Origin of the sequence: Streptomyces sp. 35G-GA-8, assembly GCF_023534745.1 — a bacterium.
GTDB lineage: Bacteria > Actinomycetota > Actinomycetes > Streptomycetales > Streptomycetaceae > Streptomyces.
Genome location: NZ_JAMHJQ010000012.1, coordinates 1 through 112,006 on the forward strand (window position 1 = coordinate 1; position 112,006 = coordinate 112,006).

The 112,006-nt window shown below is 68.3% G+C and carries 106 protein-coding genes and 13 pseudogenes (1 of these 119 cut by a window edge); 54 read left to right on the top strand and 65 right to left on the bottom strand.

Features of this window, described 5'->3' with window-relative positions:
- Positions 1-612: 612 nt before the first annotated feature.
- Positions 613-1,113 carry a hypothetical protein gene (locus M1203_RS26210; protein WP_249952277.1) on the bottom strand — a complete coding sequence of 167 codons (501 nt, stop codon included), beginning with the start codon at positions 1,111-1,113 and terminating at the stop codon, positions 613-615.
- A gap of 187 nt (positions 1,114-1,300) precedes the next feature.
- Here M1203_RS26210 and M1203_RS26215 point away from each other — a divergent pair.
- Positions 1,301-1,726: pseudogene (locus M1203_RS26215) on the top strand (endonuclease/exonuclease/phosphatase family protein); the annotation flags it as partial.
- A 278-nt stretch (positions 1,727-2,004) separates the two neighbouring features.
- Here M1203_RS26215 and M1203_RS26220 read toward each other — a convergent pair.
- From M1203_RS26220 to M1203_RS26230, 3 genes are all read right to left on the bottom strand, one after another.
- Positions 2,005-3,258 carry a HAMP domain-containing sensor histidine kinase gene (locus M1203_RS26220; protein ID WP_249952278.1) on the bottom strand — a complete coding sequence of 418 codons (1,254 nt, stop codon included), beginning with the start codon at positions 3,256-3,258 and terminating at the stop codon, positions 2,005-2,007.
- A 1-nt stretch (position 3,259) separates the two neighbouring features.
- Complete coding sequence (gene cseB, locus M1203_RS26225) at positions 3,260-4,039, bottom strand: two-component system response regulator CseB (RefSeq protein ID WP_249952279.1); 780 nt, start codon at positions 4,037-4,039, stop codon at positions 3,260-3,262.
- 116 nt (positions 4,040-4,155) lie between these two features.
- Positions 4,156-5,778, bottom strand: a complete 1,623-nt coding sequence (locus tag M1203_RS26230; protein ID WP_249952280.1) for a serine protease — start codon at positions 5,776-5,778, stop codon at positions 4,156-4,158.
- A 1,087-nt stretch (positions 5,779-6,865) separates the two neighbouring features.
- Here M1203_RS26230 and M1203_RS26235 point away from each other — a divergent pair.
- Together M1203_RS26235 and M1203_RS26240 are read left to right on the top strand one after the other, a co-directional pair.
- Entirely contained in the window at positions 6,866-7,885 is a 1,020-nt protein-coding gene (locus tag M1203_RS26235) for a helix-turn-helix domain-containing protein (RefSeq protein ID WP_249952281.1), read from the top strand.
- Between the two features lie 116 nt (positions 7,886-8,001).
- The gene (locus tag M1203_RS26240) at positions 8,002-8,268 is read left to right on the top strand and encodes a hypothetical protein (protein ID WP_249952282.1); all 267 of its coding nucleotides are present in this window, start codon (positions 8,002-8,004) and stop codon (positions 8,266-8,268) included.
- A 596-nt stretch (positions 8,269-8,864) separates the two neighbouring features.
- Here M1203_RS26240 and M1203_RS39260 read toward each other — a convergent pair.
- A pseudogene (locus M1203_RS39260) lies at positions 8,865-9,107 on the bottom strand (hypothetical protein); the annotation flags it as partial.
- A 102-nt stretch (positions 9,108-9,209) separates the two neighbouring features.
- Between M1203_RS39260 and M1203_RS26245 the strand changes: the two are divergent.
- Both M1203_RS26245 and M1203_RS26250 read left to right on the top strand, forming a co-directional pair.
- Complete coding sequence (locus M1203_RS26245; protein ID WP_249952283.1) at positions 9,210-10,502, top strand: hypothetical protein; 1,293 nt, start codon at positions 9,210-9,212, stop codon at positions 10,500-10,502.
- 641 nt (positions 10,503-11,143) lie between these two features.
- A pseudogene (locus M1203_RS26250) lies at positions 11,144-11,815 on the top strand (transposase); the annotation flags it as partial.
- Positions 11,816-11,900: 85 nt separating this feature from the next.
- Here M1203_RS26250 and M1203_RS26255 read toward each other — a convergent pair.
- Positions 11,901-12,136: pseudogene (locus M1203_RS26255) on the bottom strand (hypothetical protein); the annotation flags it as partial.
- Positions 12,137-12,414: 278 nt separating this feature from the next.
- Here M1203_RS26255 and M1203_RS26260 point away from each other — a divergent pair.
- Positions 12,415-13,311, top strand: coding sequence for a haloalkane dehalogenase (locus M1203_RS26260; RefSeq protein WP_249952285.1), 897 nt, complete (start codon positions 12,415-12,417; stop codon positions 13,309-13,311).
- Between the two features lie 198 nt (positions 13,312-13,509).
- On the opposite strand, the gene M1203_RS26265 is transcribed toward M1203_RS26260, so the two are convergent.
- Together M1203_RS26265 and M1203_RS26270 are read right to left on the bottom strand one after the other, a co-directional pair.
- Positions 13,510-13,968, bottom strand: a complete 459-nt coding sequence (locus tag M1203_RS26265; protein WP_249952286.1) for a co-chaperone YbbN — start codon at positions 13,966-13,968, stop codon at positions 13,510-13,512.
- A gap of 205 nt (positions 13,969-14,173) precedes the next feature.
- Positions 14,174-14,356: pseudogene (locus M1203_RS26270) on the bottom strand (toxin Doc); the annotation flags it as partial.
- A 134-nt stretch (positions 14,357-14,490) separates the two neighbouring features.
- Between M1203_RS26270 and M1203_RS26275 the strand changes: the two are divergent.
- From M1203_RS26275 to M1203_RS26285, 3 genes are all read left to right on the top strand, one after another.
- Positions 14,491-14,892 carry a transposase gene (locus M1203_RS26275; protein ID WP_249952287.1) on the top strand — a complete coding sequence of 134 codons (402 nt, stop codon included), beginning with the start codon at positions 14,491-14,493 and terminating at the stop codon, positions 14,890-14,892.
- A gap of 68 nt (positions 14,893-14,960) precedes the next feature.
- On the top strand, positions 14,961-15,464 hold the full coding sequence (locus M1203_RS26280; RefSeq protein ID WP_249952288.1) for a hypothetical protein: 504 nt from the start codon (positions 14,961-14,963) through the stop codon (positions 15,462-15,464).
- 448 nt (positions 15,465-15,912) lie between these two features.
- On the top strand, positions 15,913-16,905 hold the full coding sequence (locus M1203_RS26285; RefSeq protein WP_283959056.1) for an aldo/keto reductase: 993 nt from the start codon (positions 15,913-15,915) through the stop codon (positions 16,903-16,905).
- Between the two features lie 51 nt (positions 16,906-16,956).
- Here the strand turns inward: M1203_RS26285 and M1203_RS38810 are convergent, their stop codons facing one another.
- The 4 genes from M1203_RS38810 to M1203_RS26300 form a co-directional block, all read right to left on the bottom strand.
- The gene (locus tag M1203_RS38810) at positions 16,957-17,082 is read right to left on the bottom strand and encodes a hypothetical protein (RefSeq protein ID WP_283959057.1); all 126 of its coding nucleotides are present in this window, start codon (positions 17,080-17,082) and stop codon (positions 16,957-16,959) included.
- 532 nt (positions 17,083-17,614) lie between these two features.
- The gene (locus M1203_RS26290; protein ID WP_249952290.1) at positions 17,615-18,802 is read right to left on the bottom strand and encodes an IS701 family transposase; all 1,188 of its coding nucleotides are present in this window, start codon (positions 18,800-18,802) and stop codon (positions 17,615-17,617) included.
- 81 nt (positions 18,803-18,883) lie between these two features.
- Positions 18,884-20,122 (bottom strand): IS701 family transposase, encoded by a 1,239-nt coding sequence (locus M1203_RS26295; protein ID WP_249952511.1) that lies wholly within the window; start codon positions 20,120-20,122, stop codon positions 18,884-18,886.
- A gap of 144 nt (positions 20,123-20,266) precedes the next feature.
- Complete coding sequence (locus M1203_RS26300) at positions 20,267-21,199, bottom strand: aminoglycoside phosphotransferase family protein (protein WP_249952291.1); 933 nt, start codon at positions 21,197-21,199, stop codon at positions 20,267-20,269.
- Between the two features lie 180 nt (positions 21,200-21,379).
- On the opposite strand from M1203_RS26300, the gene M1203_RS26305 reads away from it, so the two are divergent.
- Positions 21,380-21,784, top strand: a complete 405-nt coding sequence (locus tag M1203_RS26305) for a hypothetical protein (protein WP_249952292.1) — start codon at positions 21,380-21,382, stop codon at positions 21,782-21,784.
- Here the strand turns inward: M1203_RS26305 and M1203_RS26310 are convergent.
- The 7 genes and pseudogenes from M1203_RS26310 to M1203_RS26340 form a co-directional block, all read right to left on the bottom strand.
- Positions 21,749-22,584: pseudogene (locus tag M1203_RS26310) on the bottom strand (IS5 family transposase). The gene M1203_RS26305 and the pseudogene M1203_RS26310 overlap by 36 nt on opposite strands.
- A gap of 1,019 nt (positions 22,585-23,603) precedes the next feature.
- A complete protein-coding gene (locus tag M1203_RS26315) occupies positions 23,604-24,485 on the bottom strand; it encodes an alpha/beta fold hydrolase (protein WP_249952293.1) in 882 nt (293 codons plus the stop codon).
- 137 nt (positions 24,486-24,622) lie between these two features.
- Positions 24,623-25,201, bottom strand: a complete 579-nt coding sequence (locus M1203_RS26320) for a TetR/AcrR family transcriptional regulator (RefSeq protein WP_249952294.1) — start codon at positions 25,199-25,201, stop codon at positions 24,623-24,625.
- Between the two features lie 467 nt (positions 25,202-25,668).
- Positions 25,669-26,565 (bottom strand): IS21-like element helper ATPase IstB, encoded by an 897-nt coding sequence (gene istB / locus M1203_RS39265; protein ID WP_374404120.1) that lies wholly within the window; start codon positions 26,563-26,565, stop codon positions 25,669-25,671.
- Positions 26,566-26,580: 15 nt separating this feature from the next.
- Positions 26,581-28,221 (bottom strand): annotated as a pseudogene (istA, locus tag M1203_RS39270) (IS21 family transposase); the annotation flags it as partial.
- 137 nt (positions 28,222-28,358) lie between these two features.
- On the bottom strand, positions 28,359-28,952 hold the full coding sequence (locus M1203_RS26330; protein WP_374404122.1) for an IS30 family transposase: 594 nt from the start codon (positions 28,950-28,952) through the stop codon (positions 28,359-28,361).
- A gap of 265 nt (positions 28,953-29,217) precedes the next feature.
- On the bottom strand, positions 29,218-29,871 hold the full coding sequence (locus M1203_RS26340) for a TetR/AcrR family transcriptional regulator (protein ID WP_249952296.1): 654 nt from the start codon (positions 29,869-29,871) through the stop codon (positions 29,218-29,220).
- 149 nt (positions 29,872-30,020) lie between these two features.
- Between M1203_RS26340 and M1203_RS26345 the strand changes: the two genes are divergently transcribed.
- Positions 30,021-30,779, top strand: coding sequence for an SDR family NAD(P)-dependent oxidoreductase (locus M1203_RS26345; protein WP_249952297.1), 759 nt, complete (start codon positions 30,021-30,023; stop codon positions 30,777-30,779).
- Positions 30,780-30,826: 47 nt separating this feature from the next.
- Here the strand turns inward: M1203_RS26345 and M1203_RS39275 are convergent.
- Positions 30,827-31,301: pseudogene (locus tag M1203_RS39275) on the bottom strand (Tn3 family transposase); the annotation flags it as partial.
- A gap of 31 nt (positions 31,302-31,332) precedes the next feature.
- Positions 31,333-32,232: an aminoglycoside phosphotransferase family protein gene (locus M1203_RS26355; protein ID WP_249952299.1), complete on the bottom strand. Its 900-nt coding sequence runs from the start codon at positions 32,230-32,232 to the stop codon at positions 31,333-31,335.
- A gap of 339 nt (positions 32,233-32,571) precedes the next feature.
- Here M1203_RS26355 and M1203_RS26360 point away from each other — a divergent pair, with 339 nt between their 5' ends.
- Entirely contained in the window at positions 32,572-33,168 is a 597-nt protein-coding gene (locus M1203_RS26360; protein WP_249952300.1) for a dihydrofolate reductase family protein, read from the top strand.
- A gap of 291 nt (positions 33,169-33,459) precedes the next feature.
- Here M1203_RS26360 and M1203_RS26365 read toward each other — a convergent pair whose 3' ends face one another.
- Complete coding sequence (locus tag M1203_RS26365; RefSeq protein ID WP_249952301.1) at positions 33,460-33,891, bottom strand: hypothetical protein; 432 nt, start codon at positions 33,889-33,891, stop codon at positions 33,460-33,462.
- A gap of 62 nt (positions 33,892-33,953) precedes the next feature.
- On the bottom strand, positions 33,954-35,093 hold the full coding sequence (locus M1203_RS26370) for a hypothetical protein (protein ID WP_249952302.1): 1,140 nt from the start codon (positions 35,091-35,093) through the stop codon (positions 33,954-33,956).
- A gap of 275 nt (positions 35,094-35,368) precedes the next feature.
- On the opposite strand from M1203_RS26370, the pseudogene M1203_RS26375 reads away from it, so the two are divergent.
- The 3 genes and pseudogenes from M1203_RS26375 to M1203_RS26385 form a co-directional block, all read left to right on the top strand.
- Positions 35,369-35,565: pseudogene (locus tag M1203_RS26375) on the top strand (transposase family protein); the annotation flags it as partial.
- Between the two features lie 128 nt (positions 35,566-35,693).
- Positions 35,694-36,422 (top strand): hypothetical protein, encoded by a 729-nt coding sequence (locus M1203_RS26380; RefSeq protein WP_249952303.1) that lies wholly within the window; start codon positions 35,694-35,696, stop codon positions 36,420-36,422.
- On the top strand, positions 36,419-36,853 hold the full coding sequence (locus M1203_RS26385) for a J domain-containing protein (protein ID WP_249952304.1): 435 nt from the start codon (positions 36,419-36,421) through the stop codon (positions 36,851-36,853). Before M1203_RS26380 ends, M1203_RS26385 begins: the two co-directional genes overlap by 4 nt.
- A 13-nt stretch (positions 36,854-36,866) precedes the next feature.
- Here the strand turns inward: M1203_RS26385 and M1203_RS26390 are convergent, their stop codons facing one another.
- From M1203_RS26390 to M1203_RS26410, 5 genes are all read right to left on the bottom strand, one after another.
- Positions 36,867-37,019 (bottom strand): LysM domain-containing protein, encoded by a 153-nt coding sequence (locus tag M1203_RS26390; RefSeq protein WP_249952305.1) that lies wholly within the window; start codon positions 37,017-37,019, stop codon positions 36,867-36,869.
- Positions 37,006-38,883, bottom strand: a complete 1,878-nt coding sequence (locus M1203_RS26395) for a M48 family metallopeptidase (protein ID WP_249952306.1) — start codon at positions 38,881-38,883, stop codon at positions 37,006-37,008. The genes M1203_RS26390 and M1203_RS26395 overlap by 14 nt, the downstream gene beginning before the upstream one ends.
- The gene (locus tag M1203_RS26400; RefSeq protein ID WP_249952307.1) at positions 38,880-39,590 is read right to left on the bottom strand and encodes a sigma-70 family RNA polymerase sigma factor; all 711 of its coding nucleotides are present in this window, start codon (positions 39,588-39,590) and stop codon (positions 38,880-38,882) included. Before M1203_RS26400 ends, M1203_RS26395 begins: the two co-directional genes overlap by 4 nt.
- Positions 39,587-39,814: a hypothetical protein gene (locus M1203_RS26405; protein ID WP_249952308.1), complete on the bottom strand. Its 228-nt coding sequence runs from the start codon at positions 39,812-39,814 to the stop codon at positions 39,587-39,589. Before M1203_RS26405 ends, M1203_RS26400 begins: the two co-directional genes overlap by 4 nt.
- Before the next feature lie 702 nt (positions 39,815-40,516).
- Complete coding sequence (locus M1203_RS26410; protein ID WP_249952309.1) at positions 40,517-40,699, bottom strand: hypothetical protein; 183 nt, start codon at positions 40,697-40,699, stop codon at positions 40,517-40,519.
- On the opposite strand from M1203_RS26410, the gene M1203_RS26415 reads away from it, so the two are divergent.
- The 3 genes from M1203_RS26415 to M1203_RS26425 are packed head-to-tail and all read left to right on the top strand — an operon-like array spanning position 40,698 to position 43,764.
- The gene (locus M1203_RS26415; protein WP_249952310.1) at positions 40,698-41,576 is read left to right on the top strand and encodes an alpha/beta fold hydrolase; all 879 of its coding nucleotides are present in this window, start codon (positions 40,698-40,700) and stop codon (positions 41,574-41,576) included. The two genes, M1203_RS26410 and M1203_RS26415, sit on opposite strands and share 2 nt — an antisense overlap.
- Entirely contained in the window at positions 41,573-42,190 is a 618-nt protein-coding gene (locus tag M1203_RS26420) for a hypothetical protein (protein ID WP_249952311.1), read from the top strand. Before M1203_RS26415 ends, M1203_RS26420 begins: the two co-directional genes overlap by 4 nt.
- Entirely contained in the window at positions 42,190-43,764 is a 1,575-nt protein-coding gene (locus tag M1203_RS26425) for a hypothetical protein (protein WP_249952312.1), read from the top strand. The genes M1203_RS26420 and M1203_RS26425 overlap by 1 nt, the downstream gene beginning before the upstream one ends.
- A gap of 12 nt (positions 43,765-43,776) precedes the next feature.
- Here the strand turns inward: M1203_RS26425 and M1203_RS39080 are convergent, their stop codons facing one another.
- The 4 genes from M1203_RS39080 to M1203_RS26445 form a co-directional block, all read right to left on the bottom strand.
- Complete coding sequence (locus M1203_RS39080; protein ID WP_308404907.1) at positions 43,777-44,067, bottom strand: hypothetical protein; 291 nt, start codon at positions 44,065-44,067, stop codon at positions 43,777-43,779.
- A gap of 652 nt (positions 44,068-44,719) precedes the next feature.
- On the bottom strand, positions 44,720-45,811 hold the full coding sequence (locus M1203_RS26435; RefSeq protein WP_249952313.1) for a hypothetical protein: 1,092 nt from the start codon (positions 45,809-45,811) through the stop codon (positions 44,720-44,722).
- Positions 45,812-46,090: 279 nt separating this feature from the next.
- Positions 46,091-46,273, bottom strand: coding sequence for a hypothetical protein (locus M1203_RS26440; RefSeq protein WP_249952314.1), 183 nt, complete (start codon positions 46,271-46,273; stop codon positions 46,091-46,093).
- Positions 46,274-46,431: 158 nt separating this feature from the next.
- Positions 46,432-47,364, bottom strand: a complete 933-nt coding sequence (locus M1203_RS26445) for a helix-turn-helix domain-containing protein (RefSeq protein ID WP_249952315.1) — start codon at positions 47,362-47,364, stop codon at positions 46,432-46,434.
- A 279-nt stretch (positions 47,365-47,643) separates the two neighbouring features.
- On the opposite strand from M1203_RS26445, the pseudogene M1203_RS39280 reads away from it, so the two are divergent.
- Positions 47,644-47,853, top strand: a pseudogene (locus M1203_RS39280) (transposase); the annotation flags it as partial.
- Positions 47,854-48,238: 385 nt separating this feature from the next.
- Here M1203_RS39280 and M1203_RS26455 read toward each other — a convergent pair.
- Positions 48,239-48,970 (bottom strand): SDR family oxidoreductase, encoded by a 732-nt coding sequence (locus M1203_RS26455; RefSeq protein WP_249952316.1) that lies wholly within the window; start codon positions 48,968-48,970, stop codon positions 48,239-48,241.
- Between the two features lie 134 nt (positions 48,971-49,104).
- On the opposite strand from M1203_RS26455, the gene M1203_RS26460 reads away from it, so the two are divergent.
- Positions 49,105-49,695, top strand: coding sequence for a TetR/AcrR family transcriptional regulator (locus M1203_RS26460; RefSeq protein ID WP_249952317.1), 591 nt, complete (start codon positions 49,105-49,107; stop codon positions 49,693-49,695).
- 696 nt (positions 49,696-50,391) lie between these two features.
- Here M1203_RS26460 and M1203_RS26465 read toward each other — a convergent pair.
- The 3 genes from M1203_RS26465 to M1203_RS26475 all read right to left on the bottom strand — a co-directional run bounded on the left by M1203_RS26465 (position 50,392) and on the right by M1203_RS26475 (position 52,376).
- On the bottom strand, positions 50,392-50,709 hold the full coding sequence (locus M1203_RS26465; protein WP_249952318.1) for a DUF6221 family protein: 318 nt from the start codon (positions 50,707-50,709) through the stop codon (positions 50,392-50,394).
- Positions 50,710-51,177: 468 nt separating this feature from the next.
- Positions 51,178-51,570 (bottom strand): ester cyclase, encoded by a 393-nt coding sequence (locus M1203_RS26470; protein WP_249952319.1) that lies wholly within the window; start codon positions 51,568-51,570, stop codon positions 51,178-51,180.
- Between the two features lie 59 nt (positions 51,571-51,629).
- A complete protein-coding gene (locus M1203_RS26475) occupies positions 51,630-52,376 on the bottom strand; it encodes an SDR family NAD(P)-dependent oxidoreductase (protein ID WP_249952320.1) in 747 nt (248 codons plus the stop codon).
- Positions 52,377-52,470: 94 nt separating this feature from the next.
- Between M1203_RS26475 and M1203_RS26480 the strand changes: the two genes are divergently transcribed.
- Positions 52,471-53,103, top strand: coding sequence for a TetR/AcrR family transcriptional regulator (locus M1203_RS26480; RefSeq protein ID WP_249952321.1), 633 nt, complete (start codon positions 52,471-52,473; stop codon positions 53,101-53,103).
- 670 nt (positions 53,104-53,773) lie between these two features.
- Positions 53,774-53,947, top strand: a pseudogene (locus tag M1203_RS26485) (IS5/IS1182 family transposase); the annotation flags it as partial.
- A gap of 26 nt (positions 53,948-53,973) precedes the next feature.
- Here M1203_RS26485 and M1203_RS26490 read toward each other — a convergent pair.
- Positions 53,974-54,963, bottom strand: a complete 990-nt coding sequence (locus M1203_RS26490; protein WP_283959058.1) for a CehA/McbA family metallohydrolase — start codon at positions 54,961-54,963, stop codon at positions 53,974-53,976.
- A gap of 599 nt (positions 54,964-55,562) precedes the next feature.
- On the opposite strand from M1203_RS26490, the gene M1203_RS26495 reads away from it, so the two are divergent.
- Positions 55,563-56,525: a cytochrome P450 gene (locus M1203_RS26495; protein WP_249952323.1), complete on the top strand. Its 963-nt coding sequence runs from the start codon at positions 55,563-55,565 to the stop codon at positions 56,523-56,525.
- 452 nt (positions 56,526-56,977) lie between these two features.
- Here the strand turns inward: M1203_RS26495 and M1203_RS26500 are convergent, their stop codons facing one another.
- The 8 genes from M1203_RS26500 to def form a co-directional block, all read right to left on the bottom strand.
- Positions 56,978-57,160, bottom strand: coding sequence for a hypothetical protein (locus tag M1203_RS26500; RefSeq protein ID WP_249952324.1), 183 nt, complete (start codon positions 57,158-57,160; stop codon positions 56,978-56,980).
- 1,954 nt (positions 57,161-59,114) lie between these two features.
- Positions 59,115-59,393, bottom strand: a complete 279-nt coding sequence (locus tag M1203_RS26505; RefSeq protein WP_249952325.1) for a hypothetical protein — start codon at positions 59,391-59,393, stop codon at positions 59,115-59,117.
- A gap of 856 nt (positions 59,394-60,249) precedes the next feature.
- The gene (locus M1203_RS26510) at positions 60,250-60,390 is read right to left on the bottom strand and encodes a hypothetical protein (protein WP_249952326.1); all 141 of its coding nucleotides are present in this window, start codon (positions 60,388-60,390) and stop codon (positions 60,250-60,252) included.
- Positions 60,391-60,573: 183 nt separating this feature from the next.
- On the bottom strand, positions 60,574-60,723 hold the full coding sequence (locus M1203_RS26515; protein ID WP_249952327.1) for a hypothetical protein: 150 nt from the start codon (positions 60,721-60,723) through the stop codon (positions 60,574-60,576).
- 680 nt (positions 60,724-61,403) lie between these two features.
- Positions 61,404-61,766, bottom strand: a complete 363-nt coding sequence (locus M1203_RS26520) for a hypothetical protein (protein WP_249952328.1) — start codon at positions 61,764-61,766, stop codon at positions 61,404-61,406.
- A gap of 258 nt (positions 61,767-62,024) precedes the next feature.
- Positions 62,025-62,630: a hypothetical protein gene (locus M1203_RS26525; RefSeq protein ID WP_249952329.1), complete on the bottom strand. Its 606-nt coding sequence runs from the start codon at positions 62,628-62,630 to the stop codon at positions 62,025-62,027.
- A gap of 481 nt (positions 62,631-63,111) precedes the next feature.
- On the bottom strand, positions 63,112-63,975 hold the full coding sequence (locus M1203_RS26530) for an aminoglycoside phosphotransferase family protein (protein WP_249952330.1): 864 nt from the start codon (positions 63,973-63,975) through the stop codon (positions 63,112-63,114).
- 616 nt (positions 63,976-64,591) lie between these two features.
- Positions 64,592-65,251: a peptide deformylase gene (gene def / locus M1203_RS26535; protein WP_249952331.1), complete on the bottom strand. Its 660-nt coding sequence runs from the start codon at positions 65,249-65,251 to the stop codon at positions 64,592-64,594.
- A gap of 108 nt (positions 65,252-65,359) precedes the next feature.
- Here def and M1203_RS26540 point away from each other — a divergent pair, with 108 nt between their 5' ends.
- Positions 65,360-65,926, top strand: a complete 567-nt coding sequence (locus tag M1203_RS26540; protein ID WP_249952332.1) for a helix-turn-helix domain-containing protein — start codon at positions 65,360-65,362, stop codon at positions 65,924-65,926.
- A 636-nt stretch (positions 65,927-66,562) separates the two neighbouring features.
- Here the strand turns inward: M1203_RS26540 and M1203_RS26545 are convergent.
- Positions 66,563-67,096, bottom strand: a complete 534-nt coding sequence (locus M1203_RS26545) for a VOC family protein (RefSeq protein ID WP_249952333.1) — start codon at positions 67,094-67,096, stop codon at positions 66,563-66,565.
- Between the two features lie 417 nt (positions 67,097-67,513).
- Positions 67,514-67,903, bottom strand: coding sequence for a DUF4406 domain-containing protein (locus M1203_RS26550; RefSeq protein ID WP_249952334.1), 390 nt, complete (start codon positions 67,901-67,903; stop codon positions 67,514-67,516).
- 383 nt (positions 67,904-68,286) lie between these two features.
- Here M1203_RS26550 and M1203_RS26555 point away from each other — a divergent pair, with 383 nt between their 5' ends.
- Together M1203_RS26555 and M1203_RS26560 are read left to right on the top strand one after the other, a co-directional pair.
- Positions 68,287-68,610, top strand: coding sequence for a hypothetical protein (locus M1203_RS26555; RefSeq protein ID WP_249952335.1), 324 nt, complete (start codon positions 68,287-68,289; stop codon positions 68,608-68,610).
- A gap of 79 nt (positions 68,611-68,689) precedes the next feature.
- The gene (locus M1203_RS26560; RefSeq protein ID WP_249952336.1) at positions 68,690-68,962 is read left to right on the top strand and encodes a hypothetical protein; all 273 of its coding nucleotides are present in this window, start codon (positions 68,690-68,692) and stop codon (positions 68,960-68,962) included.
- A gap of 162 nt (positions 68,963-69,124) precedes the next feature.
- Here M1203_RS26560 and M1203_RS26565 read toward each other — a convergent pair whose 3' ends face one another.
- On the bottom strand, positions 69,125-70,054 hold the full coding sequence (locus tag M1203_RS26565) for a LysR family transcriptional regulator (protein WP_249952337.1): 930 nt from the start codon (positions 70,052-70,054) through the stop codon (positions 69,125-69,127).
- 114 nt (positions 70,055-70,168) lie between these two features.
- Between M1203_RS26565 and M1203_RS26570 the strand changes: the two genes are divergently transcribed.
- A complete protein-coding gene (locus M1203_RS26570) occupies positions 70,169-70,696 on the top strand; it encodes a DapH/DapD/GlmU-related protein (RefSeq protein ID WP_249952338.1) in 528 nt (175 codons plus the stop codon).
- 18 nt (positions 70,697-70,714) lie between these two features.
- A pseudogene (locus M1203_RS26575) lies at positions 70,715-70,819 on the top strand (IS5/IS1182 family transposase); the annotation flags it as partial.
- Between the two features lie 250 nt (positions 70,820-71,069).
- Here M1203_RS26575 and M1203_RS26580 read toward each other — a convergent pair.
- Positions 71,070-72,893, bottom strand: a complete 1,824-nt coding sequence (locus tag M1203_RS26580) for a glycoside hydrolase family 15 protein (RefSeq protein WP_249952339.1) — start codon at positions 72,891-72,893, stop codon at positions 71,070-71,072.
- A gap of 465 nt (positions 72,894-73,358) precedes the next feature.
- Between M1203_RS26580 and M1203_RS26585 the strand changes: the two genes are divergently transcribed.
- The 5 genes from M1203_RS26585 to M1203_RS26605 all read left to right on the top strand — a co-directional run bounded on the left by M1203_RS26585 (position 73,359) and on the right by M1203_RS26605 (position 78,585).
- Entirely contained in the window at positions 73,359-74,420 is a 1,062-nt protein-coding gene (locus tag M1203_RS26585) for a nitronate monooxygenase (RefSeq protein WP_249952340.1), read from the top strand.
- A 584-nt stretch (positions 74,421-75,004) separates the two neighbouring features.
- Positions 75,005-75,979, top strand: coding sequence for a serine hydrolase (locus tag M1203_RS26590; protein ID WP_249952341.1), 975 nt, complete (start codon positions 75,005-75,007; stop codon positions 75,977-75,979).
- A gap of 199 nt (positions 75,980-76,178) precedes the next feature.
- Positions 76,179-76,715 (top strand): VOC family protein, encoded by a 537-nt coding sequence (locus M1203_RS26595; RefSeq protein ID WP_249952342.1) that lies wholly within the window; start codon positions 76,179-76,181, stop codon positions 76,713-76,715.
- Positions 76,708-77,616, top strand: a complete 909-nt coding sequence (locus tag M1203_RS26600) for a MerR family transcriptional regulator (RefSeq protein WP_249952343.1) — start codon at positions 76,708-76,710, stop codon at positions 77,614-77,616. Before M1203_RS26595 ends, M1203_RS26600 begins: the two co-directional genes overlap by 8 nt.
- 222 nt (positions 77,617-77,838) lie before the next feature.
- Positions 77,839-78,585: a phosphotransferase family protein gene (locus M1203_RS26605; protein ID WP_249952344.1), complete on the top strand. Its 747-nt coding sequence runs from the start codon at positions 77,839-77,841 to the stop codon at positions 78,583-78,585.
- An 88-nt stretch (positions 78,586-78,673) separates the two neighbouring features.
- On the opposite strand, the gene M1203_RS26610 is transcribed toward M1203_RS26605, so the two are convergent.
- A complete protein-coding gene (locus M1203_RS26610; RefSeq protein WP_374404053.1) occupies positions 78,674-79,246 on the bottom strand; it encodes a TetR/AcrR family transcriptional regulator in 573 nt (190 codons plus the stop codon).
- Between the two features lie 64 nt (positions 79,247-79,310).
- On the opposite strand from M1203_RS26610, the gene M1203_RS26615 reads away from it, so the two are divergent.
- Complete coding sequence (locus M1203_RS26615; RefSeq protein WP_249952345.1) at positions 79,311-80,339, top strand: SDR family NAD(P)-dependent oxidoreductase; 1,029 nt, start codon at positions 79,311-79,313, stop codon at positions 80,337-80,339.
- Between the two features lie 469 nt (positions 80,340-80,808).
- On the opposite strand, the pseudogene M1203_RS39285 reads toward M1203_RS26615, so the two are convergent.
- The 3 genes and pseudogenes from M1203_RS39285 to M1203_RS26625 form a co-directional block, all read right to left on the bottom strand.
- Positions 80,809-80,868 (bottom strand): annotated as a pseudogene (locus tag M1203_RS39285) (hypothetical protein); the annotation flags it as partial.
- Between the two features lie 82 nt (positions 80,869-80,950).
- Positions 80,951-82,015, bottom strand: coding sequence for an ADP-ribosylglycohydrolase family protein (locus M1203_RS26620; protein ID WP_249952346.1), 1,065 nt, complete (start codon positions 82,013-82,015; stop codon positions 80,951-80,953).
- Positions 82,012-83,004, bottom strand: coding sequence for an ADP-ribosylglycohydrolase family protein (locus tag M1203_RS26625; RefSeq protein ID WP_249952347.1), 993 nt, complete (start codon positions 83,002-83,004; stop codon positions 82,012-82,014). Before M1203_RS26625 ends, M1203_RS26620 begins: the two co-directional genes overlap by 4 nt.
- A gap of 231 nt (positions 83,005-83,235) precedes the next feature.
- On the opposite strand from M1203_RS26625, the gene M1203_RS26630 reads away from it, so the two are divergent.
- The 6 genes from M1203_RS26630 to M1203_RS26655 all read left to right on the top strand — a co-directional run bounded on the left by M1203_RS26630 (position 83,236) and on the right by M1203_RS26655 (position 90,589).
- The gene (locus M1203_RS26630; protein WP_249952348.1) at positions 83,236-84,219 is read left to right on the top strand and encodes a LacI family DNA-binding transcriptional regulator; all 984 of its coding nucleotides are present in this window, start codon (positions 83,236-83,238) and stop codon (positions 84,217-84,219) included.
- Positions 84,220-84,268: 49 nt separating this feature from the next.
- Positions 84,269-85,582, top strand: a complete 1,314-nt coding sequence (locus M1203_RS26635; RefSeq protein ID WP_308404908.1) for an ADP-ribosylglycohydrolase family protein — start codon at positions 84,269-84,271, stop codon at positions 85,580-85,582.
- Positions 85,583-85,640: 58 nt separating this feature from the next.
- Positions 85,641-87,011: an ABC transporter substrate-binding protein gene (locus M1203_RS26640; protein ID WP_249952349.1), complete on the top strand. Its 1,371-nt coding sequence runs from the start codon at positions 85,641-85,643 to the stop codon at positions 87,009-87,011.
- Between the two features lie 14 nt (positions 87,012-87,025).
- Positions 87,026-87,955 carry a carbohydrate ABC transporter permease gene (locus M1203_RS26645; RefSeq protein WP_249952514.1) on the top strand — a complete coding sequence of 310 codons (930 nt, stop codon included), beginning with the start codon at positions 87,026-87,028 and terminating at the stop codon, positions 87,953-87,955.
- The gene (locus tag M1203_RS26650; RefSeq protein WP_249952350.1) at positions 87,952-88,809 is read left to right on the top strand and encodes a carbohydrate ABC transporter permease; all 858 of its coding nucleotides are present in this window, start codon (positions 87,952-87,954) and stop codon (positions 88,807-88,809) included. The genes M1203_RS26645 and M1203_RS26650 overlap by 4 nt, the downstream gene beginning before the upstream one ends.
- A gap of 286 nt (positions 88,810-89,095) precedes the next feature.
- Positions 89,096-90,589 (top strand): alpha-amylase family glycosyl hydrolase, encoded by a 1,494-nt coding sequence (locus M1203_RS26655; protein WP_249952351.1) that lies wholly within the window; start codon positions 89,096-89,098, stop codon positions 90,587-90,589.
- A gap of 132 nt (positions 90,590-90,721) precedes the next feature.
- Here M1203_RS26655 and M1203_RS26660 read toward each other — a convergent pair whose 3' ends face one another.
- The 3 genes from M1203_RS26660 to M1203_RS26670 form a co-directional block, all read right to left on the bottom strand.
- On the bottom strand, positions 90,722-91,660 hold the full coding sequence (locus M1203_RS26660; protein WP_249952352.1) for a zinc-binding dehydrogenase: 939 nt from the start codon (positions 91,658-91,660) through the stop codon (positions 90,722-90,724).
- A gap of 380 nt (positions 91,661-92,040) precedes the next feature.
- Positions 92,041-92,595, bottom strand: coding sequence for a TetR family transcriptional regulator (locus M1203_RS26665; protein ID WP_249952353.1), 555 nt, complete (start codon positions 92,593-92,595; stop codon positions 92,041-92,043).
- Positions 92,596-92,809: 214 nt separating this feature from the next.
- Positions 92,810-93,220, bottom strand: coding sequence for a helix-turn-helix domain-containing protein (locus tag M1203_RS26670; protein WP_249952354.1), 411 nt, complete (start codon positions 93,218-93,220; stop codon positions 92,810-92,812).
- A gap of 100 nt (positions 93,221-93,320) precedes the next feature.
- Between M1203_RS26670 and M1203_RS26675 the strand changes: the two genes are divergently transcribed.
- Positions 93,321-94,178: an alpha/beta hydrolase gene (locus tag M1203_RS26675; RefSeq protein WP_249952355.1), complete on the top strand. Its 858-nt coding sequence runs from the start codon at positions 93,321-93,323 to the stop codon at positions 94,176-94,178.
- A 229-nt stretch (positions 94,179-94,407) separates the two neighbouring features.
- On the opposite strand, the gene M1203_RS26680 is transcribed toward M1203_RS26675, so the two are convergent.
- The 3 genes from M1203_RS26680 to M1203_RS26690 all read right to left on the bottom strand — a co-directional run bounded on the left by M1203_RS26680 (position 94,408) and on the right by M1203_RS26690 (position 97,974).
- Positions 94,408-95,178, bottom strand: coding sequence for an IclR family transcriptional regulator (locus M1203_RS26680; RefSeq protein WP_249952356.1), 771 nt, complete (start codon positions 95,176-95,178; stop codon positions 94,408-94,410).
- 126 nt (positions 95,179-95,304) lie between these two features.
- Entirely contained in the window at positions 95,305-96,438 is a 1,134-nt protein-coding gene (locus M1203_RS26685; protein WP_249952515.1) for a mandelate racemase/muconate lactonizing enzyme family protein, read from the bottom strand.
- Positions 96,439-96,564: 126 nt separating this feature from the next.
- Entirely contained in the window at positions 96,565-97,974 is a 1,410-nt protein-coding gene (locus M1203_RS26690) for an MFS transporter (RefSeq protein WP_249952357.1), read from the bottom strand.
- A 228-nt stretch (positions 97,975-98,202) separates the two neighbouring features.
- Here M1203_RS26690 and M1203_RS26695 point away from each other — a divergent pair, with 228 nt between their 5' ends.
- The 6 genes from M1203_RS26695 to M1203_RS26720 all read left to right on the top strand — a co-directional run bounded on the left by M1203_RS26695 (position 98,203) and on the right by M1203_RS26720 (position 103,673).
- Entirely contained in the window at positions 98,203-99,000 is a 798-nt protein-coding gene (locus tag M1203_RS26695) for a ribonuclease activity regulator RraA (protein WP_249952358.1), read from the top strand.
- On the top strand, positions 98,997-99,494 hold the full coding sequence (locus M1203_RS26700) for a nuclear transport factor 2 family protein (protein WP_249952359.1): 498 nt from the start codon (positions 98,997-98,999) through the stop codon (positions 99,492-99,494). The genes M1203_RS26695 and M1203_RS26700 overlap by 4 nt, the downstream gene beginning before the upstream one ends.
- Positions 99,495-99,526: 32 nt before the next feature.
- Positions 99,527-101,062, top strand: coding sequence for an aldehyde dehydrogenase (NADP(+)) (locus tag M1203_RS26705; RefSeq protein WP_249952360.1), 1,536 nt, complete (start codon positions 99,527-99,529; stop codon positions 101,060-101,062).
- Positions 101,059-101,895 carry a fumarylacetoacetate hydrolase family protein gene (locus tag M1203_RS26710; RefSeq protein WP_249952361.1) on the top strand — a complete coding sequence of 279 codons (837 nt, stop codon included), beginning with the start codon at positions 101,059-101,061 and terminating at the stop codon, positions 101,893-101,895. The genes M1203_RS26705 and M1203_RS26710 overlap by 4 nt, the downstream gene beginning before the upstream one ends.
- Before the next feature lie 426 nt (positions 101,896-102,321).
- Complete coding sequence (locus M1203_RS26715; protein ID WP_249952362.1) at positions 102,322-102,792, top strand: MarR family winged helix-turn-helix transcriptional regulator; 471 nt, start codon at positions 102,322-102,324, stop codon at positions 102,790-102,792.
- Positions 102,792-103,673, top strand: a complete 882-nt coding sequence (locus tag M1203_RS26720) for an SDR family NAD(P)-dependent oxidoreductase (RefSeq protein ID WP_249952363.1) — start codon at positions 102,792-102,794, stop codon at positions 103,671-103,673. The genes M1203_RS26715 and M1203_RS26720 overlap by 1 nt, the downstream gene beginning before the upstream one ends.
- Positions 103,674-103,823: 150 nt before the next feature.
- Here the strand turns inward: M1203_RS26720 and M1203_RS26725 are convergent, their stop codons facing one another.
- From M1203_RS26725 to M1203_RS26735, 3 genes are all read right to left on the bottom strand, one after another.
- Positions 103,824-104,093, bottom strand: coding sequence for a transposase (locus tag M1203_RS26725; protein WP_249952364.1), 270 nt, complete (start codon positions 104,091-104,093; stop codon positions 103,824-103,826).
- 234 nt (positions 104,094-104,327) lie between these two features.
- The gene (locus M1203_RS39290) at positions 104,328-104,801 is read right to left on the bottom strand and encodes an ankyrin repeat domain-containing protein (protein WP_374404126.1); all 474 of its coding nucleotides are present in this window, start codon (positions 104,799-104,801) and stop codon (positions 104,328-104,330) included.
- An 18-nt stretch (positions 104,802-104,819) separates the two neighbouring features.
- A complete protein-coding gene (locus M1203_RS26735; protein WP_249952366.1) occupies positions 104,820-105,119 on the bottom strand; it encodes a hypothetical protein in 300 nt (99 codons plus the stop codon).
- Between the two features lie 406 nt (positions 105,120-105,525).
- On the opposite strand from M1203_RS26735, the gene M1203_RS26740 reads away from it, so the two are divergent.
- Complete coding sequence (locus M1203_RS26740; protein WP_249952367.1) at positions 105,526-106,314, top strand: alpha/beta fold hydrolase; 789 nt, start codon at positions 105,526-105,528, stop codon at positions 106,312-106,314.
- A gap of 221 nt (positions 106,315-106,535) precedes the next feature.
- On the top strand, positions 106,536-106,919 hold the full coding sequence (locus tag M1203_RS26745; RefSeq protein WP_249952368.1) for a hypothetical protein: 384 nt from the start codon (positions 106,536-106,538) through the stop codon (positions 106,917-106,919).
- 131 nt (positions 106,920-107,050) lie between these two features.
- Here the strand turns inward: M1203_RS26745 and M1203_RS26750 are convergent, their stop codons facing one another.
- Positions 107,051-107,263, bottom strand: a complete 213-nt coding sequence (locus M1203_RS26750; RefSeq protein ID WP_249952369.1) for a DUF4287 domain-containing protein — start codon at positions 107,261-107,263, stop codon at positions 107,051-107,053.
- A gap of 73 nt (positions 107,264-107,336) precedes the next feature.
- A complete protein-coding gene (locus M1203_RS26755; protein WP_283959084.1) occupies positions 107,337-108,011 on the bottom strand; it encodes a DUF998 domain-containing protein in 675 nt (224 codons plus the stop codon).
- A 102-nt stretch (positions 108,012-108,113) separates the two neighbouring features.
- On the opposite strand from M1203_RS26755, the gene M1203_RS26760 reads away from it, so the two are divergent.
- The 4 genes from M1203_RS26760 (at position 108,114) to M1203_RS26775 (ending at position 110,676) form a co-directional block, all read left to right on the top strand.
- A complete protein-coding gene (locus M1203_RS26760; protein WP_249952371.1) occupies positions 108,114-108,734 on the top strand; it encodes a TetR/AcrR family transcriptional regulator in 621 nt (206 codons plus the stop codon).
- A gap of 103 nt (positions 108,735-108,837) precedes the next feature.
- Positions 108,838-109,575 carry a dienelactone hydrolase family protein gene (locus M1203_RS26765; RefSeq protein ID WP_249952372.1) on the top strand — a complete coding sequence of 246 codons (738 nt, stop codon included), beginning with the start codon at positions 108,838-108,840 and terminating at the stop codon, positions 109,573-109,575.
- 345 nt (positions 109,576-109,920) lie between these two features.
- Complete coding sequence (locus tag M1203_RS26770; RefSeq protein ID WP_249952373.1) at positions 109,921-110,307, top strand: hypothetical protein; 387 nt, start codon at positions 109,921-109,923, stop codon at positions 110,305-110,307.
- Positions 110,308-110,466: 159 nt separating this feature from the next.
- On the top strand, positions 110,467-110,676 hold the full coding sequence (locus tag M1203_RS26775) for a hypothetical protein (protein ID WP_249952374.1): 210 nt from the start codon (positions 110,467-110,469) through the stop codon (positions 110,674-110,676).
- Positions 110,677-110,707: 31 nt separating this feature from the next.
- Here M1203_RS26775 and M1203_RS26780 read toward each other — a convergent pair whose 3' ends face one another.
- Positions 110,708-111,337: a TetR/AcrR family transcriptional regulator gene (locus M1203_RS26780; RefSeq protein WP_249952375.1), complete on the bottom strand. Its 630-nt coding sequence runs from the start codon at positions 111,335-111,337 to the stop codon at positions 110,708-110,710.
- 104 nt (positions 111,338-111,441) lie between these two features.
- Here M1203_RS26780 and M1203_RS26785 point away from each other — a divergent pair, with 104 nt between their 5' ends.
- On the top strand, positions 111,442-112,006 hold the 5' portion of the coding sequence (locus M1203_RS26785) for an aldo/keto reductase (RefSeq protein WP_249952376.1). Its footprint extends 488 nt past the window's final position; only the first 565 of its 1,053 coding nucleotides appear in the window; the start codon lies at positions 111,442-111,444; its stop codon lies beyond the right edge, outside the window.

Here is a 112,006-nt window from a genome sequence, read left to right on the forward strand (position 1 = left end):
CCGGTCGCCCGCCGATGGCCGAGGCGAAGGCCGATATCCAGGTGCGGTAGGCCGCCGGAGAACCCGCCCCGCCGCCGGAGTGGCCGCCACACGCGTCGCAGCGGACGAAAAACGTGAAGCTCAGGGGCGGCCCGGTCCGTCGACAATGGCTACTCCTACGCCGCCTCCGGTCGGCAGGAATGGCCGCGCGAGTCCTGCTTCTCCTCGGCCAGGCCGACGGCAGGGTGGCCCCGAAGGCCGGCCCTGCTGCCAACGAGGTGGCGCCTGACACAGTTTCGCAGGCGGCGCCGGCGACAGCCCGAGGCTTCCATAGGTCCCTGGCCTCCCGCCCCTCGACGAGGAGTCCTGATGCCTGACACCTCGTCCTCCGCCGCTACGACCGTCCGGCCGGCGAAGAGTCTGGGCCCACAGAAGGACCTGCCGCGTAGAGGGAAACGCTGGCAGGCCACCCATCCTCCCCAGCTTTCTCCACGGATGCCGGCGCAGCAGCCCACGGGGACCCACGGGTCCCAATGATTGGTCACGTCCGTTTCTTTCACGATTCCTACCGTCAACGGGCATGACAGAGGTGGGGAGCCCCGCAGGGCTCAGGCCACCTCGACAAGCTCCGGTTCAGACGCTCGGGGAAATGCCGAGTGATACACCGTTGATCTCGCCTGCCGAGTCCACCGGGGCAGCATGGTTGATGGTCCGTCCGAAGCACACCGACCAGGACTTCGCCCCCACCCCCGATGACGAGCATGTCCACTTGTTCAGGTAACCGCTGGAGTTCGCCAGGTCCATGGCCGCTGTCGCACGGTAGGAACCAGATCGTTCGTTACGCACGATCACCGCCCCTTGTACGCCGTTCCCGTTCCCGTTCGACGCCCTGACCGCGCAGACCTGAGCGAGCACGTCGGTCTCGATGTGGATCGTTCTGGCGCAACGCCAGAGACTGGAGCTGGAGGTGATCGGATTCGTGTTCCCGTAAGGTCGCCAGCTGCCGCTCTCCGCAGCTGTGGCGGGGCCGGCGGTCGCCAGACTCAAACCGACGACAGCGGTGAGTGCGGCTGTCGCCCCTGCGACCGTCCGGGTAACTCGCGTGTTGATCCGTCGTGCTCGTTTCACGTTCATGTTTTCCCTCCGTTGGGCCTCGGGCGCTTTCCTGAGGCTGGTGGTGTTGATGGGGCCGATACTGCCGTGGTGCCGGCGGGACGTCGTTGGCCGCGAGTCCAGACGTCTTGACGATGCGTCTTCAAGCAGCCCCCAGTGGCGGCACTGGCTTTGGCGCATCACCTTTTGCCTGGTTGAAAACTTGTTGAGCCGCTGGCCCGCTTGTGATGAGAGTGGTGGAGCGGTGACAAGCCGGTGCCTCGGGCGCCGACCTGCTCGCCCTGCCCACCTTGCATCGGTACGAGTGCACCTGACCACGGGCCTCGGCACGGACCGGCGCAACGAAGCGGCCAGGAAGCTCGCCGACGCCGTACGGGCCGAGTCGCTGCCCCGGGTCGTGGTGGTGGGCGACTTCAACGGCACGAGCGACGACACGGCACTGCGCCCGCTGACCGCACAGCTGCGATCGGCTCAGGAAGCGGCGGGCGACGGTGTCGGGTTCAGCCGGCCCGCTGCGTTCCCGGTGGCGCGGATCGACCGGATCCTCGTCAAGGGCGTCACCCCGGTCTCGGCCCGAACGCTGCCGCGCACCGGAAGCGACCACCTGCCCGTAGCAGCCGCCTTGCGCCTGTGACGGCGGTGTGATTTTCATCGATCACCGGCGTGGCTACTCTGTGGCATCTGGCGAACGGCGGGGCCAGTGGCCGATGCGGCGTGCGAGCCGGCCGACACGGTGACGCCGGGGACCTGGAGCACGGGCGCGGTCGAGGACGCCGCCTACGCCATCGACACACTCGCCGAGGCCCTCGCCGCGAACCTGACGACAGTGCTAGACCGCCCCCCTCTCGCCAGGGCGGATGAGGTTTCGGCAGTCGCGGTGCCAGTGACGTCTTTCCAATGCCGTCGGACGTGTCAGTCGGCAGGCGGGAGGCGGAGCGTGGCGACGGCCCCGCCGTCGGGCGCCTTGGCGAAGGACAGCGACGCCCCGATGACCCGGGCCTGGCCGAGCGCGATGGTCAGTCCGAGGCCGTGGCCCCGGCCGCGTTCGGACGCGCCGGTGCGGAACCGTTGGGGTCCGTCGGTGAGCAGCTGACGGGGGAAGCCCGGGCCGTGGTCCCGTACGGTAACGCAGGTCCCCGCCACCTCGACCTCGACGGGTGCGCGACCGTGCCGGTGGGCGTTGACGACCAGGTTGGTGACGATCCTGTCGAGCCGACGCGGGTCGGTCTGGGCGGTCAGGGCGCCGGACGTGGTGAGCCGTGTCCGCAGCCCGGTGCGCCGTACGGATTCCGTCACCAGCTCACCGAGCGGTACCGGCTGGGTGTCGGCCTGTTCGGCGCCCGCGTCGAGCCGGGAGATCTCCAGCAGGTTCTCCACCAGGGTCCGCAGCACCCCTACCCGGTCTCTGACCAGATCCGTGGCCTCCCCCTCGGGGAGCAGCCCGCTCGCGGTGACCAGACCCATCAGCGGGGTACGCAGTTCGTGGGCCACGTCGGCGGTGAAGTGCTGCTCGGCCAGGAGCCGCCCGAGCAGGCTGTCGGCCATCGAATCGACGGTGGCGGAGATCTCGGCGATCTCGTCGCTGCCGCGGCCGGCCCCGGTCCTGGCGGCCAGGTCACCGGCCGTGATCCGCCGTGCGGTCCGTGCCGCCCGCCGAAGCCTGCGGTTGGGCAGTTCCGCGGCGAGCGCCGACAGCGGTACGACGACGGCCAGCGCGAGCAGGGAGTACTTCCACATGTGCCGGTCCAGGGCGCGCCGGGCGAGCAGGTCGGGTGTCATGTCGACCTCCACCGCCACGGGGCTGCCCCGGTACGTTTGTGCCGCCCACATCGAGGGGTGGTCCCCGGGGCCGTCACTGTCGTACCAGGTGGCATACCCGTCCCTCAGCCCCTGCGGGCCGCGGAGTCGGCGCACCAGTTCGACGGGCATGGACCCGGGCGACATCCGAAGCGAGTCGGGCGTGGTGGCGTCCCGTTCGTGGTCCTGCAGGTCTCGGGACAGCTGCGTCACGGCCTTGGCCCTGCCGTCGTTCAGGGACCGGGCCAGGGTGCTGCGGTGGACCAGCACCCCGACGGTCAGCGCGATGGCGCAGCAGGCCACGGCGACAAGCACAGCGATCTTCCAGCGCAGTGAACGCCAGTTCAGCAGGTCGCGCGGGATGCCCACGTCAGCGCCGCAACTTGTAGCCGAAGCCGCGGACGGTCTGGATCCGCTCGGCTCCGATCTTCCTCCGCAGCCGCTGGACGCACAGGTCGACCACGCGGCTGTCGCCGTCCCAGCCGTAGTCCCACACGTTGCGCAGCAGCATGTGCCGGTCCAGAACGACGCCGGGGTTCGCGGCGAACTCCAGCAGGAGCCGCAGCTCGGTGGGGGCCAGCGCAACCGGTTCGCCCGCCCGGAACACCTCAAGGCCGGCGGTGTCGATGGTCAGGTCGCCGAAGACCAGCGGAGCGTGCTCGCCCGGGCGACCGGAATCCTCCGGCGGTGCCGCACCGCCCACCGGCTCGGTCGGGGGGTGGTGCGGTACGGCCGGGGCGGTGGCGGGGTTGAAGGTCGCCCGCCGCAGCAGCGAGCGGATCCGGGCCACCAGCACCGCGGTGTCGACGGGTTTGACCACGTAGTCGTCGGCGCCCGCCTCCAGGCCGGAGACCACGTCCAGGGCGTCGCCGCGCGCGGACATCATCAGGATCGGGTCCATGCTGGTCTCCCTGACCCGGCGGCACAGCCCGATGCCGTCGAGGGCGGGCAGCATCATGTCCAGCAGTAGCAGATCGTGGCGGCCCTCCCGGAACAGTTCGAGTCCGGTCAGGCCGTCACCGGCGGAGGTGACGCGGTAGCCGTAGCGCTCCAGTGCCAAGGTGACCGATCTGCGGATCACTTCGTCGTCCTCCACGAGCAGGATCGCCACGGGCACCAGGGCGGTTCCCCCGGCCACTGGATCCGACATCTCTCCCCATCGGACGTAGTTGCTGGAGGTCCATCATGCGACAGGGCATCCCGCCCTGCCGAATTCCGCCTCCACCACGCATACGCCGGCGCCGGGTTCGCCGGTGATGCTGCCGGTCAGGGTTCGCGGGTCCGGGGGCTGTGGTTCGGGTCCTGGTCACCGAGATGACTGTCGCGGTCGTCGGGACGGGGCGGGGCACCGGTGAGGGTGCAGCCCTGGCGGGACAGGTCCAGTTTCGATCCCTTGGCCAGACAGTCAGCGATCATGTAAAGCTGCTGGCCATAGCTGCGACCCTTCGTGGAGGTCACTTCCCCGTTCGGGCCTACTTCGCAGGGGTTGTTGTCGGTGCATTGCTCGCCGTCGTCGTTGTGGGTGTTGTGGATTCCCACGACAGTGGTGCCGTCGGGGGCCAGCAGAGCCGAACCGGAGTCGCCGTGCCAGGGGGCGCAGTCGTCGCTTGTGGTGTAGCGGATTGAGTTGTCCAGCTGGTAGCCGCCTTCCCGCAGGTGCGGGACTACGGCCTCGGCGGTGCAGTGGTAGCGGGCGCCGACGGAAGCCACGGTCAGTGGGTCGCCTGTGCGCACGGGGACGGACGCGAGCTGGAAGACTTTCGCGCCTTCGGCAGTCAACTGCGCGTAGGTCTTGTCCAGGCGGTAGAGCGCGATGTCGGTGCCGGTCATCGTCGCGTACACCAGCCGTTTCGCACGGGCCGTGGTCTGCGGATAGCCCTGAGGGTCGGCGATGGGCACCTCGCGGTCGGCAGGCTGGTCCACCAGCGCGGCTCCGGGCGCGGGCCACTGTCCTTGCACACAGTGACCGTTGGTCAGCAACAGCGCCGGGTCCTGCGGACGGGAGGCGGGGGTACGGACCACCGAGCCCGCACAGCCGCTCAGGTCCGCCGACCCTTCCATGTCCGGGATCGGATCATCGGGGGGCACGTCGGTGCCCGTAATGATGCCGTTGATCCAGTCGGCGTGCCTGGTGACATCGGAGTACAGCGTCTTGCCGCTCTCGTCGGGGCCGCTGACCACACCGGCCACGGCCCACTGACCGCCCTCGCGGACCAGCGCGGGACCGCCGGAGTCCATATTCGTGGCGGCGACGCTGCCGTCGGCGCTACCGACGCACAACTCTCCGCCGGCCGCGTGTGACGGACACGCCGAGATCGGTTGCACCACGGTGTCGGCCTCCCGCAGCCGCGTGGGGAAACACGCCGGATTGGTGCTGTCGTCGCAGGTCATGCCCCAGCCCATGATACGGACGGGTGTGTTGTCCGGCGGCGTGGTCGAGGCGATCCGCACCGGCTTGGCCCGAACCGGGGTCCGCAGGTGCATCAACGCGAGGTCGCGGCCCCAGAACCCTCCTTCATCGCGACTGGTCGCCAGCCGGTAGTAGTGGTCGACCTCGGCGACCTCGCCGCCGGAGGTGGTGTCCAGTGACCCGACCCGGACCTTCCAGCCACGTGGGACCCCCGCCTTCGCATTGGTCGGGTTGCGGCCGGCACAGTGGCTGGCGGTCAGGACCCATTGCGGCGCGAGGACCTCGACCCCGCAGCCGTGCTTGTCCGGGCGCGGCGGGGCGGGGTAGGACAGTTGGAACGAGCCCATGAACGAGTAGGCCTGCGTGGACTCGGTGCCACCCACGACGGCCTGTGCCGGAAAGGGTGTTACAAGGGCCGCGGTCAGCGCGATCCCCGCCGTCAGGGCGGCGGCCGCCCTTCGGCCTGTCGACGTGTGCATGCGTGGCTCCCCTTGCGTCTGCCGTCGCCATCGCTCCGGCGGGCTGGTGCTGAGGACAGCAGTGGGCTGTCCCGTCCGGCATCGAGCCTGGACCCAGTGGCCCTCCGGAGGGTCTCGCCCGCGTATCAGGCTCGGCGCGGCAGCCGCTCAGTTGTGTATCAGCGAGTCCGGGGCCAGGCAGACGATGCCGTGGACACGCAGGCGAAGCGGCCCGCTGCCGTTGTCCGTCGCAGTGTGACGGTGGATGCGGAGGCCCGTGGACGGCATCTGCGTCAAGGCGGCCGGCCCCTGCCCTTGCCGGAAATCCCGTCCCGGTGAGCAGGTGGCGGCGGGGCCCTGATCGGCACCATGAGCGGTCGGGTCCTTGCCGTCGAGGACCTGCCGACGCCCCGACCGGACCGCCGTCGAACCGCTGCTCCTGCCCACCCGCGACCCGGCGGGCGACTTCACCGTCGCCTGGACAACACCGCCGGCCACGCGGGCCGGTGACCGGCGTCAGCCGTGCGCCGACCCGGGTTCCAGCTCTGCCGATCATGTGACTCAAGGAGAGCGTCGTCACAGCGAGCAGCGATGGGGAGGGGCGGAGTCCGGTGGCGTTCCTGACCGACGAGCAACGCCTTATCTGGACTCTTTGATCTCAACCACGAGTTGAGCAGGGTGTTTGCGTCCTCCGCAACGAGCTCGCGGTCACACTCGGGCAACTCCGCGACCTCCGCCGAGTACCCCGGCTCGGGAGGCGACCCCGGCGACGGTGACCGGGGCCGTCGCGCTCCAGGCTGTTCAATACTGCTGTGACGCGTTCGATGCGGTCCAGGCGGCGTTGTTGAGGCTCGGGGCGACGTCACGGCAGCGGACCTGAGCGTCGGCGTGGATGCTCCCTGCCGCGGGGCGGGAGGGGAGACGCAGATCACCTTCGTTCGTGTCACAACGTGCGGGGGCTGTCCCGTCCCAGAGGCACAACCACCAGCAACGACGGGGTAAAGGAGTGCACTATGGAAGCCCGGTTCCATGGAGTCTGCGGCTACTGGGGTCCATGGGCCCCGCCGTACGAACCAGCGCCGCGCCCCTCTCGCGAGAGGAGAAGGCGATGATCGAGACGGTGTTCCGGACTGAGGGAGTGCCCGCGGCGGAGCGATTCGGATACTGGCGTGAGTGCATGACCCGGCTGCTATGTCCCATGGACATGAACAGTGACTACGACTCCACATTCCGCGCGGAGACGAGACTCCTCCAACTCGGTTCCCTCTCGATCTGGCCGGGAGATATGCAGCGGCCGATGCGCTGTCGGCGGACTCCCAAACTGATCCGGCAGTCCGATCCGGAGAACTACCACCTCTCCTTGCCGATGAATGGTTCGATGGCCATCTCACAGGCCGGGCGCGAAGCCGTGCACGGCGCCAACGAGATGTACGTCGTTGACACCTCACAACCCTATGAATGCCGTGTATCCGGCGGGCCCCTTCGCGGCGTGGGGCTCGAAGTGCCCAAGACACTCGTGCCCTTGCCCCCGCACGCCGTCGGCCGACTGCTGACCCGCCGGATGTCGGCACAGGAAGGGATGGGCGCACAGCTCGCCGGCTTCCTGGCCCGCCTCGCCGACGACAGCGGCTCTTACAAGCCCTCCGACGAACAGCGGCTGGAGACGATCCTGATCGATCTGTTCACCGCCACGCTGGCCCATTACCTCGATGCCGACGACGACCTACCGCCCGAGACTCACCGCCGGACCCTGCCCCTGCGCATCCGGACATTCATCCAGCACCAGCTGCACGACCCGGCTCTCACACCCGGCGCGATCGCTGCCGCGCACAACATCTCAACCAGCTACCTGCACAGCCTCTTCCGGAACCAGGACCTCACCGTCTCGGCCTGGATACGTCACCAGCGCCTGGAACACGCCCGCCGCGACCTTGCCGACCGGACCCAGTACACGGTCCCTGTCCACCGCATCGCCGCCCGCTGGGGCTTCACCCACCACGCAGCCTTCACCCGCGCCTTCACTACCGCATACGGCCTCGCGCCCCGCGACTACCGGCACCAGGTCCACGCCGATTCGCCCACGGATACGAGGCCAACAACGATGCCCGCAACCGGCATTGCGATGTAGACGCATCGTCAAGAAGTCCGGCCTCCACGCCAACGACGCTCTGGCGACACCACGGCAACATTGATCCCGTCACCACCAGTCCCCGGGAAGCGCCCGGGGCTCAGCGGGGAGAACACATGAAGATGAAACGAGCCCTGATCGCCATGGCGATGACCCTGGGAGCAGTGGGAGTACCACTGGCGACCGCCACCTCGGCACAGGCCACGCAGAGCCAGTGCACGAACTACCTGGCCGGCAAGGGCTACATCGTCGGGGGCGGCGTTCGGTCGGCATGCAGCCACGGCACGTTCCTCGGCGGCGCCCATCCCTTATGTACCGCGAAACTGCTGGAGCTCGGGATAACCAACGGCACCCACATCAACGAGGCCTGCAAGCGCGCCTAGCTAGATCTTGTCCGGCCGATCATGTGGCTACTTCGTCCTCGGGTCGCTGATGCGGATATAGGGCGGGGTGATCTCACGGACGCCGAGTGGGAACGGCTGCGGCCGTTCCTGCCGGTCAGCAACAGGCGTTGTGGCAGGTGGCGGGATCACCGGCAGGTGGCGGGATCACCGGCAGGTGGCGGGATCACCGGCAGGTGATCGACGGGATTCTGTTCTTGATCACGCCCGGTGAACGAGTCCGGGTCCGCCCGGACACGCCGGCCGTCACAGGCCCCCAGAGGCCGTTCCCTGAGCACTCCCGTCGTCGTTCTCGTCCAGTTCCGGCGTCTCCGGATCACGCAACGGGCGCAGTACTCCGGCGGCCGGGGGTGAGGCCGTGAAGCTGTAGCAGGGCAGCGCCGGCTCCTCGGCGAGCGTCCCGTACGCCCCGGGCCGGCCGGGTCGGTGTCGAGCATTGCCTCGCAGCACCAGCGGCGCAGCACAGCCTCCGCCTGCTCCGGTGCCGCGGCCAGAAGCTCGTCTGCGAGCCGCCATAAGCGAAGCCTCTCCCTTCTCGTCCAGACCGAGCCGCCCAGGGGGTCCTCGCTCGTGAAGTAGTGAAAGATGAGCGCCTTGCCGCAGCATGCACCGGCGGCGATGCGGTCCGTCCGCGCGCCTACGATCCCTCGCTCGGCGAACTCCGCCGTGGCCGCCTCAAGGAGGCGTCGTCGCGTTTCAGCTGCATTGCCTGCCTGGAGGCCCGGCGGCGGTCGGCGCGCGCGTCCGGGATCGGTGTCGGGGCGACGTCGGGCGGCAGGATCCGCAGGGCACGCACGACGGTGCGGCCGGCGCAGGGGCATGCGCCGGGGCAGAGGTACGCGCCCCGAACACTGTTCTGAGCAGCGGCGACCGCCGTTGCAGGCGTTCTAGCGCCGGGAGGCCAGGGTTCGTAGTCTCGATGAATGGCCAACGGCGTCTGGCACACGGGCTACGAGATCGTCGTCCATCTCACCCACGCAGATCTCGGTCATGAGGACCGGCCCGGCCTGCTGGAGGAAATCACCCGGCCGGTCGGAGAACGGGACCGGCAGTTGCTGGAGTGCCTGGAGCACCACGAGGACGGGGTGTGCCAGGCCGAAGGGGAGGGCCGCACGCCGTGGATGTCGATCCGTCAGCGAACGGTCGACGGCATCACAACGCTGGTCGCGGCGCACCTGCCGCTGCGTACGTCAGCGACCTCAGAGGAGTCGGACAAGCACAAGGCGATGAAAGAACGCATCGCCCGCACCGCCCAGGAACATGGCTTGGAAGCCGAGGTGGAGGTCCGGGCGGGCGACGGGCGGATACGCACCGACGTCCTGGTCGCCGGGCCGGCGGGGATGGTGGGGTGGGAAGCGCAGTACTCCCCCATCACCGCGGCAACGGTCCGGAACCGGTCCCGCAGGGCCGTCGAGCATGGCATCACGCCTCTGTGGGTGACCAGCGACGGGTCCTCAGCGCTGATCGACCGGACGCCGTGGGTGCTGGTGGATGACCAGCCCTGGCAAGTGATCGCCGGCCGGAAGTCGATCCTGGTCAGCGCCGGGGCCAGGCACTTGCAGGAATGGCGGTGCGACGAGCACCGGCAGCGCCCCTGCCCCGGAACCGGCGGCATGCGGGCATGCGGCGGGTTCCATGTCCACTGGGACCTGCCTGCCCTGTGCCTTCCGCCGAAGCCGACGCCGAAGCTGGACGAACTCGTTCTCACCAGCGCGACGGGAAGCTGGGTACCGATGCGTATCCCCGACCCCGGCGACACGCGGTTGACGGCCCGGATGTGGGTCCCCGAACAGGACCGTGCCCGCTGGCGTGAGATCGTCGGGGCGCCCGAACCGGAGTTGGACGAGGAAGACCGGGCGGTCGACGGCCGGCTGACGTTCACTCGCGACGAGTTGGATACACGCTGCCGGTACGGGGAGAGGACCCACGTCTTCGACGACGCCAGGAGATACCGAGCGACCCCCGCAGCCGCCGCACTGCACACCTGGGACGAAGTTCCCCAACGCCTTTACCGCATTCCCCACAAAGAACAGCGCATCATCCTCGATGACGCGGGACGTCAGCACGCAGCCCGGCATCTGCGATGCATGCCCTGGCATATCGGCCCGTGTGCCGGATGTGGCACGCCCATCGACCGCTACGGCCCCTACCCCTCTCATGCCTGCTCGACATGCCGCGGCAAAGTCCGTGTCGCCGCTGGATCCCGAAGCACGTGACGGAACGCTACGCCCGATGACAGTGGGGCTCCTGGCTGATGGCTGCCGGAGATCAGCTGAACAGGCCCGCGGTCATCTCGAACGCGGGTCGAACGGCTCGGTAACCGCGACCTGGTCGGCCGTCAACGAGCTCGAAGAGCGCATCCTGGCGAGAGTAGAGGAATCGTAGAACTCGGCCCAAAAGCTGGACACACGTACAACGCCTCGCCTGCGGGCGCGTCGCTCGGGAGACTCGCAAGTAGCGGCCGTTCTCCTGGGCTTCGTGACTCGACATCTCGAAGCATCGAGAACGGCCGCCTCCATTGTCCCCCAAAGAACCGCAGATCAGCAGGTCGGGTGACCTGTGAGGTTAATCGTCAAGCCGATACCAGAGGCGCACCGAAGGGCAGGAAATCAGGCGCTTGCTCAGCATGGATGTCGATGAACTCTCTCTAGTTCCAAACGCCCCTGGAGCCCCGTTACTGCAGATCAGGCGGTGCCGTTCAGGTAGGCAGACTGGCCATGGATTTGGCCGTCCCCGACCTTGTGGACCCAGATGGTAATCGGGGTCCCTTCGGCAATATTGCCCGACTTCCATACGGAGCAATACGGCGCATTATGCCCCTCCGTCGTGGCGAGTCGATCTATATCCCCATCCCGACCCCGCGCTGGAGCGGGCCTTCGACTACAGCGGTCACAAGGGGCGCTGGTGCTGCTGACGGGCTACCAGACGCCGGCCGCGATCTGCCGCCGCGGCCGGGCGAGGCCGACGGCCTGGCTCGCCAGCTGCGGCGCCCGGGGCGCCGGCACAGTTGCAGCGGCCGCGCTGGAAGCGGCTCAGGCCCAGCAGGCCGCGCTGCCCGGCGAGGATGTCGCCGGGCAGATCGTCGCCGATCCGGCCACGCGGATCCTGGCTCCGGACGACCGGCTGAAGCGCATCCACCAGCAGGTCTGTGAGACGTTCCGTAGCCACGCGCAGGCGGAAATCATCGAGTCCCTGCCCGGCATGGGACCGATATTCGCAGCCGAGTTCGCTGTCGCCGCCGGCGACCTGGCCGCCTACGCCGACGCGGGCCACCCGGCCTCCGCGGCCGGAGTGGTGCCGGTTCCGCGTGACTCCGGACGACGCACGGGCAACTACCACCGGCCCAAGCGCTACAGCCGCCGTATGCGACAGGTGTTCTACATCCGCGCAGACCAGCATGATGCGTGAGGGGCCGAACCGGGGCCTCTACCTCAAGAAGCTGGGCGAAGGCTACAGACATGTTCAGGCCGTCATCGCGCTGGCCCGCCGACGCGCGCGCGTGCTGTGGGCGCTGTTGCGTGACGGACGTTGCGTGACGGACGGGTTTTCACCTCCTCCCCAACGATCACCCAGGCGGCTCGACTTCGTCATTGAGGCTCCCCCTGTTCCTCATCGGTGGCCAGCAGCGTCGCCGGACGGCGCGCATCACCGTGTCGCCGCCGCAGCGTCGCCTACCGTCCACCCCGTACCGCGACAGCTCCGCCAGCCGCCGCGGCGGTATACCCGCGACGTCCAGCACTCCCATCCCCAGACCGGCGATCTCCGCCGCCCGCTCCAGCGACCACTTCATCTGCGGACCGGACACCCGCACCAGCCCTCGGCGCAACCGGTCCAGCTCGGAGACCCGAGCGCGGGCCAGCGGCGGGGGCACGTCCGCAGGTCCGGCCCCACGACGATTCAGCGGTGCCACGCGCACTCGACGTCGACAGCGCCTCTCAGCTGCCGGAAACCCCACCCGTCACGCACTAGTGTGCAACACACTGCACGATCATGGCCCCGTCTTCCCGAGGCACCGCTCAGTGCCGCGCCGGCTCGGGGCCGACGAGCCCCCGCCGGCCCCGAGCCGGCCATCACCACCGACTTCAATCACCTCGCGGTCAAGCTCCGCGACCCGCCCTGGAGGCAGCCATGCCGAATGACCGTCCCTATGCGGAGAAGAAGTTCGCCGAGATCAACGGGGTCCGGATGGCCTACATCGACGAGGGAGAGGGGGCTCCGATCATCTTCCAGCACGGCAACCCGACCTCGTCCTATCTGTGGCGCAACGTGATGCCGTACCTGGAGGGTCTGGGTCGGCTGATCGCCTGCGACCTCGTCGGGATGGGCGACTCCGCCCCGCTGCCGTCGTCGGGCCCCGACAGCTACTCCTACCAGGAGCAGCGGGAATACCTGTTCGCGCTCTGGGATCATCTCGACCTCGGCGACGACGCCGTGTTCGTCGTGCACGACTGGGGTTCCGCGCTCGGGTTCGACTGGGCCTATCAGCATCAGGACCGAGTCGCCGGAATCGCCTACATGGAGGCGATCGTGGCTCCGAGGGAGTGGGAGGACTTTCGCGTGGGCCGGGAAATCTTCCAGGCACTGCGTTCTCCGGCCGGCGAGTCGATGGTGATCTCCGACAACGTCTTCGTCGAAAAGGTCCTTCCGGACGGAGTCCTGCGGGACATGACCGAGGAGGAGATGGCCGTCTACCGCGCGCCCTACCTCACTCCCGGTGAGAGCCGGCGACCCACGCTGAGCTGGCCTCGCCAGCTGCCGATCGCGGGTGAACCCGCCGACGTGGCGCGGATCGTCGAGACCTACGGCCAGTGGCTGGCCACCTCGCCGGTGCCGAAGCTGTACTTCGAGGTTGACCCCGGCGTGATCCTGCTCGGGAGACAGCGCGAGTTCTGCCGGGCCTGGCCGAACCAGACCCAGGTGAACGTGCCGGGTAACCACTTCGTCCAGGAGGACAGTGCCGATCTGATCGGCCCCGCGGTGGCGGACTTCGTGCGGAAGATCCGCGGCACCGAACCGAGTCGGTAACCGAGGCAGGTGCCGATCCGCGATCCCCGGCACCCCGCCCGGCCGCCGACGCGGCCGGGCGGGGTGCCGCATGCATCGCGAGCGCGATCCTGAACCCCAGGTCGTCGATACGCAGGGTCGGGTGGCTCTTACGGCGGCAGGACGCCCGGTACACCCCGGGGCGGACGGGGCGGCCGAGCCAGCTGGAGGAGAGGACGGTCAGACGCCGTTGCGGCTGAGGAAGTCCGCGATGTCGGACTTCGACGCCGGGCCGATACGGGTGGCGGTTACCCGGCCGCCCTTGAACAGATGCAGGGTGGGGATCGCGGTGACGTTGTACCTCGGGTGGGTGTCGGGGTACCGGTCGATGTCGTGCCAGGCCACGGTGGCACGGCCGGAGTAATCCCGGGCGGTCTCCGCCGCCGGCGTCTTCAGCATCCTGCACGGCCCCGACCACTCGGCGCAGAAGACGACCAGGACCGGCACGCCGGACCTGAGCACGTCGTTCCCGAACGAGGCGTCCGTGGTCGTGATGACAGTGCCCGCCGCAGCGGCACGCACACCCGCCGGCGCCACCGTGCCCCCGGCAGCCTGCGAGGCCTGCACCGCCGTCCCGGACACCGCCAGCGCCAGCGTCCCCGCCACCACCGCCGCGACACGACCCCCACGACGGCTCATCCTGCTCACAGCACGCACAACGACCTCCTGCGGTTCCCCTCCGTCCCCGCACGGGGCCGAAGGCAGCGAATACATGACCGGCACGCGGCGCCCTTGCCTCCAGAAGGCTCGGCCGAACGGTGCAAATCATTCCGGCATCACCCCTCATTCACCCCTTCGCATGAACCGGCCGTCGCGACCGGTGCGGGTCCTGCTCGTCAGTGGGTCAGATCCGCCAGATGCGGATGCGGTCGGCGGCGTCGTACGCGTCGGTGCGCCCTTTGTCGATGTCGCGCGCGAGGTCGATCAGCGCGCCGTACGCGGCGTCGCTGCCTTCGCCTGTGGCGTCCATGTACGCGACGGCGACGGCGATGCCGGTGGCGAACAGTGCATTGCGTGCGGGGAGGGGCGCAGCCGGTGCTGGCTGTTACGGCAGGCTGCCGCAACAGCCAGCGGTTTTGGTGTTGTTACCGGTTTTCTTCGTGTCGACGAAGGCTGTGTCCACGACGATGCGCGGGGGGCTCATCCGGGGCGGGACGTTTCGTGGTCTTGTCGAATATGGAGTCCTCCAACGGCGCGAACTCCGTGATCGCCTACGGCAAGGGCGGAGAAATCGCCTCCAACCGGCACGACGCACAAGAGATGTTCGTCCTATGCCTGCGCATCCTCCAGTCCGCCTTGGTGTACGTGAACACCCTGATGCTCCAGGACATCCTCGGAGAACCGGAGTGGGCGGACCTTCTCACGCCCACCGACCGCCGCGGCCTGACGCCGCCCTCCTGGTCGCATGTCCGGCCCTACGGCGAGGTGAACGTCGACATGGGCGCCCGCCTCGACCTCGCCGCTGCCTCTGTGCCGGGCCCCGTACCCCAGCCGGCCAGGCGGCGCGATCCACCGGCCGGCACCGACTCCTACCGCCTCGCCAGCACCCGAGCCCGAACCTAACAGCCCGCAGCGGGCTGACCCCGGAAAACACCGAACCGCTGGTCAGGGCACCTGCCAGGCTCCGCCTCGTGGAGATACTCGATGTCCTGACCAGCATGGCGAAGACAGGCCGACTGGGCCCGGTGTTCAGCGGAGCCGACTGGAACGAAGTGACCGCCGCGCTCGGTGAGCCATGGGACTTCGGCGCGATGAGCCGGAACAGGAAGTGGCCGAGGCTCTTCGCCTACGGGGACCTTGAGTTGAGTGTCTGCCGCTGCCGCAAGATCTCCCTCATCTGCGTCCAGACCTGGCGTGACGTCGTCGAACTCCCTCCGTCGGTTCTCGCAGGGACGGGCACCTTCCCAGCAAGGCTGCGACACACGGACGTCGTTTCCGCCTTGGACAAGGCCGGCTGTTCCTGGGCGCCGTATGCTCCGCTGACCTTCGGCGACCAGTTCTCACTTGTGGTGATTCCGTCTGGAGCGAACTTCACCTTCGAAATCCCTGAGGACGAGGAACCCGTGCTGAACGTCATGGGACTGCCCTGCGACGGACACGACTGCTCCGCACGGACTGCAAGCCAAGATCACTGACGCGAAGCGCCGTCAAAACTCGGGTTCTGGCACACATTCCGTGAACGATCTTGAAGTCTCGCTACGGTGGCAGGGGCATCTGTCGACTGGCCGGCACCAACGCCGCGCAGCCAGAGCTGGTTGAGTCCGTCGCCGAGTCCGTTCACGGAATGTGTGCCTGAACCAAATCTCGATCAACGCGATGCCCTGCAAGGACATGTCGACGAGCCTAAGCAACCCGCGGCCCGGCAGCACCCAGGGGTGCGGCCACCGCCCCGCGGAAGCACCCTGCCGATTTCTTACCTGTTCCGCTTGCTTGGAGTGCACTCCAAGGCCATAGCGTTGAGGGCATGCCTTTATCACCGGGGTCTCGCTGACGTCCCGGAAGGCTGTCCAACCTCTATACCGGCTCCCGGCTGAATACGAAATAAGCGGGAGCCAGACAATCGATTCCCCAGGAGCATCTCTAATGCGACGGCGCAAACTAGGACAACACCTCGAAGTCTCGGCTCTCGGGCTCGGCTGCATGGGCATGAGTTTCTTCTACGGTCAGCCACAAGACACAGCCGAGATGACGAAGCTGCTGCGGGCGGCCGTTGACCACGGCGTGACTTTCTTCGACACTGCCGAAGTCTACGGTCCGTTTACCAATGAGGAGCTGGTCGGTCAGGCACTGGCACCGGTCCGCGACCAGGTGGTGATCGCCACCAAGTTTGGAATCAAGCACGGGGAGCACGGGCCGACCCCGATGTCCGGGGTCGACAGCAGGCCCGAGCAGATCCGCCAAGTGACCGAGGCCTCGCTCAAGCGTCTTCGAACCGAAAGCATCGACCTGCTCTACCAACACCGCGTCGACCCCAACGTGCCCATTGAAGAGGTGGCCGGCACGGTCAAGGAGCTGATCGCCGAAGGCAAGGTGAAGCACTTCGGCTTGTCGGAGGCCGGTGCCGCGACGATTCGTCGCGCCCACGCCGTGCAGCCAGTAACGGCACTGCAGAGCGAGTACTCGCTCTGGATGCGCGAGCACGAAACCGAGATCATTCCGACCTTGGAGGAACTGGGCATCGGTCTGGTGCCCTACAGCCCGCTCGGCAAAGGATTTTTGACCGGAAAGATCGATTCCAGCACATCGCTGGCCGACAACGACCTCCGCCGCCTGCTTCCGCGCTTCAGTCCTGAAGCACGGCAAGCCAACCAGGTGCTGGTCGACCTGCTGCGGCAGATTGCCGACGACAAAGGAGCCACGCCGGCCCAGATCGCTCTCGCCTGGGTACTGGCGCAGAAGCCGTGGTTCGTGCCGATCCCCGGCACCACCAAGCTGCACCGCCTGGAAGAGAACCTGGGCGCACTCGACGTCGAGCTGACAACCGGCGACCTACATCGGATCGAAGAGGCCGCGGCCAACATCCGGATCCAGGGCGAACGTGTCCCTGAGCAGTTGCAGTCACGGTTCGGCCGCTGAACCCGACCGACTTTCTGGGCGTCCAGTCCAGGGTCCCGGCAAAATCGCATTTCAGCAGGTCAGCAGCAGTTGGACGGGGCGGTGCGGGTCCCGGGCGTGATGTCGCAGGGCTTGGGCGATGTTGGTCGCGCCGTGCAGGCGCAGCATGCTGATGGCGGGGTTGCATAGTGAAGCCATGATGCGCGGACCGTTGGATGGGCGGATCCGGGATCGGTCCTACAGAACCGTGGACAATCCATAGGGACCAGCATCGAAACCCGCAGATCGCTGCCCAGTCAGTGGCCAGCGGCGAAAGGAACCTACAACGCGGACACGCGCACACGCTCAGCAGGTCACGCAAGCGCCCTCGCCGCAAACCACACACGGACGACTGCAAGCCAATGCAGTAGAGGGACCTGAGCCGGCCGCGCGCGGCTTCGACCGCTTCGACCATCGACATCTGAGGGACGACCAGCCTCTCTCACCGAGAACACCTGTGTTGTTGTCCTGGCAAGCACCCCGCTGCTGCCACAACTCGGGTTCTGGCTCACATTCCGTGTAGCTGTTACGGACAACTAGTACTGCAGCGGTTCTTTTGTGTGACGGTGGGTCGGTTTCTGGTGGTGTGTGGCCTCGTCGTTTGTAGTGGCTGGTGCGGGCTTGGTGTTGTCTGCGGCGGCGCCAGTTGGACCAGTGCAGGACATGCTCGGGCTGGGCCGGGTGAGCCGGCTCATGAGGTGTCGGAGTTCGGGGAGGGTGAGGGGTATGAGCTGGGAGGATCCGTTTCTGCTTTCCCGGTGTCGAGTTCGCGGGCCCGCAGGACGGTGAGGCAGGCGTGGGCTGCCATGGCCAGGGTGATGTGGCGGTGCCAGCCGTCGTAGCGGCGGACCTGGTAGTCGTCCAGGCCGCATTCCTGCTTCGCTGTCTGGAAGCATTCCTCCACTGCCCACCGGCTGCCGGCCACATGGATGAGTTCGTCGAGTGTGGTACCGGCCGGGCAGTAGGCGATGTAGTAGGAGATCTGTCCGGGTCGGCGGACGCTGCGGCGGGCGATGACCCAGTGCCGGCGGTCGGGCCGGTGCCAGGGGCGGACTTCGACACGGGCCCAGTCGTAGACCCGGGGGCCGTGGGCGCCGTTGCCGCAGGAACGGCGCTTCCACTTCTGTCTCGGGAGACCGGGAAACAGGTCGTGGACGGGGTGGTCGATGGCCCAGCGTGTGACGACGGTGTCGTGCCGGGTGGTGGCCATGACGTGGAAGACATCGGCTCGCTCGAGTTCGGTCCGCCAGCCTTTGGAGAAGCCGTAGGCGGCGTCCGCGGTCACCCACCTGAACGGGATCTTCTCCGTGACGGCCCGGCGGACCATGGCCCTGGCCATGACGACCTTCGTCTCGAAGGCGACCGTGTCCCCGATGCCGGCGGCCCGGCACCGTTCCCGGTCATCCGTCCATGACGTGGGCAGATACAGGCGGCGGTCGATCAGTGTGCGTCCACGGCGGCCGGCATAGGCGAGGAACACTCCGATCTGGGAGTTCTCCGTACGTCCCGCCGTGCCGGAGTACTGCCGCTGGACACCCGCCGAGCGGACACCCTTCTTCAGGAAACCCGTGTCGTCCACGATCAGCACCGCTTCCGGGTCGCCCAGGTGCTCGACCACATAGTCCCGCGTGTCGTCGAGGACCTCATCGGCGTCCCAGTCGATCCGGTTCAGCAGCCGTTGGATCCGGTCCGGGCCCGCATGGCCTGCCTCCTCGGCCAGCGTCCATCCGTTCTTCCGCTCCAGCGGAGCGATCAGTCCCCGCATATACGCAAGCGCCGACTCACGCGGCTCAGACCTGGAAAACCGGTGCACGAAACGCTTATGCAGAGTCTTCAACTCACCAGCCCACGAACGGACATCAATCAGTTCCCCACCCATGAACAGACCAACGACCCACCTGCCCAACCGTCACCACAAGGACCGTTGCAGTACTAGTACTCCAGCTGTAGATCGCGATCTTCATGTCTGCGATGCGGCTTGTCGCCGGTAATGGCTGGTGAGGGATCGCTGCTGATGGAGCCGCCGCCAGTGCGACCAGCCGAGCCGGTAGGCCAGGTCGTGGCGAGGCTGAACGATGACCATGATGAAGAGGCGCTGGATCTCGTTGCAGGACAGAGGGACCAAGCCACCCGGAGCGGGGCTGCGGGCGTGTTCGTCGGCACGGACTACCGCGAGGAAGGCGTGGGCGAGCATCGCGAGGGTGACCCAGCGGGTCCAAGAGCGGTAGCGGCGGACCTGGTGCTCGTCGAGTCCCGCCAGACCTTTCTCGGCCTGGAAGGTCTCTTCCACACGCCACCTCGAACCAGCGGTCTTGACCAGCACAGCCAGCGGGACCGGCTCGGTGGAGTGGCAGCGATAGTAGGCGAGTTCGCCGGTGGTGCGGCTGCGGCGGATCAGAAGCTGGTGGCTGCCCGGCGTCGGGGCGACAAGGTCGACGACGGCCCAGTCGTAGAACCGTTGTCCCTTCGCACCGCGTCCGGCCGAGAACTTCTGCCAGGCCCGCTTCGGCACCTTCTTCGCCAGGATATCGGCGCGGAACCTCCCTGCGCCTGTGGCCATTTCGGCCGAGCAGGCCACGGCAAGGACATAGCCGATGCCGCGCTCCTCCAGCGCCGCGCGCAGTCTCGGGTTGCCGCCATAGACCTCGTCACCCGTGACCCAGCCGACGCGGTGTCCGGCATCCCAGAACCGTTCGATCATCCTGAGGGCCAGGTCCGGCTTGGTCGCGAAGACGGTGTCCTCGCCGAGCCCCGCCGCCCGGCAGCGATCGGGATCGCCCGTCCAGGAACGCGGAATGTACAACTCCCGGTCCACCGCCGCGTGCCCCCGGGCGCCGGCATAGACGAGGTAGACCGCGACCTGGGAGTTCTCGATCCGTCCGGCTGTGCCGGAGTACTGGCGCTGGACCCCGACGGTGTTGATGCCCTTCTTCACGTCGCCGGTCTCGTCGACGACGAGCACCGCGGCTTCGTCGTGGAGGTGCTCGACGACGTATTCGCGCACGTCGTCGCGGACGGCATCGGCATCCCAGACGGCCCGGCACAACAGATGCTGCATACCGTGCGGGCTGGCCTCCCCGACCCACTCCGCGATCGTCCAGCAGTTCTTGCGAGGCAGGTCCGACAGCAGTCCCAGCACCAGCCGCCCGGCTCGCAGGCGGGGTTCGTACCGGGCGAACCGGCCCGCGATGCGGCCCATGGCCACCTCGAACGCCTCCCGCCACCGGACGGGATCTATGCTGTGACCTGCGGCCACCGTCTCGTCGTCAGTCCACACAACTCACGATGATCAATGGTGGCCGCACTCGTCCACCCACCGGACCCGGCCAGCACCCATCACGCTCTACGAGCGTTCGGTGAGCAACTCCGCCAGTCGGTCGGCGAATTCAGTGAGCCAGTCCAGCCGTGGTCCGCTGCGGGCGATACGAAAACCGTGGCGGCGGCCCCAGAACGCAGCCTGGACGGCATGGAACTGGGCCCACCGCTGGACGCGTCCGCGGTCGAGTTCCGCAGCCTCGGCGAAGACGTCCACGACGCGGTGGACAGCCTTGCGCAGGTCATCCGCTTCGAGGAGCGTCAGCGCGCGGGACTTCAGCAGTGTGCCGCCGTCGTAGGCGGGATCTCCTACGTACCCCTTGGGGTCGACAGCCAGCCACGGCTCTCGGCCGGCACGCAGGATGTTCCGGGCATGCAGGTCGCCATGGATGAGGGTGTCCGGCTGGGCCCGACCCAGCTCCCGAACGGTCGCCACGGCGGCGTCCAGCACCTGACGCGGCAGTGCATGCGTCAGCTCCTCGGCGTCCTTACACAGCTGCTCCTCCCAGGCATCGGCCTGCTCACGCAGCCGGGGCAGGCCGGACGGCGCGGGGATGGCCAGGCGGCGATTGAGCCGCCCGGCGACCGTCACCACCTCGTCGCCGTCCTCGACCTCCGCCAGGGTCGACGGCTGAACCCGCTCCAGCAGCATCGCGAACCGCTCGTCGTCGCGCTCATGCAGCAGGACGGCGCCGCACCCGCCCCACGCAACGAACGCATCCGGCTCATGGACATTACCGGGATGCGGAAACGACACCTTCAGCACGGCCCTCTCCTCAGCCCCCCGCCGTACTGGAACGATGACGCCGACGCCCCCGTGCATGACCTCGCCATCTGGGATGCACGCCCAGCGCCCCAGCAACTCCTCCACGATCCCGGGCAGCTCGGCGAGCCATGCCGCTCCGGCCTCTCCCTCGCGGTTGACGGTGCTCTGTGCGAACTCCTCTGGCATCGCGATCATCCCGGCATCCTACGCGCCAGCCCGCCACAGCCACCAAGCCCAAGCCGACTACTGCCGCCGCCGGGCACACCGCGCACTATGAAGATCGCGATCTACAGCTGGAGTACTAACAACTCCTAACGGAATGACTCTTTGGGGTCGGTTGCCCGGCGTGAGGTGCTTGTCGGGCAGCATGGGGCGATGGACGTTGAGCAACCGCTGCCGCGCGAGGTGAAGGTCATCGATTCGGCCTCGTTGTTCCGGCTGGAGGAGCGGGCGGGTGACCTCGGCCTGAGCCAGCGGTTGGATCCGGCGTGGGTGCGGGCGAATGCGGCGCCCGGCGGCACCCACTATCTGTGGCCGGCCTTGTGGCACACCCTGTCCCACCGCCCGGACGTTCCCGATCACGTGCGGTGGGAACTGCTGATCACCCTGCGTACGGGAGACCAGGTGGTGAGCTGGCTGGACGTGATCCCCGACGACTTCACCCCGCTGCCTAAGGTGACCTCGCGCGAAGAGGGAATGCAGGTCAGGCGGCTCCTTGACCAAGCTGCTTCGGTCCGGGAATGGCTACTGCGAGAGGGCGAGGGACCGGGTCAGCTCTGACAGGCGTCGCCAGCAGATGAGCGCGCATCCCATGGTGAGGAAGGCTTCGTGGATGTCGTCGCGGATCTCCCAGCGGATACGCAGACGGCGGAACCAGTACAGATGGGCGAAAGCACGCTCGACAACCCAGCGCTGAGTGCCCAGTCCGGATCCGTGTTCGCTTCCGCGTCACGCGACCAGCGGTTTCACTCCCAGCCCTCAGACCAGGCGGCGATACTTGTCGTGGTCGTACCCGCGGTCAGCGAGAACGACATCGGGGCGCCGCCGGGGACGGCCGCGTTTGCCCCGCACGGGCGGCACCGCTTCCAGGAGCGGGATGAGCTGGGTAACGTCGTTGCGGTTCCCACCGGTCAGCGTGACGGCGAGTGGGATGCCGGTGGCGTCGGTGATCAGGTGATGTTTGCTGCCCGTCCTGCCCCGGTCAACGGGGCTTCGTCCCGTCTTGGAGCCCCCTTTAACGCCCGGATGTGGGAGCCGTCGACCGCAGCCCGGGAGAAGTCCAGCAGGTTCGCCCTGCGGAGTTCGGCCAGAAGGACCTCGTGGAGCCGCGGCCAGACGCCGGCCTCAGTCCACTCGGCCAGGCGGCGCCAGCACGTCATGCCCGAGCCGAAACCGAGCTCCTGCGGCAGGTGTTCCCAGGCAATCCCGGTGTGCAGCACGAACAGAATGCCCTGGAACACCAGCTGGTCCGGATGCCGCTTGCGCCCGGGATAGCGAGTGCGGCGCTCAGCCTTCGGCAACAGCGGTTCGATCACCGCCCACAGCCCGTCCTCAACATGCCACGGCTTCGGCCGAGCCACCCCACACTCCCGGATCGTCACTCCCGAAGCGATCCAACCACCTCGAAGATCATTCCGTTAGGAGTTCTAAGCCCTCGCGGCCTCAATTAGCGCTTTGACCTGGGCTGATCGTACGGCGCAGCCTTCGCGGGTCGATGTTGTCGATCTTCGGAGGACCTGGTGGCGGTCGAGTTCCTGTCGGATCAACAGGCAGCCCAATACGCGGCGTTCAACGGAGCGCCGTCTCGTGCGGAGCTGGAGCGGTACTTCTTCCTGGATGTGTTTTCGCCGGGCAGTTTTGGCCCCACTCCGCCGAGTTGTGTTGGCCCCACTTTTGAGCCGTGTGGGGGAACGGTGCAGGAGGGCTGCGGGAAGAACGGATTGTTCTGGCCCCACCCTCGACGGGTGACGTTTCGCGGGTGTCCTGGGGCGGAGTGGTGCAGGTGCGGACCGTGGTCCGCGGCGGCCGGTAGCGTGTGGCCCACGGAGCCCGCCCGGCTGCTTCCCCTGACAGGAATGCGGTCGGGCCGGGCGCCTTGTTGCCCCCGTCCGACGATGGTCGAGTTAGGTTCTGCTCTGACGGAACCCGGGGGGGATCATGGAACAGTGGCCTGAGGGACCTGTCGCTGACCCGGAGGCGGCCCGGGAGCGCTATGTCTCTGACATGCGGGCGTCACGCAAGGCTCTGCGAGAAGTGATCAGGGCCGACCTGCCTGCCGCGCACTTCGGCCTTGGAATCGTCGTCGTGGCAAGTGTGGTCGTGGGCCTGTTCGCAGGGGCCATTGCTGGAGCCCTCGTGGCTGGATTCTTCGCCGCTCTGTTTCTTGTCGCGCTGGCGGTCATGCTCCTTCGGGGGATCAGGGGGATGGACGCAGGTAGCCGGGCCTATCTCTTGTTGTGGGTCTCCGAAAATCCCCGGGGCTGCTCTCGGGCCCCACTCCGTTCGGCGCTAAACCAAGGTGCCGCAGCCGCCGACCTTCCGAGGACCGGGCCGACTCGGCCCGTCCGCGTCGGACGGCCGACATCGCGGCCTGGCCCGGCTACGAGTTCCCGGCCAGGAACGGCAGGACCACGTCGGCCATCTCGTCGGGTACTTCCTCGGCGAGGTCGTGTCCGGCGTCGAAGACGTGCCCGATGACGTCGTGGGCCATGAGCCGCATCTGGGATTCGTTGCGGTCGCCGATGAAGGCCGAACCGCCGAGCGCCAGCACCGGGATGTCCAGCTTCTTCTGTGCGGCCTGCCGGTTCTGTTCGGCGTCGACGAGCATCGCCCGGTATATCGAGAGCATCGCGCGGATGCCGCCGGGCATGGAGTAGCAGCGCACGTATTCGTCGACCGCGTCGGGGGTGGCGGTGTCGGGGTGGCTGCGCTCGAACTTGATCATGTAGGTGATCAGCTCGCGCTCGTGTCCGGCGATCAGCATCTCGGGTACGTCCGGCTGGAAGTAGAAGCCCAGATGCCACAGGTGCAGGCCGCTGGCGACGTTCTCGGGGGTGAGGGCGGTGTGGTCCTCGAAGCCGAAGCCGGGGAACAGGGCCTCGGCGAACACGAGAGCGTTGACGTGGTCGCGGTGGCGGGCGGCGAGCTGGTAACCGATCACCGCTCCCCAGTCCTCGCCGATCACGGCGTACGTCTCGTGTCCGAGGTGGGTCATCAGCTCGGCGATGTCGTCGCTCATCGTCGCGGAGTCGTAGCCGTCCGCGGGGCGGGCGGAGTCGCCGAGGCCGCGGAGGTCGGGGACGACGACGGTGTAATGGGGCGTCAGCTTCGGGACAAGGTGGCGCCAGTGGTAGCTGGTCTTGGGCACGCCGTGCAGCAGCACTACGGCGGGGCCGGACCCGGCCGTCCGGTAGTGAAGACTCGTTCCGTTGACGGCACCACGACCGGTGCGCAGGGGCGTTGTGGTGTGGTCGTACATCATGACGTGGGTGCTTCCTGTCCTGGGTGGGTCGGTGCTGGGGGGACGCTGTCGTCGTGGCGGGGGCGGGCGCCCCATTTTCTTGATCGATCGTTACGGATTCGGGGTAAGGGAAACGCCTGGCCGAGGCCGCGGACCCCTCAGTCGAGAGCGGTCAGCGCGACGTCCACGAGGGGTTCGAGTGCGGAGGCGTCTGGCGTGATCTTCGAGGAGACCAGCAGCCCGTTGAGGAAGGTGACCAGGAACGCGGCGACCGTGTGTGGGGCGCGCCGCGCCGCGATCTCGCCCCGCTCCATGGCGGCCCGCAGTACCTCGGTCAACGCCTCCCGGCTCGCGTCCTGCATGTCGCGCACGGTGCGGCGGGTCGCCGCGTCCTGGGGCAGCCGCTCGCAGACGGCATTGACGGCCAGGCAGCCTTGGCCGCCGTGCTCGATGGCGATGCGGATCCGCTCCGTCAGCAGCGTACGGATCGCCGCGCGGGCGTCCGCCCCGTCCTCCAGACTGCGCAGGGCGGCCGCAGCGAGGGTGGTGCGGTAGTGCTCCAACGCGGCCCTGTACAGGCCGTCCTTGTCGCCGAACGCCGCATACAAGGACCCCTGTCCGATCCCCAGGTGCTGGGTCAGATCGCGCACCGAGGTCGCCTCATAGCCGCGTGTCCAGAACAGCTCCATCGCGCGGCTCACCGCCGCCTCGGTGTCGAACTCCCGGGTCCTTGCCATGCCTCCACCGTAACTTATCTGGATCGTACGATCAAGAAAGCGTGAACGGTGGACTGGCGGTGCGCTGAGCCGCTGGTCGGCCTCGTCCAAAGCAGCGGCAGCCAGGTCACGCGATTGGTGCAGGCGCCCGCGAGCCGGGACGGTGACGCGGACGCTGTAGCGGCCCAGGCGGTTGAGGTTCACTTGCCTGCACGGGGGAACGCCGGGCCACGTCCTCTGTTCAGCGCCCCGCAGGTGGGGAGCACGGTGAGCAGGTCTGGGGATCCCCTGAGCAGGGGTGGGGATTCTCAAAGAGCCTCAACATCTCTTCACCTTTGGCTGGGCGAACTGGGTCTAGGCTGCCCAGGGCCTTCGGTATCGGCCTGGACGGCCCGCAGGATCGTCTCCCACGTGCCGTCCGTTGATGACCAGGCGTCTGGCACTGTCGATGTCCACTTCTGCAGTGAGGTTCGTGCCGAGCTCGCCTCCTATGCCGCGACCGCCTTGCGCTTGGCGGTGGTGCTGGCGAGGCGGAAGGACTGGGTGCCGGTTTCAATGATGTGGGCCTCGAAGGTGAGCCGGTCGACGAAGGCCTGGCAGAGCCGCTTGTCCGTGAAGGTCTGGTCCCACTCGGTGAACGGCCTGTTCGAGGCGATCGCGATCGCGTGCCGTTCCTCGCGCTCAGTGAAGATCTGGAACAGCAGCTCGGCGCCGTGCCGGTCGAGCTTGACGTAGCCAAGCTCGTCCATGCAGAGCGGGTCGACCCGGCCGTATTTCTTGATCGTGCGGCCCAGCTGCTTGTCGCTCGCGGCTTCGGCAAGCTCGTTCACCAGGTTCGCCGCGGTGGTGTAGCGGACGCGTCCGCCGGCCTCGGCGATCGCGGTGCCCAACCCGATCAGTAGGTGCGACTTGCCGGTGCCGGAGTCACCGATCAGGCAGAGCGGGTTGCCCGCCTGGACCCAGGCGGGCTGGGTGAGGGTGTTGATCACCTCTTGCGGGACGTTGGGGTTCTTCGAGAAGTCGAAGTCCTCGATCCGCTTCGGCCGCGGGAGATTGGCCTCCTTGACCCGGCGGACCTTGCGGCGGGCGTCACGGTCCTCGCACTCGCTCTCCAGCAGATCGGCCAGGAAGTCCGCGTAGGACGCGTGCTCGCGCAGGGCCTGGGTGACGAACTCTTCCCAGCGCGTACGGACCCCAGACAGGCCCAGGCTCCGGCAGGCCGCGTCGATCGTCTCTGACGGGTTGGGCCCGCGCTGGCCGGGCAGGCCGGGCAGGCCGGGCAGGCCGGGCAGGCCGGGCAGGCCGGGCAGGCCGGGCAGGCCGGGCAGGCCGAAGGAACCCCACCGCCCCGTGGTCGCAGGGGCGGGGGTGGTGCTCTGCGTCATGCTGAGCCTTTGGATAGAGAGCAACTGGCCGTAGGCGGCCAGCGATGGTTCAGGCCGGGAGTCCGGCGGCACGACGGGACGCCGTCGTGGCAACGAGATGACCTGGGCCGGATCGGCTTCCGGCTCCGCCGGCTCCGATGTGTCGGGCTCGGCCGTGGCCGTGGCCGTGGTGGTGGGTGGGGCGATGACGGCCGGTGGCGGACCACCGGCAGCGGCGACAGCCTTGCGGGCCTCGATGGCCACCAGGTCCGGCGAGACCGACCCCGCCTCAAGGACCGCGGCCATGCCCGCGACGACGGCTGCGCCGGGCAGCCGACGGTGCAGCAGCAGGACCTCGATCAGGGCCCGGGTGCCCTCGGAGCGTCCGTGGGCCTCGCGGGCCGCGGCCCAGAACGCGTCGTGGGTCGCGGTGAACTGCCCACTCTCGCGGGCCGCGGCGAGGCCGGTGGAGTGCTTCAGGGCGCCGGGCTTGTGCCGCAGGATCTCCAGGTAGTGGTCCAGCAGGTCCCTGAAGCCGTAACGGCCCGCCAGACGCGGGTGGCGGACCACGATCTCGTTGCGGTCGAAGACCCAGACCTCGTCCGCTCGCAGCGAGACACGGACGTTGGTCCCGATGAAGCGGGCCGGGACCGAGTACTTGTTCTGTCGGACCGTGATCCGGGACGTCTTGTCGACCTTCGGCGTCAGCGTCAGGCCGATGTCGAAGTCCTCGAACGGCAACGGGGCCAGCAGCGGCGCCTCGTAGTCGAAGTCGAAGCCCACCGAGGTGGGCCGGTTGTCGACGTGCCGGGCATCCTCGGCGATCTCGATCTGCTCGATCTTCTCGTTCAGTTCGGCGAGCGTGTCGACCTCGGGAACCGGGACCAGGTGCGAGCGGCGGAAACGCCCGCCCTCGTGCTCGACCCCGCCCTTCTCATGGGCGCCCTCGACCCCGGGACGGCAGTAGAACGCGTCGAATCCGTAGTGCGAGCGGAAAGCTACCCACCTCTGCGACTCCACCCGGGAGCGGCCGAAGCAGACCTGCGAGACCGCCGGCTTCAGGTTGTCGTAACGGATGTGCCTGGTCGGGACGTCGCCCAGGATCCGGAAGGCGTCCACGTGCCCCTGCATGAAGGCTTCCTGCCCGGCCGTGGAGAACACCCGGTGGACCGCTTTGCCCGAATACGACAGCCGCAGTGTGAACAGTTGGCAGGCCATCGGCTTGCCGTCGACCCGCACCCAGACCTCGGCGAAGTCGACCTCGGCCTCCTCGCCGGGCCGGTGGAGCTGCGGAACCATGCCCTCGGTCAGCATCCGGGCCCGCTCGGCCTCTTCCCGGATCTGCGGTCGGCGCACCCGCAAGTAGTCGTTGAGGATGCTGTAGGCGACGGTGAACCCGTACTCGTCCCGCAGCCGGTCCATGATCCGCTTGTTGGTATGGCGCTGCTTCGGCGGCGCGGTCAGATCCGCCCGCAGCATCTCGTCGATCCAGCCCTTGCTCTGGTCAAGGACCGAACGGCGCGTCTCGATCGGCTTCCGTGCAGGTGGCAGTGCACTGTCCAACGCCTGGCGCACCACCCGGCGGTGCACTCCGTAACGCCGAGCCAGACTCCGGACCGAAGCGTTCTCCAGCCTCCGGTCACGACGAATCCGCTCGAACAACTCAACACGCCGCAAAACCCGGCCTCCTGACACGGCCAGCTGACAACCCGCACAGCGTGATCCCGGCCACGAACCCGGGTCAATCCGGCATTACCCCAAACGAGTGCATCCCACCCGATCAACTGCCGGGTGGGGCCAAAACAATCCGTTCCTCACCCGGGGCCAGAACAACCCGGTACCCCGGGGCCCAAAGAGGCCGCCCTAAACAGGCTGGTGCGCTCGACGAGCGTGGCGACCGCCGAGGGCCGGGTACCCATCACAAGGTCGCCCTCCCAATGACCGGGGACCTCGCGGTCCTTGACCTCAGCGGGGCGCGCCGTGATGGACACCATGCCGCGGATGACGCCCCGCCCGGCAGGCCGGCGGGCGATCTTCGGACGGCGCATGGGCCTGGCTGACCGCAGGCGCTGAGTGAGGCTGCGGTCGATCGCCTGGCGTCGGCGCGGGTCGTGGAGCGAGAGGTAGATCGCTTCGTGCGAGATCCGCGTGGCGCTCTCACCGGGGAACTGGCGTCGCAGCCACCCTGCGATCTGCTCGGGAGACCAGCCCAGAGCCGGCTTGGCCTCCACCAGTGCGCGCAGAGCCGGTCGTTGGGCGAGCTTGGCCTGCTTGGGCCGGCGCCCGCGCGCGTAGGCGGCCGCATCGGCGAATGGGGCACGGTAACGGTCCCGGCCGCCGTTGCGGCGATCTCGCGGGAGACGCTCGACGGCGATCTGCCCAGTCGCCTGGCCACCTGCCGGGCGGATTCCCCGGCGGCGATGCCGCGGGATATCTCTTCGCGCTCGCTGCCGCGGGGTGAGGCGGATGCCGCCGCTTCGGTGCAGGAACCGACAGGCGTGCCGCATCAGTGCCCCGAGCGCCCGCCCGATCGAGCTGAACGACTGCCCCTCGCGCCGGCCTCTCCAGATCTCACCCCGCTGAGCCGGCGAAACCCGTAGTCACGCACCTGTTCCTCCACGACATGTGCCGCTGAGTGGAGGTGTCGCGGATGTTGAGCATCGCGCGCCAGTGTCAACGTTCCCGCTTCGGGTCAGGCTGGCGGGTCGGAGTGTATCTGGCGAGCATGGTCTGGACCGCCTGTTCGACGGCGTCGTGGATGTCGGAGGCTGTGGGGTTCCAGTCGGTCAGCAGCATGCGGGGCCACAGGACGTAGTTGGCGATCATGCCGAGGAACTGGTTCGCGGCGCTCACCGCGTCCGGGACATCAGCGTTGCCCGCCTCGTGCTCGGATTCCAAGTAGTGCTGAACGGAGGTGAAGTAGGGCAGTTTGCCGAGCTGGAACTGCATCCGTCCCAGTTCGGGGAAGCGAGGCAGTTCGGCGATGACGATCCGGAACAGGGCTGTCATGCCGGGCCGGCCGACCAGGTCGGCATAGCGGTGGCCGACGATTGTCAGTCCGGAGCGCAGATCTCCGGGCTGTGGCCGCGCGGCAGCGTCCTCGGCGTCACGCTGCCAGGATTCGGTGACGATGGCCTCGAAGAGGGCCGCCTTGGTGGGGAACCGCTTGAACAGGGTGGACTTCGAGACCCCGGCCGCTTCGGCGATCCGGGCCAGTGAGGTGCCGTCGTAGCCGCGATCCAGGAACAGTTCTGTGGCTGCTGTGGTGATCGCCTCGCGTTTCTGCTGAGCGAGTCTGCGGTGGTGTGCGGAGAGTTCTGCTGCCATGCGGACAGTATGCCGCAGACCCGAGGCGAGTCACTTGACTCGCATCTTTAGTCCTGCTTACGGTTACGCAAGCAAGGCGAGTCGAGTGACTCGCCTCCTATCTGTGGCCCCGGCTGAGTTCCGGTAGCCGCGCGGAGGAGGAACAGTTCATGACAATCAATAAGATCGCTTTGGTGACCGGCGCGAATCGCGGCCTCGGACGTGGCGCGGCCATCGCTCTGGCCAGACGCGGGGTGCGGGTCCTGGTCACCCACCGCGGTGACGCGGCCGGGGCTGAGAAGACGGTGGAACAGGTGCAGGCGGTGGGTGGGACTGCCGCTGCTCTCCGGCTCGACATCAGCGACGTCGCCTCTTTCGCGTCCTTCACCACCGAACTGAGCGAGCAGCTGGGACGCTGGGGTACTTCGCGGCTCGACATCTTGGTCAACAACGCGGGAGTGGGGATATTCGGACCGCTGGAGGACGTCACGATCGACGACTTCGACACGGTGATGGGTACCAACGTCCGGGGCACGTTCTTCCTCATTCAGTCACTTGTGCCGCTGCTGACCCGAGGCGGCCGCGTCATCAACGTCTCGACGTCACTGACCCGCCACACCAGCCCCGCCACCTCGGTCTACTCCGCCTCGAAGGCCGCCGTCGAAGCCTTGAGCCGTACCCTCGCCGCCGAACTCGGCCCGCGCGGAATCCGGGTCAACTCCATCGCCCCGGGACCGACCGCCACCGATTTCAACGGTGGAGCGATGCGGGACGACGCCGGGATGCGCCAGGTTCTGGCCGGACAGACCGCGCTCGGCCGCGTCGGCGAACCTGAGGAGATCGGCGACGCCATCGCCACGCTGGCCTCCGAGGGCCTGCGCTGGGTCACCGCCCAGCGCCTTGAGGTCTCCGGCGGCGCCCTCCTCTGAGCGACCGGGCGACGGCCTATAGAGACGCAGGCAGCGACGGCCCCGACTCACTCCCAGCCGGTCTCGTCCTCGTCCAGCTCCGGCGCATCAGGGGCCCGAAGCGGGCGCAGGACGCCGGCGGCGGGGGGCGAGGCGGTGAAGCTGTGGCGGCCGAGCAGGTTCAGGTACCGCGCTCGCCGTGGCACACATCCCGGGCGAGCTTGTGGCGGGACTCCTGCACGGTGAGCTGCCGGTTCATGAGCTGCCGGTTCATCTGACGGCGGTGGGTGTCGTCGACCGGGTCGACCGCGCGGAGCAGGTGTTCGGTCTTGGCGATGCGCCCGTACTCGGCGAACGCCTGCCCCAGCGGAGTCGGGCTCCCCTCGCGGCCGAACATCCGCAGCAGGTCGTAGGCGCGCACCTGGTGGTGACCAGGGAGCCGGCGACCTTCAGCATGTCCGGCCAGTGCGTGATCACCTTGTTCAGGTCGGCCGGTTGCAGGCCAGGTCCTTCAGCGGATCCGAACAGGCCAACAGCGCCCGGGGCATTGCGCGTTGGTCGATCGACGCCGACGTCAAAGACCCTTCAGGACACGCTCAAGCGCCGACCGGCCTGTGGGCCCCCAGTTCGGCTTGCCGCCCGGCAGGCCGCGGTCCCCGTTCTGGCCCATCAGCATCAGGAACAGGCTCTTCATTGCGGCCAGCCCACGCGCCCGTCGGACCGCCGCCTCGTCCGCCTGCGCATAGCTGTCGAAGAACCGCGAGGCGCCGCCCGTGGGGAGCAGTACCCAGGCGGTCGCAAGGTCCCAGGCCGGGTCGCCGGCGAAGACATCGCCGAAGTCGATGACGCCCGCCAGTGTCCCCTCCGCGACGACGACGTTCGCGGGATGCAGGTCGCCGTGAACCCACACTCGCGGGCCCTCCCACCCGGGAGCCGCGGCCGCGTCGTCCCACACGGCCCGGATGTCGTCCTCGGCGAAGTGGCCGAGGTCCACGGCCCGCAGGAAGTGCTCGAAGTCCTCCGTGCATTCCTTGGGATGGCCGCCGCGGTCCGAGGGGTCCGGTGCTTCGGCGGGCGCCTCCACATGCAGTGCCTTGAGGAAGGCCGCCAGGATGTCGGCCGCATGGTCGCTGCGGGTGATCGAGCCGTGGTCCAGCGGCGTGCCCTCAACCCATGTCATGACGGTCCAGATCTTGGGGAAGCGCTCGGACGGCGCACCGTCCCGCACGGGGACCGGGATCGGCAGCGGCAGGCGCGAGGCAAGGGCCGGCAGCCACCGGCGCTCCTTGAGCTGCGGATCCGGGTTGGTGTCCATCCGCTGCATCCGGACCGCCAACTCGTCCCCGAGGCGCCACATCTGGTTGCCCCAGCCGCCCGCCACCTCGCGGATGGGCAGCGCGGCCAAGTCCGGATGCTGGTCCCGCAGCAGGTCGCGGACCAGATCCTCGCTGATCTCAATCTCGGATTCGATCATGCGGAGTCACATTACTTGGCGCACACGGAGGCGACCACGTTCCCTGGGGGATCCAGCTCACTCGGTGGGGGCGGTGTCGGCGGTCACCGGCGCGTGGGAATCGGACTACCGGACCCGCCTCCGGAAGATGGCCACAACGGCCACAACAGCGGTGGACGACCTGCACGACGAAATACGCGAGGCAACAGCAACTCGCGTGCCAATGTCTACGAGATCGGACGGCACGATGCTCGCGCAGTAGCGCCGGGTGGCATGATCATTCAGCGGCCTCGTACCCCGGCACGCCAACCGGCGGCCCCGGGTCGCACCGCGACAGCGGACCGAAGGAAAGGAACTGGCGTGCGCAGACTCGTCCACTACATCGCCACCACTCTCGATGGCTTCATCGCGGGCCCGGACGGCGCGGATCCCAGCGGTGCGGACGGCTTCTGGCCCATACCTGAGGACTACATCCAGCACCTCGTGGCCGAGTACCCGGAGACGCTGCCCGTCCAGGCCCGGCAGGCACTGTCCGTCACCGCGGAGGGCACGCACTTCGACACGGTGCTTGAGGGGCGGCGCAGCTACGAGATCGGTCTTGCGGCCGGAATCACCGACGCCTACCCCCACCTCCGTCACCTGGTATTCACCCGGACCCTGACCGAGAGCCCGGACCCGGCCGTCGAACTGGTCTCCGACGACCCGGTGGCAACCGTACGGGAACTCAAGGAGCAGGACGGCAAAGACATCTGGCTGCTCGGCGGCGCCGAACTGGCAGGCTCCCTCTACACCGAGATCGACACGCTGATCCTCAAACTCGGCCCGCTGACCATCGGCGACGGGATACCGCTGTTCTCCCGCAAGGCCGCTTTCGATCCGCGCACCTGGACGCTCACCGACCACACCGTCCTCAAGAGCGGCGCGGTGTTCCTCACCTACACACGCGTCAACGGCTGAACACTCCAGACAGGCGGCGCTTGTCCCGGACCGGACACGCGGATACGCCGTACGCGGACACGCTCAATGGGTCACACAAGCGCCGCCCTCGCCGCAAACCACACACGGACGACTGCAAGCCAATGCAGTGGAGGGAGTCGCGCAACTCGGGCCTCTCGCTGGTCTTGTGACGCGAATCCCGAATGCGGCCGGCATCAGATCGAAGTCCATGTGCGCATGATGCCGAACGTGCCCGCCAGCACGCGATCACCCTGCTTGCCCACGGCTGCCTAACCCCCGTGACGACCGACCTCAGACGGACCACGCGGGCGGTGGGATTTTGCCGGGGACAGCACCATCGGCGAACCGGCGTATCCGCTCCTCTTCCGCGCTCTCATCGGTGGCATCGTAGTGCCGCACTTGGTTCCACCAGCGGTCGTGATCGAAGCCGTCGCGGTGGTTGAAGGAACGTGCGGTGCTGCGCAACCGCTGCCACTCACGCACGATCGCGGCCCGTTGCCACGGCTCGGGCTGCTCCAGCCGGAGGAGAGTGTGCAGGAACGCCGCCGAGTCACTGACCAGGATAAGCAGGGACTGCATCGCGAAGGACGTCTCGCCGGTTGCACCTACTTCCTTGTATACCCGCCCCAACTGTACGTTGAGGAACGTCGTCAAGGCGATGACGTCTTCGTGCGTGAGGTCGGCGGCGTAGGCAAGGGTGGGCTCGGACTGTGGGCTTGTCATGCGAACGGGGCCTCCCGTTTGGTCGCGCGTTCTGGGACCTGCCCGTCCGTGACGGGCCACGTTTACCGCAGGGCCGGATGTGACGTCTTGCGTACGGTCCATGGTTCCTGGTCCACACCCACTCCGTCCATCGTCATTCCCGCGAAGAGTCCCACGGCCCCTGAGATCACGCCCAGCAGCAGGCCGGCCCAGTACGGGACGACCCCCAGCAGGAACGGGACGGCGAGGAGGGCGCCGAGCGCCGCGACACGCAGGTGTGAGGCGTGCACCTTCGGGATGTACCGGGAGGGCCGCGGAAGCGGTGCGACGGCGAGCGCGGTGTCGGTCTCGCGCACCGGTGCGACACCGGCACGCAGATATTCCGTGTGGTCCTCCTCCGGTGTCACGCCCCAGACCACATGGCCGGAGTCGGAGACGAACGCGGCGGAGACCCTGCGCTGTTTGTCCGTGCCCGCGATGTCACGCCACCGGGTGGGCCAGTACAGCCAGCCGCCGTGGCCCACGAGCCGGGCGGCGGCCTGGGCGAGGTGCTTGTCGCCCACGGCTATACGGAAGTTGTAGCCGCTCATGGCCTGGAGCCGGACAGTGCGCCGGCCCTCGGCGCCGGCCTCGGGCACCAGCTCGACGTAGTAGGTGCTGGAGGTGGCGACCTGGCCGACACCGCTCCCGGTCGGATACCGGTACGACTCCCGCACCGGGGTACCGAACCGGACACGGACCGCGTGGACGCGGCCCGCCGCGGCGTCCTTCCTGAGCATGCGCTGCCCGGGTCCGAGCTGGTTCTTGAGCAGACCGAGGGCGGAGAGGGACAGCACAACACCGAAAAGCCAGGCGAGCAGGCAGTACAGGCTGCCCAGGACCGACCCGCCGTCGCCGTAGGCGGTGCGCGCGGCCACGTACGGTGCCCAGACGGTCAGGCAGGCCGCAGCGAAGAACCCCCAGTCGCGGCGCACCGCCCCCAGCTTGCCGGGGATCTCCTCCCGGGGCGGAGCGGTCGCCGGCAGCGGCTCCACAGGCGGCGCCGACCGGCTGGCCAGCAGCCAGCCCACAACGAACACCGCCGCCAGGGCCAGCGGCACGAGAATGTCCAGACGCGGGGCATCCGCTTCGTAACGGATCCAGGCCGCGCCCCACGCGGCGGCCGTGGACAGCAGGGCAGCCGCCCCCAGAGTCCTGGCAAGCGGTATGGAACGCTGCTGCATGCGGTCTCCCCCGACCGTGACGTGAAGATCCTGTGTACGGCAGGGACCCTACGCCCTGCTGCTCAGTTCCCGGAAGCGGCGAGCGCAAATACCGTCGCCACGCCGCAGAAGTTCTCATCCCGTCTCTCCGAACAGGGAGTTCACTGTGCGGGACGGCTTCCCAGCTCGTCCTCGAACGCATGGTCTCCGAGGGGCAGGAGCCGACCACCGCTCTGTCACACGGTCCCCCGCACGAAGAGGCGGCTCCTCCCCCGTAGGCAGGCCGGCACCGAGACCGTCGTCACAGCGGGCGGATCTCTCTGCACTGGTCATCAGCAACCGCTATTGGCGCCGGCGCGAGGCACCGGCTGGTGTTCGTCACCGGCTGCCGGCCGCTCTCGTCCATCTCCGTCACGGAACCACCCACGACGTGCTGGCCTGCTGTTCTGGCGTGGACCGCTCGACCATCACCCGGGCCATCAACGAGTCGCGCGGACATCTCCCAGACACGCCAGAACGGTGGGCGCCGGCCCGGATTTCCGTGCCAGGCGCTGGTTTTCGCGCGTGCGCCCCAGGACAATGAGGCAGGTATCGGCTGGATCGCTCTCCGGGAGGCCCCGCATGACGTCGCAGCCTGTGCCCTGGCCCGGTGAGGGCGGTGCGGTGGACCGCCGGTCCGGACGGTTCCCCGCCCCCAGGCCGTCCGTGGGGGCTCCCGTGCATGACGCCGGGACGCTCGGGTTCGTCGACCGGCCCGGACGGGAGTACTGGTGGCGGCAGTTGGGCGAGGCGGTCCGGGACCGGATGATCGCCAGGGTCGGGCCGATGGTCGAGTGGTGGGCGTACTGCCACCGGACGGACACGGAGCGGCCGTATGCGGTGGTGTTCGGGGAGCGGGGCCTCGCCGTGAGCACTCCGACGCTCAACGACCGTGGCGGACCGGCCCAGTTGCTCACGGTGACGCCTTTCGTACCGTCGTCCTTACGGCATGCGGTGGTGGTGCGGAAGCCGACACGGGCCCCGTCCGGCAGAGTCGCTCTGCCAGGCGCGTCGGCTCCGGATCGGCTGGGCGGCGAGGAATTGCCGTTGTCGACGCGGATGCGCGGATTCCTCGGCAATCTGCCCGTGGAGGCGCAGTCGCGGCTGCAATGGCCGTTCGTCAACGGTGACGTGTTCGACCGCGGGGACTTCCACTACTCCGGGGACGGGGACGAGATGGACGTCTGGTGCTATCTGGCCGGACGCCGCTGGGTGACGTTCGTGTCGGGACACGGCACGGCTCTGTCCGGGCCCGCGCATCGCGCGTCATGGCGGCTGATCTGCCGGCAGGCCGAGGTCGCGGTCCGATGACCGAGAAGGCCGAACCGGACTACTACGCGGTCCTCGGTGTCCCTGCCGACGCCGACCGGGCGGAGATCGGGCGGGCGTACCGCCGCAAGGCGCTCACCCACCATCCCGACAAGGGCGGCGACGCCGGGGCTTTCCGGGGCCTGCACCTGGCCTACGAGACGCTGACCGACCCGGTGCGGCGTGCCGCGTACGATCGCCGCCGTACGAGGACGCCGTCGGCCGGTGCGCGGTGGACTCGGGCCGAGCCGCCGCCCGCGGCCGACCCTTTCGCGTGGGCGCCCGGCGCCGGTCCGGTCACGGACGACCGCCGGGTGCACTCCGTGCCCTTCCCGGAGCACGATCCCGGCGTCTCCTGGCGGCGGGCCGACCGGTTCGCCTGGTGGCGCCCCGTCGAGGAGCCGGGGCCGAAACGGCGTCGCCGCCGTCGCTGACCCGCCGTCCCGGTCACCGGCACCGTGCCGTGCCGCTTTCCCGCACCAGCAATCGCTGCCCTGCGACGAGGCCGGTCCTGCGCCCCATGTCGTTGTACTCCTGGAGGGCTTCGACGGTGGTGCCGTACCGGCAGGCGATTTCGCTCAGCGTCTCACCCGGCAGCACGCGGTGGATGCGGTAGGGGAAGTCGGGCAGGGGGAGCGTGAAACTCAGGCTCGGGGTGGGCCGCCGTATGTCGAGACCCGGCTGCGTCGGCAGCGGCAGGGTGAGCCGCGGCGTCGGCGAGAACCGCGGGGCGGCCTGTGTGGGGAACGCCGGCCGGTAGGGCTGCGAGGGGTCCGTGCCGATCAGGGCGACGACCCACACCGCTCCCGTGGCGATCAGCGCGCCTACGGTCACCTTGGCGACCTTCCGCTGCCGCGCGAGTTCCCCGAGGACCAGGTCCGGGGCGCGCCGGGTGGTCCGCGGAACGGTCGTACGCCCGGCCGGCGCGGCCACGGTACGCAGGGCCAGCACGACGGGTGCCTCGGTGTCGAGGCCGAGGCGGGCCAGTTCCCGTCGCAGAGCGTGTACTGCCGCACGGTCGCGTACGGCGGCGACTACCAGGTCCTCCAGGCGGCCGGCCGGGTCGGGGGCAGTGCAGCAGGTAGCCGTGGGTCCAGCTGAGTTTCCAGCGGGCCCGGCCCGCTCCGGCCAGCGCCTGCCCGGTCAGCGCGTACAGCGCTTCGGCGAGTTGCTCCTCGGGCTCGGGGGCATCGGTGAGACGGCGTATCAGCTCGGCCGGCTCCCCGCGCTCCAGCAGATCGAGAACGGTGGCGAGGGTGGGCCGCGCGGTGACGCCGACGCCGCGTGCCGCGTCCAACAGGAGGCTCGCGAGTTCGACCGCGAACGCCTCGGCGGCCAGGTCGGCCCAGGTGGTCACGGACAGCTCGGTCACCGGCCCCCCGGCCTTGTCGAGCATGCTCTGCCGTACCCGCCGCACGGGTCTGTCGGCGGTGACCAGCGGCCCGTCGTCGACGACGTCCGGGGTGTCCCCGGCGGGCCGTGCCTCGATCAGGGCCAGCCGCCGGGCCAGCGGCGGGTGGGAGTCCAGCGGGGACCGGCCCTCTTCGACCGGGTGCTCGCGCAGGTCTGCCATCCGCTCCCGGACGCACGGATCGTCCAGCATGGCGGCGAAGGCCTCGAACACGTCCTCGGGCGCGAATCCGAGGCGCTGCACCGGCCGCAGGTAGCGGCTCTCGAACCCGGCCCAGGTGAGGGCGAGCGCGTGGACCGCGCGCAGCGCGTCGGCGGTCACCGCGGGGCCGACCGCCGCGACCGCCTCCGCGTCCGCCTCCAGTTCCTGGCGCCGGCGCACCGCGAGCGACAGGCGGAAGTACAGCCACCCGTAGCAGCTGATCACCGAGTGGAACAGCCAGGCGTACCCCAGCCTGGCCTCCTCGGACCGCGCGGTCATCCGGAGCCGGAACAGAGCGGAGCCGAGTGCCGCCGCGCCCCGGTAGGTGAGCGCGCCGAACCGGGTGTGCCGGCCCGCGTAGTGGCCGAGTTCATGGCAGAGCACGGCCCGCAGTTCCATGGGCTTCAGCCATTTCAACAGGGGGACGCCGAGGTACATGGTCCGGTCCCCGACGGCGAACCCGAGCAGTCGGGCCTTCTCCGACACGGACGCGTTGGCCTCCGGTGTGAGGTAGATCCGGTCGGGCGGCCGGGTGCGCAACCGCCCGGCCAGGTCCTCGACCAGCCGCCACAGGCCGGGCGCCTCGGCGCGGCTGACGAGCACCGCCGCGGGTGGGTGCTCCTCCGTGCGGCTCACCGTGGCGATGCCGTACAGGAGCGCGACGGCCGCCGGGATGCTGCCGCCGAGGACCAGCGACCAGTTGCCCGCCCGCGAGGGTGCCTCGACCATCAGCCACAGCATCGCCGCGACCAGCGCCACGTCGGTCACAAGGAGCGCGGACGCCACGACGTAGAACCCGGCGAGCAGTCCTACGGCGAACAGCCCGCGTAACCAGCCCAGAACTGCGCTCACCCTCTCTCCTCCACTCGGCGGGCCACCTCGGCCCGCGCCCGGCCGAGCCGCTCCGGGTCCGCCTGGAGGGCCGCCCGCAGCCAGCTTTCCGTGTCGCGCAGAGCCGCGTCGACGGGGTCACGGCCGAGGCCGATCCGGCTCACGTCCACCCGGCCGAGACGGCCCGGTTCCGCCCCGCCCAGGAACGGATCACGACCACCGATCGTCTCGTCCGCGCTCATGTCCAGCGCCTCCCTCAGCGTCCGGCGCGCCTTGGACACGTTCGCGGCGACCCCGCCGCGTGTCATCCGCAGCGCCTTGGCGATCTCGCTCTGGGACCAGCCGTGCAGGCAGAACAACACCATGGTGGTCCGCTGCCGTGGTGGCAAGGCGGCGAGCAGCCGCAGCACTTCGCGTGCCTCGGCGCTCTGCTCCGGGCCCGCCTGGACGGGCACCGGTACATCGGGCAGTCGCTGCTCGCCCGTTCTGCGCCTGCGCTGGGTCTTCCACAGCCGCTGGACCGCCACCCGGTACACCCATGCCTCGGGCAGTTCGTACCCGGCGATTCGCTCCCAGGCCCGGTACGCCTCCACGAACGCCTCCTGGGTGACGTCCTCGGCGTCCGCGCGGCTGCCGCACAGCATGATCACCTGCGCCAGAACGCGAGAGTACGAGCCGGAGAAGAAGGTCTCGAAGTCACGGGGCCGCACGGCCGGTTCCGTACTCACGGGCGGTCCGTCCCTGGCCCGAGGACCGCCGCCGAGCGCGCGGTCAGCGTGTCGCCGTCCGCTCGTGTGACCTCGACCGTGCCGCCTGGCCCCGCCGCCCGCACGACCGTTGCCAGGGCCTGCGCCCACGCCCGCTCCTTCGCGGGCCGCATCCACAATGCCGCCAGCATGTACACCAGCCGGGCACACACCGGTACCACGACCAACACCACAGGGTCGATCATCTTCGCGTCCTTCCTCGGACTCACAGCAGTGACACCCGGATACAGCCGCACGCGCCCAGGGTGTTTACCCACGGACGGGAAACGGTGCCGCTTGCCCGTTCACTTGGCTACCGACCCGACCTGCTGTTGGCCCGTGGCCCGGTCCCCGACCGCAACTTCAGCCCGGACGCCGACGACCTGATGGCTCTGGCCACGGGCGAAGCGGACACGGACCGGCGACCGGGTATCCACTCCAGTCGGATTGTGCCGCGCTCTGCCATTCTCCCCTGCGGCGCCAAGGCCGAAAGTGCGGCAGCCTGGCCTGTTCTCCCTCGTCCCGATGGCCGAGATCCCTGTTGCCAGCGCCGCCATCTGCCGTGAACGCGAAGGAAGTTGACACGGAGGAGGCGATTGTGGCCGGCCGATGTCGTCTGAGAACGAAGCACCGGATCCTCCTCGACTTGATCTACGTCATCGCCTGGGCGGGCGGTATTCAGGCCCCCTGGGGGCGTACACGAGGGGCGTCCCTCGGACGCAAGATGCGACGTGACATGCGGCGTCCTAGGCTTGATTTGTGTGCCGGTTCGAGGCGATGTCGCTCATCCCCGCTCCGTGAGGCGAGGGGGTCGGCCCGTGCGAGGGCAGGTTCTCGCCCCCCTTTCGGCACAGCATTCGGGCACGACGCGACGGCGCCGGATCAGGCACGAGCACACCCGGTCCCGGTCAGCCGGCGAAGCCGTGGCGAGCTGTGGTGCTCCTGGCCGTGGCCGCCTGTCCCCTCCTCCCCGCCGTACCGCGTACCTGCCCGTGCGCCGTACCGCGTGCCTGCCCGTGCGCCGTACCGCGCGCCTGCCCGTGCGTCGCGAGACCCCAGAAGCGACCGAGACGGAAGAGTTGATCGATCATGTCCAGCAGCGACATCGCGCTGACCGCCCCGAATCAGTTCGTCGAGGGTGCCAACGGGGTCACGTACGCCTACCGGCGGTTCGGCACCGCCTCCGACGACGTGCTGCCGCTGGTGATGCTGCAGCACTTCCGCGGCAACCTGGACAACTGGGATCCGCTGCTGCTCGGCTCCCTCGCCGCCCACCGGGAGGTCATCCCGGTCGACAACGCCGGTGTCGGCCTGTCGACCGGGACCGTACCGAACACGATCACCGGCATGGCCCGTGACGCCATCACCTTCGTCGAGGCGCTCGGGCTGCCCAGGATCGACCTGCTCGGGTTCTCCATCGGCGGGATGGTCGCACAGGAACTCACCCTGATCCGTCCCCAACTCGTCCGCCGGCTCGTGCTGGCCGGCACCGGGCCACGCAGCGGTGTGCTGATGCACGGCTGGATCAACGACGTCCAGGCCCTCGCCAACGTCGCCGACAACCATCCCGAGGACCTGCTCTCCCTGTTCTTCGAAGTCACTCCCACCAGCCAGCAAAAGGGCCGGGAGTTCCTGGAGCGGCGCGACTCGCGGACCGAGGACCGGGACAAGCCCGCCGGCCTGCAGGCCCGCGACGCCCAGATGGACGCCATCACAGAATGGGGCATCCCCGACCCGGCCCAGCTGGACCGCCTCACCGGGATCACCCACCCGGTGCTGGTCGCCAATGGTGACAACGACATCATGATCCCGACGCCGAACACCTGGCTGCTGGCCGATCACCTGCCCAACGCACGCGTCCGGATCTACCCCGACTCCGGACACGGCTTTCTCTGGCAGTGGCCCGAGGAGTTCGCCGCCCTGGTGCACAGCTTCCTGTCCGGCGCGGGCGAGGAAAAGGCTCCGTGATGGGCGCGACCGGCCGGGTGTACAGGCAGCGGCGAGCCGCACACGCGGCGGCCGTCACAGGGCTGCGGGTGCTGCTGTGGTGGCTCGGGCACGGGCTGGTGCTGGCAGCGCGGTGCAGCCCGGCGCTCCGGTCCCAGATCACGCGCGATCTCACGGTCGAGATCTCCGCCGACGACGGTCCCGGGCGCCACTGGGACTTCGACGGACAGCGCCGCCTCGTCGCCACCTCGGCCGGCCGGGCCGCGGCGCCCGACTTCGCCGTCCGTTTCAGCGGCAGCGCTCACGCACTCCGTGACCTGGTCTCACCGGATGCCGTCGACGCCATCATGCGCGACCGCGTCGACGGAACCGTCCGCGTCGAGGGGAACCATCTGCTGTTGATGTGGTTCCGCGGCCTGGTCCGGAAAGTGGTGCCGATCGGCGGAGCCGACCCTCCCCGGCGTGCCCTCCCGGGCGCCTACGTGGCACACGACCCGGCCGCCAACGGCGTCGAGAAGATCACCGTCGAGCCGGCGGTGCGGCGACTGGATCCGCAGTGGACCGGCGGCTGGCAGGCACGGGCCAAGCTGTGGATCGTCCAGGGGACCAACGGGGAACCGTTGCGGGAGCCATGATGAGCGCCCACACCGTGACCCCCAGGACGGCGACACCCGCACCCGCACTCAACGACCGCGCCCTGGGCTGGCTGCGCTACATCTGGGACAAGGCGACCACCCCGGACGACTGGAGCGACCAGGGCGAACCCCTCCCCTGGTGGGACCGCTACACCGCGCCGCCCATGTGCTCCTTCCCCCGGTTCGACGTCCACAACATGGCCTACGTCCTTCCGGTCCTGCTCGAATCGACCCCGGCCTGGCGCGAGGTCTACACCCGCATCGCGGACGAACTCGTCCGCCGCTACACGTCGTTCTGGGGCGCGGTCGACTGGTGCACGCTGATCGGTCCCGACCCCGGTGCGGACCGCTATCCCCCCGCATGGCAGGCGTTCATCCCCGAACCGCTGCGCGGCCGCTACCCGCTACCGGGCTGGACCGGAAACGGGATCGAGCCGTGGGGGCTGCAGCCCGACCCGTGCGGCGCCGACGGGAACGTCTTCTACCGGGGCTGGCTGAACCTGGTCCTCGGCATCCGCCGTTACGTCTCCGGAGAGGCCACCGAGCACCGGCCGTTCGAGATCACCGGATACCAGAACCGCCGGTTCACCTGGACGCACGCGCGGATCGCCGAATTCATCTCCGCCCAGTTCCGCAGCCGCCCGCAGGGCCCGCACTGCGAGAACACGAAGATCTGGCCGTTCTGCGTCAGCGCCACCGGCCTCGGGCTCAAGCTCTACGACGCGCAGCTCGGAACCACCCTGAGCGAGCCGGTCCCGCGCTGGTTCGACTACGTCCGCCGGCACTACATGAGCCTGACCCGCTCCGGAGAGCTGAGCACCTTCGCCCTCTACTACGACCCGATCGAGCAGCGCCTCCACTCACTGCCCGGCCCTTCCGTGGCCCACGGGGTGTTCCCCTGCCTGCTGTACATGTATCCGCAGGACCGCGAATTCTCCCTGTGGATTTACGAGTTGGCGATGCGGCGGCTCGGCTGGTCCGACCCCGATCTCCCGCTGGGCAGGCTCCGGGCCGACCCCAACCACCTCAGCACGGCCCTGTGGATGGCACACGAGACAGGGGACACCGCCACCGAGGACCGCGTCCGGGAATACGTCGAACGGGAATACCAGCCCCAGTTCTTCGGCGAGGAGAACGACCGTTTCGGATTCTGGTTCGGCTACGACTCCACCTGGCCCCGCGGACAGACCAACGCCATCCTGATGCTGGTCGAGAGCGGCACCCCGGGAGCCTGGTGGCGGATCTTCAACGAACCCCTGCCCGCCACGACGTCGGAACCGCGGCTCAGTGGCGTCGACTACCCCGCCCTCGGAATCCGTCGCGCCCGCAACAACATGGCCGACGGCGTCCTCGACATCGAGACCACGGCCGCCACCCCGTCCCGGCGGGGCACACCCACCACTCTCACCATTGACCGGCTCCCCGTACCCGTCGAGGTCTCGGTCACCGTCGACGGCCGGGACTCGGCTGCCTGGCACGTCACTGGTGGCGATTCCATCCAGCTCGACCTCGACATCGACGACCATACGATCCGGGTCGCTTTCGGCACATCCCGTGATCCAGTTCGACGCTGAGAGTCCGGCCCGCTACCGGTGTGTGGCCTGTGTGGTCACTCGCTGGATGGCGTTGACGGCGATGTCGGGGCGGTCGACGTGGATGTAGTGGCCGCTTCGGGCGGCGGTGCTGATGCTGCTGCGGCTGGAGAGCGCGAGCCATTGGTGCTGGCCTTCGGTCCACATCTGCTCCAGCGCGGGCCCGTAGTCGGGGACCTCTGCGTACTGGGACTCGTGCTTGATGATCTGCACAGGGATGTTCCCGGCGGAGCGGACCTTCGCGTCGGCGATGAGGAACTTCTCCGGGTTCTGCCCCTTGTTCACCGCGATGGTCCGGTCCCGCAGTTCGGCCGCCGGGCCGGTGGCTGCCCTCGCCGAGCCGGTCGTAGGAGCAGACCCTGGCCTTCTCGCTCAAGGTCTTCTGCAGGTCGGCCATCGTATCCAGCCCGTCGCCCCCTCCGGCCATCAGGACGACGACCGGCTGACGGTGTGCCCAGCCGCCGGAGCACGAGACGTTGACCAAGTGGCCTCCGACACGGATCTTCTTGGTTCCGGAGAACGAGTCCTCGTGGTCGTGCCGCGCGGTCGTGTCGGATGCCCGATGCGTCTGTGCCGCGGTGGTGACGTTCCGGTAGCCGATGGTGCCCGCGCCGGCCACGGCGCAGCATGTCGCGGCCACAGCGGTTGCCTTGAGCGTGCGGTTCATGAGGGCCTCCAAGAAGACAAGGGGAAGTAGACGGGTGAGGAACGGGATGGGTGTGCGGGACGCCGCGTGCCGACGGAAACGCTACGGATTCGGCGGCCCCGGATCGTCACCCCGCAGAGCGCACTTGCGCGTGGCTCCCACGGGAGAGGCCGGCCCGGACGCAGGAGAGGGCTACCGCACGATGCCGGCTCCGGGACGGGCCGTGGGCGTGGGGGTGGGGGTGGGCGCGGGCGCGGCGCCCACAGGTCGCTCGGGGGAACGGCTGCCGGTTCAGCCGGTCTTGACGGGGGTCAGGGTGAACCCGTCGTTGGGCTTGCCCGCGAGGAGGGCCGCCAGCCCGCCGCTGAGCGCGTACGTCGTCCCGCCCGGTCCCGTGGTCACATCGCTGGTGACGGGATCCTCGACGGTGTCGGTGACCGTCACCGTGGCTTCCTTCCAGCCGTCACGGGGCTCCACGCGCTGAATCCTGGCCGGCTTGCCGGACAAGAGACCGCTGCTGACCGCCGTGATCGAGCCGTCCTTCAGGAGCCGCATGCCGGCCGTGGGGGACGCCAGCGGCGCGGAGAGCTTCACCTTCTGTGCCTGTTCGGGATGTTGGACGGGCACCCGCACCAGGGATCCGTCGGCCATGGCGGTGATCAGCTGGTTCCCCTTCACCCACTCCACCGCTGCCATCCCCACACCGTCCAGGAAGTCGGGAATATCCAGCTTGCCCTGGAGCAGGTCGCTCCGCAGGAAGACCGAGGCGCGGCCCTCGCGGTCGATACGGAACACCGTCGGGGTCAGCTCGTCGACCGCGTAGGCGGTGCCGTCGGGCCCCACCGTCACGTCAGAAATCAGGTGCTGCTTGCCGTCGAGGGCGACCGCGGTCAGATCGACGCACCAGTCCTGCTTCCCGGTGGCCAGGTCGTAGCTGCCCACACCGGCGATGCGGAAGGGGGCCTCCTTGCGGGAACGGTCGGCGGTGCCGTAGTCCACATTGCTGACCAGGATGCGGTCCCGCTCGCGGTCGGCGAGGACGGCCTGCGCCGACACCAGTTCCGGATCATCGATATGGGTGCGCACCTTTCCGTCCGGACCGACGGCGTAGACCTTGCCCTGCTTCAGCGAGCCGGTGAAGAACGTCTTCGACTGCGCGTCGAAGTCCAGCGAGTGCGGGAACACATTCGGGCCGTCGGCCTTGATGACGCTGGGCGTCCTCTGCTTGCTCTGCTGCTTGCTCTGCTGCGTGCTCTGCTCGGTCCGGGGCCGCTCGGAGCCGGATGTGGCGGAGGAACCGCTCGCGGCCAATGCCATACCGGTGGCCGCCGCAACGACAAGCGCCGCGCCGGCGACGGCGATCTTCAGCTTCGTCTTCTTCATCGTCTCTGTTCCTCGGGAGAGTTGGGGTGGGGGTGTACTGCGGGTGGGCTGCGTGGGGGTCACGCGGTGATGTCGCGTCCGAGCAGGGCGGCCAGCCGGTCGATCGCGGGGGCGTCTTCCGGAACGATCCGGGACGGCGCGAACGCCCGGCCCGGAGGGCAGCTGCGCCACCAGGCCCCGGGCGAACTCGGTCTCCCGCTCGACCGTGGCGTGATCGAACAGGGCTTTCTCGCCGATGGCCTGGGCCAGATCCCAGCCGTGCACCAGGTGCTCGATGGTCTACAGATGCAGCGCGACGGAGCCGGGCACCTCACCGATCGGGGCCCGCACCGTGCGCTCCAGCGCTCCCGGGCCCGCGAAGGCGGCCACCAGGGCGGCGGCCGACGCTCGGAACGTCTCCTTGAGCGCTCCCGGAACGGGGCCGGCATCGAGAGCCGGCAGGAACGGCTCCGCCCGCATCACGACGGCGAACGTGTGCGCAGCGTCATCGCCGGGCAGGAAGGCGCGCGTGACAAGGCCCCCACGGCACTCCCTGCCGGCCTCGGGCCGGGGGCTGCCGGGTGATGCTCAGGCGTAACGCTCTGAGCGGGCGGCTGAGTTGCGGCGGTCGGACGGCCGGATCAGGAGTGCGCGGGAGGAACGGCGCGTGCGTGGATGTCGGCGGCGGGGTGGGCAGTTGCCGACCTGTCCGCGGCGGGCAGGAGGGTCTGGTTGAGCAACCGCAGTGCTGTCTGGGCGGCGGAGTCCGGCGCCGCTGTCGTCACCACCACCCGGATCCCCTGCCCCCGGGGAACCGGGAGCGAGTGCTGCAGCACGTCCAGCTCCCCGACCGTCGGATGGCGCATCCGGTACTCGGCCATGTCCCAGCCGCGCACCCGGTGCTCTGCCCACAGCGTGGCGAACTGCGGGCTGCGCATGGTCAACTCCCCTATGAGGGAGGCCAGCTGCGGGTCGTTCGGATATTCGCCGACCGCCTGCCGCAGCTTGCCCACCACGTCCCGTGCCTTCCTGGGCCAGTCCACGTACAGGTCCCGCGTATGGGCGTCCAGGAATACCAGCCGGGCGGTGTTGGGCCGTGTGGCCGCTCGATCCGGGCTGTCCGGGGCCAAGTGCCCGGCGAACAACGCATGCCCGGCGCGGTTCCACGTCAGGATGTCCGAGCGTCGACCGAGGACGACCACGGGTGAGTCCCCGAAGGCATCGACCAGTTGGCGCACCGCCGCGGTGACACGCTCGGCGGGAAGCCGACGGCGGCTCTGCCGGGCATCACCGGACAGGGTGTGCAGGTGGCGCCGCTCCGCGTCATCCAGCCGCAGAGCCGTGGCCAACGCGTCGAGGACCTGCGGCGAGGCGTTGAGCGACAGCCCCTGTTCCAGCCGGATGTAGTAGGCCACGCTGACACCGGCCAACTGGGCCAGTTCCTCACGCCGCAGCCCCGGCACCCGCCGCAGGTCGCCGTAGTCCGGCAATTCCACGTCCGCCGGCTTCAACTGCGCCCGACGCGTGGACAGGAACTCACCGAGGAGGGACTTGCCGTGCGCTGTGTCGTTCATGCGACCGAGTATGGCCATGCCCTCCACAGCTAGCCTGCCCCTGGGAGTAGCAGACACGAAGTCGCAAGCATGCGAGGCGCCTTTGCCCTCACAGGAACCGCGGCGCGTTGCCGGTGCGGGACAGCGCCGCCCCCGCCGACAGCGAGACGATGCCCGTAGAAATCGCCTGGCGCATCAGGAATCACCGTCGGGGTGTCGGGGTGTCCGCTCCAGAGAGTTGGCTCAGTTGCGGTCGCAAGGGAGAACGGCGTCATGGAAACCCGGGTCGCCGCACTGCTGGAGGCCCAGCCTCTCGCGAAGGTCCTGACCTCCATGCCTGGGGTCGCGGTCAGGACAGGTGCCCGCATCCTGGCCGAGATCGGCGAGGTCGGCGCGTTCCGCACCGCGCCGCCGACTCTACGGGCCTGCGACGTTCCCGAGGTCCACCCGGGCCTGCTGCAGTGGGCTGACGACACGTCGTACGCGGCCGACGCGGCTCGGGCGCGGTAGAGGGTCAGACAAGGCCAGCCCAAAGCCGCCTCGGAATGATCTTTGCGCTCTGATCCCCTGCTGCCCCACCACCACCGAGGAACTGATCGTGTCCTGGATCCCGGTGTTCTGATCTCGCAGGTCCATGGGCTGGAGATGATTGCTGCACGAATCCCGGGGTTACGCCACAGAGCGGCAGAGCACCCGAAGGAGAAAGAACCCCCGGGCCACAGCGTCGGGGACTCAGTCGGGTTCAGGGGAACTCACGGGGTGTCGCACAAAGGCTCGTGAGTTCAGCTGAACTGAAGCTTGTTCAGAAGGAACTCGGGGGTCGGTCCGTGTTGTCAGCTGGGGTACCCGTGGGTTCGACAGGAACGTGTGTGTGGTGCGGCGTCGCTGCGCAGGCCTATCCCTGGGCTGTGGGGCGAACAACGATGTCACCTACATCGACACCGTCCGGCTGTTCGATGGCGAAAGCGATGGCGCGGGCCACCGCGTCCGGCGAAAGAGCGATCTCCATCATCTTGTCGATCTGGTCCTTCACAGCCGGATCCATGCGCTCTGCGAAGTCCGTGCGGACGGCGCCGGGCGAGACGACGGTGACGCGGAGGCTGTCGCCGGCCTCCTGGCGCAGGCCCTCGGAGATGGTGCGCACGGCGTTCTTCGTGCCGGCGTACACCGATTGGAGCGGCACGATGCGCAGTCCGGCGGTGGACACGGTGTTGACGAAGTGCCCGAAGCCCTGCTCCCGGAATACGGGAAGAGCTGCGGCGATCCCGTACAGGACCCCTTTGAGGTTGACGTCGATCATCTCCTCCCAGTCCTCGACGCGCAGGTCGTCCAGCCGGGAGATCAGACCGATCCCGGCATTGCTGACGAGGACGTCGAGCTTGCCGTATCGATCGCGTGCCAGCTTGACGAGGCCGGAAAGGTCCTCGTGTCGGGTCACGTCCGTGCGGGCCCAGGCGGCTTCACCGCCGGCCTTTTCGATGCGGGCGGCCAGGGCTTCAAGACGCTCCGGACGGCGTGCCCCGAGGACGATCTTCGCGCCGCGCTCGGCGAGCAGGAGCGCGGTCGCCTCACCGATGCCGCTGCTGGCGCCCGTGATCGCCACGACTTTTCCTTCGATTCCCGACATGATGAACAGTCCTTCGAGCAGAGGAGTGGGGGCGGGGCGGCCATGCCCTACAGTGAAAGTGGAGGCCCCGCCACTTCACTCACACTAAGTGGCGGCCCCTCCACTTAGCAAATGGAGACAAGGGAGAGCCATTGATGACCCGGGATGCAGGACGCCCGCTGAGGGCTGACGCACAGCGGAACCGGGACAAGATCCTGGCCGCCGCGGTACGCGTGTTCACTGAAGAGGGACTGGATGCGCACTTCGAGCGCATCGCCAGAGAAGCGGGCGTGGGAACCGGCACCCTCTACCGCAACTTCCCGACCAGGGAAGCTCTGATCGAGGCGGCGTACCGCAACGAAGTGGCCCGGCTGTGCGACGCCGTCCCCGGCCTCCTTGCGGCGATGTCGCCGCCTGAGGCCCTTCGGGCCTGGACTCGCCGCTTCATTGACTACGCCACCGCCAAACTCGGTATGGCCGATGCCCTGCGAGCCGTGGTCAGCTCGGGAACGAATCCCTACGCCGACAGTCACAAGATGATTCAGGCCGCCCTCTCCTCCCTCATGGACGCCAATACCGCTGCCGGAACGATCCGGTCCGACATCAGCCCGACCGACATGTTCGCCGCCCTCGCTGGTATCGCCCTCACCTCGGCCAAGCCCGAGCAACGAGAGCAGGCCGAACGCCTCCTCGACCTCACCCTGGACGGACTGAAACCCGCGCCGTCGCGGCTCCCCGAAAACTGACGGCAGAAGCCGCGATCTCGGCCACCTGATTGCCCGCATCGACGATGAGTGCGAACGTCGCACTCTGCCGAACCCCGGGCCGGTGAACGCCTTCACGGTGGGTGGCTGGTGGTGGCCAAGAATCCGTGAACATTGAGGATGGTCCCGAAGCAAGGACCCAGGCGCTCTCAAAAACTCGGCGACATCACTCTCCCGTGGACCAAGACACTCTCCACTCTGAGCTACAGGTGCTCTCGTAACTCAGGTTCTGACACAGCTTCCGTGAAGCGGTCACCATTTGTGATCAGTGGGTGTTTCGAGTGCTTGGAGGATCTGTCGCACCTCCTGGCGCCGCTGGTCGGCGTCGGCGCTCTCCACCCAGCCGGTTGTCATTTCTGATCCGTCCTGGGGAACACGGTCCAGTGCGGGTCTGGCCGACACGCGAAGGGATACGGAGCTCAGCGCCCCGCCTTCGGACCGTCGCGTCCAGCTCGGCCTTCGACGCGTACGCGACCTCGAAGACGGCCTGCCCCAGCTCCTCGACCTCCACCGGCCCTCCCGAGCGCCAGCCCGTACTGGTTCGAGCAAGCCATACTCGCCGACCACCACCAGGCCGAACGCCCGTGAACCGCCCGTGGGAGGGAGAATCGCTGGGACTCAGCGAGATCACAAGGAGATGTCCAGCGCCGCCGAAAGCTTCGGGATTAGGGGCTCTCCTTACGGAAGCGCCCGCGGGCGCCACTCCTCACGATAGTCCGGGGCGTCGTGGTAGCTCTGAGCGAGAAGTCTGACTGCCATGCCAAGGCCAGCGGCCCAACCAGCCTCGAAGTCCTTGCTGTTGCTGTTGCCAGCTGGCGTGTCGCGGTGTGCAACCGATGCGTAGAGGTCCGTGACAGCGCGAACCATGTCAATCATAGGGATCGTGCTGTCGAGGGTCACGTCCGTGTCGGGGGGAGCAAGCGACGTGATCATCACGACGTTGTGCTCGTCCGCGTCGAGTCTCCTACGCACGAACTGGATGAGGTCATCAGTCATGACGATCATCCTTTCCGATAGCCGTGTGGTGCGTGAACCCTGCGGTCCCGTCGGCCGGCGGCCTGCCCGGACGTCCACTCGTGCCGTGGGCATCCCACCTTCAGTCGCACCGGACGGCAGGACCTGTTGAGAGGAAAACGGATCTGACCGGCGACATCGACTGAGACGCCAGACCGCTGGCCTGCCTCTCCCCCTCGCGCGGTCCTCGCGGTCCTCCCCCAGCGGCGCCGTCTGCGCGGCCGCAGCCGCCGTCCCGGCCTCTCCCGCCGCGCCCGACGCACGGGCCTGGCGCAGAGCCACGGCGTGGGAGGAGTGGCACGCGGTCATGGTCGTAGTCCGTGCCACGACCATGACCGCGTGCAGGTGCGTCTCGCGCAGTGGCCGGAGCTCCGAGAGCCTGCGGGCCCACCCGACTGTGCGCGGCGCGCGAACGGTTCTCAGAGATGCTGACGAAGGCCGCCTTGATCGTCAGCCGGCCAGCTGTCGCTGAACTGCCTGGGCGTCGATCAGATAGTTCATTTCGTAGAAGCGCCCGTCACGGACCTTGTGGAAGGCGTATTCGCCGTACTCGACGGTTGCGCCGGTGGGGGTCAGACCGAACCACTCCTTCGCGGGTGTCCCCTTGTTGAACAGACGGGCCGCCACGCGATCACCCTCGACGGCGAGGTCCTGGACCCGCCAGGTGAAGTCCGGCACCGCGTCGCCGTGCCCCTCCAGCTCGGCGATGACGTCGTCCCGCGTGACCCGCTGGCCGTTCATGACGAGCTCGTCGTGAATGAATTCGGTCATGCGCTGAAAGTCGTGAGTGTTGAGTGCGTCGATGTAGCGCTGGAAAAACTCGCGCAGGTCGGTGTCGGACATGATGGCCTCTCTGTCGCTCTGGATCTCGGGTTGTGTCATTCGGGTCGCGTACGCCGATGTCAGATCTGGTTCTCGCCGCCGTCGACGTACAGGTTGGCGCCGAGGATGAAGCTGCTCCGCCCGGAGGCGAGGAAGACCACCGCGTCGGCGACCTCGTCTGGGCGCCCGATCCGGCCCAGCGGGACACCCGCGACGAACTGGTCCTTGGTGACAGGCGCGTCTGCCTCGGCCACGGCGTCGACCGCAGGAGTGTCGATGGCGCCCGGGGAGATCGCGTTGACCCGGATGCCGCGATCCTTGAGCTCGTTGGCCCAGGTGCGGGCGAAGGACCGTATCGCCGCCTTGGAGGCCGCGTACGTGCCGAACGCCGCGACACCGTCGTCGGCGCGCACCGAGGAGTTGAGGATCACCGACGCGCCGTCGTTGAGCAGCGGCAGCGCCTTCTGCACCGTGAACAGCGTGCCCCGTACGTTGACGCCGAAGGTCTCGTCGAAGTGTTCCTCGGTGACTTGTTCAAGTGTCGCGAACGACGCGGTTCCGGCGTTGGCGAACACGATGTCCAGGCCGCGGCCCCGGGCTCGGATCGTGTCGTAGAGCCGGTCCAGGTCGGCCAGGCTGGAGATGTCGCCCACCACGGCGGTGGCCGCCGCCGGGCCGATGGTCTCGACGGCCGCGTCCAGCAGAGTCTTGCGCCGGCCGGTGATGAACACGTGCGCGCCCTCGGCCGCCAGTCGAACGGCGGCGGCCAGGCCGATCCCGCTGCTGCCGCCGGTGACGACGGCGGTCTTGCCTTCGAGCTGTCCCATGATCAAGACCTCCACAGATTCGGTACCGATCGGTACTGAATAAGACCGTAACACCTTTCGCACCGACCGGTACAGAAGGAGTACGATCGTCGGCATGAAGACGGGACAGAAGGCGCCGATCGGCCGACCGAGAGGATTCGACACCGAGGAAGCCCTCGAACGCGCCATGCGGGTCTTCTGGGAACAGGGCTACGAAGGCGCCAGCCTCACCGACCTGACCGGCGCCATGGGTATCAACCGCACCAGCATGTACGCGGCTTTCGGCAACAAAGAGGACCTGTTCCGCAAGTGCCTGGAGCGCTACACGGAAGGCCCCGCCTCATACGGGGCCCGCGCCCTGAAGGAACCGACCGCCCGTCAGGTGGCCACCGCGCTGCTCAACGGCGCAGTCCGCGCCACCACCGGCAACGACAGCCCCGCCGGGTGCCTCGGTGTCCAGGGATCCCTCGCCGCCGGTGAGCCGGGAAGCAACGCCCGCGACGCACTCGCCGCCTGGCGCGACGAGCACGTCTCACTTCTCCGCGACCGCTTCCAGCAAGCCGTCGACGAAGGCGACCTGCCTCCCGACGCCGATCCCGGCCTGCTCGCCCGTCACCTCACGACCATGGCGAACGGCATCGCCGTCCAGGCCGCCGGCGGCATCACCCGCGACGTCCTCCAACAGGTGGCCGACATGACCCTGCGAAGCTGGCCACCCGCCACGGGCCCAGCTCAGCCGGACGCCTGAGCGGGCACCCATCCGCACCATCCGCTTTGTCCGGAGGAGCAGACGGTCTTCGCCGGACCCCCGGCCCATGCTCGAATGCCGACGAGGCGGCAAGAATCGGCGCGTGACGCATCCAAATCTGCCCGCAGAATCTCCTCATCACCCGCTTATACGGATCCAGCATGATCGCTCGGCGCCACGCTGACCGGCGGGAGGCACCGCCGGCGCCTGGGAGCAGGTCGTCGGTGCCCGTGCACAGAGCGACGCAAGCGCGGAGGCCTTCGCGTTATCGCTACTTGCGCAGGCGCTCTACGCCGCAGCACACGGCAAGCGCGGGGGCGGGACACCGGCGCTGCGACGGTGTCCAGGATGCTCTGATCGGCACCGGCCACGAACGCGGAGGCTGGACCAGTACGGTGCGAGCAGCCCGGCGGACCCGATGATACGTACATCTCTTCCGGGTGCGGAGGCGGCAACCGTGAGCGCCAGTGAAGGATCACGCGATGCGCGGATCGAGCAGCTGCGCCGGGCTCGCCAGGAAGACAGCGCGGCCAAGACGACCCGTGCCGCCACAGCTGTGGGCGACCTGGTCAAGGCCGGACAGCGCACCACCTTCTCCCCCGTCGCCCGGGAAGCCGGCGTGTCGACGTGGCTCGTCTGCAACAACCTCACCGTCCAAGCCGCGATGACCGCCCGATGCGGCGTCGTCCACGGCTCAGGGCTGAGCAAAGTGCGCTGGGTAGTGGAGCGCGCCTCCGCCTGGCTGCACCAGTTCAAACAGCTCCGCATCCGATACGGACGACGCACCGACCCCCGTGGGGGCGTGCTCCAACTGGCCTGCGCTCTCATCTGCCTTCGACACCTCCACAAGCCGTCGAGGCAATCCGGAGGTCAGGTCAACACGATCGGGTTGGTGAGAGCGGCCATAGAGCCCTGCGGATGGCGTACCTCGATTCGGACGAACGCCGAGTCCTCCGATGTCGTATACCACTCGGCGGTGCCCACGCCGGAATCTCGCAGCACCTCGCGATGGACATTGCCTCGGTCGGTGTGAAAGCTGACGGCCGCCGATGGGACACCGCGGATGTGCGCGCGCACCGTGACGGGTTCCCCGCGGGTTGCCAGGTGTTCGCCGATCCCCGCGTTGCGGCCGGCGGCGACGGCCGTGAGCGACAAATCAACGGCAGCCGATTCGGCGATCCAACTGCGGCCCGCACGGATTCCGGCGAGGATGGCCGGCGTGCTCAGATCCTCGGCGAGCACGACAGTGTGCGGGACGCCGATCTGACCCTCAAGGTGGGTGTCGCTGTTACCCATGGCGGGCCGCCAGCTCCCCGCGTGGATCCCCTCCGCGATACCCCGCCCCCACTCGGCGAGGGCGGCCTCGTTGTCCGCGTTCCACGGCCGGTCCGACGTCCACAGCCCGTTCCATACCTCGACCACGTCGAGACCCTTGTACGGGTACATGAAGCTGCCTGAAGGGTAGGGGGCATGCGGGTGCGCGGCCACGCACAGCCCACCGGATTCGTGCACCTGGTCCAGGCAGCGATCGATGAGTTCGTCGCCCACACGGTAGTCCCAGTCGATCACCTGCCCCGGGGCGATGCCGAGCGCGAGCCAGTGCCCTGTCTTCGTCGTCACCTCCTCACCCAGGAGAATCAGGAAGTCGTCTGTGGCATGGCGCCCCCAGGCGCCGTGCGCGTCCGCAGAGTTGTGCTCCGTGGTGGCAATGAAATCGAGTCCCGCCGTGCGAGCATCCGCGGCCAACTGCTCAGGAGTGAGTTCGCCGTCCGAGTACACGGAGTGGATGTGGCAGTCTCCGCGATACCAACTGGCTTCTCGGCCACTCACTTGCGCGGGCGGGAACCCCGAGTCCGACATCGCTCTCCCTGTCGCAGGACGGCCCAACAGCCAAACGAACGAGCGCAGCCGGCACGGTGTTCCCAGCGTCGACTCGGCCGGGCGTGCACAACACGCACGCCCGCCCCGGACTTCATCTTGAAACCTTCAGTCAGTTCGGTTCGGTGATCTTCACTGCGGCAGGAGCGGAGGACGCCTTGAAGCCTGGTTCGCCTGCCACTTGGACATCATCCGGCTCGCTGCTTCACGCACGGTGCCTCAAACGCCATACCCTTTGCTGACCCTGTCATCGTGGCCAGTGCCGTCCGCAATGCCGCGGCCGGGCACAAAGCCTCACCGACGACATCACCTTCGAGCCGACGAGGAATCAACCACGCCATGCCCGGCACCCGGCCCCCCGTGCTCCTCGACGAGTCCTTCCAGGCTGATCCCCACGCCTCTCGTACGCCGGCCTGCGCTGCACAACCGCAGCCCTGCGGGCTCTTGCCCCCGACGGAGCACCAGTCTGGCTGATAACCAGCTACCAGAACGTACGCACGTCGGCAGCGGACCCCAGGCTCTCGGTCAACAAGGACCACGCGCGGACCACCGGCCGCCACGGTGACTCGATACCGCCCGAGTTGAACGCGCACCTCCTCAACACCGACCCCCCTGCCCACACCCGGCTCCGCGGTCTGGTCAACAGCGCGTTCACAAAACGGCGAACCGAGCAGCTCAGGCAGTCCGTTCAGACAGCCACTGATCACCTGCTGGACCAACTGACCGCACGCGGCGGCCACGCGGACATCGTGGCCGACCTGGCCATGCCCCTGTCGCTCACGGTGATCAGCAACCTGCTCGGCATCCCGGGGAAAGACCGCCCGGACTTCCGCAGTTGGACAGACACCCTGCTCAGCCCGGCACCCGACGCCGCTGTGCAGTCGCGTCAAGCCATGAAGGAGACGCACCGTTTCCTCGCCGCACTCATCGACCGCAAACGCGACGCTCCCGGCGACGACCTGCTGTCCGCGCTCATCAACGAACACACCCATCAAGACGGCCCCCGCCTGAGCAAGACCGAGCTGGTGGCCATGGCCCTCCTGCTCCTCTTCGGCGGCTACCGTAACTCCGCCAGCCTGATCTCCACCACCGTACTGGCCCTCCTCACCCACCCAGCTCACCTCGCCGCTCTGCGCAGCGGGAAGTTGGCCACGGACCGGGTGACGGAAGAGGCGCTGCGCTGGAACTCCTCGGCGATGCCGGCCGTCCGGCGGTTCGCCACCCAGGACATGCAGATCGGCGACGCGGCCATCTGCAAGGGGGAACGCGTCTGGCTGGCATGGGCCTCGGCCAATCGCGATCCAGACCGGTTCGTCGCGCCCGAGACCTTCGACCCGGGGCGCGATACTCGTGGGCACCTCGCCTTCGGCCACGGCCCCCATCACTGCCCTGGCGCTTCCCTCGCCCGCCTGGAGAACCAGATCGCCGTGACCAGTCTGGTGTGCCGGTTTCCCAAGCTGTCGCTGGCCGGCCCCGTCAGCAAGTTGCGATGGACTACGTCGCTCCGCAACAGGAGCCTGCGCGAACTGCCTGTCTCCATGTGACATGACACCGGCAGCACAGTCTTCAGACCTGCGGAGACCGCGTCGGCGCAGTGCCCATCCCCGGCCGTAACGCACTGACCGACACTCGGCTGCTTGCTGAACCCGGTGATGGCCCCGCCCCGCCGAGGTCCTTCGTTCCTACCCCTGCGCCGCCCGCACTCACCTGGGCCTCCGAATCCAGCTCGCAGGTCAACCACCGCCGGATCTCCCGCGAGTGGCTGAAGGAAATCGACCACCGGCAGCGGGACACTGCCTTCTCGCCAAGTACCGCACAGCAGCAGCACGCCGCCGTCAGCGGGCGTCAGCAGCAGCCCGGGACTTTCATATCGTTGCCCGAGCACGAGACTCCCGATGGGTAGGCTCTGGGCTGCGGCTGTCCTGCCGCGCGGAGGCGGGGGCAGTGCGTCGATACGCGGCTTCAGCCGGATACGCCCCAGGAGATCAGACAGGGCCTAGTCACCCATGAGCAACACGTCGCTGCCCGGCGTCGTTTCACACGCCTCAAGGAGCTCGGCAAGGTCGAGCAGAGCCGCTTTCCGCTGATCGTCAGCACACCGCAGCGTCAGGGCGGCGATTTCCTGGCAGGCAACTTGAGCCGCCTGTTCGTTGAACAGCGTGTCACCGTACGGATCCACCCAGCCGAACTTACCCAAGCCATGCCGCGGGGGTTCTCAGCACCCTCGCCAACGCTTCACCGTGCCCGTAAAAGCCCCGCAGCAAGGTGCCCGGGATGACCTGTTTCGCGCGGGTCGCCCCGAGTGCAGTCCCAGTCAATCCCTATGTCCCCTCCTTCGACCACGGACACCGACGTTTCGCAGAGATCATTTGCCAGACGCCGCCTAGCAGGCTGGGTCGAGCCCTCTTTTCGCTCAGCCCTGGCGACTGCGGGCCCAGTTTGGACGACCCGTGCGCCCATCCGAGGGCCTTATGGACATGCTGCGAGCCGGAGACGGCGTGGAGGGTATCCATTCCGGGCGAGGCGACCTTGGGATCCGTGAGGAGATCAGCTATGTACGCAGTCGTTCGGCGGTACGAAGGGGTGACTGATCCTGCCGAGGCGGCACGCCGAGTGGGGGACGGATTCGTGCCCCTTCTGCGCCGAGTCCCCGGTTTCGTGGCCTACTACTGGGTTGACGCCGGGGAGGGAGTGATGCTCTCCACCAGCGTCTATGAAGACCAAGCAGGGGCCGACGAGTCAGTCAGGAGTGCGGCGGACTTCGTACGGGACAACCTTGCGTCACTGCTCCCCAACCCTCCTCAAGTCACCGCCGGCCCGGTGGTGGCTGATGGTTAGCGACCTCCACAGCGACGCCGGACCCGTAGTGTCCTCATGCTGCTGACCTGGCGATTCACTAAACGCGGGCCAGAGCCATTTTCAAGATCCCCGGCATCGTTGCCTGGCCGCCCGCGAAGGCGGAGACACCGAGCGTGGCCAAGGCGACGAAGACGTTCCAGGACGTCGCACCCGACTTTGACGCCGGCGACGGTTGCCCGAAGGCCACGGCTGAGTGCTGGAAGCAGATGAAAGCCGTCGTCGAGCCCGCGCGGGAACTGCGGAAGGCGGTGAACGCCGACAAGCAGAGAGGCCCGGAGCTCCACTCTCCGGCGTACGCCCTCCTCGGCAACATGGCGGACGGGATGGACGTCGGCGAGGCCGCGTTCAGCAACCGGCCTGCGGTGCTCGGGTCGGCACACGGCACACGACCTCTCTGGACTGGCTGGACGAGCACCCGACCCGGTAGACCGCCCCCGGCGCAGACGACACCCCTGACGAGTACGCCGGTCCGGGAATCCGGATCTGCCCCAACTCAACTGACAAAAAGAGGAGTTGGAGGACGTCAGGCCGCCTCCGGACCGCGCAGCCGCCGCGGTTGGCCAGGGAGTGTCCGGCGGATCACGGGCGGAGCCAGAGTCGGAGATCTTCCTTAGTCGTGCCGCATGGATCCAGACTGCGCCCGCATGACCCACATAAACCCGGCCAGACCAATTGATCCGCGCACCATGGCGTCAGCCCACGCCGGCAAGACGCTGCCCCAGGCGTTCCATCCCAGGCTCCAGAAGAGGAGCAAACTCAGTGCGCTTGCCACTATGACAGCGCTCCCGTACTTGACCAGCGTTGTGCGGCTTCTGCCCAGCCAGACTCCCAATAGCCCAGCAGGGATTTGCACCATCACATGGAAGCTTGCACATGTCAGGGGCACAGCGAGGAGGAGGACGAAGGGGCCATCCGCGGTGGGATCGCCTGGCGGGGTCGCGTAGACGGCATCCAGCATCCACAACGGCGGCACCAAGAACGTGAGCAGGAGTATGGCTCCGCTCAGATGCATAGCGCCAAGGTGCCGCAGTGCGGAACGTGAAGCTCCAACTCTTCGCCCCCTGGCAGTCGGACCATCGGTTCTCTCGCCCATATTTCCTCTCCAGCCGCCGCATGCAGGCGCAGGCCATGGTAGTCGGGCAGTTCTTTGGCGTGGGGACTGTGCACGGTGACTGTGTGGACGACGATGCGACCGTGGAGCGGGATCGACTCGCCACCGCACCCGCCCAGGCGGCGGGCCCCTCCCGCGCGGACGCAGTGAGCTGCTCCCGTAGTCAGGCCGCGCTCGGGGCGGTGGCGCACGTCGGGCAGTCCGCGTTGGCCTTGTCGAGGTCGGCGCAGACGACGCAGTCCTGTTCGCCGTGCCCGGAGGGCGGCATGTCGTTCAGGTCGAGTCCGCACAGTGCCCAGTTCGGGTCGCAGCAGTAGTAGTGAGCGATGGCACCGCTCTGCCGTGACGCCGCAGTGGGGGCCGTGGCCGGTAGTTGACCGCGGACGCGGGCGACGACGGCTCGGGTGGCCTGGTCAAGGGCTGCGAGGAACGGGGCTGCCATGCACCGGGAGAGCAGCGCGCTGCCCCTCGATCCTTGCCCAGGGGTCACCGATGCCCGGACTTACCAGAACTCTGGCTCCGGGCAGCCGCACACATTGCTGTGATGCTCCCAGCACAATGGCTCTGGGTCCGGTTCCGGGTAGTCCCGAACAGACCGCCATGTACTCGGTGCCGTCCTCGTCGCTAGTCACTTCGATTGCCACGCGACTCCCTCCACTTCATTGGTCCAGCCACGGCAGCCGTCGGTGCTGCGGCGTCCGGCAGCGGGGCGAGGGCCGGATTCATGAGTCAAGAGTCTGCCCACTTGGCACCGGACAGGGGGACCTTTCACGTCGACGTCGCCTTGCTCTCTGCCGCGCGGCAGGCCCGGCAGACCGGCTCGGCCTTACTCCCGTACCGGACCGTGAGGCCTTGGCAACGTGCGCACGGGCCGATCTGCTGCGGCGCGCACCTCAGGATGATCGCGGCCGACGTCCTGTCCATGGTCGGGGCCAGGCGTCTCGGGCCTTCCTCGGTCATGCTTCCGAATCTACTCATATTGGCCCTTTCTTCAGTTGAGGAGCCCGCGACGGCGTGGCTTGTGCAGAGGTTCCGGCTTGTACAGGGCGAGCAGCACCGCTTCGGCCCGGTCCGGTGACTTCATGCCGCGCGCTCTCATGGCCTTCTTCGACTCGGTCTCGGTGTAGCCGTTTGTCCTCGCGGCTCCAGGGCGCGTCGGGCTGGAGAAGGCTTCTGGTTGCCGGCCACATCTCGTCGCGCTTGCGCCACGGCCGCATGATGGCTCCGGGGTCGTCCTGGCTCGGGGACTCCGACACCATGACGCCGAGGATCTGCGCGCGGTGCCGCCCTGTCTCCTCCTACCGCTGGAGCATGGAGACCACGCCGTGGCCGAGGCCGTTCTGGTCCAGCTTGACGCGCACCGGGTGAGGGGAGATCAGTGCGTCGGCGAGGCGCTGCGCGGCGTGGATCTCCTCCAGCACCACTTCGGTTACCGACACCTGGTTGTCGTTCGCTGCGTCGGCGGACGTGTGCCGGAACTCGACCGCGTCCCCGACGGACCTGTAGGAGGTGAATTCATCACCGCCGTCCGCGGCTACGTCGACGTCGAGGCGAACCCAGGAGCCTTCTCGGACGGTGTGCTGGGCGGACTCGCCGTCCAGGCCGAGGTCGCAGAGGCGGTGTCAGCCGTCGCCGGTCGGATCCTCGTACGACATCGCGGCCTCGACCCAGCTCGGCGGGATGACGATGCCGCCGCGCTTGGGGAAGCGCGCGAAGACCTTGGCGACCACGTGGGGGCGATCGGGGCCGTACGACCGGATGGTGCGGTCCACTCAGTCCTGGTCCGGCATGTGCCGGGCCAGGGTGCGGAAGTGATTCGGACATTCGCGAGTCACGCTGCGACCGCGTCGAGAACGGCGCGCTGTTTCGACCACGGATTCGCCCAAGGCGTCGTCCACGAATCCACTCGGGCTGTCGCGTCACAGGCCGTACAGGGAGCCCGTCACACGTTCAACCTCGGTCATGACGACGGCCCGTTCGCGGGGCGTGAAGTGCTGCTTGAAGGCGTTGCGGCGCTCGGTGGGCGGCAGGCGCAGAAGGGTGTCGGCGACGCCGGCGGCCTCGCGTGAGACGGTGCCGGGTGTGACGACGACCCTGACCTGAATCGCGCGCCGGAAGTCTGGCTCAAGACCCGCACAAGCGGAGGGGAAGGGCTCACGCGAGCGTCGATGATCGCGGCCTGAGCGACGGCGACATCCCGTTTCTCGGCCGTGACCCGGTACCAGGGCGTCATCTGTGTGCCAAACGTGGCGAGGACCTCGCGGCGAGTCTCGTAGTGATGGCGAGCCAGGGGCAGGGAACCGGGCGTTGTCGTCATGCCGGAGGGAACGCCAGCCCGCCCGATTCTGCGACAGGCGCCTTTGAACAAGGGCGCGTTGCACCTCTCAACCACCGGAGTGTCCGTGACAGCGAAGATTGATCCACAGCTAACGAAGCTTCACCGATGCCGACGCTAGTCGCTTAGCGTGCTGGCATTCATGCGAGACCTTGATGCTCTGCGGGACAGGCGCGCGTGCAGCTGACACGAACCGATGGCAACGTAAAGCACGACCAGAACCCCGAGTCCGAGGTCGACCCAGTCATAGGTCGTCCCCCTGAAGAGTGAGGCCCACGCCCGGGCACCCGCGATGGATCCGGCAATTACCAGCAGCACCGAGGCCACGGCATACAACGCCTTTGCAGCCCTGGGCCGCCGCACTTTGAGCAGTTCACCACCCGCACCGAGCGCGACCAGCACGGCGAAGGCATCGTGCGGCTCCAGGCGCCCCGTCCCGATCGCGTCCACGATGTTGATCAAGACGCCGATCGAGCCCACGACCAGAGCACCTTGAGATATACGGTGGCTCATCAACCCTCGCTTGCAATCAAACTTCGGTGGCAATGGATCAATCTTCGCTGTCACGGGACACGGAGCTTTCCCTGCCAGAGGATGCCGACGGTGCCTGAGCGAAGCGAAGGCACCGTAACTACTCGATGGTCTTACTTTATGGTCTTGCTAAGGGCGCCTGATCCGCCGGAACCCGGATTGCCGGTAGCCGGTTTCACCGGCGCCGGGTCGGCGGGGCTGAGAGGGTCAGTGGCCACGGCGTCGCTTCGCTGCGTTCTTCACATCACGGGCGTACTTCGGGGTGACGTCGCCCAGCTCCGCGATGCGGTCCGTGGTCCACTCGTACGGCTCCTCGGTCAGGGCGAGCGCGGAGTCTTGCAGAAACGGCATCGCGGCCTTCCTGCGGGCGGCGGCGACCGACACCGTGGTGGACAGGGACGGCAGCCGGTCAGCGGCATCGTTGATGTGCAGCACGCCGGCCTTCTTCGCGGCCGCGCGGCGCTCCTCGGCGGTCATGCGGGCCTTGAGGTCCCCGCCGGGGTTGATCGTCGCCTTCCTGTCGCCGTGCAAGGCCAGGCGGCGCAACTCGTTGTACGCGTTGGGGAGGATGCCGAGGACCTTGTCCAGGCCGCGGACACCGTCGTAGAACCACAACGACAGGGCGGCCTGGTTGCGCTCCTCGGCGTGCGCGGCGATCTCAAGGTCGGCCTGCTGCACGATCTCGCAGGCCCGCTCGAACCGGTCGTCGGGGCGGGCGATGGCGCCCACCTCGTCCTTGACCCGGCGCTCGGCCTCGGCGCGCAGCGTCTTGTGGTCGGGGATCGTGAGGTCGTGGTGGTGCGCAGCGGGCATGACTGGCCTCCGTCTGGTCGGGCACCCCGCTGATGCCGGCGAAGGCTGGGGCAACCCCATGCCGAACGGACCCGGGAATAGTACAGCGCAGGGCGCGACCTTGTCATGGTGACCGGCGCGCACCCCGCCTCAGCAGGGCAAACCCGAAGCGGCCGGGCAGGATCACTGATCCCTTGACGTCACCCGATCCACCTGGACCGCGCTGGTGCGGGCAGTCGGTGAAGGCAAGCCGGCGACCATCGTCCGCGGGATAGCGCAGCGGCGCAGCACGCCGAGTCCCGCAAGGCCCGCAAGGTGCCTCACCGCCACCACAGCGGCCTCCAAAGCCCGCGGCTGGGACATTGATCAAGGGCTCCCGCGCCCCGCCCATGCCCCGGTGGACGCGGTGGTGGATCGTCAGCCGGTGCGTGGAGCCGCAGCGGACACAGCGCCCGCCGTCACGCTCGTAGATGAGGTCGCGGGTATGTGCCCTCGGCGTTTCCTACCGACCGTCCAGTTGCCTGGTCACTGCGTCGAGTGTCGGCCAAGGAGGACCCTCTCGCAGCGAGCGAAGGAGTTCCTTCCCGAATCGCCTCCCGTTCGGAAACTGGTCGCCACGGTCCCAACGCCACGCTGCGACCATCGCGAGGACGAGCTGTCGGCACTCGTCCAGCAGTCCTTGGTCAATGCTCGGATAATGCTCGCAGACCGCCTCTGCGACATGAGCGAGATCGAACTCGACTGGTCCACGGCAGCACGTTTCAAGGTCGATGAACAACGGGCCGTTCTTCGTGCTGAGCACATTGCCCGGATGCGGCTCGCCGTGGAGCAGTTGCTCCACGACGCCGCGGTCCTCGATCGCCCGACGCAGGCTTTCCAGTCTGCTGCTGAGGAACACGCGGTCCGCGTCGGCGAGCTCCGGCGAGCGATCCGTGTTGGCAACGACTTCTTCCGCCTCCGCGATCCGATCTGTGAACCGTGGGCTCGGCACATCGACCTCGCGCATGCCGGCGTGCAGCCGCTCCAGCACCTTGGCGTAGTCGACTGCTGAGACGTGAGGTGTCACGGGTTCGTAGTGGGTCCACAACGTCACTGCGAAGCCATCGCGGGTGTACACGAGTGGATCCACCCGAGGCTCCAAGGCGCCCACAGGGCATCCGGCCTCGGCGAGCCGTTGAGCGAGGTCGATTTCGCGCTGTGCAGCCTGCCCCCTTGGCGCGACCCGGGCAAGGACGTCGCACGGCGTCAGCCGCAGCGCGAGCCTGTTCGAGTTTTGGAGAACGACTGCGTCGTCGGCCGGCAGGTCGAGCGATGCGGCGATCGATGTCGCAGCCGCGATCGCACGCGTGAGGTCGGATATCTCCACCGGTGAATCTTGGCATAGACGAGGGAGGGCGATGCCAACCAGCGTGGCCAGGTGCCAACCACCGTGTCCTGGCATACTCAATCCAGTTCACGCAGGTCACCCGCGCCCGGACAACAAACTTCGCTGAGACAGGTTAAAGGGCAGGCCGACCGTGTACCAGGTACGGAACTTGAGACCATCGCCGCTGGCCGGAGACTTTATCGGCGCGGACCCAACGACCGGACATGTTCGGTGTCGCCTCGCACTGGGTTCGAACGCACCGTCCACACGCGCTGCGCGATCTCACTGGGAAAACGCGTAGGTTCGGGGCGGGTCGAGGTGCAGTTCGTGGGGCCCGAAGCAGTCGTCCGCGAGCGTCGCGGCGGGGCGCCGCAGGGGCAGGCGCGGTTGAGTCCCTCGTCACCTGTCGGTCCGCAGCACCCGTTGGTGTTCTTCCCGTTGGGCAGGGGTTGGATATCGGCGGCGTCTGGATGCACCAGCGCTGTGTGTCGCGTGCCGGCCGAGATGACGAAGCCCGAGGCGGTCGCTGCTCTTGCGACATGGCTCAACGCTCGCTGGAGCAGGTGGGCTCGGCGGTTCGTCAGTCGGCGGGATCACTGAGTATGCGGTAACGGCGTTACTTGCCCAGTTTCTTGGCCAGGGCGGCACGCCGGGCGAACATCTCGTCCTTGGACGCAACCATCTCCCGGAGGGCAGCCTTTCGTTCCCGCTGGGCAAGCCGGTCCAGATACAGGCGACCGTGAAGGTGGTCCGTCTCGTGCTGCAGACACCGGGCGAAGTACCCTCGGCCCTCGATCACGAGCGGCTTGCCGTTCTTGTCACGGCCTCGTACGACGGCACGGTCGAGGCGGGGCACCACCCGGTAGGGGCCGGGAACAGACAGACACCCTTCGGGTTCTTCGACCAGCCTGCGCTGCTCGGTCGGCACCTCGTCCAGGACGGGGTTGGCGATGTGCCCGACGTGACGCACCCCCCACTCGTCCGTGATGTCCCACACGAACAACTGCATGTTTACGTCGACCTGGTTGGCGGCAAGCCCCGCGCCCTCCGCAACCTGGTTCGTTGCGAACATGTCGTCCACCAGCTGCGACAACTCCGGCGTACCGAACTGGGTGACCTCCCGGCACCGCCGCCGCAGAATCTCCTCCCCAACGACGGTGATGCGACGCACCGCACCCCGTTCGACTTCCGGCGCGAGCCGCGGATAGGAATCGACGGGTTCACCCAGCACACGCACCCGGCGGTCCTGCGAGGTGTCACCGAAGCCAACAGCCATGAAATATCAACGCCTTCCGCACATGCCTCAGTCGGCCAGGACCCAATGCCCCGGCCGGCCCGCATCCCAGCTTGACCGAACGCTTTGCAAAGTAGCATCCTTTGCAAAATGAGCGATGAAGAACGTCAAACCGCTTCCACGGACCCAGGGCCCCACCGCACTCGGCAGCCCCTCCCCGACCACCCCGTTCGTGTCGCCTTGCTGGACCTGCTCGCCGAGGTCGGCACCCTCACCTCCACCCAGGCCGCCGCCCGCCTCGGCCACAGCTCCGGCCTCTGCTCCTTTCACCTGCGCCAACTCGCCCGGCACGGCCTCATCGAAGAGGCGCCACACGACGGCGGCCGAGCGCGGCCGTGGCAGCTCCGCTGGGCGTCCTCCCACCAGTCCGACCAGGAAGCGCCAGAAGAGTTCAGTGCGCTCGCGCGCGGACTGGAAGATGAGAGCTACCAACACTGGCTGGCCCAGCGAGAGCAGGCGCCGGCCGAGTGGCAGCAGGACGAATCCTTCAGCGCCGTGGTCCACCTCACCCCAGCGGAGATGGCCGAACTGGCCAGCTCCATCCGCCGACTACTGGCTGACTACCGCGAACGGGACCAACACCCCGCCGCGCGCCCCGCAGGCACCGTGGCCGTAGCCGCGGTCACCCGGCTGTTCCCCCTCCTTGGCCGGGGATGAGCCTGTCGGCGGCGATGCGGAATTCGGGCATGCCGAGATAAACAGTGGAGGGCCGCGCAGATCGCCTCAGCCGCCGTGGCCCGGCCAAGCGCGGGTGGTCGAGATGAACCGCCAAGTCCTCTGCGACCTGGAGTAGATCATCACCGGTCTGGCATCCGTCCCCGGGCAGTCGATGGCGACCGCTGATGCGAGCTGACAACAGCCGGCACACCGTCGACGCCGCACGCCGCCGCCGCGAGTACACCCGCGCCAAGGCCGCCCAAGCCGTTCAGGCCCTCCGCACCCTCGACACCGCCGGGCGAACCGGTCAGCTTCGAGACCGTCGCGAAACAGGTCAAAGTGTCCCGGTCCTGGCTTATGCCCAGTCCGACCTGCGCGCGGAGATCGAGCGACTACAGGCAGCTCATCGCCACTGCCCAGGCTCCTCGGTTCCCGCACGGCACGGCAGCGCACCTCCGACGCTTCGCTGCTTCGACGCCTCGAAGCAGCGAACGCCCGCACCCAGCGGCTCTCCGAGGAGAACCAACAACGTCGCCGGCAACTCGCCCGTGCGCTCGGCGAACAACGCGCCGCGACGACTCGTACCGGACCGCCACGAACGGAGCGGCGATCTTGGCAGTGAACCCGCCTACCAGGTCAGCTGGTTGTGTTGACAGGCGCGCTGCTGCGTCCATGACGTCGACCGCTGAGCTCGGCGTCGAGCGTCTCCTGAGCCACACGCATGGCCTCGGCGTATACGGGGTCCTGCAGCCGCTTCCACATGTCGTCCTCGGAGACGTCCTCAACGCAGCTGACCACCCACCAGATGTTGCCGAAGGGGTCTTTGATACGCCCGCCTCGCTGTCCGAAGGCGTTGTCCGCCAGAGGAGTGATGACATGGCCGCCGGCCGCGACGGCTTGCGAGAACGCCTCGTCCGCGTCGGCGACGAACACGCGCAGCAGGCTCGGCATGGTGGGCCAGTCCGCGTGTCGGTCGAAGGCCAACACGACGGTGTCGCCGAGTCGGATCTCACCGTGACCGATCAAGCCGTCCTCGGTCGACACCCTCCCGAGCTCTTCACCACCAAACGCCTGAGTGACGAAGTCGAGGAAGGCTCCCGTGTCATCTGTGACGACCCAGGGGGCAACGGTGGTATAGCCATCCGGTGCGGCGTTTGTCTGCTCGGGCATCGCGGTCCCTTCGCTGATGTCGGTTGCGAACAGCGACGATAGGTACGAGATAGGTCTGGTGCTGTCCTAGTTAAGGGCGGACTCGGACCACAACCGGCCCTACCTCACAACTGCTCGCGCCGTCCTCGCCAGACCCGTCCTCGCCCTCCACTTGGCCACGTCAGCCCGAAGGGTGATGAACCGGCTGGTCACGCAGCCTCGCCCGGGGCCGCCGATGGACGACGCCGACAGCTCCCCTGAACCCTCACCCTCGTAAACGTCCCGATCAGGCTCCAGGCGGCGAGGTGCTCGGGGCCCACTAGGTGATCAGTTCCAAGGGATGTCTGCGGAGGGTGTGGGGTGGGCGGCGGCCGAAGCCACCGCGAGACGGTCAGGCGTCGGGCCGGCGGCCCTGGTTGTCGAGGGGGCGGCGGGCGGTCAGGCGTCAGGGTCGACTTCGGGGTGCGTGAACCGCACGGGCTTGCCCAGCGACCGGGCGTAGGCGATTTCGGCCCGGGTGCTGTCTCCGATGTAGTCGCCGACTACGAGCACCTCATCAGCGAGCCGGATCTTCGCCCGGTGCAGATCGTCGAGTCGAACCTTCAGCGCCTCGGCCTCGACAGGATCGGACCAGAGTTCGTGCGGCGACTTCAGGTCACAGCCCGGTTTGACAACAATCCTTCCGGCTTTGGTCTCCCGCAGATCGGCCTCGTTCATCTCGGTCATGAAGCGGGTGGAGCCACAGATCACGACAATACGCGGGAGGTTCAGCAGCTTCTTCGCGTCGACGAGCTTCTCCTCGGGGGTGAGCAGTCGCGGGGATGACACTGGTTCCTCCTGGTGGTGTGGTCCAAGGGGTGCCTGGGGAGACGGGAACGAGGGTGTCCCGGATCGTTCTGTGACGAACAACGTGGACACCCTCGCGACAGCACTCTATGCGAGGACCGACGACCTGCTGAAGGAGCATGCCGACCAGGCGCCCTGGCGCCGTGGCGCCCGCCGATCGGCATCACGCCCCGCCTGAGCTTCGGCATGACGCCCCGCCTGAGCGATGCCGAACCGGTCACCCTCGCCACGATGCCGGCCATACTCGGCTGCACCCCCGAGGCCACATGGCTCCGCCATGCCCGTGCCCACCTGCGCCACCTCTTCCCCCCTACCTGCCCAAGCGGCCCGGCTACAACAAGCAGCTGCGCAAGGCCGCTGGTCTGATGCGAAGCGCCAACCGGATCCTGGCCACCACCGCCCCGGTGTGGAGCGACGACGTATGTGCCGTGGACTCCACCCCGGTGGAATGCGGCCGCTCCCGCGAAAGAGTCAAACCCTCCGACCCGGCAGACGTGGCCGAATACGGCTACTGCGACAGCGAAGAGAATCCGCCCGGTCCCGGCGAGGATGTTCCTGTAGCGGCTGGCCAGGTCGAGATCGTCGGGAGTCTTCGGCGAGTGCACCACGACGAAGTTGTGGTGCGTCGACACTACAGAAACCTGCTGCCCAACGCCTGCACGAATCGGCAACAACCCTGCGCGCACTGACAAGGCCAAGTGCACGCCTGCCCGGCACCATTGGTGACGAACACCGGAACAGCCCTCAGCCATCCGAAAGGAACCGTTCATGCGTACGCGCGTCTGGCTCACCACTGTCATCATGGCTGCCGGCCTGCTGGCCGGCGGTACCGCTACCGCTGCCACCGCACAGGCGACACCTGCATCCTTCGACACGAGCACGACGACGGCCGTCGCGCCGGTCGCCAACTCGTGGATCTACGTCGGCACCTATAGCACCCACCGGGCGTGCTACGACGACGGGAAGAACTCCATCTACTCCCAGTGGGAATGCCGTCCCGTGAACGGCAAGTACCAGCTCTGGGTGAACAACAAGTCGTAAGCGTCCAACGGCTGGTGTTCTCATCGTCGGTCAGCACCAACTCGGCCTTCGGCCGTCCCGTCCTCGCCATCCGGCCTTCATGCCGAACCAAACCATCACCAACTTACGCGGCGAAACAACGACTCAGAACACCAAGGCGTGTCTGTTGGTTCGGTCGTCTGGTCAGCGGTCTGCCCAGTCCGGTGCCCACATGTCGTGTGGGGTTCGCGGGCTTGCGGTGCGCAGGTGGTCGCGTAGCGCGGTCAGCACGGGGTGCTGGTCTCCGCTGCGGAACAGCAGCATGTGCGGGTAGACCGGGGTCGGGTCGTGCAGTGGGATGCGCCGTAGGTCGTGGGTCTGGGGCCACAGGTACCGGTCCCCTCTGCCGACGAGGGTGGCGAGCGAGGCCGAGTCGGCCAGCGTGTCCATCAGGGCCTCGTCACCGAAGTTGGGGCCGAGCGCGTCGATGCTCAGGCCGAAGGCCTCGGACAGCGCCTGGTAGAACGCCGCCCACTCCGTGCCCGGCCTGATCCCGGGGATCCAGATGCGGTGGCCGGCCAGGTCCGCGGGACTGGCCCGGGGTGCGTTCGCCAAGGGGTGTGCGGGTCCGACCAGGAGCTCCAGGGGTGCGTCCAGGAGTCGTTCGGCGCTGATCCCGGCCGGGACCTGGTCGGCCGGCAGGGCACGGAAGGACGCGTCGACGGTCCCTTCGAGCACCGCCTGGGCGGCCTGGGCGGCGTTCTCCTTGCTCAGCGTGACCGCGTCCAGGTCCGTCTCGGGGTGGGAGCGGTAGAACCGGTAGACGGCCTGGGCCGGGGAGATGCGCCGATTGAGGACATCGACGCGCAAGGGACGGCTGCCGGGGCGCACGGCCTGCTCGGCCTGCTCGATGGCCGCCAGGACCTTCTTGGCGTGTGGCAGGAAGACCTGCCCGTCCAGGCTCGGCCGGGAGCCTCGGGAGGTCCGCACCAGGAGCGTGACCCCGAGGTGTCTCTCCAGGGCCGCGATCCGCTTGGAGACCGCCTGCTGGCTGATCCTCAGCTCGTCGGCCGCGGCTTGGAACTGGCCGGTCTCGGCGACAGCCACGAACGTCCGCAGCGCTTCAGCATCCACGCTTCCACCCTACTTCCACAACCATCGGTTGTATCTGGTGTGCTGCGGGGTTGTTTGATCGAGTGTTCCGCGCGGTGGTGGGATCAGCGCATGTCTACCCGCACAGAGCAGGTCATGTATGTCCAGACGCCCGAGTTCGCGCGTCATGCGGAGCGAATCGCGGAGGTGACCGATGCGACCTCTCGACTGAATGTGCTTCCGTTCAGCGACAGCGAAGGTCGCGCGGAACTCCTTTCTGTTGTGTTCGGTGGCCCGCTGCCGGAGTCGGTGGTGATCTACCCGCCGTTCTTCACCGAGTACGGGCTGAACACGACGTTCGGGGAGAACGTCTTCGTCAACCAGGGATGCACCTTCATGGACAGGGGAGGCATCCGTCTCGGCAACGGCATCATGATGGCCCCGAAGGTCAGCCTCATCACCGGAGGCCATCCACTCCCCCTGGCCGAGCGCCGCGAGTACCTCTCCTTCGCCCCGATCGTCATTGAGAACGACGTCTGGATCGGGACGGCTGCCGTGATCACCCAGGGGGTGACCATCGGTGCCGGTGCGGTGGTCGCTGCCGGTGCGGTGGTCACTCGTGATGTTCCTGCCGGCACCGTGGTCGCGGGGGTGCCCGCCCGGGTGATCAAGACGATCGACTGAGCCCGGAGCGGCCCTCCCCTGCTCAAGCAGTGGCGGGGCCCGGCCACGAGGTTCGACAAGCTCGCGATCGTCCACCGTTCGGCCGCGGTCCTCGCCGCAGTGCTGGTCCTGGCTCGCACTTAACGGACACGCCTTTACCGCAACGACACTCCGTGACAGACCGGTGGACCGGTAGAGCGATGCGATTGAAGAGCCGTCGGGCCTCGTTCATGGCTTCCGCGTCCAGGACCTCACGGTGTCCTTCGGCGCCGGCGACGGAACCGTCACCCCCGTACGGGGCGTCGACCTCGACCTGGCCGCCGACGCCCCGGGTTCGTCGGAGCGGCGAGTTCGGGACGTTCCGTAGTAGTTGACGCACAGACGGGTGATGGGGCTACCAGGAGTGCGTTGTTCGTCGCTCGGCATCGCGGATGGCGCGGGCGGCGTTGATGAGCCCGATGTGGCTGAGGGCTTGTGGGAAGTTGCCGAGGGCTTCTCCCGTGGTCGAATCGGCCTCCTCGGCAAGCAGGCCCAGGTCATTGGTGTGTGCGAGGGCGGCCTGGAAGACGTGTCGTGCACGGATGGTGTGGCCGGTGAGGGCAAGGGCTTGAGCGAGCCAGAAGGTACACAGCAAAAAGGCGCCCTCTTCTTCCCGCAACTCGTCGGTGAGGTAGCGGCGGACCAGCCCGTCGCGGCCGGTCAGGTGGGTGTGGATGGCCAGCACGGTGGACTGTACGCGGGGGTCGTGCGGCGGAAGGAAGCCGACGATGGGCAGCATCAGTGCGGAGGCGTCGAGGTCGTCATTCTCGAATGCCTGGGTGAAGGCACCCGGGCCGGGTTTCCAACCGCGTTGTTCGATGGCCTGGCGGATCTGGTCGCGCTCGTGCCGCCAGTGGGGCAGTCGGTCGACCGCCTGGAGGGCGGGGGCCATCGCGATGGCCCGGTCCAGGGCGACCCAGCACATCAGTTTGGAGTGAAGGAAGTGCCTGCTGGGCCCGCGTCTCTCCCAGATGCCTTGATCGGGTTGAGTCCATCGCTGGGCGGCTGTTTCGGCTGCCTGGAGCAGGAAGGTGCGGGTGGTCGGGGCGAGGGGCTCACCGGGTGGAAGGGTCTGGTGAGCGGCGTCGAGGAGTTCGCCGTAGACGTCGAGTTGGCGTTGGCGCCAGGCGTCGTTGCCGATTCGGACAGGGCTGCTGTCGCGCCAGCCGGTCAGCTGCGGCACAAGCCGCTCGCTCAGATCGCGTTCGCCGCCGATGCCATACATGATCTGTAGGTCGACGCCGCGGTCAAGCTGGGTCGCCGCGGTCCGCGCGAGGAAGTCGAAGAACCGGTTCCGCTCCTTCTCACAGGCGGCCGTGGCCAGCGCCTGCAAGGTGAAACTCGCGTCCCGGACCCATGTGTAGCGGTAGTCCCAGTTACGTGTCCCGCCCGCCATCTCGGGCAGGGAGGTGGTGGCCGCGGCGACGATGGCCCCGGAGGGGGCGTAGGTCAGGGCGCGCAGCACACGCCCGCTGTCGCCCACCTTGTCCTGCCAGGGTCCGACGTAGCCGCGATGGAGCTTCGACCAGGAGCGCCAGCCTTTGACGGTGTCGGACATCCGGCGCCGGATGCGCCTCGTCGGCCAGCTCGCCGGTCGCTCTTCCCACGCGGGCCTGACGTGCAGGGCGAATCCGAGGTGGTGCCCTGCCGAGAGCGGGATTCCGCCGTCCGCTGTGGAGCCGCACACCCGCAGGTCGACGGGGCAGGAAAGCAGCAGGACATGGGCGCCCCCGTACGCCGCGAGCCCACCTCGTACGGTCGACAGGAGCGGGTGGACAAGTCCGAACTCCGGGCGCGGCGCGTAGACGATCTCGATGGTCACACGCCCTTCGGTGCAGGTGACGTGTCGCAGGAGCGTTCCAGGGGAAGCGGTGCCGAGCGCGTGCCCGCGTTCACGCCGCCCGAGGGTGAGAGCATCGCGCAGAACCACCGTTCCGGTGGCCGTACGGAAGGTCGTCTCCAGAACAAGGGTGTCCTCCACGTAGCGGCGGCTGATATCGGCGGCGCCGGTGGGGCGGATGACCCAGTGGCCCGCGTCCTCGTCGAGGAGCCGGGCGAAGATCGCCGGGCTGTCGAACCGGGGCAGACACAGCCAGTCCACCGAGCCGTCGGTGGTCACCAGCGCGGCCGCGCGGCAGTCGGACAGCAGAGCGTGGTCACCGATCGGTCGCGCGCTCATGCGTCACGGCCCGTCCGCCTCGGGCCGAACGCGGCCCCGGACAGGTCGACACCCGCGGTTGCCCGCGTTGTAGGCCTCTCCGGGTGTCCGACGACTGTCATCGATTCCAGCCTTCCCGTACCGGCGGATTCACCTCTATCCCATCAGCACGCTCGGTGGATCGCACGTTCCGGCGGTGCCCGAGACCCCGGGCCGGCCCCAAACCGGCTTCACGCGCTCCCCGTCAGAAGGCCTCCTCCACCGCCCAGGTGCGGGCCCATTCCCCGGACCAACGCCCCATGTCATCGAAGGGTGGGCTCAGAACCGTACCGAAACATCCCGATCTTGCGATGAAGTATCTATCGCAATTTGTCCTACTATGTGGATCCTGTGCGGGCCGCCCCGCGTGCCCGGACCGCTTTCGCCCGCGGCGAGAACGGTGACGGGGCCGTAAGAAACCCGGATCAACGTCATGAGGAGTCTGGTGTGACAGGGCGGGAACGAGCTCACGCGTTTTGTGAGCGCTTCGGATTGCAGATGCCGGTGCTTCAGGCTCCGATGGCCGGGTCTTCTCCTGTCGATCTAGCCGTCGCGGTAGCTGAGGCGGGCGGCATGGGCGCCCGGGGAGCCCTCCAGGATTCACCGGACCGCATCGCAGCATGGGTGGGAGAGTTTCGCGCCCGGTCCTCCGGGTCCCTGCAGTTGAACGTCTGGATCCCTGAACCCGTTTGTAACGAGCAGGAAGACCGAAAGCGGCGCTCCGACAAGGCCCGGACCTTCCTCAACCGTTTCGGTCCTCCCGGCGAACCCGTCACAACACCCCGACCAGCGTTCGAAAAGCAATGCGAAGCCCTGCTCCGGGCCCGCCCCACCGTGGTCTCCTCGATCATGGGCCTGTTCGAGCTCGATTATGTACGGCGCCTCCACGCCCAGGGCATCGCCTGGTTCGCCTGTGCGACCACCCTTGACGAGGCCCTGGCCGCTCAGGACGCAGGTGCGGACGCGATCGTGGCCCAGGGCATGGAAGCCGGCGGGCACCGGGGCACTTTCCATCAGGACGCCGCCGAGCACACAGATGTCGGGCTGCTCGCTCTGCTTCCCTGGTTCGCCGACCACCTGCGCGTACCCATCGTCGCCGCCGGCGGGATCGCTGACGGACGCGGCGTAGCGGCCGCACTGGCCCTGGGCGCCAGCGCGGTTCAGGTCGGCACGGCCCTCCTGCGCTGTCCCGAGACGGCAACTGCCCCGGAATGGGCCGCCGCGCTGACCGGGCTGGCACCGCACGCCACCGTGACCACCCGTGTGTACACCGGACGGCTGGCCCGAGCCGCGCCCACCCCCTACGTGAAAGCCTGGAACCAGCCCGGAGCACCAAGCCCGGCGCCGTTTCCTGAACAGCTGGAACTCACCGCCCAGTGGCGGCGAGGGACCAACCAGGTCGATCCTGCCAGCCATTGGGCAGGTCAGAGCGCTGCCCTTGCCACCGACGAGCCCGCTGGCGACGTACTCGCCAGGATGTGGCGCGATGCTTCGGGCCTGATCACCTGATCGATGCACCCGCCGCACCGGCGGGCTCGCTGAAACCGCGAGGCCCCCGTCCGGTGTGGCGGACCGAACCACAGTGTGGAAGCTCGATTGGGCGCTGACCGCACCGCTGGATCTCCCCGGCGAGCTTCACAGCGGCCTCCAGTTCCGGCTGCTACCGCCGGGTGTCCATGTGAAGTGCCGAGATATGTTGGGCATCGGAGTCTCGAGAGATCCTTGACGGTCGGAACACATCCTTGACGCCCTCCAGACCGCTGGCCTTGCATGGACAAGGGTGGGGACGGCGAGGTCGTCGATGACCGTCGATGGCCGGCTGAGTACCGCTACCGCGAGGTGCTCCACACGGCTGGCACAACTCCACGCGGCTCCAACGGTCGGCCTGCCTCTGCGCCAACGGGTAAGACGGAACGGGACCGTTCGGCCCGAGTGGGGAACCTCCGCGCCGCATCGATCATCAGATCCTGTGAAGCGAAAAGCAGGAGGGAGATCTTCCAGGCGCGGGGAGCTGACGAGCCGCACGACGACACGTCGGCGCGGCCCGCCCAACTCCCCTCCCATCCCCTCCGTACATCTCGTAAGGAACACGCTTGACTTCCCACATATCGATCCTTCCCCGGCGCCTACGGCGCACCGCGACCGTATCCGTGCTCGTCGGCACCGCCGCCGCGATCGTGGCCACGGCCTCCCCGGCGAGCGCGATATCCGGCGCCGGTGCGGAGCCGTCCCGGTCCGAGGTTTCCTGCACGTCGGACAAGACCGGCCTCGCGAGCCGACTCAGCGAGGACATCAAGGCCGTGGTGGAGGACGCCGCCCTCAAGGGACGAGTCTCCGTCGCTCTGTACGACCGCACCACAGGCACCAACTGCGCGTTCAACGCGGACCAGCAGTACGACTCGGCGAGCGTTGTCAAGGTCATCGTCCTGGGCGCGCTCCTGCGCCGGGCCCAGGACGAGAACCGGGACCTGACCTCGTCCGAGCAGACGCTCGCCACCAAAATGATCACGGCGTCCGACAACGACTCGACGACCACGCTGTGGAAGCAACTCGGTCTCGCCCGTATCTCGGACTTTCTGCGCCGCGCGGGCATGGATCACACGACCCCCGACCCGGAGGGCTACTGGGGACTGACGCAGATCAACGCCGCCGACCAGCTCAGGCTGATGCAGCTGCTCACCTCGGCGAACCCCGTTCTCGACGACGAGCGCCGTGCCTACGCGCTGGGCCTGATGAACCAGGTGATCCCCGCTCAGCGCTGGGGCGTCCCCACGGGCGCACCGAGCGGAGCGACGGTACACGTCAAGAACGGCTGGCTGCAGCGCAGCAGCGGCGGATGGCGTGTGCACAGCGTCGGCGCGTTCACCGGGCAGGGGCATGACTACGGCCTCGCGGTCCTGACTGCCGACAACACGGACATGCCTGCCAGTGTCGCGGTGATCGAGAACATCGCCCGGGTGGTACACGGGGACCTCAACGGGACCACCCTCGCCCCGCTCCAGGAACAGCGCGGCCAGGACCTGCCCACCACCTCCGACGGCTCCCTGGTGCCCGACGGCGACCGGTGACCGGTGACCGGTGATCCACTCCGCCGCCCGGCCTGAGCCGGGCGGCGGAACCGGTGATCCGAACGAGGGCCTTATCTCTCTGTCCGGCCACAACACTGGCCACAACATTGGTCGCATCAGTTGGTCGCGTCATTGGGGCGGGGCGAGATCCACGACCCGGCTTGACCCTCACGTCGCGTGAGGCCGGAAGGTGGGGTGCATGAGCGACCACTACAACGCGTTTGAGATGAGCCCCGTACCCGCTCCCGGCCCGGACGCGGTTGCGCCGGAGCTGTTCCGCGGCATCTACGGAATGCCCGCGTTCATGACGATCCCCACGAGCGATATGGCGGCGTCGGTGGATTTCTGGACTCGTGGGCTCGGGTTCTTCGAGCTGTTCAGCATCCCCGGCAGGCTCGTGCATCTGCGCCGGTGGGCGTTCCAGGACGTACTGCTCGTCTCGGCGGCCGGCGTTCCGGAGCGGACACCAGCGATGAGTATCAGTTTCGCGTGCGTGCTCAGCCAGGTCGATTCCCTGGTCGAGGCCTGTCGTGCGTTGCGTCCGGACTCGGTCGACGGTCCACGGGACACTCCCTGGAACACCCGCGATGTGGAGGTGATCACCCCCGAGAACGCACGGATCGTGTTCACCGCGGCGAAGCCCTTTGATCCGGCCAGTCAGGAGGCGCGGAACCTCGAAGCCATCGGGATCACCCCACCGGGCGTCGACGGCGGCGACAATGACGAGCATGCCTGATACCACGGAAGCCGATGGCCTGACCGTCGGTCAGGTCTCGGCGCGTCTGGGCATGACGGTCCGCGCGCTGCACCACTGGGACGAGATCGGTCTGGCGCGACCGTCGCGGCGTACGGCCGCCGGATACCGGCTCTACACCGCCGGTGATCTGGAACGCCTGCACCGCATCGTCGTCTACCGCGAGATCGGCCTCGACCTGGACAGGATCCGGGTTGTCCTGGACGACTCGACCGCGGACGTGCCCGCCGCGCTGCGCGCGCAGCGCACCCAGGTCACTGAACGGATCGACCGCCTCCAGCGGCTCGGCGCCGGACTGGACCGGATGATCGACGCCCACGAGCGCGGCCTGCTGCTGACCGTCGAGCAGCAGGCCGCGATCTTCGGCCCCCAGTGGAACCCGGACTGGCCTGCCCAAGCCCGTCAGCGCTATGGAGACACAACACAATGGATGCACTACGCCGAACGCTCGGCCTCTCGCGGTCCGGAGGAATGGCAGGCCATCGCCGACGACGTCGCCGACCTCGACCGTGCCCTCGGGGACGCGATGGACGCCGGCGTCACACCTGGTAGCCCGGAAGCGAATCAACTCGTCGAGCGGCACCGCGAGGTTTTCGCCTCGTACTTTCCCCTCACCAGGCAGATGCAGGTCTGTCTCGGCCGCATGTACGAGGCCGATCCGGCATTCGCCGCCCACTACGACGGCATCCGCGCCGGCCTTGCCACGTGGTTCCGTCGCATCGTCGACGCAAGCGCGCGTGCGCACGGCATCGACCCCGACACCGCGACCTGGCAGCAAGACAACCGAGTCGGATTCCGTGAAAGCCGTGTTGACCGGTGCGGACCTGGTGACATGCCCCTTGGAGGCGGCGTTCCTCGTTCGGACCGGACCCGCGATCGATGATGCGGACGAGGTGGAAGGTGGCCCCCGGCAGTGCTGGAGGCGCCTCGTTTGTTCTGCCGTAACCGCGCCGTCCGGCCCCTGACGGGGGCTCGGCGCCGCTGCCGCCACGCATCGTGGTACTTGCCGCGGACGAGGCGCCGGGAAGTGGGATACGGTCGGCCGCGTCATCGCACGCGATAAACCTGGCGACGTCGGCGATCGTCCCCGGGATACTGGTCACCCATGGATGAGGTCAAAGTCGTCGTCGCCCATTCCGAGCGCGCGACCCTGCGTGTCGGCGACGTGTTCTTGAAGGTGGACGCCGATCAGGCGCGCATCGACGTCGAGGTCGAGGCGATGGCCCTGGTGCCGGTCCCGACCCCGGAGGTCCTGTGGCGCAAGCCGCCCGTGCTCGCGATCGCCGCCGTCCCGGGCACGGTGCTCGGCCGTCTCGGTGAGCCGTCGACCGCGTCGTCGGCGGCGTGGGCCGCGGCGGGCGCCACCATCCGGCAGTTGCACGAGGCGCCCTTGCCGCCCTGGCCCGGCCGGCGCCGCCGGGGTCCCGACGAGCTGGCAGCGGAACTCGACGCCGAGTGCGAATTGCTCGTGACGAACGGCATCCTGCCCGCCGACCTGGTCACCCACAACCGCCAGGTCGCCGAGGCCGCGCTCCGGCCGTGGTCTCCGGTGTTCACGCACGGCGACCTGCAGATCGCGCACGTCTTCGTCGACGGCGACGAGGTCACCGGCATCATCGACTGGTCCGAGGCGGGCCAAGGTGATGCCCTGTTCGATCTCGCCATCTTGACGCTCGGACACGAAGAGCACCTCGACGACGTCCTCTCCGGCTACGGCACCGACGTCGACACCGACGTGATCCGCGCATGGTGGTCACTGCGAAGCCTGCTGGCAGTTCGCTGGCTGATCGAGCACGGCTTCGACCCGTCCGCGCCGGGCTGCGAGGTCGATGTGCTGAAATCCCGGATGTGAGGCCGCGCGAGCCCGACCACTCCACGTGCGTTCCAACGCATCGCTGTCCGAGACCGCGGGCCGTTCTACAAGGAGGACGGGAGCGTTTTCAGCGCACCAGGAGGCCGATAGCGACCGCAAGCCGTTCAAGGTAGAACTCCCGGGATGCGGCCTGATGCTTGAGGCCGATCGATGCGCTGATCATCGTCTGTGCGACAGGGAGGGCCGCCTCTCGTCCTGACTCGACGGCGATCGCGTCTGTGATCAGTTCCTCGAAACGACGCGGCGTGGTCTCGACGATCTCTCCGAGCAGGTCGGGATTCTCCTCGATAACCGTCGCGACATCGCGCGTCAGCGGGCCGATGTAGCGGCCCGCCCACTGGTCGAACGCTTCAGTGAGCCGCTCTGCAAGGGGGCGGCCACTGTCGGCCAAGACCTGTTCAACCGCGGTGATGTCGTGCTCCAAGGCCTGGGTGACCGCGGCACGGAACAGCGTCTCCTTCGAGGAGAAGAGGAAGTAGAGCCCGGGCCGGGAGATCCGCGCCGCCCGCGCCACCTCCTCCATCGAGGTCTTCCGGTAACCGAATCGCGCGAACGTGGCCATGGCGGACTCCAGAACCATGGTTCGGCGGTCGGTATCAGCGACTGTCGACGGCGGGTGGGCAGTGTCGGGACGGCTCATGGAACGAGCATACGAGCGAGAATCGAACTATACAAATCAAGTCTAGTGCGTATAGTCGGCTGCCATGGACACTCGCAGACTCATCTGCACGCCCTTCACCTCCTCCACCACCGCGGACGAGGTGCTGCGGGACATCGACCTCACCGGCGTCCGCGCCATCGTGACGGGAGCCTCCTCCGGACTCGGGATCGAGACGGCTCGTGCGCTGACCGCTGCCGGTGCGGAAGTGACGCTCGCCGTCCGGAACGCGACTGCGGGTGACGCCGTCGCCGAGACGATCGCCCGGTCGACCGGAGGAATCCGGCCCCGCGTCGTCCGGCTCGACCTCGCCGACAGGGCCACCGTCACACGGTTCGTCGATGCGTGGAGCGGCCCGCTTCACCTGCTGATCAACAATGCCGGCGTGGTCACCGGCGGCCTCGAACGAACGCGTGAAGGCTGGGAGCTGCAATTCGCGACGAACCATCTCGGCCACTTCGCGCTGGCCACCGGCCTTCACCACGCCCTGGCCCGGGGAGCGGTGGCCCGCGACGGAGCACGGATCGTCTCGGTCAGTTCGACGGCGCACATGCGGTCCGGCATCGACTTCGACGACCTCCACTTCGAGCGCCGCAGCTACGACCCACAGATCGCCTACGCCCAGTCGAAGACGGCGAACTCCCTCTTCGCCGTCGAGGCGACCCGCCGCTGGGCTGCCGACGGCATCGTCGCCAATGCGGTGAACCCCGGCGGTATCGCGACGGGACTGCAGCGGAACTTCACTCCGGAGCAAAAGGCATCGCTCGACGCGGCCGAGGCTGCCGGAGTCTTCACGTACAAAACGGTCGAGCAGGGGGCCGCCACCAGTATCGTCGCGGCCGTCGCCCCCGAGTTCGCTCACTCCGGAGGCCACTATCTCGACGATGCGCAAGAGGCCTACACCGTGCCGGACGACGCCGACCTCGCGCAGCACCCGCATGGTGTCAAGGAATGGGCGCTCGACCCCGCCACTGCCCAGCGCCTCTGGACCGTCTCGACCGACCTGCTCCGCGTCTGCCCTCTCGACGCCACAGCAAGCCGCACCAGGGCAACCGATCGCACGCCGTGCGAGTGACATGAGGGCAGGGACTGGTAGGAGCTCCTGGCAGGCGATGCCCTGCGACCCCCTCCGCCGGCCGAGCTTCTATGCGCTCCTTCGCCGCGGGGACTCGACGGTTACGACGCCGGTGTCGCGCTCGGGTCCACTCCCCCCCCGTCAAGCCGGCGCGTGCCCCCCGCTTGATTGCTCCCGGACGGTAGGAAAGGTCGAGCAGTCCATCGACGGCGCCGCCGCCTCCTCCGTAGAACCGGTCCTCGTCGAGTGTCGTGCGCTTGAGCGTGTTGGTGTGGTGCGGGGCGGTGTCGGCAATGGAGATCTGGTTCTCGCCGCCGTCCTCGACGGTGATGAACGATTCCGGCCGAGCGGCCCTTGTGCGCCTCGACGTGGGAGACGTCCACGCCGTGAGCGGCGACGGCGGCCCGCAGGCCGATCCGAAGTCGGCGTCGCCGGCAAGGCCGGCCAACCGTGCTGTCCCGCCGAGCCGGGCGGCGGCGGCGGCCTGGTTGGCTCCCTTGCCGCCCGGGTCGCGTTGGCGTTGGGTCAGGCGACGGTCTCTCCGGGCCGTGGCGGTCGGGGCACGGGCACGGTGAGGTCGAGGATGAGGCCGCCGATCACGACCACGTCCGTCATCCGAGCTCGCCTCTCGCGTCGATGAGGTCGTCGGCGACGGCGGTGAGCGAGGTGCCGGCCAGGTGCGGCAGGCAGTGGCCGCGCACCCGGTCGATCTTCTCCAGCCAGCGGCGCGGCAGCGCGTCGGCGCCCCTCAGCGCGCCGGTGAGGGCACCCACCATCGCGGGCATGCTGTCGCTCTGCTTGGCGACCATGCCCGCCAGCGGCAGGGCGGTGACCGGGTCCCCGCCGGTGGCCTGGACGATGGCGAAGGCCGAGGCGAATGTCTCGGGAGCGACGGTGCCGAAGCTGTAGGAGGCGTTTGCCACCTCGTCGTTCAGGTCGGCGATCAGGTCCAGCGGCGTCGTGGCCCGGTCGGCGAGGTCGAGCGCCCTGGCCGTTTGGCGGGCCAGCCAGGTGCCGGAGGGGATCTGGTCGATCCCGGTGCGCAGGGCCTGGGCGGGCTCTGCGCCGCCGAGCGCGGCCGCGATGCTCGCCGCCATCGCGGCGGCGGCCCACACTCCGTCGTCGGCGTGGGTGATCTGGGCGAGGCGAGTGGCGACCTCGGCGGCCCGCTGGGGGTCGCCTGCGTGGCGGATACCGACGGGCACGGCGCGGGCCACGGAGCCGTCGTCGAAGTGGGCCGGGTTGTCGTTGCCGGTGGCCGGGGGCGTCAGGCCCGCCTGCGCGTTGACGATGGAGGAGCGTTCGGCGATGCCCGACCAGACCTCATCGGCCCGGTCGACGATCAGCTTGCGCCAGCCCGCGAAGAGTTCCTCGCTGGTGGCCTCCGCCCCGGCACCCAGGACGATGAGGGCGGCGGCGACGGCGAACTCGGTGTCGTCGGTGCCGGACAGCTCCAGCGGTTCGGGGTGGCCCAGCGTGAACGGCAGCGGGAAGCGCAGCACCTGGTTGGTGTCGGCCTCGGCGCTGAAGTGCCACAGCCATTCGCGCGGCTCGCCCAGGCGGGCGCCGCGGTGGTAGTAGGCGGGCAGCCCGGCGGCATCGCCCATGGCCAGGCCGAGCAGGGCGCCGCGGGCGCGGTCGCGCAGGTGCTTCGGGGTCGTAGCGGGGGTGCTCACGCCGCGTTCTCCTTTGCGGTCAGTGCGATGTGCAGGTCGCGGGCCAGCTCGGTCAGGTCCGTCCCGGCGGTGGCGGCGATGCAGTGGCCGCGTACGACGTTGATGCGCCGGCGCCACGCCTCGGGTACCGCGTCGGAGCCGTGCAGGGCGCCGGCCAGGGACCCGGCCATCGCGGCGATCGTGTCGGCGTCCCGGCCGATGTTGGTGCCGCCGAGCACCGAGGGCACGTACTCGCCGCGGGCGGCGACGAAGACGCCCATGGCCAGGGCCGTTGCCTCCGGGCCGACATCGGCGAACGGGTAGTGGAAGATCGAGATGCGCTCGTAGAGCTCGTCCAGGGCCGCCGCCAACTCGGTGTGCGCGGAGCCGATGCCGATCGCGCGCCGCACGGTGCGCCCGGTCCAGGAGTCGGCGGGTACGGCGTCGAGCGCGGCCTCCACCACGTCCTGCCAGGAGGTGGCGGTCAGCGCGGCCGCGACACCCGCGGCGATGACCTGGGCGCAATAGACCCCGTCCTTGGCGTGGGAGACCTGTGCCTCGACCGCGGCCAGGCGAGCGGCCTGTGCCGGGTCGCCGGCGCACAGAATGCCGACGGGGGCGATCCGCATCGCGGCGCCGTCGCTCCACATCTCGTGGTTGTCGCTGCCGGTGACGGGCGGGGCCAGACCGGCCCTGAGGTTGTTGATCGCGGTCATCTCGCTGAATCCGCCGCCGTAGAAGCCGCCCACCTGGTTGACCAGGTTGTCGGTCCAGGCGGCACCGACCTGCGCGGGGGTCAGGCCCGTTCCGTGGGCCAGCAGCACCTGGGCGGTGAGCACCGCGTACTCGGTGTCGTCGGTGCCGGCCGGGTCGTCGTCGACGAAGTCGGACACCCACCCGTACCGCTCGATGATCTGTGCCCGGGTGAGGCCTTCGGTCGGCGCGCCGAGCGCGTCGCCGACCGCCTGTCCGATGAGCGCGCCGTAGACGCGCTCGAACGATGAAGTCACTGGCACCTTCCCTGCGTACGGTCCCTGCACAGCGATGCAAGTCGTTTTGCGTGCCCACTCAAGCTCACGCCCCAGAAGCCGTCAAGAGTCCGCCGGAGAATCACGGGCCTGCCTCGAAATCACGGGTTAATGCGTGGTTTACCTCTTGACAACGCTTCGAAGGCGGCGCAAAGGTGGCGGCCACATCACGCCAAACGTTTTGTACGGAGGTTGAGAGTGACGCAGGTCGGCATGACGGAGGTAGCGGCACGGGCCGGGGTGTCGGTCACCACGGTGTCCCACGTGCTGTCGGGTCGCCGTCCGGTCTCGGACAGGACCAGAGCCCGTGTGCTCCAGGTCATCGAGGAGCTCGGCTACCAGCCCAACGCTCTCGCCCAGGGGCTGCGGACCCGGCGCACGATGACGGTCGGCCTGCTCGTACCCGACCTGACCAACCCCTTCTACCCGATGATGCTGCGCGGCATGGACGACGTGCTGGTGCCGGCCGGGTACCGCACGGTGGTCGGCAACACGGACGCGGTCCGCGAGCAGGAGCTGGCCTTCCTGCGGGAGATGGCCACCCGCCGCGTCGACGGCGTGGTCATCGCCCCGTTCCAGCTGACCCGCAAGGACCTCCTGGAGCACCACGCCACCATGCCCGTGGTGCGCCTGGGCGGCGGGCCCTTCGACGCGGATCTGGGTGACCTGGTGCGCAGCGACGACGAGGGCGGCATGGCCCAGGCCGTGCGCTATCTGCTGGAACAGGGCCGCAGCCGGGTCGCCTACATCGGCGGCGCCCGGCACACCGGCCCCAGCGACCTGCGCGAGGCGGGTTTTCGCCGGGCCCTGGCCGAGATCGGCCGGGATGTCGACGAAAGCCTCGTCGTCCGCGGCGACTTCACCCGGGACGCGGGGCGTGAGGCGGCCGAGGCGCTGCTGGACCTTGAGGAGCGGCCGGACGCGATCGCCTGCGCCAACGACCTCATCGCCATCGGTGTCCTGGACGCCGCCCGCAAGCGGCGTCTGCGTGTGCCCGAGGACCTCGCCGTCAGCGGCTACGACGACATCGACGCCGCATCCCTGATCATCCCGGCGCTCACCACGGTGGTGAACCCGGCGCGCGAGGTGGGCCGCTGCTGCGGCGAAGCCCTGCTGCGCCGGCTCGGCGCCGAGCAGCCGGAAGCCGCCCGGGAACTCGTCATCGCCAATTCCCTCGTACGACGCGAGTCGGCCTGAGCCACGCACGTGTAAGCCCTTCGCACATGAACGACAGGAGCAGTGAACGGTGAACGACCACCAGGCCCACGATCCGCGGGAGCTGCTGCGCTGGGAGCTCGCGCAGCGCCAGGAGAGCGGATTCGACATCGACGCCCTGGCCGATGCCGCACACCAGGCGGCGGCCGGAGACGACGAGGCCGCGGCCCGACAGCTCCTGGACCAGCTCAACACCACAACGCGCAAGGGCAGTTGGCCCTATGAGGAGCCCGACTCCCTGCACGCCCTGCTTGCCTCTCTGCCCCAGCCGCCGCCGGCGGCCGCGATCGGCGAGGCCGAGCTGAGGGACAAGATGCTGGGCGCCTGGCTCGGCCGCTGCGCGGGCTGCAACCTCGGCAAACCGGTCGAGAACGGCGACCACTGGACCGCCGCCCACCTGCGCGCCTATCTGGAGCTCGCGGACGCCTACCCGCTGCGCGACTACATCCCCGTCCTGGAGCCCATGCCCGAGGGGTTCGAGTTCCGCGAGTTCTGGCCCTACACCACCCGCGGCCGGATCAGTGAGAGCGCCCGCGACGACGACATCGACTACACCATCCTGGGCCTGCACCTGCTGGAGGAGTACGGCTTCGGCTACGGCCGTGACGACGTGGCCGCCGAATGGCTCGACCGGCTCCCCTACACCCAGACCTTCACCGCCGAGCGCGCCACCTACCGCAACCTGGTCATCGGGCACGAGCCGGCCCGCGCCGGGCAGATCGACAACCCCTACCGGGAGTGGATCGGCGCCCAGATACGCGCGGACATCTTCGGCTACGTCCACCCCGGCGATCCGCGCGCGGCCGCCGAACTCGCCTACCGGGACGCGGTGTTGTCGCATGCGGCCAACGGCGTCTACGGGGAGATGTGGGCGGCCGCGCTGGTGGCCGCCGCCTTCACCGCCGCGGACGCCCGCGGGGCGCTCGAAGCGTCGCTGACCTGCGTCCCGCCGCGCAGCCGACTGGCCGAGGCCATCCGGCTCGTACTGGACCGGCATGCGGCCGGGGACAGCTGGGAGGCGGCCCGGTCGGTCATCGAGGTCCACTTCGGCCACTACTCCTGGGTGCACACGGTCAACAACGCCGCCCTGGTCGTGGCCGGGCTCCTGTGGGGCGAGGGCGACTTCAGCGCCAGCGTCGGCCTGACCGCGCAGGGCGGCTGGGACACCGACTCCAACGGCGCCACCGTCGGCTCCGTCGCCGGCATCCTGTGCGGCGCCAAGCGGCTGCCCGCGCACTGGACCGAGCCCCTCAACGACACGGCGCGCAGCGCGATCCGCGGCTTCGACGGCTCCCGTATCTCGGAACTCGCCGAGCGCACCGTACGGCTGGTGATCAGCGAATGAGCCGCCGGTCCCTTCCCTGTCCCCGACCCCGGGCACGCACGAACTCGGAGACCACCCCATGAGCGCACAACTGTCCCGCCGCCGTTTTCTGCAACTGTCCTCCGCCACCGCGCTGGGCGCCACGGCCCTGTCCGCCTGCGGCTCGGGCAGCGGGGCGAGCGGCAACCAGCTCACCTACTGGGGTGCGTTCGCGAGCAAGGACATCGAGACGTACTTCCAGCAGAACTTCGTCGACACCTACAACAGGAACGCCGCCGCCAAGGCCCTCAAGGTGCGGATGGCGGTCAAGCAGATCGACACGCTCGACCGGCTCACACAGACCGCCGTCGCCTCCGGCCGCGGCCCCGACATCATCGCCACCTCGGGCCCGGCGCAGACCCTGAACTACGTCGGCAACGGCAACCTGCTGGCATTGGACGCGTACGTCGACGAGCTCGGCTGGAACAGCGACCTGTTGCCGTGGGCGCTGGATGCGGGGCGGGTCGACGGCAAGCTGTACTCGCTGCCCTCCGGCTACGAGACCATGGCCGTCTTCTACAACCCCGCAACCCTCAAGGAGCACGGCTGGAAGGCGCCGACGACCCGGGCCGAGTTCGAGGCGCTGTGCACGGACGCCAAGTCCAAGGGCCTCGTCCCGGTCGGGGCGGGCAACGCCGAGTGGAAGCAGGCCACCGAGTGGCACGTCACCTGGGTGTGGAACACCTTCGCCGGACCTGAGGCCCTCTACGAGGCGCTGACCGGCAAGCGCCGCTTCACCGACGCCGTGTTCGTCGACGCGATCGCCGCGCTCAAGGGCTGGTTCGACAAGGGCTGGTTCGGTGGCAGCACCGACAAGTACTTCACCAACAAGTTCGCCACCGTCTACGGCCAGCTGGCCTCCGGCAGGACTGCGATGATCGTCAACGGGTCGTGGACGTTCAGCGAGATCGGCCCGTTCTTCGGCAAGGCCGCCGGCAACGACGCGACCTGGGACTGGGCGCCCCTGCCGTCCATGAACAGCGGCGTGCCCGCAGGCGTGCAGCCCCTCTCGATCGGCACCGCGTACTCCCTCAACAAGGACTGCAAGAACCCCGCACAAGCCGCCGCGGCGCTGGACTACTTCGTCTCCGACCCGCGCCGACAGCTCGCCTGGCTGGCCGCGACCGGTGTGGCCCCGGCTCCGGCCAGGACGACCGAGGCGGACTTCCCCAAGAACATCGACCCCCGCGTCAAACGCCACTACGTCCGGCTCGGCGAGGCGACCGACATCGGCTACACGTCCTGGACGTTCTGGCCGCCGAAGTCGGAGACCTACCTCTACGAGCAGATGGAGAAAGTGCTCACCGGCAGCCTCAGCCCCAAGGACTACTGCACGGGCCTGGACAGGCTCTTCCAACAGGAACTGAAGGCCGGCAAGCGGCCGCCGGTGCCCTCCCCGAAGGGAGCGTGACCCCGGTGGCCGTCATGGAAGCCGACCGGCGAAAGGCCCCACCCATCAGGCCCGCCCGCTCGGCTCGCCGCAGCAAGCTGCGCCGCACCGGCATCGGATTCGCCTTCATCGCGCCCCTGCTGGTGGTGAACATCCTCGTCATCGCGGTGCCCGGCGCGCTGTCCATCTGGTACTCCTTCACCGACTGGACCGGCCTGGGCTCGGCGAACTTCGTCGGCCTGGACAACTACACCCGCCTTTTCGGCGACGCCGAGTTCCGCACCGCGCTGTGGCACAACGTCCTGTGGACCGCGTTCTTCCTCACCGTGCCCATGGCGATGGGACTGTGCGGAGCCTTCCTCCTCTCGCGGATCACCCGCTTCCAAATGCTGTTCCGCGTGGCCTATTTCATCCCCTACGTCGTGGCGACCGTCGTCTCCGGATCAATCTGGGAGAGCCTGCTCTCCCCCGACGAGGGCATCGGCCACGGCTTGGCCGACCTGGGACTGCCGTTCCTCAAGGATGTCAATCTCCTGGGCGATCCGCACCTGGCCCTGGGCACGGTCGCGTTCGTCAACACCTGGCAGTGGTGGGGCTTCCTCGTCGTGATCTTCCTCGCCTCCATGCAGGCGGTGAACCCCTCGCAGTACGAGGCGGCCCGTCTGGACGGCGCGAACCTGTGGCAGGAGTTCTGGCACATCACACTGCCCGGCATCCGCCCCACCCTGATGTTCCTGAGCCTGATGACGGTGATCTGGTCGTTCCTGGTCTTCGACTACATCTACATCCTCACCCAGGGCGGCCCGGCAGGCTCCACCGACGTGCTCGGCACCCTGCTCTACCGCACAGCCTTTGCCAACCAAGAAGCCGGCTACGCCGCGTCCATGGGCGTCATCATGGCCCTGATCAGCGTAGTCGCGGTCTCCGGCTTCCTCTACCTGCGCCGCCGGGGGTGGGACATTTGAGCACCACGACAACCCCGCGAACGCCTGTCAGGAAACTCTCGTTCGGTCGGTATGCGACCTACGCGGTGCTGCTGCTCCTGGCACTGTTCGCCATCGGCCCGATGCTGCTGTTCGCGTTCAACGCCCTCAAGACCCGCTCCGGGATCGCCGACAACCCGCTCGGCCTGCCCACCCACCCGCAGTGGCACAACATCGTCGACGCCTGGCAGCAGGCCAACATGGGCGTGGGTCTGCGCAACAGCGCCATCATCGTGATCGCCACCGCGCTCGGCGTCTGCGTCATCGCCAGCTGCGCCGCCTACGCCCTGAGCCGGCTGCGCGTGCCCGGCAGCAACGCCTTCATCTACTACCTGCTGGTCACCACCGCCCTGCCGATCCAGCTCTTCCTGGTCCCGCTGTTCTACATGTGGACCAACCTCGGCCTCTACGACAGCCTGCTCGGCCTGATCATCATCTACTGGGCCCTGTTCAGCCCCTTCGCCACCTTGCTCATCCGCTCCTTCATGGTCGGCCTGCCCAAGGAGTACGAGGAGGCCGCCCGGCTGGACGGGGCGGGCGAATGGCGGGTTTTCGCCCGCGTGGTCCTGCCGATGGCCTGGCCCGGCATCCTGACCGCCGCGCTGGTGGCGGGACTTCAGGCCTACAACGAGTTCCTGCTCGCGGTGACCTTCATCCAGAGCAGCGACAAGATGCCCGTCTCCACCTCCTTCTACAACTTCAAGTCCGGCTACACCCAGGACTACACACTCGTCAGCGCCGGCGGCCTGATCATGGTCATTCCGGTCCTGATCGCCTTCCTGCTGCTGCAGCGCCGCTTCATCGACGGCTACACCTCCTCCGGGATGACGGGCTGACGGGCTGACGGGCTGACGGGCTGACGGGCTGACCCAGCCTGCCCGAACAGCAGCCGCATCCCCGCACCGCCGGCTGCCCCCGCCACAGGACCTGTCGAGCAGGCAGCAGCCCCCGCACCGTGCTCACCACCAAACGCCACACCAGGCCGCCGGGACCTCCCCCTGCCCGCACCACGGGCACCAAGGCCCGGCGACCGCAGCGGCCGGCCCGAGTACGGAGCACGCGATCCGTGGCGCTCAGCGCCTGTACCCACAGTGGCACCTCTTCACCGACGAGGAGAATGACATGGCACCCTACAGACTCCACTCCACCCTGGCCGGGGCGCTCGGGCTCGCCCTGGTGCTCCCCCTGACCCTCAGCGGGGGTGAGAGCACCGCGCAGGCCGCCCCGGCGGCAACCGCCTCCAACGCGGCCCGGAACAGCACCGATTTCCAGAACCTCAACGGGTTCATGTGGTTCTACAACACCTACTTCGGCTACAAGTACAAGGACATCGAGAAGCAGCTCGACAGCTTCAAGAGCCGCGGCATCCGCGTCTTGGGCTTCTTCAGCCCCTACAGCGGCGACAAGCGGACCTGCGACGGCTGCTCTCCCATCGACTTCTACAACGTCTCGCCGCAGAACGGCACCATGAAGGACTGGAAGAACCTCGTCGCCGCCGCACACCGCAAGGGCATCAAGGTCGTCACGTACTTCGTCAACATCTACTTGGACGAGCAGTCCCCGTACTTCCAGAAGGCCGAGAAGCAATACGCCGCCGGCGACCGCACCTCGCGGGAAGTCAGCTCCTTCCACTGGACCGAGAACCCCGGCGAGCCCCTGCCCGACCTGCGCATGGGCCCGCCCTCGCAGAGCTCGTGGTCCTGGAGCCCCACGGCCGGCGCCTTCTACTGGAAGCTGTGGTTCGGCCCCGGCTTCGACTACAACCTGGCCGGCAACCGGGCCGAGGTCGAACGCATCGAGAAGTACTGGCTCGACACCGGCGTCGACGGCTTCATGTGGGACGTGGGCACCACCGACTCCCGCTGGAAGAACGCCGCGGTCAACCTCCCCACGACGTACACGAGCAGCGACAAGTGGCTCACCGCCGAGCGTGCCGACGCCTCTGGCGCCGCGGAAAACCACCAGTTCGGTCTCACCTCTTGGTTCAACCACGGGGATTCCGACACCGAGAACGACTACTCGCGGATCATCGACGGCACCACCGACTCGAACGGACTCGAGAAGGCCCTGAACAACGTCGACATCGCCCGCTCCATGGGCGCCACCACCCACACCTGGAGCATCTGGGGCGACGACCCGAAGACCAATCTCGAACCGCACAAGTACCCGGCCTACCCGGACGACGACGTCATGCGCGTCCAAGAGGCCGCACTCCTGGCCGGCTCCGGAATGCTCTACGGCTCCGGCATGTACGACCAGTACATCCACTGGGACCGCACGCTGCGCACCAACTGGGACCGGGTGCTGCAGACCGTCAACGCCAACAAGGCGCTGCTGCCCGCGGCCTCCCGCGACCGCGTGGCCGCCGGGGACGACCCGAAGGTGTACGCGATGCGGCGCACCAGCGAGGACGGCAAGCAGACAGCCCTGCTCGTCTACAACTTCAACAGCACCGCCCAGAAGGTGACCGTCGATCTGGACGGCACCGGCATCGACACCAGTCAGACGCCGAAGGACCTCTACAAAGGCGGCGACGCGAGCTCGATCGACGGCTCCGAGTACACCGTCAGCCTGCCGGCCTATGGCTTCAAGATCCTTGACGTGACGGACCGGTAGTACCCGCACTACGCACAGAGCGACACAGACCGGGAGCGGGGCGGCGTTCACCACCGCCCCGCTCCCGGAAGGCGATCTCCAGCGAGGACGGTCACGAGCTCCAGCGCACCGACCCCGCCGCCCGGGGCGGCCTCAGGGGGTCACGGCGACGGCGCGTCCGTCGACCTGACCGTTGCGGAGCCTGTCGAGGTACTCGGGGATCTGCTCGAATGTGATCCGCACGATCCTGGAGCTGATCTTGTCCTGGGCTATCAGGTCGAGCACGGCCTCACATTCGGACTTCTCTCCGTTGGAGGCACCAACCAGGGTGATCTCCTTGAGAATGATCTTCTGCATCGACAGGGTCGCCGACTCGCGGGCCATGCCGATCTGCACAACCCGGCCGCCGTGCCGGACGGCGTCGATGGCGGAGGCCGTGGTGGTGCCGAACCCAGCGAAGTCAATGATCACGTCGAGCTGAGCATCCTCGAAGTCACGGATGTCCGCGGACATGCCTGCGGGCCCGAAGTCCTGGACGTTCGGCCAGACGGCTTCGTTGATCTCGGCCACGTAGACCTGTGCGCCGAAGGCCCGCGCGATCTGCGCGCCGAGAGAGCCCAGTCCACCGAAACCAATGATGCCGACGTTCATCCCTTCTTCGACATGACCGAAGGTACGCACGGCCCGGTAGGCGGTGCGCGCCGCGTCGGTGGCCGGCGCGGCCTGCTCGAAGCTGACCGCGTCGGGGAGGCGGACCGTGAGCCGCTCTTTGACGCGTACCTTCTCGGCGAATCCGCCGTCGACGGCGGTCCCGGGGCCTTCCGTCGTAGCGGGGATGCCGACACGGTCACCGATGGCGAAGGCTTGTACGTCCCTGCCGATCGCGGAGACGACGCCGGCGGTCTCGTGGCCCAGCACGATGGGGACGGATCCGAGCAGCGCGGTGATGGTGCCGTCGACGAAGCTGACGTCACTGTGGCACAGACCTGCCGCCTTGACGTCCACCACGATCTCGTCCGGGCCGGGCTGCGGATCCGCCAAGTCGACCAGACGTAGTGGTTCGTCGATGCCGGTGAACTGCCATGCCTTCATGGGGTGGAGCCTTTCGTTCCTTTGTCGGGTGGTGCCGCCGGTGTTCCAGGGAGAGGGGCAACGCACCGAGGTGAGGCCGCCGTCGACGGGCAATGGATCTGGCGATCTCCGCATCGCAGGGAAGTACGGCGTTGACGCGAATGCCGTCGGGCCCCCGCTCTCGGGCAACGGTGCGGGTCCAAGGGCGCCATTCGTTTGCCATCGAGCCGCTCCGCCACGACACCCCTCCCTTGCCCGCCGGGCCCTCACCCGCGACCAAGGATTTATGGTACTCCGTTCCACAAATATCTCGGTACGGGGTTCCATGAGGGATGGGGCGGCAGGGCCGGAGCCCATGGCAAGGCCGGAGCAGGAGGAACGCGTGAGTCAGATCGGCGAGGTCAGCCGAGGTCAGCGGAAGCCAACGGGCGGAGCAGGGCTGCGACGCACCTCATGTTCCGGTCGAGGTGACCGGCGAAGGTGTCACGATCCTGATCATTCCGCCAGGCGCGAAGCTGGGCGACGAAGCCACCGTGGAACGCGCCCGCGACCGCCAGGGGGATCACCGAGTCGGGGGCGTCGCCCAGATGCCCTGCTATGTGCTCGGCGATGACACGCTTCCATCGCTCCCAGTGCTGGTGGGATTCCGCCTGCAGCTCTGCGACCGTGTCGAGAAGCTGGAAACGCTCCAGCCAAACCGGGCTGTCGTAAACCGCCGCCCGGGTGGACTCCACAACGGCCCCTCGCACCGTATCGAGCGCGTCGGCATCGGCAGGCGCTGCGGCGATCGTGGCGGCCAGTCGCTCGATCGTGCTGTCAAAGGCGTACCAGATGACCCCGGGCTTCGAGCCGAAGTAGCGAAAGAAGGTGGTCCGGCTGATGCCCGCGGCGGACACGATCGAGGCGACGGTGACGTTCTCATAGCCGTCGCGCCGCATCAGCGCGACGGCCGCCAACTCGACTTCCTCGCGCGTACTCGCGTGAGGACGCCCTCGCCCTCGCCGCCCCGGCTCTACCGACACGCTTAGAAGTCTAAAGGGGTCTTGCGGAGAGCGTGCTCAGGCTGCTGCGGTCATGCGGTGAGGCGAGGTTGTACATGCGGGCGATGGCCTGGAGGGCGTGGTGAAGGCTGGCTGTCCCCCGTTGCCGACAGTCGCGGAATCGGCCTGCCTATCCCTCATCGACCTCCTGGTCGTTGGCTTCGTTGGCACGGTCGATCTCGGCCATGTGCTCCTCCGCCCAGGTCCGCAGCCCCGCAAGCGCGGCTTCCAGGGACAGCCCGAGTCCGGTGAGTCGGTAGAAGACCCGCGGCGGCACGGTCGGTTCGACCCGGCGCGACACCAGCCCGTCGCGGGTCAGGCTTCGCAGCGTCACGGACAGCATCTTCTGCGAGACGCCGGGCATCCGGCGTCTCAGCTCCGCGAAGCGCACCTCGTCCGGTGCGGCATCGGCGAGCGTCTTGACGGCCATGGACGTCCACTTCGTACCGATACGATCCAGCAACTGCCGCGTCGGGCAGTGAGGATCGAACAGATCGCCGCGTACCCCACGACCGGCAGCCCGGGCTCCTTGGGTGGTCACCTGTGGCTCACCACCTTCCCTGAAAGTGCCGTCTTGGAAGCGGCCGGACAGTTACCTATCGTTCTGTGGTCACCCATGGTAACCAGCCGGAGGAGTCATCATGCCCGTCACCACCGCACACCACCTGCGGCGCATCGCGACGAACGGCGTCCACCTCAACGTCGCAATCGCCGGGGACGGACCCGCGGTCCTCCTGCTGCACGGCTTCCCGCACACCTGGCAACTCTGGAGCGGCATCATGGACCGACTCGCCGGGCAGTACCGGGTCATCGCCCCGGACCTGCGAGGCTTCGGCGCCAGTACACGTGCCGCCGAGGGCTACGACGCAGGCACCCTCGCCGCCGACGCCGAAGGGCTGCTCGACGCACTCGGCGAGCCCTCGGCAGCGGTGGTCGGCATCGACGCGGGCACCGCCCCCGCCGTCCTGCTCGCGCTGCGCCGCCCCGGCCTCGTCCGGCGCCTGGTCGTGATGGAAGCACTGCTCGGCCGGCTGCCCGGAGCAGAGCACGCCGTCGCGGGCGGCGCCCCGTGGTGGTTCGGCTTCCACGCCGTCCCCGGCCTCGCCGAGACCGTCCTGGCCGGCAACGAGGCCCCGTACATCGACTGGTTTCTCGACTCGGGGACGTTCGGGCGAGGAGTACCGGACGACATCCGTGCGGCCTTCGTCCACGCGTACACCGGGAGCGAAGCCCTTCGCTGCGCGTTCTCCTCCTACCGGGCCCTGCCCACCAGCGCGCAGCAGATCCAGGACGCCGTCACGACGGCTCGGCTGACCATGCCCACCATGGCCGTCGGCTCTCACCCCATCGGCACCGGGCTCGAACGCCAGCTCCGTCCCATCACCGACGACCTGATCGGACACCATCTCCAGGACTGCGGCCACATCATCCCCCTCGACCGCCCCGACGCATTGCTCGCGCTCCTTGCACCCTTCCTCTCCGCCGACCTGCCGAAGTGACCGGAGCGGGGCCGAACGGGACCGAACGAAGGCCGAAGAATCACGGCCGGCGGTTCGGGCGTTCGTCCGGGCGATGAGTTGTCCAGGACGGCCCGATCAGACTGCGCACGGTGATGATTGCGCCGACGAGCGCGAGCCGCTTGAGCCGGGCGAAAACGCCCAGTCGTATCCACTCGTCGCGTCGGCTGCGGATCACTTCACATCGGCCATCACCTCACGAACCGCCCACTTACAGTCCCGGGTTGTGTCCGAGCCGGCGCGAGATGGCGTCTGCTGTGGCGACTACCAGAGGGCCGAGGCGGTCGAGGGCGGGTTCGACGCGGTCTTTGAGGCCGGCGACGCTGATGGCCGCCACGACATGGCCGGTGTGATCGAAGATGGGGGCGCCGCAGCAGGCGCTGGCAAGGTCGAACTCGCCGTGTTCCTCGGTCCAGCCCCGGGCCTGGGCTGTGGTGATGTCGTGTTCGAGGGCGTGTGGAGTGGTGAGTGTCTGCGGGGTGAAGGGTGTCAGTGTGAGGGTGCGGAGCAGGTCAGCTCTCTCCCGGGAGTTCAGGCCGGCGAGGTAGGCCTTGCCGACCGAGGTGGCGTGCAGGGGCCTGCGGGCGCCGAGGTCGGCGTTGACGGTGACCGACTGGGGGCCGCGTTCACGGTAGATGAACACCATCTCGTCGCCGCTGAGGACGCCGAGGCTGACGGTTTCGCGGGTCTGCTGGACCAGGGCCCGGAGCAGTTCGGGAGCGACGTCGGCCACGTCGGTGGAGTGGACGGCGGCCATGGCGAGACGGGCGGCGGCCGGGCCAAGGCGCCACCGCCCGTTCGAGGTGGCGTGGAGGAAGTCGTACTGGCTGAGCTTTTCGACGATGCGGTACGCGGCGCTGCGGCTGATGTCGGCGGCGGCTGCGAGTTCCGCCGTGGACGCCTCTCGCGCGTCGGCGAGGTGGCTCAGGATGCTGAGACCTCGGTCGAGTGCGCCTTTGCGGCCTTCGTCCTGCTCGGTCACGCTCTCGTTCCTCTGCTCGTCCGGTCGCGGTGAGCCCGCCCGCATGGATCGGGCGGGTGATGTCCGCTGCCAGTCTCTCAGTCCTCCGGGACCACATTGCCGTGGGAAGGCTGGGAGCAGACGGTCTCAGACCGTGACGGTCTCGTGGGTCCAGGCGCGCGCCTGCTCGCTCAGGCTGAAGCCCAGTCCGGGGCGGTTGGGCACGATCATCCGGCCGTCGCGGATCTCAAGGCGTTCGTTGAACATCGGCTCAAGCCACTCGAAGTGCTCCACCCACGGGTCGATCTCGTAGGCGGCGGCGAGGTGCAGGTGGATCTCCATGGCGAAGTGCGGCGCCATCCGCATCTTCGCCTGCTCACCCATGGCCATGATCTTCAGGAACGGGGTGATGCCGCCCACCCGCGGCGCGTCCGGCTGGAGGAAGTCGACCGAGCGGTGACGGACCAGTTCGGCGTGCTCGGCGACGCTGGTGAGCATCTCGCCGGTGGCGATCGGGGTGGCGAGCTCCGCGGCGAGAGCGGCGTGGCCTTCCGCGTCGTAGGCGTCGAGCGGCTCCTCGATCCAGGTCAGGTCGAACGACTCCAGTTTCCGGCCCATGCGGATCGCCGTACCGCGGTTCCACTGCTGGTTGGCGTCGACCATCATCGGGAAGCCGTCGCCCAGCTGTTCGCGGATGGCCGCGACCCGCTGGAGGTCGATGTTCGTGTCGGGCTGGCCGACCTTGATCTTGATGCCGCCGATACCGCGTTCGACGGATGCCCGGGTGTTCTCCACGACCTGCTCGATGGACATGGACAGATAGCCGCCGGAGGTGTTGTAACACTGCACCGAGTCGCGGTGGGCGCCGAGCAGCTTCGCGAGGGGGAGCCGGGCGCGCTTGGCCTTGAGGTCCCACAGGGCGATGTCGATGGCGGCGATCGCCTGGGTCGACAGCCCGCTGCGGCCGACGGAGGCGCCGGCCCAGACGAGCTTGGTCCATATCCGCTGGATGTCGTTGGGGTCCTCGCCGATCAGCTCGGGTGCGATCTCCTTCGCGTGGACGTACTGGGCGGGCCCGCCGGCGCGCTTGGAGTAGCTGTAGCCCACGCCCTCGAATCCCGCCTCGGTGCGGATCTCGGCGAAGAGGAAGGCGATCTCGGTGAGGGGCTTCTGGCGGCCGGTCAGTACCTTGGCGTCGCTGATGGGCGCGGCCAGCGGCAGGCTGACGAGGGAGAGCGTGACCGAGGCGATGGCATCGGTGCTGGCTTCGCCGCGCTCCAGCGCCGCGAAGTGGCGCTCGTTGGTCTTGCTGGTGACTGTGGCGCTGGTCCGGTTGAGGAAAGCAGTGCTCACGGAAGGGTGTCCTTTCCACGTTGTACGGGGAGATGGTGCGGGCGGTCTCGCGCTTCAGCGCGGCTCAGGGGCGGGCCCGTCGAGACCGGCGTTCGTCATGGACTGTGGTGTCCGGGGACCGACTTGGTCGAGGCCGGTCCGGTCGATGGCCGTGTGGTCGGCGACCGGTCGGCGGGGGACGCGGCGTACGAGGAGTGTGGCCCCGGCCGCGATCGCGATGATCGCCCCGAGTCCGAGCATCGCCAGACTGGTGCTGCCGGTCGAATCCTTGACCAGGCCGAAGCCGTACGGGGCGACGAAGCCACCGAGGTTGGCGACGGAGTTGACCAGGGCGATCGCGGTCGCCGCGGTCAGGGGGTCGGTGCGCTCGCGCAGCAGCGGCCAGAAGACCGGTGCGACGGTCTTGAATCCGAGGGTGGCCAGGACGATGAACACCAGGCCCAGCCACGAGCCGGTGAGGGCCGCCGCCAGGGTTCCGGCCGCGGCCAGCACGAACGACGTGGTCATCAGGGTGGAGCGCTGCTCGGGGTGACGGTCGCCGCGCCTGGAGACGAAGTACAGGTACGGGATGGTGCAGAGCCAAGGAAGGGCGGAGAGCAGCCCGACCATGTTGTCACTGCTGACCCCGATGTCGCGCACCACGCTCGGCAGCCAGAACGTCGTGGAGTAGATGGACATCTGCACGGCGAAGTAGATCCACATGAAGAGATGGATCACAGGACTGCGCAGCAGTTTCTTGATGGTCTGCACGGTCGAGCCCTGCTCGGCGTCGGAGGTCCGTTCCGCGGCGATCCGCAGGCTGAGCTGGGTGCGCTCCTCCTCGGTGAGCCATTTCGCCTCACTGATCCTGGAGTCGAGCAGGAAATAGCCGACGACGCCGAGTCCGATGGTGACCAGGCCCTCGATGAGGAACAGCCACTGCCAGCCGTCGAGGCCGAAGAAGCCGTGCAGCGAGAGCAGTGGTCCTGAGACCAGACTGCCGGCGGAGTAGGCGAAGAGAGCGCCCACCGCCCAGGTGCCGGTGGCCCGGCCCTGGTAGCGGTTGGGGAGCCAGGAGGCGATGTAGAACAGCACCGCCGGAACGAACCCGGCCTCGGCCACGCCGAGCAGGAAGCGGAGCACGTAGAAGCTGGTCTCACCGCGGACGAAGATCATCGCAGCCGAGACGGCGCCCCAGGTGACGCAGATGCGGGTGATCCACAGCTTCGCCCCCACCTTCTGCATCAGTGCGTTGCTGGGCACCTCGAACAGGAAGTAGCCCACGAAGAACAGGCCGGCGCCGAGGCCGTACGCGGCTGCCCCGATGCCGAAGTGGGCATTCAGGTCCTCCTGGACGAAGCCGATGTTCGAGCGGTCGATCTGGTTGAGCATCATCATCAGCGCGAACAGCACGATGACGCGCCGGTAGATCTTCCGGCTGGCAGTAGCGACTGCCGGGTGCTCGTCTGCAATGGCGGTGGGCATATGTCTCGATCCTCTCGCAACGCTGCGCCTCGGATACCTGTCAGCAGACGACTCTCATCCCATTCTTCGGGATGAAATCTCGTTCATCGGTGTGCCGACGTGGGGACGCTAAGCGGCCCTTCTGGAGCAAGTCAAGAAGCGAGACCCGATTAACGGGATGGTTGTTCACTGAGTGGGATGTCGTCTAGGGTTGAGGACGTTCATCCCAGTCCCTGAGGAAGGTGGACCGTGACAGCGCTGGATCTTCCCCCTGTCCCCCCGGACGTGCTGGCCGATCTGGGCCGCGCCAGCACCGCGACGTTGGCGACCCAGCTCTACCGGCGCGGGATCCGTCAACCGTTCCTCGTCGGACTCAGCCCTGTGGGCACGCACTTCGACGGCTTCGTAGGACAGGCGCGCACCATGCGCTTCGTCCCTGCCCGCGAGGATGTGGACCCGATGGACGACCCCTACCGCACGGGCAACGTCCTTCAGTGGGAAGCGGTCGAGCGGCTCGGCTCCGGCGATGTGCTGGTAGTGGACTCACGCGGCGACGTCACCGCGGCGTCGGCGGGTGACATGCTCGTGACCCGGGCAATGAAGCGGGGCGCCGCGGCCTTCGTGACCGACGGTGCCTTCCGCGACGGGGCCGCGCTCGCCGAGCTGGGCTTCCCGACCTACTCGCGGGCGATCACCGCCACGACGCGACCGGCCTCCTTCCACGTCGCGGACCTCGACGTCCCGATCGGCTGCGCGGGAGTCGCGGTCTACCCGGGCGACATCCTCGTCGGTGACCGCGACGGTGTCATCGTCGTGCCCCGCGCCCTGGCAGCCGAGATCGCCGGCCCTGCCGCCGAGCAGGAACGGCTTGAGTCCTATCTCCACGACAGGGTCAAGGCGGGGGAGGCACTGTGGGGCATCTACCCGCCCAGCGAGGAGACCATCGCCTCCTATCAGGCCCGGCGGGGGTCGACGAACCCCGTGGACGGCACCCCTGGAGCGCTCCGGTCGTCCGCCGCTGCCACCGGGGCGGAGGCCGTGCGATGACCCGCTTCGCCGACCTCCCGCGCGAGGAGCAGCGCACCCGGATGGAGGCCACCATCCGCACCTACTTCCAGGGCTGCAACGACGCGGACGTCGAGGGCATGGCCGCGACGTTCCACCCCGAGGCCGTCCATTACTTCCCGCCCGGACTCGACGGCCCCTGGCGTGGTGCCCGCACCATCGCGGAGAACTGGCGCGCGCTCGTCCTGCGCATCGGTTCGGCCTGGAGCATCGAGCGTCTGATCGCCGAACCCGAGTCACTGCAGGCGGTCATCGAGTGGACCCACTGGAAGACCTCGATCGGCGGATACCTGCGCGGTGACGAGTGGTACCGCTTCGACCCGGAGACCGGGCTGATCACCGAGATCAGGGCGTTCTACGCCGCTGCTTCCGACGGCCGTGACGAGGTCACGCTCGAAGGCTTCGACTACGAGGCGGAGGGCTACCAGCTCGTCCCGCCGGTCGACCGCCCCCATCCTGACGCGGCCGCCCGCTGAAGCGTCCCGCCCGCCAACACCTCAGGAGCAACATGACTGCCGAGACCATCGTCAGTATCGACCCTGCCACCGGAATCGAGGTCGAGGAAGTCGCCACCGCCACCTCGCGCGAGGAGCTGGAGGAGGTGTGCCGCTCCGCCGCGGCGGCGTTCGCGCAGCTCGCGGAACGTGATCGCGCCTTTCGCGGCGAGCTCCTGCGGACCATGGCGGACGCCATGGCAGCCCGGCAGGCGGACATTGTGTCGCTGGGCGTCCGTGAGACCGGGCTGCCCCGCGCCCGCCTCGAAGGCGAACTCATCCGCACCGTGTACCAGGCCCGCCTGTTCGCCGATGCCGTCGACGAAGGCGGCCACCTGGAGGTCACGATCGACCACGCCGGTGACACACCCATGGGTCCGAGGCCCGACCTGCGCCGGATGCTGGTCCCGACGGGACCGGTCGCGGTGTTCGGCGCCAGCAACTTCCCGCTGGCCTTCTCCGTGCCCGGCGGCGACACCATGTCCGCCCTGGCGGCGGGCTGCCCGGTCGTGGTCAAGGCCCACGATTCCCACCCGGCCCTGTCGGTCATGACGCAGGGCATTCTGAGCGAAGCGGCGTACGACGCCGGGGCGCCCGACGGGACGATCGGGCTCGTACACGGCCGCGAGGCCGGAGCGCGGCTGGTGCGGCACCCCGCCATCAGCGCCGTGGGTTTCACGGGCTCGTTGGACGGCGGTCGGGCGCTGATGCGGCTGATCGAGCAACGCCGGACACCGATCCCTTTCTTCGGTGAGCTCGCCAGCCTCAACCCGGTCGTTGTCACGCGGGCGGCAGCCGCGGCGCGGGGAACGACGCTCGCCGAAGACCTCGTCCTGTCGCTCACCGGCTCAGGCGGCCAGCTGTGCACCAAGCCGGGGCTCGTACTGGTACCCCAGGGACCCGCCGGTGACGCCCTGGTCAACGCCGCCGGCGACCTCGTCTCCGACCGGCCCGCGGCCACCCTCCTCAACAAGCGCATCCGCGACGGATACGAGGAGACCAGCGCGGAACTGCGGCGCATCCCCGGTCTCCGCGTGGTGGCCGAGGGAGCGAAGCCGTCCGGCAGTGGCTTCGCCGTAGCGCCGCGGCTGCTGGCCGTGGAAGCGCGGGACCTGGTCGTGTCACAGATCGGTGAGTGCTTCGGCCCCACCACCGTCGTCGTCCGGTATGCCGAAGCGGACCTTGCCGGCATCATCGGCGGCCTGCCGGGTTCCCTCACCGCCACGATCCACTCCGAGCCCACCGAGGACATTCGCGCCACCGTCCGTGCGCTGCTGCCCAAAGCCGGGCGGCTGCTGTTCAACGGGTTCCCGACCGGCGTGTCGGTTTCGTGGGCCCAGCACCACGGTGGCCCATGGCCGGCGACCAACAGCCAGCACACGTCGGTCGGCACCTCTGCCATCAGGCGCTTCCTGCGCCCGGTGACCTGGCAGTCGGCCCCGGCGGAGGTGCTGCCCCAGGAGCTGCACGACGCGTACACGTCCATTCCGCGTCGGGTCGACGGGCGACTCGTCGTCCCGTCCCCAGCCGGCAAGGAGGACGCACGATGAGGATTGCCACCGCCCGCGTCGACGGGGTCGTCACAACGGTCGTCGACAACGGCCAGGGGTGGCGCACCAGCCGGGTGCCCGCCCTCGACGTCGCCACCGGAGCCGACGCCGGGACCGGGACCGAGACCGGGACCGGCGACCAAGTCGACGAAGAGCGCCTGGAGTTCCTGCTGCCGTACCGGCCCCCGACGATCCACGGCATCGGCCTCAACTACGCCGACACCGTGGCCGAGATGGGGTGGAAGACCCCGACGGCCCCCTACCTCTTCCCGAAACTCGCGTCCTCCGCATGCGGCCCCCATGACGACATCGTCGTGGACCTGGCACTGACCGCCCGAGCGGACTGGGAAGCGGAACTCGGTGTCGTCATAGGCCGTCCCGCCAAGTCCGTGCCCGTCAAAGAAGCGATGTCCTACGTCGCCGGTTACATCGCGGCCAATGACCTCTCCGCCCGCGATCTGCAGGAGCAGGACGGCCAGTGGGTGCGCGGCAAGGGACTCGACACCTTCTGCCCTCTTGGGCCCTGGATTCTCACGAAGGACGAGGTGCCGGACCCGCAGCAGGTCTCGATCCGGACGTGGGTCAACGGTCAGCTGATGCAGAACGGGTCCACGGCCTCGATGATCTTCAGCGTTGCCGAACTCGTCTCCTACTGCTCATCGTTCTTCACCTTGGCACCGGGCGATGTCATCCTCAGCGGGACACCGGCAGGCTGCGGTGCCTTCAGGTCTCCGGCTGTGGCCCTGCGGCCGGGTGACGTCATCGAGGTCGAGGTCGCCGGACTCGGCCGCCAGCACTCCAACATTGCGGCTCCTGCACCACACACGGTCTGAAAGGCCGACCCTCCCGCAGAGGTCCAGTTCGCCTCCTGCCGATCCCCGTCTCCCAACTTCACGAGCCAGTCGACCAACTGATCCCGCAGCCAGGGTGTCCGTAGCTCAGCATCGTCAGTGGGCATTCCATGTCCTCCATGTCTGCCATTCACTCAACGGGACGTGAGCTTCGACCGGGTAGTCCTGAAACTTCGCGTGGGGCGGCAGCAGCACTGAACTCGGCCCTGTTCTCACGAAGCTACGGCGGAGGCGACCGCGCCGCCGCGTGAGCGGCAGGGCGAGCCGGGCTGTGCGTCATACCTCGGACAGGCGTGCTGTTCGACGTCGTCGGCAGGGGTGGCATCCTCGCAGGCCAATCCGCGTCGAGTGGGGTCCGCACAGTGTGTGGATTTCCCAATGATTGGATTCTCCATGCACATTGCGGTCATGGACGACCGACAGCTGAACCAGGAGCTCCATGACTGCCTGTTCGAGATTCGTTCCCATGTACATGCCGAGCTCAAGGAACTAGCCCGGGAAGCGGGGTTGACCGACACCCAGACCGATGCGCTGTGGAGGCTGAGTCGCGGGCCGGAGATGACCGCGCGCCGACTTGCCGACCGCTTGCAGTGCGACGCCTCGACCGCCACATCGATGATTGACCGGCTGGAGAAGCGTGGCCTGGTCCGCCGCGTACCCCACCCCACCGACCGCCGCGTGAAAGTCATCCAGCTCACCTCCGAGGGGTGCGCGCTGCGTGATCGCGTCATCCAGCACACCACCGAGCACTCACCCTTCGCCCGCCTTGACCACGAGAGCAGGCTGCGCCTGCACGCGCTTCTCCGCCAAGCGATCGACGGCAACCACTCGACAGGTGAGACCGCCAACGTCATGGCCACTCCGAAAAAGGAACAGTGATGAGCAGCAAGACCGCGGTCATCACGGGCGGAGCCTCGGGTCTGGGTTTGGTGACGGCAGGCCAACTGGTCAAGGCCGGGCACAGCGTCGTCCTCGTCGGTCGGGACGCGTCGCGCACCCAGGACGCTGCTGAACACCTGCGCGGCTTGGCCCCTTCGGACAGCGAAGCGGCCCCGCCGAGGACGTACACCTTCGACTTGGAGCAGTGGTCGCAGGTACGGGCACTGGCCGCGGAACTGGCGACCGACAGCCACCCAGTAGACATCCTCATCAACAACGCGGGGGCAGCCTTCCCCCGGTACGAGCAGACAGCGGACGGCGTGGAACGCACCTACGCGCTCAACCACCACGCTCCGTTCCTGCTCACACATGCCTTGCTGGCCGAAGGGGCGCTTGCACCCCAGGCGCGGATCATCAACATCTCCACGTTTGTGGAAAAGCGAGGCAAACTTGACGCCGCCGATCCGGATGTGGCGGGAACATCGTGGAGCAACCGTTTCTACAACCAGATCAACGTCTACGGGACGAGTAAGCTCGTCAGCCTCCTGGCGGCGCGAGAGCTTGCGCGCCGCCTTCCCGACGGTACGAGCGTTTACAACGCCAATCCCGGCATGGTCAAGGGCACCGCGATGAACAGCAACGCCGGCGGGCTGATGCAGTTGAGCGCCCCGCTGTTCCGACCGTTCTCCATCACCCCGGACGAAGGGGTGCAGACCCCTGTCTGGCTCGCCACCGCCTCCCCCGCACCACACCCCAGTGGGGGCTTCTTCAGCAAGTCCCGGCCGGACACCCCTTCGCGCCTGGCTCTGGACGACGCCCTCGCCAACACCGTCTACACCAAGACCGCGGCCCTCCTCGGGGTGGTGCCTCTCACGAGGTAAGCCCGTCCGGGCCTGCGAAACACCCACCACGCTCTGCATGTCCAGCTCGAATCGGCCGTACGGGTTCACGTGGTTCCAGAACAGTGTGGACAGGGCCCGCCGGTCGGCGTCGGTGAGCCGCTTCTGCCACTTCTCCTCGCTCAGGATGTCCTAGAGGAGCAGGGTGTTGACGTGTACCAACGTCGACTGGAGCAGGTGCAGGTGCGGGGCGAGCATCGAGACCTCCTGGGACTCCTTGTCGGATCCGGTCAGGTCGCCGTCGTTGCCGTGGAACAGGTCGTGACTGGCGGAGTTCCGGTTCTCCACGACCTGGAGGCCGTCGTTCTCGGCGGTGCCCAGGCGCAGGGCTGTCGTGTACTTCACGATCTGGTCGTACTGCTGGCGGATCAGCTCGAAGTCGATCGTCTTGGTCGACAGCACCGGCGCCCGGTGCGGCCAGGTGCCGCCCTCCCTGGCCGCCTACCGGTACGGCCGCGCCGAGCCGACGTTCTTCCGTCACACTCGCAGCCCTCGCCATCCGGCTCCGCACATGATCCAGGAAACAGCGCCCAGAACACCCTGCCGGCCGCATCCAAGGCCGTGACCGCCGGCCCCCGGCTGGCGCGCCGTCACATGTCGGTGGGGCGTCCTCGGCGGGCAAAGGGCGCAAGGTCCTCACACGGCCCGGGACCGCTCCAGCAGTTCCACGACCTCCCCATGAGGCATGCCGGGCTCCCGCCAGCCACGGGCCCAGTCCAGGGCGCTGCCCCCGGTGCCATTGCCCTCCTTGAGCTCAGGGTCGGCGCCATGGGCCAGCAGCAACTTCACCATGGCTGTATCGGCATGGGCCGCCGCCGCCGCCAGTGGAAGCCCATCGCGAGGGCCATGAGACTCCAGATTCGGCGACGCTCCGGCCGATAGCAGAAGCTCCGCGCAGCGGACCTCGCCCTGCACCACGGAAAGATACAAGGCAGTCCCACCGTCCGGGCAACGGTCGTCCGGGACAGCGCCCAGACGCAGCAGACGGGCCAGACCCCCCACTCGGCCTTGCTCTGCCGCCTCGCACAGGCGTCTGGGGAGTTTCTTGCGCTGCCTGTTGTTCACCATGCTCCTTGCCTCGAAGCAGGGCCGACCGCCCGTGCACAACATCGCGGCCGCCCCCGTCACTCACTTGAACACACTACGGAACGTGCAGTGGTGGGCCCGGTACCCCTTCCCGTACTTCTGGCTGATCTGCTCCTGAACATCACTCTGGGCCGCGTTCTCGGCAGCTTTCTTGCTCTTGCCCGTGCCACTCCCCTTGAGCTGCTTGTTGCCGTGATCACCCGACCCGATCTTCTCGACCGCACAGGTCGCAGAGGAGTGCCACTTCTTCTTCAGCGCAACGGCATCCGCACTGGTCGCCCCAGCCAGCGGCACCAGAACCAACAAAGCCGAAACCATCGCCGCACGGATCGTGTGACTCATCATCAATCTCACCTTCCCGGCAGGTCGTCGTGGGCGCCGACCGCGCCCGGCCACGAGAACCATCACCACAGCGTGAGGAGACAGATACCAATTGTAACCACCTGGAAACCCGGGCACCCAAAAGAACTTCTGTACGCACGGCGATCACATCGGCACCGAGCCACAGTTGGGGGGCTCCACCCCGCCGGTCAACTCCCCTCTCGAACCGGCCTGGCCCGGGAACTCACCGTCGACAGGTGCCACTGCTCCGGGGAACGGCCCCACCACACCCAGGCGCACACGCGGCTCATACTCATACAGTCCTCCCAGCAGTGGGTGATGACCGGGGCTTCCGGCCGGCCTGAGTCTGCCGGAAGTCCCGGTGCCACGACGCGCTGAATCCTGACCATGAGGAGTGACGATCTGCATGCCGCACACGACGACGCCCGACGGCGTCGGTATCGCCTATCAGGTACAGGGCGAGGGGCAGCCGCTGGTTCTGCTGGCGGGCCAGTCGAACAACCACCACTGGTGGGACGGGGTACGTGACGATTTCCACGGCGAGCGCAGCACCATCACGTTCGACTACCGCGGTACGGGGCAGAGCGACAAGCCCGACACGCCCTACAGCACCGAGCAGTTCGCCCTTGATGTGATCTCGGTGCTCGACGACCTCGGCGTCGACCGGGCCGATGTCTACGGGACGTCCATGGGCGGGCGTGTGGCCCAGCAGCTCGCAGCCCGCCATCCGGACCGGGTACGCGCCCTGGTGCTCGGGTGCACGTCGCCCGGCGGGCCGCACGCCGTTGAACGCACCAACGAGGTCCGCCGGTCGCTGGTGCGGACGCAACCGGGCGCGGCGCGGCAGGCCCTGCTGGAGCTGATGTACACCCCGGCCTGGCTGGCGGAGAACCCCGGCCCGTACCAAACGCTCGGCGACCCGGGGATGCCCGCCCACGCCCAGCGCCGCCATCTGGCGGCCAGCAACCAGCACGACGCGTGGCAGCTCCTGCCGGGAATCAGCGCACCCACTCTGGTCGTGCACGGCAGCGACGACCTGCTCAACCCCGCCGCCAACAGCCCCCTCATCGCGGACCGTATCCCCGGCGCCCGACTGCACTTGATCCCCGGAGCGAGGCACGCCTACTTCGAGGAGTACTGCGCCGTCGCGAGCCCGCTCGTCCTGGACTTCCTCACCACAACGCGGCAGCGGTGAGGAGAGGCACAGCGTACGGGCGGGGAGTCGCTCGGTTACGGTCCCGCGCTTTCGCCGCCAGGAGTTGAGTGCCGTTGCGCGGGTGAGGTCGCCGCAGGTACCTCCCCGTACTCCGGGAGCGGGTGCTGAAGCCCGGCTCGGCTCTTACTGCCGAGCCACCGCCTACGGAGCCGTAAGCCTGGCCCTTGTCGCACGAGGATCAAGCCCCCATGATTTCCCCCATGTACAAGCGAAGACGGTTGCTCGGCACCTACCTGGGCGTGGCACTCGCCACCCTCCTCCCCGGCGTCAGCGCGGTAGCCGATGACGCGTCGTGGATGGGGGTGATACTGGGCGCCTCCGCCTTCCTCATCCTGAACCAACTGATCTACACCTACCCGAGCGACATCCGAAACGCTCCCCCGGTCGCGCTGCTGATCCAGGCCGCGATCGGCATCGTCCAGGACACCCTGATCTGGCTGCTCGTCTCATGGCTCAGCTCCACGCTGGATTTCGGCATCCACGTCGACACCTTCCTCACAGCCCTACTGGCCGGCGTCATCGTCCGCGCTTTGGTTCTCCTGCTCCTGGCACTCGGCCCTCAGCCGGCCAAGGAGGTTTCGTAAAGTGTTCCTACCACGGGGCTGCGCCTGACCGACTGACGGCCACCGGCATGGACATCGTTCGCCGAGCTCAACAGCGGCGAGAGCGACTGTGTTGCGGGTTTGAACCGGTCCGGCGCCGCGGATGCTCGGGATTACTTGCCGCCGCCTTCGGCGAGGGTGTGTGCGACAAGCGCGTTGGCGTGGCCGTGGCCGAGTCCGTGCTCGGTCTTGAGCCAGGTGACGAGTTCCATGTGCTTGGTCAGGGGCGAGGAATGGATGAGGTGCTTCCAGTCCGCGATCGGGCGGCCGTACTTCTTCTCGATCGCGGGGAAGTAGCTGGCGGGGCCCTTTGCCGGTCCGGTCATTGCGGTGTCCTGTCCTTCTGTGGTGATCTTGTTTGCTGTCCGGCATCCGCCCGCGATTCGTGGGCGGATGCTGCTACTTCTCTTCGGCGGGGAGGGTGGTCATAAGCCGAGCGGTGACGGCCGTGAGCCACAGGAGGCCGAGTCCGGCTCCGGCGGTGAACGCCAGCACGTTGGCGGAGGAGCCGGCGAATCCGGCGAGGATACCCAGTGGTACCAGGCGTGCGCTCACGGCCCATCCCCGCTGCCGATGCGTGGCGAAGTGCCGGGCCAGGACCAGGAACGCCGCGGACAGCGCGAAGAAGCCCAGCATGGCGCTGAACATATGGATGGCGCCGTGCCAGCTCAGGGACCCGGCGGGAGCCTGGGGGGCATTGGCGGGGAAGCCCGCCCCCGGGTCCGCGGTGAACACCGCGGCGAGGGCGAACGAGATGCCGAACACACTGATAAGGCGTGGCGCCCAGGTGCCGGCGGGTGTGCCGTCCAGTGCGCGGCGGATACCGGCCGCGCCCGCGACGGCCAGCATGCCGGTCAGCAGGAAGCTGGTCACCTGGATCCAGCCGAGATCGCCCAGGCTGAGCTGGCTGATCGCGTTGCGGGTGAAGTCGAAGCCGTCGCGGGTGAGCCCCTGGACGGCACCGAGGCCCAGGAACAGCGGACCTGCCGCGGCGCCACCCGCCAGCAGAGCCCGCGTCGTCGGCCATGCCGACGCGGAGCGGGTCGTGACCGGAACGCCGATGGTCTGCGTCATGCGATTCCCCCATGTGTAGAACTGGACGGTGTGGTACTTGCCGGAGCCGGGCGATAGATTAGCCACACAGAAACTAGACTGTCCAGTACTGAAAGGTTGGCTGTGGAAGCGAGCGAGCAAGGCCGGTCGGCACGCAAGCACAAGGCGATCCTGGACGCCGCGACCCAGGCGTTCATGGCCAAGGGGTACCCCGGCACCAGCATGGACGACATCGCCAAGCAGGCCGCGGTCTCCAAGCAGACCGTCTACAAGCACTTCGCGGACAAGGAGAAGCTGTTCGCCGAGATCGTCCTGGCCACGACCGACCGGATCGACGCCATGGTCGACCTTGTGGCCGATATCCCGGCCGACGCCGACGCACTGGAGGAGAACCTGACCGGCCTGGCCCGCCAGTTCCTGGCCGCCCTCACCCAGCCCGAGGTGCTCCAGCTGCGGCGCTTGATCATCGCCAACGCCGACACGTTCCCCGAACTCGGCGCCACCTGGTACGAGCAGGGCTTCGAACGCGTCCTCGCCACCCTGGCAGCCTCCTTCCAGCGCCTCGCCGACCACGGTCTCCTCCGCGTTACCGACGTACACCTGGCCGCCAGCCACTTCACCGGCCTGCTCCTGTGGATCCCTGTGAACAAGGCCATGTTCCACGGCAGCCCCCAGCACACACAGAGCGAACTCGACCGCTATGCCGACGCCGGCGCCCGGGCCTTCATCGCTGCCTACCGCTGACCTCAGCGACACGCGCCAAACCGCCCCAAGGGATACCCGCGCTGTTCTGCCAGTGGCAGAACAGCAGCCGGACCGGGCTCGACGATCACTACAGTCCAGTCTCATGACGACGATTACGACGCGTACGGTCGAGTACCCGGCCGACGGTTTGACAATGATCGGGCACCTCGCGCTCCCGGCCGGTGTCGACCGCCGGCCTGCGGTGCTGCTCGGACCAGAGGGCATGGGGCTCAGCGACGTCGAGCGCCGCCGGGCCGACGCTCTCGCCGAACTGGGATACGTAGCGCTGGCCTTCGACCTTCACGGCGGGCGCTATCTAAGCGACCCCGAGGAGATGCTGGCCCGTTGCCTGCCGCTGCTCGCCGACCCCGACCGGATGCGGGGCATCGGCCATGCGGCGCTCGACGTGTTGCGCACCGAACCGCGGACCGACCCCGACCAGATCGCCGTCGTCGGCTACGGCACCGGGGGCGCCGTCGGGCTCGAACTCGGGCGCGACGGCGTCAATCTGCGCGCGATCGGGACAGTCAACGCAACTACCACGGGCCGGCCGGGCGAGGCGGCGCGCATTCGCTGCCCGGTGTGGGCCGGGGTCGGGTCGGAAGACCCGATCATGCCGCCCGCGCAACGAGACGCGTTCACCGCTGAGATGCAGGCCGCGGGCGTCGACTGGCGCCTCACGGTCTACGGCGGAGCCTTGCACGCCTTCCACCACCCACCGGTCGACCACCCCGCCGTCCCCGGCGTCGGCTACCACCCACGGCACGCGCAGCGAGCCTGGCGCGACGTCGTCGACCTGCTCGCCGAGTGCCTGCCCGTGACGGAGGATCCGGGGGCATGACCCAGGTAAGCATGCTGGCTGGCGCCGGGCCTGGTTGGCGTCGGGCACTGACAGCACAGCAGAACCGCATCGGGCGGATGCTCGATCGCGGAGACGCGTTCGCAACTGTCGCAGTGAATACCGGATTTACTGCGGCAGTGTCAGGAGGGGGCGGGGCGGGCGTGACGATCGAATCGGTGACCGATCTCGTGAGTGGGGGCTCGCTTCGGTTGCCGCGCGCTCGGGTCGTATCTCTGTCTGCCCCGCCCGCGTCGTACACCGCGGCGGTCGAGCGCTACCTCACCGGCGCGGGCATCGCGAAGTCCTCCGCGCGGACCTACCGGATCCCGCTGACGACGTGGGGGGATGCTCGCCCGCAAATCGGCGCCGACCGGGCCCGCCCGCCCGGGCGCGAAGCCGCCCGTCTTCCCCGTCGCAGCGATCGACGACCCGGCACTGCCAGAGGTGCTCACTGAGCTGGCGGCGGTGCGAGCGGACGAGTTGGACGCCGACGACACCGTCAACCGGCGATGGGCGATGCGCTCCAACCACATGCCCACGGTCACCATTCCGCACCGCTCCACCGGCAACCCAATCCCGCTCGCTCAGCACCAACGGCTCAGCCTGCTCCGGCAGGCCGTCGACCGCAACGACATCCCTCTCCAGGACCGCGTGGCCGCCGCGCTCGTCCTCCTCTACGCGCAACCGCTCACCCGGATCACACGGCTCACCATCGACGATGTGCTCCGTTAGGACAGCGTGGTCCAGATCCGGCTCAGCGACCCGCCGTCGCCCGTCCCTGAGCCCTTCGCCGGCATTCTGCTGGACCACCTGGGCCGCCGGCCGAACACCATGACCGCAACCAATCCTGGCCCCCGATGGCTCTTCCCAGGCCGACGGGCCGGACAACCCATGACCTCGGGCACCCTCGAAACTCGCCTCCGCGACCTGGGCTTCCCCACCCACCGAGGACGCACGTCGGCGATCCGCCCCCTCGTACTCCAGGCCCCCGCCCCCGTGGTCGCCCGCATGCTCGGCTACAACGACGACTACACCACCCGTCTCGCCGAAGCGGCCGGAGGAACCTGGAAACGCTATGCCCCCGGAGATCACGCACGGTGACCCGCGCTCAGCTCCGGATGCGGGAAGCCGGTCACGCACGACCTTCGTCACCCCGGAGGTATACCCCCGCACGCGCCGCAGCCGCAGCGGCCTCGGCTGCCTGGTCTGCGGCGGCTTCGTCGAGGCGGTCGCTGCTGGTCAGCAGGCGGTAGTAGAGGGGGGCGGAGACAGCACGGATCACCTCGCGGACATCGGTGCCCTCAGGCACCTCGCCCCGGTCGATGGCCTGCTGGACGCAGGGTGCCCACTCCGTGACGCGGATGTCGTAGAAGCGGTGCAGGGCATCAGCTGCCTTCGCCTCGCAGGTGGCGGCGGCGATCATTGCCTTGAACAGCGCTCCTTGCCGCGGGTCGGCCAAGGTGCGCTGCACGAGCCGGGCATTGGCCTTGAGGTCGCCGAGCAGCGAGCCGGTCTCGGTACGCGGCAGTGACTGCTCGGCCATGTCCAGCAGCAGATCGGCCACCAGGCTGGTCACCGTTCCCCAGCGGCGGTAGACGGTGGTCTTGCCCACCTCGGCACGGCGCGCGATGTCGGCGAGGTCCAGGTGGGCAAAGCCATGCTCCGCCAGGGCGTCCCCGGCCGCTTGCAGCACCGACGCCCGCACCCGCGCCGTACGCCCTCCAGGACGGACGGTCCCCGGATCCGCACCCTCAAACTCCATAACGGGACTCCAGTTTCGTTAATCACTCACACCTGCTACGTTGAGACCTACGCTAACGGAACTCCAAGCCCATTAGCCAGGCAAGTGACGAGAGAGGAACAGCCATGGAATACAGGCGGCTGGGCACATCCGGCCTCAAGGTCCCCGCGCTGAGCTTCGGCGCCGGCACCTTCGGCGGCCAAGGCCCGCTGTTCGGTGCCTGGGGCAACACCGATGCGCAAGAAGCACGCCGTCTCGTGGACATCTGCCTCGACGCGGGGATCACGATGTTCGACACCGCCGACGTCTATTCCAACGGGGCCTCCGAGGAGGTGCTGGGCAAAGCGTTGAAAGGCCGCAGGGACCAGGTGATCGTGTCCACCAAGACCGGCCTGCCGATGGGCGACGGCCCAGGCGATGCGGGCTCCTCTCGTTCGCGCCTGATCACCGCATGTGAGGACGCCCTGCGCCGACTCGGCACCGACTACATCGACCTGTTCCAGCTGCACGCCTTTGACGCCGGCACGCCGATCGAGGAAGCCCTGTCCACACTCGACGATCTCGTACGAGCAGGGAAGGTCCGCTACCTCGGCATCTCCAACTTCTCCGGCTGGCAGGCGATGAAGTCCCTCGCGAGCGCGGAGAGATACGGCCATCCGCGCTATGTCTCGCATCAGGTCTACTACTCAC

Excerpts from the sequence above, each read along its gene's own strand:
- M1203_RS26210 (WP_249952277.1), bottom strand. The coding sequence starts at position 1,113 with ATGAACGTGAAACGAGCACGACGGATCAACACGCGAGTTACCCGGACG.
- cseB (WP_249952279.1), bottom strand. The coding sequence starts at position 4,039 with ATGTCGGATCCAGTGGCCGGGGGAACCGCCCTGGTGCCCGTGGCGATC.
- M1203_RS26230 (WP_249952280.1), bottom strand. The coding sequence starts at position 5,778 with ATGCACACGTCGACAGGCCGAAGGGCGGCCGCCGCCCTGACGGCGGGG.
- M1203_RS26235 (WP_249952281.1), top strand. The coding sequence starts at position 6,866 with ATGATCGAGACGGTGTTCCGGACTGAGGGAGTGCCCGCGGCGGAGCGA.
- M1203_RS26240 (WP_249952282.1), top strand. The coding sequence starts at position 8,002 with ATGAAGATGAAACGAGCCCTGATCGCCATGGCGATGACCCTGGGAGCA.
- M1203_RS26245 (WP_249952283.1), top strand. The coding sequence starts at position 9,210 with ATGGCCAACGGCGTCTGGCACACGGGCTACGAGATCGTCGTCCATCTC.
- M1203_RS26260 (WP_249952285.1), top strand. The coding sequence starts at position 12,415 with ATGCCGAATGACCGTCCCTATGCGGAGAAGAAGTTCGCCGAGATCAAC.
- M1203_RS26265 (WP_249952286.1), bottom strand. The coding sequence starts at position 13,968 with ATGAGCCGTCGTGGGGGTCGTGTCGCGGCGGTGGTGGCGGGGACGCTG.
- M1203_RS26285 (WP_283959056.1), top strand. The coding sequence starts at position 15,913 with ATGCGACGGCGCAAACTAGGACAACACCTCGAAGTCTCGGCTCTCGGG.
- M1203_RS38810 (WP_283959057.1), bottom strand. The coding sequence starts at position 17,082 with ATGGCTTCACTATGCAACCCCGCCATCAGCATGCTGCGCCTGCACGGC.
- M1203_RS26290 (WP_249952290.1), bottom strand. The coding sequence starts at position 18,802 with ATGGGTGGGGAACTGATTGATGTCCGTTCGTGGGCTGGTGAGTTGAAG.
- M1203_RS26295 (WP_249952511.1), bottom strand. The coding sequence starts at position 20,122 with ATGGGCCGCATCGCGGGCCGGTTCGCCCGGTACGAACCCCGCCTGCGA.
- M1203_RS26300 (WP_249952291.1), bottom strand. The coding sequence starts at position 21,199 with ATGATCGCGATGCCAGAGGAGTTCGCACAGAGCACCGTCAACCGCGAG.
- M1203_RS26305 (WP_249952292.1), top strand. The coding sequence starts at position 21,380 with ATGGACGTTGAGCAACCGCTGCCGCGCGAGGTGAAGGTCATCGATTCG.
- M1203_RS26315 (WP_249952293.1), bottom strand. The coding sequence starts at position 24,485 with ATGATGTACGACCACACCACAACGCCCCTGCGCACCGGTCGTGGTGCC.
- M1203_RS26320 (WP_249952294.1), bottom strand. The coding sequence starts at position 25,201 with ATGGCAAGGACCCGGGAGTTCGACACCGAGGCGGCGGTGAGCCGCGCG.
- istB (WP_374404120.1), bottom strand. The coding sequence starts at position 26,565 with ATGACGCAGAGCACCACCCCCGCCCCTGCGACCACGGGGCGGTGGGGT.
- M1203_RS26340 (WP_249952296.1), bottom strand. The coding sequence starts at position 29,871 with ATGGCAGCAGAACTCTCCGCACACCACCGCAGACTCGCTCAGCAGAAA.
- M1203_RS26345 (WP_249952297.1), top strand. The coding sequence starts at position 30,021 with ATGACAATCAATAAGATCGCTTTGGTGACCGGCGCGAATCGCGGCCTC.
- M1203_RS26355 (WP_249952299.1), bottom strand. The coding sequence starts at position 32,232 with ATGATCGAATCCGAGATTGAGATCAGCGAGGATCTGGTCCGCGACCTG.
- M1203_RS26365 (WP_249952301.1), bottom strand. The coding sequence starts at position 33,891 with ATGACAAGCCCACAGTCCGAGCCCACCCTTGCCTACGCCGCCGACCTC.
- M1203_RS26370 (WP_249952302.1), bottom strand. The coding sequence starts at position 35,093 with ATGCAGCAGCGTTCCATACCGCTTGCCAGGACTCTGGGGGCGGCTGCC.
- M1203_RS26380 (WP_249952303.1), top strand. The coding sequence starts at position 35,694 with ATGACGTCGCAGCCTGTGCCCTGGCCCGGTGAGGGCGGTGCGGTGGAC.
- M1203_RS26385 (WP_249952304.1), top strand. The coding sequence starts at position 36,419 with ATGACCGAGAAGGCCGAACCGGACTACTACGCGGTCCTCGGTGTCCCT.
- M1203_RS26405 (WP_249952308.1), bottom strand. The coding sequence starts at position 39,814 with ATGATCGACCCTGTGGTGTTGGTCGTGGTACCGGTGTGTGCCCGGCTG.
- M1203_RS26415 (WP_249952310.1), top strand. The coding sequence starts at position 40,698 with ATGTCCAGCAGCGACATCGCGCTGACCGCCCCGAATCAGTTCGTCGAG.
- M1203_RS26410 (WP_249952309.1), bottom strand. The coding sequence starts at position 40,699 with ATGATCGATCAACTCTTCCGTCTCGGTCGCTTCTGGGGTCTCGCGACG.
- M1203_RS26425 (WP_249952312.1), top strand. The coding sequence starts at position 42,190 with ATGAGCGCCCACACCGTGACCCCCAGGACGGCGACACCCGCACCCGCA.
- M1203_RS26435 (WP_249952313.1), bottom strand. The coding sequence starts at position 45,811 with ATGAAGAAGACGAAGCTGAAGATCGCCGTCGCCGGCGCGGCGCTTGTC.
- M1203_RS26445 (WP_249952315.1), bottom strand. The coding sequence starts at position 47,364 with ATGAACGACACAGCGCACGGCAAGTCCCTCCTCGGTGAGTTCCTGTCC.
- M1203_RS26455 (WP_249952316.1), bottom strand. The coding sequence starts at position 48,970 with ATGTCGGGAATCGAAGGAAAAGTCGTGGCGATCACGGGCGCCAGCAGC.
- M1203_RS26460 (WP_249952317.1), top strand. The coding sequence starts at position 49,105 with ATGACCCGGGATGCAGGACGCCCGCTGAGGGCTGACGCACAGCGGAAC.
- M1203_RS26465 (WP_249952318.1), bottom strand. The coding sequence starts at position 50,709 with ATGACTGATGACCTCATCCAGTTCGTGCGTAGGAGACTCGACGCGGAC.
- M1203_RS26470 (WP_249952319.1), bottom strand. The coding sequence starts at position 51,570 with ATGTCCGACACCGACCTGCGCGAGTTTTTCCAGCGCTACATCGACGCA.
- M1203_RS26475 (WP_249952320.1), bottom strand. The coding sequence starts at position 52,376 with ATGGGACAGCTCGAAGGCAAGACCGCCGTCGTCACCGGCGGCAGCAGC.
- M1203_RS26480 (WP_249952321.1), top strand. The coding sequence starts at position 52,471 with ATGAAGACGGGACAGAAGGCGCCGATCGGCCGACCGAGAGGATTCGAC.
- M1203_RS26490 (WP_283959058.1), bottom strand. The coding sequence starts at position 54,963 with ATGTCGGACTCGGGGTTCCCGCCCGCGCAAGTGAGTGGCCGAGAAGCC.
- M1203_RS26505 (WP_249952325.1), bottom strand. The coding sequence starts at position 59,393 with ATGGCAGCCCCGTTCCTCGCAGCCCTTGACCAGGCCACCCGAGCCGTC.
- M1203_RS26525 (WP_249952329.1), bottom strand. The coding sequence starts at position 62,630 with ATGCCCGCTGCGCACCACCACGACCTCACGATCCCCGACCACAAGACG.
- def (WP_249952331.1), bottom strand. The coding sequence starts at position 65,251 with ATGGCTGTTGGCTTCGGTGACACCTCGCAGGACCGCCGGGTGCGTGTG.
- M1203_RS26540 (WP_249952332.1), top strand. The coding sequence starts at position 65,360 with ATGAGCGATGAAGAACGTCAAACCGCTTCCACGGACCCAGGGCCCCAC.
- M1203_RS26545 (WP_249952333.1), bottom strand. The coding sequence starts at position 67,096 with ATGCCCGAGCAGACAAACGCCGCACCGGATGGCTATACCACCGTTGCC.
- M1203_RS26555 (WP_249952335.1), top strand. The coding sequence starts at position 68,287 with ATGCGAAGCGCCAACCGGATCCTGGCCACCACCGCCCCGGTGTGGAGC.
- M1203_RS26560 (WP_249952336.1), top strand. The coding sequence starts at position 68,690 with ATGCGTACGCGCGTCTGGCTCACCACTGTCATCATGGCTGCCGGCCTG.
- M1203_RS26570 (WP_249952338.1), top strand. The coding sequence starts at position 70,169 with ATGTATGTCCAGACGCCCGAGTTCGCGCGTCATGCGGAGCGAATCGCG.
- M1203_RS26580 (WP_249952339.1), bottom strand. The coding sequence starts at position 72,893 with ATGAGCGCGCGACCGATCGGTGACCACGCTCTGCTGTCCGACTGCCGC.
- M1203_RS26595 (WP_249952342.1), top strand. The coding sequence starts at position 76,179 with ATGAGCGACCACTACAACGCGTTTGAGATGAGCCCCGTACCCGCTCCC.
- M1203_RS26600 (WP_249952343.1), top strand. The coding sequence starts at position 76,708 with ATGCCTGATACCACGGAAGCCGATGGCCTGACCGTCGGTCAGGTCTCG.
- M1203_RS26605 (WP_249952344.1), top strand. The coding sequence starts at position 77,839 with ATGGATGAGGTCAAAGTCGTCGTCGCCCATTCCGAGCGCGCGACCCTG.
- M1203_RS26610 (WP_374404053.1), bottom strand. The coding sequence starts at position 79,246 with ATGAGCCGTCCCGACACTGCCCACCCGCCGTCGACAGTCGCTGATACC.
- M1203_RS26615 (WP_249952345.1), top strand. The coding sequence starts at position 79,311 with ATGGACACTCGCAGACTCATCTGCACGCCCTTCACCTCCTCCACCACC.
- M1203_RS26630 (WP_249952348.1), top strand. The coding sequence starts at position 83,236 with ATGACGGAGGTAGCGGCACGGGCCGGGGTGTCGGTCACCACGGTGTCC.
- M1203_RS26640 (WP_249952349.1), top strand. The coding sequence starts at position 85,641 with ATGAGCGCACAACTGTCCCGCCGCCGTTTTCTGCAACTGTCCTCCGCC.
- M1203_RS26645 (WP_249952514.1), top strand. The coding sequence starts at position 87,026 with ATGGAAGCCGACCGGCGAAAGGCCCCACCCATCAGGCCCGCCCGCTCG.
- M1203_RS26655 (WP_249952351.1), top strand. The coding sequence starts at position 89,096 with ATGGCACCCTACAGACTCCACTCCACCCTGGCCGGGGCGCTCGGGCTC.
- M1203_RS26660 (WP_249952352.1), bottom strand. The coding sequence starts at position 91,660 with ATGAAGGCATGGCAGTTCACCGGCATCGACGAACCACTACGTCTGGTC.
- M1203_RS26675 (WP_249952355.1), top strand. The coding sequence starts at position 93,321 with ATGCCCGTCACCACCGCACACCACCTGCGGCGCATCGCGACGAACGGC.
- M1203_RS26690 (WP_249952357.1), bottom strand. The coding sequence starts at position 97,974 with ATGCCCACCGCCATTGCAGACGAGCACCCGGCAGTCGCTACTGCCAGC.
- M1203_RS26700 (WP_249952359.1), top strand. The coding sequence starts at position 98,997 with ATGACCCGCTTCGCCGACCTCCCGCGCGAGGAGCAGCGCACCCGGATG.
- M1203_RS26705 (WP_249952360.1), top strand. The coding sequence starts at position 99,527 with ATGACTGCCGAGACCATCGTCAGTATCGACCCTGCCACCGGAATCGAG.
- M1203_RS26710 (WP_249952361.1), top strand. The coding sequence starts at position 101,059 with ATGAGGATTGCCACCGCCCGCGTCGACGGGGTCGTCACAACGGTCGTC.
- M1203_RS26715 (WP_249952362.1), top strand. The coding sequence starts at position 102,322 with ATGGACGACCGACAGCTGAACCAGGAGCTCCATGACTGCCTGTTCGAG.
- M1203_RS26720 (WP_249952363.1), top strand. The coding sequence starts at position 102,792 with ATGAGCAGCAAGACCGCGGTCATCACGGGCGGAGCCTCGGGTCTGGGT.
- M1203_RS39290 (WP_374404126.1), bottom strand. The coding sequence starts at position 104,801 with ATGTTGTGCACGGGCGGTCGGCCCTGCTTCGAGGCAAGGAGCATGGTG.
- M1203_RS26735 (WP_249952366.1), bottom strand. The coding sequence starts at position 105,119 with ATGAGTCACACGATCCGTGCGGCGATGGTTTCGGCTTTGTTGGTTCTG.
- M1203_RS26740 (WP_249952367.1), top strand. The coding sequence starts at position 105,526 with ATGCCGCACACGACGACGCCCGACGGCGTCGGTATCGCCTATCAGGTA.
- M1203_RS26745 (WP_249952368.1), top strand. The coding sequence starts at position 106,536 with ATGTACAAGCGAAGACGGTTGCTCGGCACCTACCTGGGCGTGGCACTC.
- M1203_RS26750 (WP_249952369.1), bottom strand. The coding sequence starts at position 107,263 with ATGACCGGACCGGCAAAGGGCCCCGCCAGCTACTTCCCCGCGATCGAG.
- M1203_RS26755 (WP_283959084.1), bottom strand. The coding sequence starts at position 108,011 with ATGACGCAGACCATCGGCGTTCCGGTCACGACCCGCTCCGCGTCGGCA.
- M1203_RS26765 (WP_249952372.1), top strand. The coding sequence starts at position 108,838 with ATGACGACGATTACGACGCGTACGGTCGAGTACCCGGCCGACGGTTTG.
- M1203_RS26770 (WP_249952373.1), top strand. The coding sequence starts at position 109,921 with ATGCTCGCCCGCAAATCGGCGCCGACCGGGCCCGCCCGCCCGGGCGCG.
- M1203_RS26775 (WP_249952374.1), top strand. The coding sequence starts at position 110,467 with ATGACCTCGGGCACCCTCGAAACTCGCCTCCGCGACCTGGGCTTCCCC.
- M1203_RS26780 (WP_249952375.1), bottom strand. The coding sequence starts at position 111,337 with ATGGAGTTTGAGGGTGCGGATCCGGGGACCGTCCGTCCTGGAGGGCGT.